Here is a 115,343-nt window from a genome sequence, read left to right as displayed (position 1 = left end):
TTCTTCAACATAATTTGCCGAACTCTCAAAACCGCTTATTCCTAACATGGCTGCAGAAAAACCTAAAAATAAAGATGTTACAATACCTCCTTTTACGGGAAGATTAAAATTAGAAATTAATGTTTCTATGCCGTGATTAATAATAAAAAAAACACAAAATGAACAAAGAATAGTAAGAGACAATAGATGAAATATAAAAATACCAATAGCTACTTTTGACGATTCTCCGATACCTAAAATAACCAATCCCATAAATACCATAAGCAAGCCTATGGTCACAGGAAGAACAGGAATACCATTAAGAATACTATGCGCATATTTTACGGCTTCACTAACAGAAATAACTGCCGTGGCCATATATGATAAAACAGTAAGCGAAGCTGCTAATGATGCTGTTGATTTTTTTGTGGTATTTAGTAAAGCGTTGTATGCACCGCCATTAAGAGGTAATGCGCCAACAACTTCACCATAAATTTTCCTGAAAAAATATAGTACAACCGCCACTACCAATAATGATATCCAAGCATATTGTCCGGCATACACAATGGCTAAAGCTGAAACATATAGGCAAGAGGAACTTATATCGTTACCACAAATAGCAGTGGCTTCTAATTGATTGAGTTTTTTCGGCATTTTATTGAAGATAAATGTATATAGTGCTAATTTACTCATATATAATTAGCCCTTGACATTGTTTTTTATAAATTCATGTTAACTTAAAACGAATTATTATAAAATTCCATTTATAAATATCAAGTATTCCCTATTATTTTAATCATAAATCGATAAATTTACGGGCATTAAAAATTAAAAAATAAAATTACATGAATTTATTTGATATTGAAAACAAAATAGTCCTTGTTACAGGTGGTGGCGGTGTACTAGGAGGTAGTATGGCAGAATATTTATTGCATCATGGGGCAACGGTAATTATTTTACATTATAAACAAAATACGGTTGATGAAACGGTAAAACGTATGTCCTCAATAAGCCCTAAAGTAGATGGTTTTGTTTGTAATGTGGTTGATGAAAAAAGTCTTCAAGATGTATCAGATGTCATCATATCTAAATATGGAAAAATAGATGTGTTAATTAATGCAGCGGGGGGTAACATGCCTGGTGCCACTGTTGGACCAACCCAGTCGTTTTTTGACATCAATATGGATGACTTTAGAAAAGTAGTCGATTTAAATTTATTTGGAAGCATCATACCATCTATTGTTTTTGGGAAAGAAATGGTGAAAAACAAACAAGGTGTTATCATCAATATTTCATCCATGGCTGCTGAAAGGGCTATTACAAGAGTTGCAGGCTATTCAGCATCAAAAGCAGCGATTGATAATTATACCAAATGGTTAGCTGTGGAGTTGTCTTTAAAATATGGAGATGGCTTACGAGTGAATGCGATTGCTCCAGGATTTTTTATAGGAAACCAAAATAGAGCATTATTATTAAATGAAGATGGTAGTTATACAGATAGAGGAAATACCATTATTGCTAACACACCTATGAGACGTTTTGGCGATGCCGACGAGTTACATGGCGCGTTGCATTATTTGTGTTCAGATGCTTCAAAATTTGTTACGGGAATTACCATTCCTGTTGATGGTGGTTTTAGTGCTTTTAGTGGTGTATAATTTTTAATTTAAAGAAAAATGCAAGAAACATTTAGATGGTTTGGAGTTAAAGACTCTGTTAAATTGTCCTATATAAAACAAGCAGGAGCAAAAGGTGTTGTAACGGCATTACACCATGTTGCCAATGGTGAAATTTGGGAAGTTGAAGAAATTATGAAAGTAAAAAACTTGATTGAATCTCACGATTTAGAATGGTCTTTTATTGAAAGTATTCCTATTCACGAAAACATTAAATTACGTAAAGGTGATTATTTACAACGTATAGAAAACTATAAGCAAAGCTTAAAGAATGTAGCATCTTGTGGGATTAAGAATGTGTGTTACAATTTTATGCCTGTGTTAGACTGGACGCGTACGGAGTTATTTTGGAAATTACCTGATGGTAGCACCGCGTTACGTTTTGATAAAGTGGATATGGCGGTTTTTGAATGTTTCATTATGGAACGCGATGGTGTTGAGGATTCCTATACTCCTGAAATTCTAGAGAAAGCAAAAATTCGTTTCTCTCAAATGACTTCAGATGAAAAACAAGCTCTAGAAGATAATGTATTGAAAGGCTTGCCAGGAACGGTTGATGATTTAACGATTCCTATTTTTAAAGAGATGATTGCCCAATACGATAATTTGTCCCATGCTGATTTAAAAGCGAACTTATCTTATTTCTTAAATGAAGTGATTCCCGTTTGTGAAGAAAATGGCATCGTCATGGCGATTCATCCTGACGATCCACCAATGGATATTATGGGGCTTCCCAGAATTATTAAATCTGAAAAAGATTTAGAAGATTTAGTTAGTTTTATTGACAGTCCTTCAAACGGTATTACATTTTGTACCGGTTCATTAGGTGCCAATCCAAATAACGATTTGCCAAAAATGATCCGAAAATTTGCGAATCGTATTCATTTTTTACATTTGAGAAATGTTAGGAGGGAAGCGGATGGCAGTTTTTATGAAGACAATCATCTGGATGGTTCCTCAGATATGTACGAAGTCGTAAAAGCTGTTTTAGAAATCGAAAAAGAACGAAATATACAATTGCCAATGCGTCCAGATCACGGACATCAAATGCTACATGATTTAGAGCCTAACAAAGCCTATCCAGGGTATACATCTATCGGGCGTTTACGTGGCTTGGCAGAATTACGTGGTTTAGCCCTTGGTATTTCCAGGAGTTCAAAATAAATGACAGTAGGCCTATTTATACCTTGTTATATAGATTCGTTATGTCCTAAAGTGGCAATGTCTATTTTAGAACTTTAAAAAAAAGCAAGGTATAAATGTGGCATATTCTATCGATAAAACGTTTCCGTCAATCGTGCTAAAAAAGTGATAAAAACGAAGCAGATGTTTACTGAAGAATGTCACTTAATTCCCCCTATATAGAACCCAAAGGCATTGAAGTTATAAGTACCGATTTAGGAGAACGCATTTTACAACTAGCCAAAGTATTACCAAACCATATTGAGCTTCCTGCGATTCATAAGACAAAAGAAGACTTCAATAGCATTTAGCAACATAACTTACTAATGGTAATCCTCAATATTTAACTAATGAATCTAGAAAAGATCTAAGAAGTAAATTTTAGAGACTGACATTGCTATTATAGGTACTAATTTTTCAGTCGCTCATAGCGGCAGTTTTGTTGTTATTAAGAACGAAGGTAATGCCGCTAAGGAAGTACATTTAGCCAAGGTTCATATTGCCTGTATAATTTTTTACCTCTTTCAAAAAACACATTTGTTTTCACATGTAAGATCTTCATAAACTGATAGCTAGTAGAAAACGTGTTTTTGGTCTGTTTCTTTCTAGGTCTTTAAGACTGCAACTATAGAGCAATGTTTTGTTATTGGTGAGTAAGGAGCTATTAGTTTGACTGTTTTTATTTTAGAAAATAAAAATGCCAAGTTGTATTCCCTCTAAGTATTTATAATATTACAATAACTTATTTCTAAATAACAGCATATTTTTCATACATTTAACCTTATTAGAAAAAAAGATAAATTGTTTTTTGAGAAGTTAGTTACTTTATCTTTATAAAATGAAAAGACTATTCATATTTAGTAAAAGTAATTTTAGTTTATTAGAATTCTTCCCAGAGTATGGAGGTTTAGCATATTACTTTTTTAGTAATATAGAATTATTAATTACTGCTCTAAGCCATAAAAGACCAGATGCTTTATTTTGCTTGTCCTCCGAGTTTAATGATATTACTAATATAGATAATCAGATACCGATTATTATTTCAGGAAAACTTATTAAAGATTATAATAATTCGAAGCTACAAATTCATTATTTACCAGAAAAATTTACAGCCCAAGACATTTTTAAGCTGTTCATTAATTTGAATTTAGTTGAAGAGACGAATCAATTAAATAAAAGAGGCAAGCAAAAAAAATCTAGTAAAATAGAACTAGAGAAAAGCCAAAAGTTTCTGGATTTTTTAATGGATAATATACCCGATACTATTTATTTTAAAGATAGGGATTCAAGATTTACGAAAATAAACCATGCTCAAGCTGTTACTCTTGGGATTTCTTCAATTGATGATGCTATTGGCAAAAGAGATGCAGATTATTTTGATGAAATTCAAAGCAAAGAATCCTATGAGGATGAACAAACCTTAATGCAAAGCGGTATCCCATTGATTAAAAAATTAGAACATATAGTAACTTCAAAAGGTGATAAATATGTAAGGGCGACAAAAGCTCCTCTAATGGATGCTGATGGGAACTGCATAGGAATGGTAGGAATTTCAAGGGATGTAACGAACGAATATCAAATTGAAAAAGAGCTTCTAAGGGAAAAAGAATTCATGGATTTGTTAATGAATAACCTTCCAGATAGGATTTATTTTAAAGATAGAAATTCCAAATTTATTAGATGCAATTTAGCATTGGCGAAAATGTTTGGTCTTTCTTCACCACAAGAACTATATGGGAAGACTGATTTTGATTTTTTTGAACATGATCATGCGCAAGAAGCTTTTGACGATGAACAAAGGATTATGAGCGAGGGTGTTAGTATGTTGAACAAACTAGAAAGTTATAGAAAAAATGATGAGCTAATTTGGGAATTAACGACTAAGATTCCGTTTTTTAATACTAAAAATGAAGTTGTGGGAATTGTGGGTATCTCACATGATTTTACAGAACAAAAAAGATTAGAAGACAAATTAGAGAAAGAAAGAGAACTTTTGCAGATATTAATGGATAATGTTCCAGACTATATTTTCTTCAAAGATACAGATGCAAAATACACTAGAGTAAATAAGGCTTTTGCAGATTTTTTTAAAGTCGATGTTAATAGTATAATAGGGAAGTATGATTCAGATCTTATTATAAAAAACAAGGCAAAAAAATATTATCAACAAGATTTACAGGTACTTAAGAATGGTAAAGAGTTAATTAATAAAGTTGAAAAATTAACTAATGAAAAAACTTGGGTGTCCATAACAAAAGTCCCAATAAAAGATGAAAATTCCAATATTGTTGGTTTGGTAGGTATTTCTAGAGATGTTACCATGCAAGAATTGGTAAAACAACGATATGCTTCTGCTAAGATAAAAGCTGAGGAAGCTAATAAAGCTAAAAGTTTATTTCTTGCCAATATGTCGCATGAAATTAGAACACCAATGAACGGCATTATTGGTATGGCTGATATATTAAGTAAATCGGCTCTTGAACCACTTCAAATGGAGTATTTGGACATTATAATTAAATCGGGACAAACCTTATTGTCATTGATTAATGATATTTTAGATTTTTCTAAGATAGAATCTGGAAATATGGAGTTGGAAACGGTTCCAATAAATATTAGAAGTATCATTGAAGAGGTGGCAGATATTCATCTTGTTTCTGCTTTGGCAAAGTCTGTAAGTCTTTTTACTTTCGTAGACCCTGATATTCCAGAATATGTAAGTGGTGATTATGTTCGCTTAAAACAAATTATCACTAATCTAGTCAATAATGCTATTAAATTTACTTCTAAAGGAGAAGTTGTTATTTATGTCAACTACATTGAAAATATGGATGGCATTCATAAAATTGAGTTTAAAGTAAAGGATTCTGGTATTGGAATTTCAAAAGAAAATCAAGAAAAATTGTTTAAGTCATTTTCACAAGTTGATGCATCTACAACCAGAAAATATGGAGGAACTGGACTTGGTTTGGCAATTTCAAAGCGTTTAGTTGACCAAATGGGTGGTGTTTTGCAACTTGATAGTTCACCAGATGTTGGATCTACTTTTTATTTTAATGCATTTTTTGGTATTACTGATAAGGTTAAAAAGAATAAGATAATTTTTAACAAAGAAGATTTAAAAGGTAAACACATTGTCTTAGTAGATGATAATGAAACAAATAGGTTGATCTTTAAAAGATATCTTGAGAGATGGGACGTAGAAGTTACTGAATTTTATGACGGAAATGATGCTATTGATTTCCTTAAAGAAAAAAATACCAAAAAAGTAGATTTGGTTTTGGTAGACTACCAAATGCCAAATATTAGTGGAGCAGAATTTGCTAAAAAAATAAAGAGAGATACCTATTTAAGAGATTTAAAAATCATATTGTTATCTTCAGTTACAGATGTAATACCTCATCAAGAAATGAAAAAAATTGGTTTTGAAACAGGACTCAACAAACCAATTAAAATGAATCAACTCTTGAATGTTATTTTAAAAGTTTTTGGAATGGAATATCAACAAGCATATCTGGAAACTGTTGAGAATGAAAATTTCCGTATTGAGTATAAAAATAAACGTTTTTTAGTTGTTGATGATAATTTAGTAAATATTAAAGTAGCCCAAATAGTACTTAGTGAATTATCTTCTCATGTTGAAGTAGCAAAAAATGGACTAGATGCTGTTAATCTATTTAAAAATCAAGAATTTGATATTATATTAATGGATATTAGAATGCCAATAATGGATGGTATTGAGGCCACTTTAAAAATTAGAGAGCTAGAAGAAATGGAAGGAATAGATAGCCCTGTTAAAATTATAGCAATGACAGCAAATACTTTTCAAGAGGATTTAGAATCATGTATGCATAATGGAATGGATGCTTTTTTAGAAAAGCCATTTGTGAGAAAAGATTTAGTAACTATTTTACAGAGGTTGCTATAAATATAAAAAGATGAAATTTTATATCCAATACATTTTCGTATGTAATAAATAAGCTAAAATTTACAGCCTGTTCTCGTTTCTTTTAGAACCTACCTTTAGCCTTTTTGGTTGAAGGTTTTTGTTTTCAGTTGATTCCAGTAAATAAAGCTGTATCTGTCTTTGTTTATTAATCAATAAAAGTATTACTAAAGTGGCGTGTCCTATGCATAAAAAGAATTTTTCATTGGAAGATGGTTCCAATCTAGATGGTGATGACTTAAAAATCGCAGTGTATCCTGTTAAAATTGAGAGCGAAAATGTGTATATTGGCTTTTCTGATTAATACAGAAAATTATGAAACCAACACGATTTGAGAGCGCGATTATTTTGATAGATAAAAAAAATTCAGAAGATATAAATACCTATCAAGTATATGGTTTAGAGGTGTCCAAAGAATTGGTGTATTCCCAACGCATGTCTCAAAAATTATTACAATTTGAACCCAATGCGTCCGAAGAATTGCAAATTGCGGCAAGAGCCCAGCATATTTGCAGATGGAAAATTGCCAGAGATGAATATCCTATGGATAAAGTTGGGTATTTAAAATGGCGTGAAACTCTTAAAAAAATGCATGCAGACATTACAGCTAATATTTTAAAAGAAGTAGGTTATGAACCCGAATTTATAGATCGGGTTTCTTTTTTAATCAATAAAAAACTTATTAAGAAAGATGATGGGAGCCAAGCCTTAGAAGATGTCATATGTTTGGTGTTTTTAGATTATTATTTTGAAGAATTTGCTGAAAAGCATGATGATGAAAAGCTCATTGATATTCTTCAAAAAACATGGAAAAAAATGTCTGAGAAAGGACATGCAGCCGCATTGAAAATTCCTTATTCAAATAAAAGTTTGGCATTAATAAAGCAAGCCATTTCTTAAATATGTTTGTAAATGACTAAACATAGTAATTCTTTAGATCAACGTACTTTCGAACGATTAAGTCGGCTCTATATCATAGCGCTAAGTACGATTGCCCTTTCGGTAATTATCAGTCAAATTCTTATTGGAAAATATCTTCACGATTAAGAAAGAGATTCTACAGTTATTAATATTGCGGGTAGGCAGCGTATGTTGAGTCAGAAATTAACAAAAGAGATTGTTTCTATTTCAACTGAAAATGATTTAGATAAAAGAATAGCATTAAAAGACCAGCTTAAAAAAACATTGTCTTTATGGGAAGCGTCCCACCATGCTCTTCAAAAAAGGACATGATAGTTTAAGATTACCTGGAAATAGCAGTGTTGTTGTTTCTCAAAGGTTCAAGGAATTAAATCCGAAGTTTGGTATCATCAGTGGTTCTTCAAAATCCATTTTGAAGAAATAGAAAATATTCTGCCACTTCCCGTAGGAACATTCAAAAATTAAATATCCGTTTTCACTCATAATTCTGTAATATTAGCAATAACAAGCCTTTCGCTAAAATATCTTCGATTTAACTTCTCAGAATATTTAAATAGTTTAAATTGGTCAAAATGATTAAAGTTAGAATCCCGCCAAAGCGGGATTCTTTTTTATTTAAGCTTAAAAACATTACGATTTCTCAACAGTAATTTAAGCCTTACTAATGTCATTAATTCAGTCCATAATTTGTTATGTGAAAATAATCAAATGACACATCGAATGGTGTATCGAGCTTTGTTATATCTGAATTAAAATAATAGATACTTTTCATATACTGTGTTATCACACCATCACAGACAACCAGTCCTGCTTTAATATCCTTCAATAACATATCTACACTTCCAAGCGTTTCAAATTTGGTACCGTCTAGTGAATAATAAGCTGTATAAAGACTGCCTTTTTTCTCTAATTTTAGAATTAAGTAATTGCTGCCTGTTATTTCTGTTTTCAGATTAAAACTTGCAACCGATTTTGCAATGTCGTTTTCTTCTATCATAAAGTCGATGGTTCCGGGTTGAATTCCGTTAGAGCGAGTGGTTTTTGTAACAGCTCGTAGCATTAATTTAACAAAATTACCGTCATTTTGATAGGCAAGAATTCCAGCGTTTTCTGGTTGCGATGGGGTTCTTGAGCATACCAATTTTGTTTCAACAGTCCAATCATTGTTAGCACTTTGCAATAATATGTTTTTCGCATTATTAGTGTTTTCTGAAATATCTCCAGCTTCACTGGTTATGGTTAGCGAGCCGTTATTATTTGTGGTGCTTACGGTTGCTTTGTTTTCCCTAAACCATTTCCATTGGGTACCAACAGAACCATTGAATTCATCACTAACTGAGTTAATATCGAAATTCAAGTAATACGTATTGGTTTCAAGTGTTATATTATCAATAAATTTCACAACGGCAGTTCCAGGAACAGTTTTAAGTTGTTCGATATCTACGGTAATGTTATCTCCTAACGCAGATGCTTTAATTACGGGAATTTTTGATTTATTGCTTAAAAGGTAGCTGTAGGCTTTTATTTTTTTATTGAAACCACTAATGTTTTTGCCGTTAATGGTAATTGATTTTGGGCTAAGGTCTGGCATTACTTTTAAAGGGTAATTACCAGAAAGGGTTGTGCCATCTACAGTTACATCAGCATAAATAGACGCAACTCCGACGCCCGTAGCGGTTACTTTTCCATTTTCATCCACTTTGATCACCGAAGGATTGTTGCTTTTGTAAACAACTTGAGCTTTTGATAGGTCATAAAAACTATCATCAGACATAGCTGCGGTAACGTTGGTCTGTACTACGTCACCAGGTTTTAAAACCATTTTATTGCTTTCTGCTACAACTGTTGTTAATATGGGTTTATAAGCACCACTCATTTTAGCTTCTACTTGCCCTTTAATATCTCTTGAAGAAGCTCCAATTTCAAAAATGTATTGACCTTGGTCGAAAGTGATTTCACCTTTTTTAGCATCCCAAAACCAAAGATCTTTACAGTCAATATCAATAGATACTGTTTTTATTTGTCCTTTCGGAATAGTCACTCTTTTAAATCCTTTCAATCTTTTAATTGGTCTTTCACTTGAAGCAGGACTATCAGGTGTTTTCAAATATACCTGAACAACTTCATCTCCATCTACTGCTCCTGTATTTTTAACATCAACACTAATAGTGACTTTGTCATTAGGAGAGATGCTGTTCTTATTGATTTTGAAATTGCTGTATTCAAAAGAGGTATAAGATAGACCAAATCCAAATTCATAGGATACATCTTTATTGAAATACCAGTAAGTTCTTCCATTGGTGCCATCGCCGCGCAATGTATAATCATTAAAATCTGGAAGGTCATTTAATGATTTGTGCCAAGTCACATTTAGCTTTCCACCTGGATTAACATCTCCAAATAAAATTTTAGCCATGGCAGTACCTTGTGCCTGACCATTATAACCAGTCCAGATAATGCCTGGAATGTTTGCTGAATTTTTAAATTGTTCTACTTCTACCATACCCATAGTTTGCATTACTACAATCGTATTTGGATTGACAGCAGAAACTGATTTAATCAGTTCATTTTGGTTTCCAGGTAAGGTTATTGCGAAGCGGTCAGATTCTTCCCTGCCAGTTGTTTGATCTGTACCTACAAAAATTAAGGTTACATCTGCTGAGGCTGCCATGTCTAGGGTTTCTTGATCGATATTTGGAGTTTCAGCTTCCCGATATACTAGCACAATGGTTTGAGGACCGGTAATTCCTAAGGTGTTTATTTTAACAGGAACAGATTTAGATCTTCCAAAACCACCAAAACCACCTGATTGTTGGCTGCTTTCAATTTTTTCCGATGCCAATATATTCCCAGTTGCAGAACCAACTCTTACTTCTAGTAATCCACCTTCTCCAGATACGGTCATATTAAATTTCATGGAATCAACATTGGTAATATCAACATTGTTATATGCGGTCCAATCCCCATTTTTAATGCCTCTTACAGAAGTTTGTCCAAAGCGCGCCGAAGTAATTAAGCCTGCAGAGGAGTTGTCAAATTTTGTGGCATCATATTCCTTTAAAACATTATCCTTGCTAACTGTTGAAAAACCCAGCATAGTAAAGAAATCTGTTTTCCTATTGGTATTACCACTTGATTTAGATACAACTTCTATATCTAGATCGTGTTGTTTTATATAATTTTGAATTCCTGCTAAAGGGGTGATTTTTAGTGATGCTTCAACTTCACCCGAATAATCCCCTAATTCTATTTTATCGGCTTGAGGTCCTAATACAGCTATTCTTTTAATTCCTTTTAAGTTAATAGGTAGCGCTTTATTACTTGTTTTGCCAACAGCATTGTTTTTAAGTAGAACAGGCGTCTTAGTTGCTATTTCTAATGCAAGATCGTTGTGAGAAGGATCATTAATAATATTTGGTTTAATACCGCTATAAGGAACTATTTCTTTAGGGTCAAATTCGCCTATTCGCATTCTTATGGTAAAAATGTTTATTAAGGCTTTATCGATGTCACCTTGTGTAAGCAGCCCTTTTTCTAATGCATCTAGCGTGTGGTTTTGATACACACCACCACAATCAGTGTCAACACCAGCTAGAAGTCCCAAAGCCGCAGCTTCTTCATTGGTTTTGGAATAATGATGTCCTCTAACAATATCATCAATGGCACCACAGTCACCTGTAACATAACCATCTAAGCCATAAGTTTTCCGTGCAATAGTATCTACCAAATATTTATTGGCAGACATGGGAACACCGTTTACGGCACCGTAGGCTGTCATAATTGAGGGGAGATTGTCTTCTTTTATCAGTGTTCTATAAGGAAGTAGATAAAATTCCCTCATGTCTCTATCATCCATATCAGAACTACCCGAATGGCGATTAAACTCTGTATTATTGGCAAAATAGTGCTTCCCACATGGAACAGATTTAAGATAGGTCGGATCATCTCCCATTAAACCTTGAATGAAACTTTTTCCAATTTGTGAAACCAAAAAGGGATCTTCACCAAATGTTTCTGCCGTTCTTCCCCAACGCGGGTCTCTGGCGGGTTCAATAACGGGTGACCAATAGGTGAGCGTGAAAATAAGATCATGGTTAAAACCTCTTGCTTCATCTGAAATAGCGTTTGTTTCACGTTTTATAAGTTCAGGATCCCATGTAGCACCAACGGCTACACTATTGGGAAATGAGGTTGCTGTCATACCGCTATTGTTGTTTCTGCCCATAATTCCGTGCAAAGCTTCCCCCCAAAAATCATAGTGATTCACACCAAGTCTTGGGATAGGGGGCATGGTATTACCAAGTTGGCTTTGCTTTTCTTCGGGAGTCATCCTAGAAACCAAGTCAATGGCTCGTTCTTTAAAAGAGTAAGATGTATTAAGATAAATGGGGACTTTTGCTTTCTCTTGCGTTGGCAGAAAGGCCATGCTGCCAATGCAGCAAATAATTAAATAGAAGAGTTTAGTTTTGTTGGGTTTCATTGTATATAAATTTTGTTATTAGTCAATTTGGCTTTATTACTATGAATAAGGTTTGCTTTAACTTAGATATCGTTATAAATTAATTAGGTTTAATACATTAGTTGAGTCAAGAATAATTTATTTCAGATGTCAGATTTTAAAATACATGCTTCGAATGTAAAAAATTAAACGAATATAAATTCTGATTAATATCATAGTTATGATTTATAAAAGAGCGTTATATTTCCACAAAATATTATTAAAGTGATACTTCAAATAGAAGAGAGGGATAAAGGAGAGGTACATTTCTTAGGCTAATAAGTTTTTAATTAAAAACCAAAATAACAGAAGTCCCTTTACCAATAGCACTATTTATTTTAATTTTTCCTTTATGTAAAAGCATAATCTGTTTGCTAAGGCTTAATCCAATACCACTTCCATTTTTTTTGGTCGTAAAGAAAGGTACATAAATACTATCTAGTATTTCATCAGGAATTCCCGCACCATTGTCTTGTACTTGGATAATAGTCTGACTTTTCAAATTTACAGTGGCGGAAATATTGATTTGGGCATGTTCTGTGTGTTCGGTAGCTTCTAAGGCATTTAAAATGAGGTTAATAAGGACTTGTTCAATTAAATGTCTATCGATATCAACTTTTAGATGAGAATCTGAAAGGCTAAATTCTAATTTGATTTTTTTTAATGAAGGCTGTAAAAGATTTTTGATATTATCAAATAAGTCTGAAATAGTAACCGTACTAAGATTCAGTTGTGTTACTTTATGTAAACTTCGGTAAGTTTTGGCAAACATCATAAGGCCTTCACTTCTTTTTTTAATGCTTTCAATTCCAACATCTAAGTCTTCCATATTTAATGGGTTTTCTTTAGGATTTTTTACAGCATCTCTCACATGGTGTTGTAGCGTTTCTGCCAATGATGAAATAGGGGAAATGGAGTTCATGATTTCATGTGTCATAACACTCAATATTTTTTTCCAAGCTTCAGATTCTGTATGGTCAATGGTTTCATCAATATTTTGTACCGCAATAATTTTATAGAGATCATCCTCAATTTTAAAAAGTGAATCCGACACCAACAAGTTTAGTTTATCATGTCCAATAAATACAGACAATGAGGTTGTTTCTGGATGATTTTCAATACATAATTTATTATAAAAATCAGTTTTTCTTTTTTTTAAAAAACTTACTTTTTTAAATTCAGGAACGTCTAAAATATCTCTAAAGGCATTATTTATTAACAGTACGTTTCCAGATTGAGTATTGTAAGCGATAATTCCAGTATCCACCATTTCTAAGATTTGTCTCAAATAAATATGTTGGATTTCTTTTTCACTATTCATGGCTTTAATAGTTTTAGTAACTGTATTAAAGCTTTTGTGGAGTTCTTGAATGTCTTTACTGCCAGACTTTTCATTAAAAAATCTAGAAAAATCCCGATAGGTAATAGATTCAAGAAAATCGTCGACTTCAGTAAGTCGATTATTTATAAAATGGAATAGATTGATTAAAAGTATGATGATGAAGAATAATGAACAAAAAAAATAATATTTAATTTCAAGTTGATAGGTACCAACAGTTAACACTACACCAAATAGTATTAAAATCATTCTAAAAACCAGAGGGTATTTAAACTTTCTATAAGCCATGTTTATTCATCCGTCTATAAAGTGCGGTTCTTGTAATGCCAAGGTCTTTAGCAGATTTAGAAATATTGCCGTTATTTTTATTGATGACTTTTTGTATGGTGGTTTTTTCGACCTCATCTAAGTTCACATCTTCAATTATTTGGGGGGCAATTGGTTGTTCCAATGCAGAAAAAACGAGGTCGTTATCTATTAGCATGTATGAGTCAGCCATAATAACAGCTCGTTCCAAGGCGGATTGTAATTCTCTCACATTCCCAGGAAAGTGATAGTTTTTTAGTTTTTTAACTAAGCTTTCATCTAGTTTAAATTCTGTTTTGAAATATTTTTCAGAGTATTGTTCCAAATAAAACTTGGCTAAAAGCAAAATGTCATTATCCCTATCTCTGAGCGGTGGCACATTGATTTCTACCGTGTTAATCCTATAAATAAGGTCTTTCCTGAATTTTGTTTCATCCGCCAGCATTTCCATCCCAACATTGGTTGCGCAAATCAGACGGATATCAATGGGAACTTGAAGGTTGGAACCAATAGGGGTGATGAATCTATTTTGAAGGACCGTGAGTAATCGTACTTGTTGTTGTAGAGAAATGTTCCCAATTTCGTCTAAAAACAAGGTGCCACCTTGGGCTATTTCAAAACGTCCTTGTCTGTCTTCACGGGCATCTGTAAAGGCTCCTTTTTTATGACCAAACAATTCACTTTCAAACAATGAACTCGTTAAAGCACCTACATCCACCTTTACAAATGGTTGGTCTTTTCGTAAGGAATTATCATGAATCGCTTTTGCAATTAAATCTTTTCCAGTACCATTTTCACCCAAAATCAAGACATTGGCATCTGTTGGGGCTACTTTTTGTATTTTAAGAAATACATGTTTCATGGCATCACTTTCACCAAGAATTTTGCCATCGTTTAATACAGGTTTCCAAGCCTTTGTTTTGCCAACAGATTTTTTGCTTAAAATATCTTGAACAGATTGGAAAAGCTTTTCATTTTTCCAGGGCTTAATCAAAAAATCGGAGGCCCCTTCTTTTAAAGCCCTTATGGCCAAATCAATATCGCCATAGGCGGTAATTAAAATGACATCCACCTCATGGTTAATTTCCTTTATTTTTTTAAGCCAAAATATGCCTTCGTTACCTGTATGTATTAGGCCATTAAAATTCATGTCGAGAATAACCAAATCAAACTTTTTTTGTGATAGGAGTGATTGAATATTATTAGGATTTTTCTCAGTAGTAACGTCCTTTGCTTTAGATTTTAAAAGCAACCTGATGGCTGTCAGCACATCGGCATCATCGTCAATAATTAATATGGAAGCATTTTTAAGTAGCATAATTACAATATTACGATTTTATAAGACTTCTATAAAAAATGTACGATGCTAATTTTTGGGAAGTAAAAAGTGTATCGTTTCCGAACAGTGTTTGTTGCAAAAGCGAACACATTAATAGTGATATTTTAGTTTAAATATTTGATAATCAATAATTTATTTGTTTGGCACGATTCTGCTAAGATAAATATAAAAATTAAAATATTATATGGACATTCCAATTGAAAAAAAGAGATTCAGTACTTCAAACATACTAAAAATTGTAGGTGTAATCGCTATTTTATTACTTGTTATTTTTGTATATGCTTCAACTGGTGGTGGCTCAAAATTAAATGTTGAGACCGAACGGATTACTATTAGCACTGTTGAAAAAGGCATTTTTCAGGAGAATGTTCCTGTTAATGGTATCGTATTACCTATTTCAACTATTTACTTAGATGCGCTTGAAGGCGGTCGGGTGGAAGAATTATTTGTTGAAGATGGGGCTCTCATGAAACAAGGAGATCCTATTTTGCGTCTTTCGAATACCGATTTGGAATTGACCTTGGTAAACCAAGAAACCTCGGTTTATAATTTATTGACCCAAATGCAGATTTCACAAACAGCGGCACGCCAAAATACCATCAATAGATTAAACCAAATGACGGATGTTGAAAATGCTTTTATTGAAGCAAAAAGGGTTTATAATTTGAATCAAAAATTGTATGAAGAAAAAGCGATTGGTAAACAGGACTATTTGCAATCCCAAAACGATTATAATTATCAAAAAGAACGGATGCAATTGGCAAAGGAAATTTTAAAGCAAGATTCCATAGCGGTTAAACAAGTGAGCAATCAAGAGTCTAGTTCTTACGCTAGAACCAAAAATGCTTTGGAGCTGATGCGTAAAAAAGTTGGTGACCTTATTGTACGTGCTCCAGTAGATGGGCAATTAACTTCTTTAGATGCCGAAATTGGGCAATCCAAAAACAAAGGCGAACGCTTGGGTCAGTTGGATGTTCTGAACGGTTACAAAGTGCGGGTAGATATTGATGAGCATTATATTTCCCGAATTTACACCGGTCAAAAAGGAACATTTCCTTTGAATAATAAAGACTATACATTGGTTATTAAAAAGGTATATACCCAAGTGACTAATGGACGTTTTCAAGTGGATATGCAATTTGATGGGGAAGTTCCAGAAGGCATTCGTAGAGGACAGACCTTATCTATTCGGGTGGCTTTAAGCGAAGAGAAAGAAGCTGTTATGATTCCAAAAGGTGGGTTTTTCCAAGAAACAGGAGGCAATTGGATTTATAAAGTCAGTGATGATGGCAATTCAGCTTATAAAGTAGATATCCAATTGGGCAACCAAAACACAGAAAATTATGAGGTATTGCAAGGTTTGAAACCTGGAGACAAGGTAATAACCTCCAGTTATAGTAATTATAAAGACATAGAAGAACTTGTATTAAAAAATTAAAATGAACTCAATGATAAAAATTAAAGACCTAGAGAAATATTACCGTACTGAAGAAGTGCAAACGGTAGCATTAAACAAATTAACATTTGATGTTAAAGAAGGCGAATTTGTTGCCATTATGGGACCGTCTGGTTGCGGTAAATCAACGCTTTTAAACATTATAGGCCTTTTGGATGATCCAGATGGCGGCAGTTTCATATTTAACGGTATTGAGGTTGCTGGGTTCAATGAACGCAAGCGTGCCGATTTAAGAAAACACAACATCGGTTTTGTGTTTCAAAGCTTTAATCTGATTGATGAACTTACTGTGTATGAAAATGTAGAATTACCATTAATATACACTGGCGTAAAACCTGCCGATAGAAAAAAACGGGTGGAAGAGGTGTTGGAAAAAATGCAGATTATGCACCGTAGAAACCACTTTCCACAACAATTATCTGGTGGACAACAACAACGGGTTGCCGTAGCAAGAGCCGTTGTAAATAATCCAAAATTGATTCTGGCAGATGAGCCTACGGGAAATCTGGACAGTAGCAATGGTAACGACGTGATGCAATTACTAACAGAACTAAATGATCAGGGAACCACAGTCATTATGGTAACGCACAGTGAACATGATGCTAAATATAGCCATCGTATTATTCGCATGTTGGATGGACACAAAGTCACCGAAGATATTTTAGTGTAATAATCGTCATCAATCAAAAAGCGAGCTATATGTTTAAAAATTATTTCAAAATTGCCTTCCGAAACCTTTGGCGTCACCGCTTGTTTTCATTTCTTAATATTTTAGGATTAACGGTTGGTATGACAGCCTGCTTTTTAATTTTCACTTATGTTAATTTTGAAACGAGTTATGATAATTTTCACAGCAAAAGCGATCGTATCTACCGTATAGTAGCTGATCTTAAAACACCTACTGAAGTTATTAATGGTAGTGGGCCATCATGGGCTGTTGCTCCCCATATTACGGAATTTCCTGAAGTAGAAACAGCTATAAGAGTAATGCAAAATGTAATTCTCTTCAAAAAAGGCAACGTAAAATTTAATGAACCAGAAGCTTTATTTGCAGATCCTGATTTTTTTACAACGTTTGACTTTCCATTGGTTAAAGGGGATTCCAAAACAGTATTAACTGAGCCCTTAAGTATTGTTTTATCTGAAACACTTGCAAAAAAATATTTTGGGGATGAAGAGCCTATGGGTAAGACGATTTTACTAACTGGTGACCAACTACCTGCTACAGTAACTGGTATCATGAAAGACTTTCCCGAAAATTCACAGATAAAAGGAAATGTGGTAGTTTCTATGACTACCATAACGAAGAAATTCAACGCAAGACTGAATGATCAATGGGCAAATTATAGTCCTTATGCTTATGTTTTACTAAAACCAGGTACTGATGCAATAGCATTCGAAAAAAAATTGCCGGGTTTTCTTGAAAAATGGAATGGAAAAGAAATGGATCAACTTCAAATGTATCCTACCTTATTCTTGGAGCCTATGAAAGATGTGTATCTAAGATCGACCCGTGGTGGGTTTGTAACGGGTAACATCAAAAATGTATATATATTTTCAATCATTGGCTTCTTCATAATATGTATTGCGAGCATTAATTTTATAAATCTTACCACGGCACGTTCTGCTGAAAGAGCTAAAGAAGTAGGTATCCGTAAGGTAATAGGAGCTCGTAAAACACAACTCGTTTTACAATTTATTGGTGAGTCCATAATAATATGTATGATCGCTTTCATATTAACTATTGGGCTGATTGCATTATTGAATAACTCCTTTAATGATCTCTCGGGAAAAGTTGTTAGTACAGGGATTTTTAATAACCTCCAATATGTATTTTATCTACTGCTGGTGGCGTTGGGTATTGGGTTATTGGCAGGAATTTATCCAGCTTTTATATTATCTTCTTTTAAACCAGTAACCGTTTTAAAAGGACGTTTTGCAACAGGTGCAAATGGCAATTTATTGCGTAAGAGCCTTGTAGTATCTCAGTTTGCCATTTCTACAGCTTTGGTAATAGGGACTATTGTGGTGTATGCACAAATGAGTTTTATGCGCAACCAAGATTTAGGCTTTAAAAAAGATCAGGTATTGGTCATAGAAACCAATGGAGATTCGGGAGCTAAAGCTCTTAAGGAAACTTTAAAAGGTTTAGCAAATGTCAATCAAGTATCTTTATCAGGTAGTGTCCCAGCAACTGGAAATCCTAGTGCCTATTCTGAAATAGAAAATATAAAAGGTGAATTACAGAAAGCAAATCTTGATCTCTTTTTTGTTGACTTCGATTACATCCCACTTTATAAAATGGAGGTAGTTGCAGGAAGAGCCTTCTCTAGGGATTTTATGACCGATACGACCCAAGCTATGGTATTAAATGAAGCCGCGGTAAAGATGTTTGGCTACACTTCTTCCGAGCAGGCTATTGGAAAAGAATTCAAGCAATGGGGACGTGAAGGAAAAATTGTTGGTGTGATAAAAGATTTCCATTTCCAATCACTACAGCAGCCCATCAAACCATTAACTATGCGTATTGAACAGGGTAATATGGATTATTTATCGGTAAGCTTAAACACGTCAAATCTTCAATCTACATTAGCAACCATAGAAAAAGCATACCAAAAAAACATTCCAAATAGACCATATAGTTATTATTTTTTGGATGAGTTTTTCGACCGCCAGTATAAAAGTGAGGAGAAGTTCGGTACTCTGTTTTTAAATTTTTCTTTGTTGGCCATTTTCATATCCTGTTTGGGCTTATTAGGGTTGGCATCGTACAGCACGATGCAGCGTACTAAAGAAATTGGTGTAAGGAAAGTATTGGGTGCAAGCGTGCCAAACATTCTCAATCTGTTGTCCAAAGATTTTTTAAAGCTTGTTGCCATGTCTTTTTTAGTAGCCGTGCCTGTATCAGCTTATTTCATGCATAAATGGCTAAATGATTTTGCTTATAGAATTAATCTAAGCTGGTGGGTATTTGCTTTAGCTATGCTAATTGCTTTAACGGTGGCCTTTTTAACCATCATGTTTCAGACGCTTAAGGCAGCAACTACAAACCCAACGAAAAGTTTAAGAACGGAATAAAACCCCTTAAAACTAGAGGGGGAATGCTAACTCAAAAAAAGTGTTAATTAAAAATAGTAGAAAGAAAAGCCCAAAACAGTTAAAAATGGTAAAAAATTATATAAAAACAGCTTGGAGAAACATACGTGCCAATAAACTTTTCACTGTTTTAAACATTGTAGGGTTGGCAATTGGTTTGTGTGTGTGTATCATTCTTTTTGCGTTTGTGTATACAGAACTCAACTTTGATAACATGTATTCTAATTCAGAAAACATCTATAGGGTTAATATGGAAACTTCTGAAGAATATGATTTTGAAATATGGGCAGAGTTGCCAAATGCCGTAGGTCCAGCCATCGTGAAGGACATTCCCGAGGCTAAAAAAATGACCCGGTTAATAAAAGATGATTTTGGTGTGACCGCTTCTTTAAAGATAGGCGATAAAAACTACAATGAAAATGGACTTTATTTGGCAGATTCTACAATCTTCAGCATGTTTGATTTTAAATTTTTAGAAGGAAACTCTAAAAATGCTTTTTTACAACCTAAATCAATCGTGCTTTCTCAATCAGCAAAAGAGCGGTTTTTTGGGAGTAAAAGTGCCATGGGAGAACTTATTACCGTAAACAACAGGGATACACTTCAGGTTTCTGGCATTTATGCCGATTTGCCAAAAAATAGCGTCATAGACTGCGATATGGTCTATAATATTAAGGATTCATGGATGGGTACCGACGTTTATTGGAGCAATGCCAGTTATGAGACTTATATACAGCTTCAGCCAAATACCACAGTTGCCCAAATTGAAGATCAAGCAACCGACCTGATAGATAAATATGTTGATAAGGATGGGCAGTACTTTACTAAATTCTTCTTTCAGCCTTTAACAAAAATACATTTGTATTCGGCTAATGTGCAGGACGGTTATTCAACCAGACTTGGTAATATAAATACAATAAAAAGCCTCTTATTTCTATCGTTGCTCATCCTGTTTATCGCTTGTATAAATTATATGAATTTAGCAACTGCAAATTCCCGAAAACGATCAAAAAGTATTGGGGTAAATAAAGTTTTAGGAGCTAACAGAGGTCAAATGCTTTCGCTTTTTTATGTAGAAACCGCTATTCTGGTGCTTTTTTCAGTTGTAGTTGGATATGCGATTTCATTCCTTACTCTTCCATTGTTTAGAAGTATTACGGGTAATGATATTAATTATCATGATTTACTAGCTACACCCATTTTAATTGGTTTACTTATTATATGGGGTGTTATTACGATTGTTGCGGGCAGTTATCCAGCAATTTCAATGTCTAGTATTTCCCCACTTTTATTAGTTAGTAAATCAAAGAAAAAAAATTCAGCTTCGGAATTTGTTAGAAAAGGATTGGTGGTATTTCAGTTTTCAGCTTCCATCATTCTGATAATCGCTGTTACGATAATCCTTCAGCAAATGACATTTATTAAAAACAAAAATCTGGGCTATAATCCCAATGGTGTTCTAGCTGTTTCTGTTAAATCTGCTGAGAGTAGGCAGCAAGTTCGAAGTTTAACACAAAACCTTAAAAGGCAGATGTCTATAGAAAGTGTTTCGGCTGTTCAGTCAATGCCAGGTTTAAATGAAAGTGGTCGTTCAGTGCGTAAATTAAGCACAGATGTGGTAGGAATGCCCATTAAAAGTTGCCGTACTGAGGGTGATATTATTGAAACTCTAAAATTAAATTTACTTGCAGGAAGTAAACTGCCAGAAGTTATTTCAGAGGGAGACTCTATAATATATACATTGATAAATGAAAAAATTATCAACTATTTAGATTATAAGTCTCCTAATGATGCCATTGGTAAAATTATCAATACAGAACTTGGGGGTAGGGCTATAATTACTGGGGTTGTGGCAAATTTTAATTACAATTCTGTCAAAGAAGATATTGGCGGGTATATGTATTATAAATCTAACAAAGCTCCTGAACGTGTTCGTGCACTTTTGATTAGGTATAACACGCAAAATCTTCCACAATTTATGGGGAATTTACAGAAAACCTTTAATGAAAATATGCCCAACACGGCCTTTGATTATGAATTTTTAGACAAACATGTCGCGCAATTATATGCTTCAGAAGAAAAGACAGCGCATGCGGTCTCTGTTTTTTCGGTATTGGCAATTTTTATTGCGTGTCTTGGTCTTTTTGGACTTGCCGCTTTTACCGCAGAACAGCGCACCAAAGAAATTGGTGTACGCAAGGTTTTGGGAGCTTCTGTAGCGGGAGTAACAACGTTGTTGTCTAAAGATTTTTTAAAGTTAGTGTGTATGGCATTTATATTGGCTTCTCCGATTGCCTATTGGATTATGCAAAACTGGTTACAGGATTTTACATATCGTACACCAATTAATTGGTGGGTATTTGTGCTAGCCGGAATTGCAGCGGTTTTTATCGCACTACTAACAGTCAGTTTCCAAGCGATTAAAGCAGCCATTGCAAACCCCATAAAAAGTTTAAGGACGGAATAAATCATCATCAATCAAAAAACGAATAATCATGATTAAGAATTATTTTAAAATAGCGTGGCGAAACTTACTTAAAAACAAAGCCTATAGTTTTATAAATATTGGTGGGTTGGCCGTTGGTATAGCTTGCTTCATTTTGATAGCAAGGTATGTGGTAGATGAATTGAGTTACGACAGATGGAATCCATACGCCGAAAATATTTATAGAATTAATTCTAATATCCGTTTTGGTGGAAGTGAAAATATAATTGCAGATACTTCCGACCCTATGGGGGAGACTATGAAAGAAGATTACCCACAAGTATTGCAATTCACAAGGTTTTATAATTCCAATGGGCCGAAACTTGTCAAAGTCCATAATGAATTTATTAGGGAAACATCGGTGGTACATGCTGATTCCACTTTGTTAGATATTTTTCCTTTTGAAATCATTGCTGGAGAAAAATTGAAACCTCTTCACGGGCGGGATAAGGTATTGATAACGGAAACAGCCGCCAAAAAATATTTTGGTTCAATGCCTTACGATCAAATTATAGGTAAAACTTTAGAGGTTAATGGTGATACTAAATATTACACTGTTACTGCCATTATGAAAGATGTGCCCCAGAATACACATTTCCATTTCAATTTGTTTTTTACGATGGCGAATGTGAATTACGATTGGAACAATTTTCTAAATCATAATTTTCTCACTTATATAAAATTAAAGGATGGTACAGACCCAACAGATATTGAAGCTAAGTTTAAAGAATTTAGTAATAAATATTTACTTCCTCAGGCTAAGGCAGCTGTTCAGATTAATAGTCTTGAAGAATTTGAACAGGCGGGCAATTATATTCGTTATTCATTAATATCTCTAGAGGATATTCATTTGTATTCCAATCGTTCTGGCGAGTTAGAACCTAATGGCAATATTCAATATGTCTATATTTTCTCGGTAATAGCCTTGTTCGTATTGCTTATTGCCTGCATTAATTTTATGAATTTGGCCACAGCCCGTTCTACCACACGTGCAAAAGAAGTAGGGGTTAGAAAAGTATTAGGCACTGATAAGAAATTATTGATTTCCCAATTTTTGTCAGAATCAATTATCATGTGCGCACTGGCTACCATCTTTGGCGTAAGCTTAGCAATAGTATTATTAAACCCTTTCAATACTCTATCAGCTAAAACTTTCCATGTGCAGGATTTGTTTAGCCTTGGGTGGATAGTATTTTATCTATTATTACCTATTGTGGTAGGGGTTTTATCTGGGCTATATCCAGCATTTTATTTGTCTTCTTTTAAACCTATTACAGTGCTTAAAGGTAAAATGCAAATCTCATGGAATAAGGATAGGTTTCGTTCTTCTTTAGTGGTCTTTCAGTTTGTAATTTCCATTGTTTTGATAGTAGGGTCTTTCGTAGTGTTTAATCAACTGGAATATATTCAAAATAAAAATGTAGGTTTTAATAAGGAGCAGATTTTGGTCATAAACGATACTGGCATTTTAGGTAATAACCAAGAAGCATTTAAAAATGAAATAACCAATATGTCGGGCGTTTCAGAAGCTACCTATGCAGGATATATACCTGTTTCAGGGAGTGCAAGGTCAAACACAACATTTTTTAAAGAATCTACCATAAATGTCAACAGTGGCATTAATATGCAAGATTGGAGGATAGACGAATCCTATATTCCTTTAATGGGTATGGAAATGGTTGAAGGTCGGAATTTTTCAAAGGAAATGAAAACCGATTCGATGGCTTTAATATTGAATGAAGAAGCTGTTAAATTGCTCGGGTTTGAAGATCCCATTGGTAAAAAGTTATATGGTGGTGGCCGTCTTGAAGAAGGTATTGTTGAAACCTACCACGTTATAGGTGTGGTTAAAGATTTTAATTACGAATCCTTGAGGGAAAACGTAGGGCCTTTGGCATTAAAATATGGAAGAGCCAATTGGGCTATGGCATTTAAAGTAACAGCATCCAATTTACCTTCATTAATGACTACTATTGAATCTAAGTGGAAACAAATGTCTGGAAGCGCTTCGTTCACCTACAATTTTATGGTTGACTCTTTCAACGATATGTATAAGGCAGAGCAGCAAGTAGGCAACATTGCTTTCACCTTTTCAATTCTGGCCATATTAATTGCTTGTTTGGGATTATTTGGTTTGGCTTCTTACATGGCAGAGCAGCGGAAGAAAGAATTAGGGGTTAGAAAAGTGTTGGGAGCAGATGTTACAAACCTTATCACCTTGCTTTCCAAGGATTTTATAAAACTGGTAATCATAGCTTTTTTGATTGCTTCTCCATTAGCTTGGTATACCATGCACCGTTGGTTAGAAAACTTTGCATACAAAGCGTCGTTAAGTTGGTGGATTTTTGTTGTTGCTGGTTTTATAGCCATTCTTATAGCCTTGGTCACCGTGAGTTTTCAAGCAATCAAAGCAGCCATAGCAAACCCGGTTAAAAGTTTAAGAACAGAATAAAATAAAGAAACCATGATAATGAATTATTTCAAAATAGCGTGGCGGAACTTGAAGCAAAACAAGTTCTATAGTATAATACATATTAGTGGTTTGGCCATAGGTCTTGCTGCAGCCATAATGGTTTTAGCATGGGTACAGAGCGAAAAAAGTTTTGATACGTTTCATAAGGATTATAAAGATATTTATGTATTCAATGCACAATTCAATATAAATGGAGAAAATAGGGTTTGGGGAGGTGTGCCAGGGCCATTAGCGGTTTATTCAAAATCAATTAGCGAAGTTGGTAAACTTGTTCGGATAAACAGTGAATCGAACCAAACCATATCCGATATAGACCGTGATAAAATATTGGGAGGGCTTACTGTAGCAGCAGTTGATAATGGGTTTTTCTCCTTGTTTGACTTTAATGTAATTGAAGGACAAAGAAATCATTTGTTCCCCGATGTTAATTCGGTAGTCATTACCAAAAGTATGGCAAACAAGTTTTTTGGTGATCATAATGTTTTAGGCAAAACCTTGAAATATCGTAATGAGAATTTTACAGTGACTGGTGTATTGGAGGATTTTCCTGAAAATTCATCTCTTCAATATGATGCCATTTTTCCAATGGCTTTGTATTCAAAAGAATTTAAGGCAGGAGGAGGAAATGGCGATTGGAAAACCATTGATGAAGATTTAGGTAATTATTCGTTTCAAACATTTGTAAAACTTCACGCAAATGCTGATGCTAATAAGGTTGCTAATAAGTTCACCAAAAGGTACATGGATGTACGAAATAATGACCCTGCCAGTAAGGTTGAATTCAAGTTGCAGAATTTGGCCGATATGCATTTAATAACGCCAGATGGCAATAAAAGTGCTTACAGAATGGTGCAGGTATTTTTGTTGGTTGCTATATTGTTGTTGGCTATTGCCAGTATCAATTATATAAACCTATCTACTGCGCGCTCATTGACAAGGGCTAAAGAAGTTGGGGTACGTAAAGTTGTTGGAGCCAATAAAAAACAACTGTTTTTCCAGTTTATTATAGAAACAATAGTGCTATTCTCCATTGCCTTAATTATTGCATTGGTTTTGGTGTTTCTTCTTAAACCTTTTTACAATAGTGTTTCTGGCAGACATTTAGAAACGTCTTTTGGAAATACATCTATCTGGAGCACCATTGGATTTGCCTTATTGGGTATGCTAATGGCAGTGAGTATTTATCCTGCCATGGTATTGTCTGCATTTAAACCGTTGCCCTCTTTAAAAGGAAAGATTGCATCGGGTGTGGGAATTGTTGCTTTACGAAAAGCATTAGTGGTTTTTCAATTTGCAGTCTCTGTCATTTTAATTGTTGGCACTTTGGTAATAAGTAGCCAAATGAAGCATATCCGAAAAATGGATTTAGGGTATGATAAAGATTATGTCTTTTCGGTTTCCTTTCCCATTGAAGCTGCAAAGAATGCCAATGCTATAAAAAGTGAACTGGAAAAGGAGCCAAGTATCCAAATGGTTTCAGCTACGGGTATAGGGGATATGTCCCAACTGGATTCTGAAACCAGTGATTTGGAATGGTCGGGACAAATACAAGGCCAGAACCTTTTAATTGCTCAAGCTTCCATAGATAATAATTTTATTCCCACCATGAAGATGCAACTGGTGGAAGGAGCTAATTTTTCAGGTTTACCTTCAGATAAAACGAGTTATATAGTTAATGAGACTGCTGTAAAAGAAATGGGACTCAATGAGCCTATTGTAGGTCAAAAAATAAAGTTTCACAACAACGAAGGCACCATTATTGGGGTGGTGAAGGATTTTAATTTCAAATCACTTAGAGACCCGATTTCACCGTTGCTTTTTAATTCAAATTGGGGTACCCAATGGGGCTGGGGACAGAATATATTTTATGTGCGTACCACAGCTGGGGAAGCACAAAAAACAATAGCGGCGGTGAAAAAACAGTATGATAAAATTGCTACTGATATTCCGTTTAGTTACCAGTTTGTGGATAAACAATTTGAAGCGAAATACGAAGCAGATACCAAAACAGGTAATTTATTTAACTTTTTTGCGGCACTTACCATTTTTATTTCTTGTTTGGGGTTGCTGGGGCTAACTACCTATACAGCAAGGGTAAGAATTAAAGAAATTGGGGTGCGTAAGGTGTTAGGTGCAAGCGTAAACAACTTGGTAAAGTTGTTGGTTAAAGATTTTATTTTCTTGGTCATTCTGGCCATACTTATTGCGTCTCCTATAGCATGGTGGCTTATGGATTCATGGCTGTCCAGTTATGCCTATAGAATTCAAGTGTCTTGGCAAATATTACTGTTGGCAGGTTGTTCAGCTGTAGTAATAGCTTTGTTAACGGTAAGTTTTCAAGCCATTAAAGCCGCTATAGCAAACCCCATAAAAAGTTTAAGAACAGAATAAATCATCATCAATCAAAAAAACATCAAATCATGATCAAGAATTATTTTAAAATAGCGTGGCGGAATTTATGGAAGAACAAGGTTTTTTCTTCTATTAATATTGTAGGACTAGCTATAGGTATGGCAAGTACTATACTCATTATGCTATGGATTCAAAATGAAGTGAGCCATGACCGATTCCATAAAAATCTGGAACGTATTTATACATTAAATAATCGCGATACTTTTAATGGAGAATTATGGGTGTGGAATACGACACCAAAAATTTTGGCACCAACCTTAAAAGAAGAATTTCCAGAAGTAGAGGAATTTACAAGGGTTAATTCTAGCCCATTCTTATTTGCTGTTGGAGATATGCGTATCGATGTGGAAGGTAAATTTGTAGACCCTGGTTTTTTAAAATTATTTAGTTTTCCTTTTAAGGAAGGCAATATAAATACTGCACTTAATGAAACTTATAACATCGTTATTACAGAAAGTCTTGCCAAAAAACTTTTTGGTAATGATGAAGCTATGGGTAAAGTTATAAAAATAGTCGGTCGGGACAATTTCACAGTAACGGGTGTTGTAAAGGATTTGCCTAATAATACCAGTTTAGATTTTGAGTTTCTTTTGCCATGGAGTTATATGAAAGTACTTGGTTGGGACGATGAGTGGTGGGGAAATAATTCTATTAAAAGTTTTGTGATGCTCAAACCAGGTGTGAAACAAGATGTATTCGACTCAAAAATAAAAAATGTTACCAAAGAGCACTCAAAGAATACAGGTGATCTATCAACAATAGAAGTATTTACACAGCCCTTAAAAGATACTTGGCTATATTCAAAATCCGAAAATGGAAAATATGTAGGAAGCAGGATTGAAACTGTAAAATTGTTTGCTATAGTCGCTGTGTTTATTCTTTTAATAGCATGTATCAACTTTATGAATTTGAGTACTGCCAGAAGCGAAAAAAGGGCTCGTGAAGTAGGGATACGCAAGGTAGTAGGAGCTAGAAGAGAGAGTTTAATGTTTCAATTTATTAGTGAAAGCATCATTCTATCATTCTTAGCTTTTGTAATTGCCATTGGTATTGTGGAATTGAGTCTGCCAGGTTTTAATAGATTGGTAGCAAAAGACTTATTTGTAGACTACGGTCATGTGGTTTATTGGTTAGTTGCTTTATTATTTATTTTGTTTACAGGGATATTAGCGGGTAGTTATCCAGCATTTTATTTGTCTGCATTTAAACCCATAAAAGTGCTTAAGCAAACTTTTAAGTCGGGTAATACCTTGGTAACACCTCGAAAAGTACTGGTGGTATTGCAATTTACTTTTGCCATAGCTTTAATCATTTGTACGGTTACCATTAAAAAACAAATAGAGCACGCGCAGTCCAGAGATTCAGGATATAATAAAGATAATCTGGTTTATATGCATATAGTGGGAGACATAGATAAACATTACAGTGTCATAAGAAATGAATTGCTAAATAGTGGTGCCGCTATTTCCGTTACTAAATCTATGAGTCCAATAACGACCCGTTATAGTGATGGTTGGGGTTGGGAATGGGATGGCAGCAATGAAGGGGATTCTAAAACAGATTTTGTAAGAATGGCCTCCGATGCCGATTTTGTTAAAACCATGGGTGCCAATTTAGTTGCAGGAAGGGATATTGACATTTATAAATATTCTACAGATTCTACGGCCATGGTACTTAATGAAACAGCGGTAAAAATAATGCGGTTGGAACACCCTATAGGTGCTTCGGTTCGTGCTGATGGCGAAACATGGCGAGTTGTGGGGGTTATCAAAGATTTTATTTATGAATCTCCCTATGATAAAGTACAACAATTGGCTATAATGGGACCCAAATCTTGGTTTGGTGTTCTACACTTAAAATTGAATCCAGCCAATGCCATCTCAAAAAATATAGGATTAGCAGAGGCTATTTTCAAAAAATATAATCCAGAATTCCCATTTGATTTTGAATTTGTAGATACGGACTATGCTTTGAAATTTCAAGAAGAAAAACGTATTGGTACACTGGCAGGTCTGTTTTCAGCATTAACCATTTTTATTTCATGTCTTGGTTTATTTGGGTTGGCATCCTATATGGCAGAGAATAGAATAAAGGAAATTGGTGTTCGCAAGGTTTTAGGAGCATCTGTAGCCAATATAACAACCTTATTGTCTTTAGACTTTTTAAAATTAGTAGTTATTTCATTATTAATAGCCTCTCCTATTGCATGGTGGGCTATGGAAAATTGGCTTCAAAAATACACGTATCGTATAGATATGGAATGGTGGGTTTTTGCATTAGCAGGAGGGGTATCGATTTTAGTATCCATGATTACCGTAAGCTATCAATCCATACGGGCAGCTATAGCAAACCCCGTGAAAAGTTTAAGAACGGAATAAAGATCATTATCAATCTATAAAACTTCAAAATATGTTTAAAAATTATTTCAAAATAGCGTGGCGAAATATATTAAGAAGTAAAGGGTATGCCTTTATAAATATTTTGGGTCTCAGTTTAGGGTTAGCCTGTGCCATGCTTATCATGCTCTATGTAAAAGATGAGGTGAGTTACGATAAGTTTCATAGCAATGTTGATGATATTTATCGGGTTGTTAGTGAATATTCCTCAGGGATGTTACAAGGTAAAAACCCAAATACAGGCTACTTACAAGGGCCTTATTTTTCTGAAAACACACCAGAAATCAATGAATTTGTTCGCATTCAGGGTGCTTCAAAGGACTTTAAATTGGGAACCGATGTTGTTCCAGAACAACCACTAAATGTAGATCCTAACTTTTTTTCCATGTTTTCGTTTCCTGTGCTTTATGGTAATCCAGAAACCTGTTTGCAACAACCTAAATCGGTTGTGATTTCTGAAGATCTGGCCATTAAATATTTTGGAAAAACTTCGGTGGTTGGAGAAACTTTAATGGTTAAAGAAGGAGAGGATTTTGAACCTTATGCTGTTACGGCTGTCACCAAACGCTGTCCCCAAAACTCCTCCATTAAGTTCGATATATTGTTGCCAATGACTGTTCCAGAAGGAACATTGGCAAATAATGAAAATTGGTTCAGCATTTTTTTGAATACGTTTGTTTCGGTGAAACCCAATGTTAAGGTAGAGTCGGTAAATAATACAATTCAAAACATATTTGTTTCTCAGGCAAAGGAAACAGCCAATATGTTTGCCGAAAAATATGGGGATAAAAATTTTGCCATATTGCCTACATACTCTTTACAACCATTTACAGATATGCATTTGAATAAAGAATTGCCAGCTCAAAATGGACTTAGGGATGGTAGTAACCCCATGTATTCTTATATTTTATCAGCCATAGCCTTGTTTGTATTGCTTATAGCTTGTATTAATTTTGTGAATCTCACAGTGGCAAGGTCGGTAAGACGCTCCAAGGAAATTGGGATTCGTAAAGTGGTTGGAGGCGATAGAAAACAATTAATTGTTCAGTTTTTGGGAGAGTCCTTTTTGCTTTGCTTTATGGCTTTCGCTTTGGCTGTACTTTTGGTGCAGTTAATTTTACCCGTTTTTAATGATCTTTCCAACAAAGTACTGGCCATTTCCTATTTATTTGATACGAAATTACTTTTGGGATTTGTTACGTTGTTTATTGTTACAACTTTATTGGCTGGCTTTTATCCAGCCTTGATCTTGTCTAAATATAAACCCGTAGATACGCTCTATAGTCGATTTGTATTAAAGGGGAAAAATTATTTGCAAAAATCCTTAGTAGTACTACAATTTACATTGGCGTCTTTTTTAATTGTGGGCACGTTTGTTATTTACAAACAGTTCAGTTTTTTAACCAATTATGATTTAGGGTACGACGATTCAAACATTGTTGAAGTACAAAAATATGGCATGACTACAGATCAATTTAGTTTGTTCAAATCTAAATTAATGTCTAACCCTAATATTGTGGAAGTAGCTGGCAAAAATGCCGGTTATATGGGTACTTCAGGTGTAGTAAATGGTGATGAACGTTTTGGCTTTGCTTATGAAAATGTGAGTGAATCCTATATACCTACTTTGAATATAAATGTTGTTTCAGGCAGAAATTTTTCTTCGTTATATGCTTCAGATGCAGCTCATTCTGCATTAGTTAATGAGTCATTCGTAAAAAAGGCAGGATGGCAAAACCCTTTAGGACAAATTGTAAAACTTGGTACAGGGGAGGATGGTAAATATACGGTAATAGGTGTTGTGAAGGACTATCATTTTTCTTCCTTAAACCAATTGATTCAACCTCAATTGTTCACCATGCATCCAGACAATAGTTTTGGGAAAGCACTTATTAAAATTAAGCCGGGAAACGTATCAGAAACTTTAAGTTTTATAGAATCAGCTTTTAAAGAAACATTCCCATTAACACCTTACAATCATACATTTATGGACGAGGTTAATAAAAGAAATTATCAAGCCGAGGCCAAATGGAAACAAATAGTGCTTTTTGGAGCGGTACTTACCATTTTTATTTCTTGTATAGGTTTGTTTGGTTTAACAGTATTGTCTGTTGAAAAACGTGCCAAAGAAATTGGTATCCGCAAAGTGTTGGGCGCTTCGGTAAATAATATATTGGGTATTGTTTCCAGAGACTTTATAAAATTGGTTTCCATTGCTTTGGTTATTGCTATGCCATTGGGGTGGTTAGTTGCTAATAAATGGCTTGAGAGTTATCCTTATCGTATTATGTTTGGTTGGCAAATTTTTGTTAGTGTTATGGTACTTGTCATTTTAGTGGCTTTGTTAACGGTAAGTTTTCAAGCACTTAAAGTAGCCCTTGCCAATCCTGTAAAAAGTTTGAGAACAGAATAATATCATCAATCAAAAAAACATCAAAATCATGATTAAGAATTATTTCAAAATAGCGTGGCGGAATTTATGGAAGCATAAGGTGTATTCTTTCATCAACATATTTGGTTTGTCCATTGGTATGGCCGTTGCCGTGATGATTGGACTTTGGGTACATGATGAGTTAAGCTTCAACGACTACTTTTCTAACAAAAAAGGTATAGCACAAGTATATCAATCCTTAACGTATAATGGGGAAAATCTAACTTATAACGCACTTCCAAGACCTTTAGAAATGGAACTTAGAAATAAGTATAATGATAATTTTAAGCATATTGTCATGTCCTCCTGGAATACCGCGGGTTACCTTGAGTATAAAGACATAAAAATATCCAGTTCTGGTAGTTTTATCCAAGAAGGTGCTATTGATATGCTGAATTTAAAAATTGTAAAAGGTGTTAGAAATGGATTGGCTGAGTTAAATTCTATTATGTTATCGGCATCCACTGCTAAAGCAATATTTGGTGATACTGATCCTATTGGGAAAACAATTAAATTAAATAGTGAACATGATATGCAGGTAACAGCTGTTTATGAAGATATACCAAAAAACAATTCGTTTCACGATTTGAACTATATGACGCCATGGAAATTGTATGTGAATTCAGCAGAATGGATTAAAAATGCAGCCGATCAATGGGGTAATGGGTCTTTTCAAATGTTTGTTCAAATAGCTGATAATACGACTATGGAACAGGTTGATAAAACTATTAGACTAGCAAAAATGAATGCCGCCCCTGATGACCAAAAAGCATATAATCCTAAAATTTTATTATTGCCTATGAACGATTGGTATTTACGTTCCAATTTTGAAAATGGAGTACAATCTGGCGGGCGTATAGAATATGTTTGGTTGTTTGGCATTGTGGGTGTGTTTGTGCTCTTATTGGCATGCATAAATTTTATGAATTTATCTACAGCAAGATCTGAAAAAAGAGCTAAAGAGGTGGGGATTAGAAAATCTATTGGTTCCAATAGGTCTCAGCTTATACGCCAATTTTTAGGCGAGTCTCTTTTTACAGTAAGTGTTGCCTATATAGCTGCTTTAATTTTAGTAATGATTTCTCTTAAAGGGTTCAATACATTAGCAAGTAAAGAAATTATATTGCCTTGGACTAATAGTCAGTTTTGGATGTTATCTCTAGGTTTTATATTGTTCACATCTCTACTTTCAGGGAGTTACCCAGCTTTGTATTTATCATCATTTAATCCAGTGAAAGTACTTAAAGGAACTTTTAAGGCAGGGAAGCTAGCTGCTTTGCCAAGAAAAGTTTTGGTTGTTACCCAGTTTACGGTTTCAATAATATTAATCATTGGAACTATTCTGGTAATGAAACAAATACAATACACTAAAAATAGACCGGTTGGTTACAATAAAGAAGGACTCATTCAAATACCTACAAATAGTCCAGATTTTTATGGAAAAACAGATTTTATGCGGAATGAATTTATAACTTCTGGAGCGGTGGTTAACATGGCGACTTCAAGTAGTCCTTTAACAGATGTTTGGTCTAATAATGGGGGCTATACATGGGAAGGAAAACCGATTGGGTTTCAGGATGATTTTGCCTTTATTATGGTGTCTCCAGAATACGCTAAAACCTTAGGATTAGCATTTGTTGAAGGTAGAGATTTTTCAATAAAATTTCCAACAGATTCAAGTGCAGTCATTTTAAATAAAACGGCTGTAGAGTATATGGGACTAAAAAATCCAATTGGAAAATTAATGAGGGATTCTAATGAAGATGATCCAGATCCACCTCTAAAAATTATAGGCGTTGTAGAAGATATGGTGATGCAGTCGCCTTACGAGCCATCAAAACAAACCTTGTATGTTATTGATAAATATCAGGCTTCTAGTTATTATAATTTAAGGATGAACCCTGACAGAAGTGTTAGTACTAATTTAGAAACTATAGAAAAGGTGTTTAAAAAGAATTTCCCTGGTTTACCTTTTGAGTATGAATTTATAGATGCACAATATGCCCAAAAATTTGCCTCGGAAGAACGTGTGGCTAGTTTAGCAAGTGTATTTACTGCATTAGCCATCTTGATTAGTTGTTTGGGCTTATTTGGTCTGGCGTCTTTTGTGGCAGAGCAACGTACCAAAGAAATTGGTGTTAGAAAAGTACTAGGTGCGTCCATACTAAATCTATGGAAGTTATTATCTAAAGATTTTTTAGTATTGGTGGTTATTTCAATAGCTATCGCATCGCCATTAGCCTATTATTTTATGAATCAATGGATTCAAAAGTTCACTTACAGAACCGATATCTCTTGGTGGATTTTCTTATTGGCTGGGGCAGGCGCTATTAGTATCACCATCATCACCATCAGTTTTCAGTCTATTAAAGCGGCAACAGCTAATCCTATAAAAAGTTTAAGAACCGAATAAAAATAAAAATTATGCTAAGGAATTATTTTAAAATAGCGTGGCGGAATTTATGGAAGCATAAAGTCCTTAGTGTGATTAATATTGGTGGTCTTGCGGTTGGTATGGCGGTAGCACTAATTATTGGCCTTTGGATTTATAGTGAGTTGTCGTTTAATAAGAATCATGATAATTATGATAGGATCGCTCAAGTCATGCATCATCAAACACTTAATGGCGTTACTGATACATGGGAATCTGTTGCTACAATTATGAGTGAGGGTTTACGAAACAAATTTGGTAGTGATTTTAAATATACGGCACAAGGCACATGGAATTCGGAACAAAACTTAGATTTTGAAGGTAAGATATTTGTTAATAAGGGAAGTTATTTTGAACCCGAAATTGCAGAAATGCTTAGTCTTAATATGGTTAGAGGTTCACGAAATGGTTTAAAAGAAATGAATTCAATCTTATTATCTCAATCGGTTTCAGAAATTATTTTTGGAAATCAAGACCCCATGGGGAAAACTTTAAGGTTAAATGATGAAAATGATGTTAAGGTTACAGGCGTTTATAAAGATTTACCAAAGAGTTCTTCATTTAAAGAGCTAGGATTTATTTTACCATGGGCTTTATATGTAAGTCAAAATTGGTATGTTAAAGAACTATTGGAAAGTTCGAATCCTTGGTTTGCAGGAGGAAATACACGAACCTATGTACAACTTTCTGAAAACACCAATATTGATAAAGTGTCTTCTAAAATTGAAAATATAATAATAGATAATGGTACAGAAGATGTTAAAAGAGATTACAATCCAAAAGTTTTTTTACATCCCATGTCTAAATGGCATTTGTATAGTGAGTTTGAAAATGGAGTGAATGTTGGTGGCCGCATCGATGATGTATGGTTATTTGGTATTATTGGTTTTTTTGTATTGCTTTTAGCTTGTATTAATTTTATAAACTTGAGTACGGCGCGTTCAGAGAAAAGAGCTAAAGAAGTAGGAGTACGCAAAGCTATAGGCTCTAATAGATATCAATTAATAAGTCAATTTTTTAGTGAATCTATTTTAGTGTCTATCATTGCGTTTATTTTTTCTACCTTATTAGTATTCCTAATGCTGCCTTATTTTAATAGCATTATGAATTCTCATATTACTATGCCTTGGAGCAATTTAATATTTTGGGTTTTTGGAATCTTTTACAGTTTATTTATAGGCACTTTAGCTGGTTTATATCCAGCACTTTATTTATCTTCTTTTAAAGTTGTTGAGGTGCTAAAAGGGGTTTTTAAAACAGGACAAAAGGCATTACTGCCTAGACAAGTATTAGTGGTATCTCAATTTACAGTTTCCATTATATTAATTATTGGAACCATTGTGGTGTTTCAGCAAATAAAACATGCAGAAAACAGACCCATGGGTTATGATAAAAATGCATTGATTACTGTTTCAACTACGAAAGAAACACATCGAGATATAGAAGCTATCAGGGAAACATTAATTAATAATGGAGCAATCATAGACATTGCAGAATCTCAGAATTTAATAACTAATGAATGGATGATTTTTGGTGGTTTTGATTGGGATGGAAAAGATTCTAATTTGATGGGGAATTTTCATATTGGAAGTGTTAATTATAATTATGGTAAAACAATTGGTTGGAAGGTAAAAGACGGGCGTGATTTTTCAAAAAGATTTGGAGCCGATTCAATTCAACTTATTTTAAATGAATCAGCTGTTGCTTTTATGGGTTTAAAAGACCCTGTTGGTAAAAAATTAAGAAACCCAGGTGAACCAACATCAGTTATTACAATTGTAGGTGTTGTTGAAGATATATTGATCGAATCTCCTTATGAACCAGTGAAACCATACATTTTTGCTAACACAAAAGCAGATGATCAATTAAATGAATTTCTTATAAAGTTAAACCCAGAAAAAAGTGTAAAGGAATCTTTAGCTAAAATAGAGTCGGTATTTAAAAAATATAATCCATCACGACCTTTTGAACCGAAGTTTGTAGACGAAGCTTATGCTAAAAAATTTGGTAATGAAAAACGCATGAGTCAGTTGGTAACACTTTTATCGATACTTGCCATTTTTATTTCATGTTTGGGTTTGTTTGGTTTGGCATCCTATATGGCAGAACAACGAACAAAGGAGATTGGTATAAGAAAAGTACTTGGTGCGTCTATAATGACGCTTTGGAAAATGTTATCAAGAGAATTTATTTGGTTGGTTTTTGTGTCTTGCTTTATAGCCATACCCATCGCTTATTATTTTATGGATAAGTGGTTACATAATTATTCATACCATACAAACTTATCATGGTGGATATTTTGTATGGCAGGTGTTGGAGCATTATTAGTCACATTACTTGTAGTTAGTTTTCAGTCTATTAAAGCGGCAACAGCTAATCCTATAAAAAGTTTAAGAACCGAATAAAAATAAAAATTATGTTATTAGAACTAAAAAATATTTATAAATGGGTAAACTCTGGTGGAAGACGGTTTTATCTTTTAAAAGATGCACATTTACAAGTTGAAGAAGGTGAGTTTATCTCTATTATGGGACCATCAGGTTCGGGAAAATCAACATTACTAAATGTTATTGGTATGTTAGATGATTTTAATGAAGGTGAGTATAACTTTCTTGATGAACCAGTACATCAACTTAAAGAAAAACATAAAGCCAATTTGTATAAAGAGTATATAGGCTTTGTGTTTCAAGCCTATCACTTAATTGATGAATTGACGGTTTATGAAAACATAGAAACACCTCTTTTGTACAAAAAAATAAGTGGCTCGGAAAGAAAAGCCTTGGTAGCCGATATGTTGGATAGGTTCAATATTGTTGGAAAAAAAGACTTGTTCCCTAGTCAGTTAAGTGGTGGGCAGCAACAATTGGTGGGTATTGCCAGAGCTTTGATTACCAAACCCAAACTTATTTTGGCGGATGAACCTACGGGGAATTTAAACTCCAAGCAAGGTGAAGAGATTATGGAATTATTTAAACAGTTAAATGAAGAAGGTGTTACTATCATTCAAGTAACGCATTCAGAGAAAAATGCAGAATATGGTTCCAGAATCATCAATTTATTAGATGGAACTGTTATCGAAAAATAAATATAAAATGAAAATAATACAGATACTTATACTAGGTGTTTTTTTATCCATTTTTAAGGGTTACTCGCAAGAAACCTATACCCTTGAAAAGTGTTTGGAGATTGCTTTTGAAAATAATTTTGACTTAAAAGGTGTCAAATTAAAAGCAGAATCTTCTAAAGTGAATTTAAACCAATCTTGGGGTAATATTATGCCTAATGTGAACGGAAATTATAATCTTGGGATTAATAATGGACGAAGCATAGATCCTTTTACAAATGGTTATATCAATCAACAATTAACATTTTCCAATGCGGGATTAAGTGCAGGTCTTCCCATTTTCAATGGTTTTAAGCTTAAAAATAGCATCAAACAAAGCTACCTAAACTTAAAGGCTTCTGAAATGGAAGTGGAAGAAGCAAAGCAGAATTTGACAGTAAATATTACTTTGGCATATTTACAAGTACTCAATATGCGTGATTTGCTTGAACTTAATAAAGCACGATTAGAAGTAACCCAGAAACAAGTCGATAGATTAAGTTCTTTTTATAAAGAAGGAGAAGGTAATCCTGCTGATTATACCGATATGAAAGGGCAATTGGCAAATGATGAAATAGCTGTTATTGGTTCTAAAAATAATTTGAAAGTTGGTATAAACAGTTTATTTCAGTTGTTAGGTTTGGAATCGGATTTTAATGCCTCATTTGAAGACATAGACCCTTTAAGAGATTTTATAATGTATCCCATGAATGATGTTGAAATATATAATGAAGCTTTACAAAATCTAGCGACATTTAAGGCTAAAGAATTGAGGCAAGATGCTGCTAAAAGTGCTGTGAGTGTTGCAAAAGCCAATTTTACTCCAGAAATATCACTTTTTGGTCAACTTAACACCAACTATTCGAGTGCGGCACAATTATTCACCGAAACAGGGTCAACTATTGAGAATACTGGAAATTTTGTAAACATTGGTGGGCAACAGTATGATGTGATGACCAATAAAACCCAATATCAAGCTTCTGATATTAGCTACAATGATCAGTTTGATAATAATTTAAGCACATCGTATGGGGTGTCTGTATATATTCCGTTATTCAATGGTTTTAGAGCAAAAAATAATGTGAAACTTAGAAAAATCGAATTAGAAGAGTCTCAAATCGAACTTGAGAATACAAAATTCCAGTACAAACAATCCATTGAATTGGGTTACTCTAATATGGAAGCTGCTTTTAATAAATATGAAGCTTTACAACAACAGGTTGAATCCTTTGAAGAATCTTTTAGAGTTAATGAAATCAGATTTAATAATGGCGTTTCTAACGTTATTGAATATATTATTAGCAAAAACAATCTTGATACGGCCAGGCAGAATCTATCTATGGCGCATTACGAATATTTGTTAAGAACGAAGGTGCTAGATTACTATCGAGGAAGTTTTTAATCTTAGATTAAAAACTGATTTTATGAACTAAGAAATAAAAAAAGCCTTAACCAATTGAAAAAAATCGTTAAGGTTTTTTTTAACGGAGGTAAAAGAGGAACTATCCATGATCATATTTCTATATATTTTAAGGGTATTTACTAAGAATAATAATTGTCTAGGCACTGAATTACACATCTCTTATTATTTATGTATCTAAGCTGCGCCCATTTGCTAAAACTTATAGCGTAAAAAATAGGTTTATTATAAAGAACAACCCCTATTCATGTTAAGTTTGTCTGTATTTGCTTCAACTATAAATTCATTAATCAATGTAAAATGATGATTCTTAATTGATTATTAAAGACTTTTCTGAATCACTAGCCAAGTACTTTTCTTTTAAAAACTTTATTCTTTTTTAATAGATATATTCTGAAGCCTGTGATAAACAATACCAATGGCACCATGCCAGAAATAAAAACCATGATCCTCCCATAAACACCAGCAATTTCCCCGATGTGAATAGGGTAGAACTGTGCTGCTATACGATTACTATTAGAATCAAATTTAAAATCGGATAAGGTTCTTATTTCTCCTTTTTTATTGATCTCCACTTCTTTTGTTTTTCGATAACCCGCTTGTATCCAACGGTTCTTTATGTATCTTAATCGATAATTATCCGTTTTGTCTTTTGGGAAATAAATAGCACGTAAAACATAATCTTCATTGGAGTCCAATAAGGTTTCATATAAGGCTGACGATCCTTTAATATGGGTTCTGTTCAGAATGTTTGAATTCCTATTTGGGCCATCAAAAATTCCCAAACCCTTTTTATAGTATGTATTATAAGTAAAATAGGAACCCGTAAAAGCCAAGATGATTAGCGGAATAAAAAAATAGATTCCGAATGCTTTGTGTAAATCGAAGTTGAACTTTCTTTTTTTTGCCTTCCATTTTACTTTAAATCCTTTTTTCAAGCTAAGGGCATAAGCTTTCCACCAAATATAAACGCCAGAAGTTATTAGGATTAGAAATAATAGGATGCACTGGTTCCTAAAATGTACTTACCTATTTTGGGAATTCCCAAAGTACGATGTAGATTTAGTAGGCTATCAAAAAATAAAATAGATACCGATTTTTCACCCAAAGACTCATGAGTTATAGGATGATAGTAATTTGTTTTTCCATTTTTAAATTGAATCGCTATGGTCTGTTGCTCACGATAGGGGAGAAAAATTTTATTTATACTATCCTTGTGGGCTTCCATTAAAGATACGGCAGATTTTAAAATAGTTGCGTCTTTATTATTTTCTACATTTTCAATTTTTAATAATCTAGGATTAAGGACTGCTGTTATTTCTGGTTGCCAAACATATAGTGAGCCTGTAATCCCTGAAAAAGAGACAATAAGGCCACAAGTAAGCCCAATCCAAAGATGGATTTTCCGTATTATTTTATTAAAAGATAGCATTTGTTATAGTGTGAAAACTAAAAACCAATGCTGGCAAATATACCGGCATTGATTCTATTAATGATCATCTTGACTTTTTCTTTTTCTAAAAAATGGTTAAAATAGTTCAATATTAAAAATTATAATGAATACTTAATTGGGCATTGGTGCCTTCACCAGCACCCGTAAAATCTCTTAAAGGTGCGGCCCATTGTGATCTAGCTGGAAGGTAATATTCATTCAATAGGTTATTAACGGCCAAGGAAACGGACATATTGGATTGTAATTTGTAAGCTATGGAAAAATTAAGCAAGGTGTATCCCGTAACAGGAAATTGTGTATGCCTATAGGTGTAAGTATTGTTTGCATCCAAATACGGATCAAATCGTTTTCTGTTCCCTAAGTTAGTCATTCGTAAAGAAGTATTGATTTTTTTTGTAGGATTCCAAGTAATATAGGCAGTCCATTTAGGAGCAGCAATAACGTCACCCCCTAAATAGGTTAAGGTATTTTCATTTGTAGCACTATGGGTAACACCTTCCACATAAGAATACGAAGTTCCTACTTGTAATTTATTGTTATAGGTAACATAATCAATAGCAACTTCACCTCCATAAATGTCCTGTGGTTGTTTGGACGGTACAAAAGAATTGATGTTTTCATCAAAAACAACACCTGTTCCCAGGTTGGAGGTACTGTAATAACCTACTGCCTCTAATTTAAAATTATGGAACTTCGACAAAAACCCGAACTCATAATTTTTAGTCACAGCAGGTTCCAATTGAATGTCATTTATGTTATCGGCAGTGGCAGAACGTAAAACAGAACCTAAATCGGCGATAGAAAATCCTTGTGAATAGCTTATAAAAGGAATAAATTCTTGATGTTCTATATAACGTAGTCCAATATTGAAAGCTAAATTGTCAAATCCAATTTTACCACCTTGAACGGCAACCGAAGGATTATAATTTCCGTCCCCTAAAGGAGAATAAGGCAATGTGTTGTAATCTGCAATATCGATATTCATATCATCGTACCGTAATCCTGCTTTAACAACCCATATGTCGTCAAACTTTAAAGTGGATTGTAAATAAGGTGCCCAACTCAACATTTCAGTATTCGGTACCCATAATCTACCATCCAAAAGACCTTGGTTTGTTTTGTCCTTAAGTAAATCAATCCCGTACGTTAAAGAAACATCAATAGACGTATTGATATTAAAGCTTGTGTTGAAATTAGGTCTAACACCATACTTTTCAGCATTGATAACAGATTGTCCGCCATTTTCAAATTTATCGGAATAAAAGAAAATGTTTTCTGTATTTTGATAATAAAGATCCGTCGTAAAATCTGTAGTGCCAGAAAAAATATGGTTTAGGTTATATTTCAGTTGGCCATTTATAAGTGTTGTTCCTGTTGGTTCTTGCCCATCAACAGACCCTTTAACACCATAGCCTGCAGTTAGCGAATAATCCCCTTGCTCGTTAAACACCTCAAATTCTGCTGGAACAGGAACATAAGGTGTGTCTTGGGCAGATTTGTATAAATCCCCAGATAAGATAATTTTTTGATTATCAGATATTTGATATTCTATTTTCGCTAATGAACTGTAGATGTTTGTGTTGTCCAGTCCGTAAGTTGGAAGAATGACAACTCCGTCGGCATCATATTTAGTGCCAGTTTCCTCATAACTTCCACTTATATAGTAATTAAATTTATCCAAATTACCATTTAAGGATTGATACACTCCAAAACCCATGGCATCTTTTGTTTTTGCCAAGTTAGCAGTTCCCCAAACATTCGTGGATCCTTCGATGTTTTTAGTGGCATTTGGTTTTTTGGTAATGTAGTTTATAAAGCCCCCATTTCCTCCATTACCAAAAATGGATGTTGCGCCTTTAATGACCTCGACCCTACTGATATCATTTGGACTTATGGATTTTATTCCCAATTGCCCATTTCTTAATGGTGTAGATTGTGGAATTCCATCGACCATTACCAAAAGAGAACGTCCACGTAATGTTTGTCCCCAGTTGGAAAATGTGCCTGTTGATACCGCCAATCCAGGAACAGTAAATTCTAATATCTCGCTAATGTTTGTTGTAGAATTTGATAACTCTTTTAGCTTAGCTTCATTAACAACAGTTACAGAAGCAGGAATTTCAGAAAGGAATTCCGAACGTCTACTTGCCGAAACTACAACTTCATTCAGACTGTTTAAATCTTCTTTTAGTATCGTTGAAGATGAAATTGTACCATCTTGTGTGAATGATAAATTTTCACTTTGGGTTTGGTATCCCAACATTCTAAAGGTTACTTTCCAAGTGCCTTCTTCAATATTGGGCAATTCATAAGTCCCTTCAATGTCGGTTGTTGTGCCTTGCTTTAGTTCCTCAATGTAAACAGTAACTCCAAATAGGGGTTGATTTTTTTCATCAGTTATTTTCCCCTTTAACATGGATTGTGAAAAAGCACAAAATGTTAATAGAAAAGCTGTCGTTAGTGTAATAATTTTCATTTATATTTATTTAGACTTATTTTAAATAACGATGCAAATATATTTTCTATTTTAAGAAAAACAAAGATTATTGTAGAAAAAATATTGGGTATTAATTAGCTGGATTTCTATTATTAGATAGTTTTACCATAGCTCAAGTTTATAGAGAATTAATGGTTAATAAGTTATGATAAATATTATAGCTCAAACAACAGATAATGTAGCCATGTTAAATACTACCAACATCTGATGTGAGATAAACTTTAGCTTGATTAATTTTATAATTAAAGCGATTTTCAAAACCTTTAATCCTGTTTTTATGGATATCCATTTGTTTTTGATAGGCTTCAATATTTATTAACTCCCAATAGTAAAAACAAAAACCTTTCTATTTTACTGTCAACATTTCTACGTAATATAGAAAAAGCTTTAGAAATGTGAGCTTCAACACATTTAACAGAAACATTTAAATACTCAGCAATTTCTATATTACTAAGGCCTTCTTGTTTACTTAATAAAAATGTTCTCTTACATTTAGGGGGTAGATTTTCAATCTCCCGTCTTATTAGAGTCAATAGTTTTTCTATTGACTCTAAGTCTTCCTCTTCAACAACCTGACTTAAAGCTTCAATATATTTTTTGTCTAAAGGAACAACAGATTTTAAATTTCTATTTTGGTTGAGAAATTCGTTGTAAACAGATTTGTATAAATAACTTTTAACATCAAAGTCGTCTTTAAGTTTTAAGTGTATTCTCCAAATATTAATAAATACGTTTTGAACAACATCTTTAGCTAAATCACGATCATTTGTCAGCCCATAAGCATAGTTACATAACATGTTATGATAAGTGTCTACTAAAAAAGAATATGCATTAGAATCTCCTTTTTTAAGATTATGTATTAGTTCAATATTATTCATACAACAATAAAAACAGCATTGTGATATTGTCAATAATTATTAATAATAGTTACGAAAATATAAAAAAGTTATAAAAAAGTTAGGGTTCTGTGAAATTATTGTGTTTTAGTAATATATCAGACCAAAAATGATTTCTCAAAAGATACAAAGAATAATAATTCAATACCTTAATAAACAAGCTACTCTTTTGGAAAGAGAAGAACTAGAATTATGGCTTAAAAATCATAATAATTATGAGTTATTCAAAGGTTACGTTAAAATTAACTTCCTAATTGATTTAGATATGGATATGTTTGATGTTGATGATTCAAAAAAACAGTTGCTTGAGTTGATTGATAAAGAAAAGAAAGAATATAGACTGCGTAAGTATGTTAATGTATTTAAGTATGCAGCGGTAGTAATTATTTTTTTAGGAATAGGATATTTATATCAATTAGGATGTTTTACTAAAACCCCTGAAGTTATTATTCCTTCGGATAGCATCACACTTAAGTTGGAAAATGGAAATGTAGAGGTTCTTAGTGAAGATGGAACATCACAGATATTAGATGCCAATGGTAGTGTGGTTGGAAGCCAAAAAGGGAAACAACTAGTCTATGATAACGATAATGTTATGGAAAAATTAGTCTACAATACATTAACCGTACCTTATGGAAAACGTTTTGAAGTGAAACTATCTGATGGAACTAAAGTATATTTAAATGCAGGAACCTCCTTAAAATATCCTGTTAAATTTATTGGTGGTAACAAGAGGCAGGTATTTCTAACGGGAGAGGCCTTTTTTGATGTCGCTCATGATGTAACTCATCCATTTATTGTTAATATGGAAAACCTAAATGTTGAAGTGTTAGGTACTGAATTTAATGTCTCTGCTTATTCTGAAGATTTAACAACAGATGTTGTTTTAATTAAAGGATCGGTTAATTTATATACTAATGGCAAAACGTTAAATGAAGGTTTAAGAATAGAACCAGGAATAAAGGGTGCTCTTAATAGGAAATTAGGAAGTATTACTTCCGAAGCGGTAGATACTTCAATTTACACCTCATGGATGGAAGGTGATTTGGTGTTTAGAAATATGTCATTTGAAAATATTGTTAAAAAACTGGAACGGTATTATAATATGAAAATAATAATTGTTAACAAGCAACTAAATAATGAGATTTTTAATGCCACTTTTAAAGATGAACCTCCTATTCAGGATGTTCTAAACTCTTTTGGTAAAAGCTATGGTATAAGTCATACTATAAAAGACAATGCGATATTTATTAATTAAACCAATAAAACTAAACTATATGAAAGAAAAAAACTATTAAAATCCACTAACAAAGAATTACTTAAAACGTTATAATAAATAAAAACCGGAAGATGCTGTCACATGTCCCGGTAGGGTTATACGTGATTAACCAAAAAATCAGTCATTCACTATTTTAACATTTCAAAAATATGAAAAAACTTCATGATAGTAAAGGTAGTTACCTATCTTTTATCAAATTTGATTTAAAAATGAAACTAACTGTTCTTTTAACATTTGCGTCTTTTTTAAGCATGTTTGCAAATGCCGGATATTCGCAATCTATTACTTTAGATGTTAAGAATATGTCCGTACAGAAGGTAATTGATAAAATTGAGGTAACCTCAAAATACACATTTGTGTATAACACAAAATTTGTTGATTTAAAACATAAAGTATCAATAAAAGTGAAAAATGCCCCAATTTCGGAAGTATTAGACCAATTATTTGAAGGAACTAACACTTCCTACCAAATTATGGATACTGAAATCTTTTTAAATGGGAGAAAACTTGTTGAAAACGATTTAAATAAGCAATTATCCATCGAAATAAATCAGGGACATCAAATAAGAGGTACAGTAAAAGATGCTAATGGTCAAGCTTTACCTGGAGCAAATATTATAGAAAAAGGAACAACAAATGGAACCAATACGGATTTTGATGGTAATTTCTCTTTAACGATTTCAAATCCAAATAAGATAATTGTTGTTTCTTTTTTAGGTTTTGTTACTCAGGAAATTGCGGTTAATGGTAAAACGGATATAAATTTGGTTTTACAGGAAGATAATGCAAAACTTGATGAAGTCGTTGTTGTAGGATATGGTCAAAAAGCCAAAGGGGCAATTACTGGAGCTATATCTTCAGCAGGTAGCGAAGTTTTTGAAAACAGACCTGTTAATAATTCTTTTGAAGCGTTGCAAGGACAATTACCAGGGGTTACAATTACCAGGGCTAGTGGCCAACCTGGTAACCAAGGGTATTCTTTACAAATTAGAGGGTATTCTTCTATAAATGGTAATGTACCCTTAGTCTTAATAGATGGTGTCCCAGGAGATTTAAATTCTATTAACCCTAATGATATTGATAAAGTAACTGTTTTAAAAGATGCTTCGGCAGCAATATATGGTGCACGAGCGGCTGACGGCGCTATATTGGTCACAACCAAAAAAGGTAAAATAGGAAAGCCTCAAATAACATACTCAGCTAATTTTGGATATAAAACACCGACCTATTTGAGAAAAGTTATGGGTACTCTTCACTTTGCTGAATTTTTAGATGAAGGACTTAGAAATGCTGGAGTAGAGGGATTTCCTGATTCTGTTTTTGAAAAAATTAGACAAAATTCCCCACCAGATTTGGAACAAGGATGGAATTATGGAGTTACTAATTATCCAGGTTTTTATGGTGATACTAATTGGAATGATGTCATATACAAAAATTCAATTCAACAAACTCACAATTTGTCAATAATGGGAGGAGGAGAATCTAACAATTACCTATTGTCATTGGGATACATAAAAGATGATGGTGTCGTGAAGTTCGGTGATAATCATTCAGATAAATATTATTTAAGGCTTAATTACGATTTTAAATTACTGGATAAATTAAATATTCAAACTAGAACTAATTTTGAAAATAATATAACAAAAGAACCTACACAATTAGGAACTGCATTAACAGATGTGCCTCGTCAATTTCCGTACGCACCAGTTTATAACTTAAAAGGAGAGTTTTATGGATACCAAGGATATGGAAATCCTGCACAATGGTTAGCAGAGGGGGGACAGAGAACCAAAAACTACTCAAGATTTACAACTAATTTTGAACTAAATTATGAAATTCTAAAAGGTTTAAAACTTACAGGACAAGCTGCTTTTGAGTTTGGGTTTTATAATGAAAATGCTGCCACCAGAACAATAGTTAGACATAATTATGTTGGAGAAGTTCAGAATATTTTGAATTCAACAAATTCTGCTTATTATACCAGTCAAAAAACCTTAAAAAAGATATATCAAGGATATCTTAACTATGATAAAGATATAGATGAAAACAACAAAATATCTTTAACCTTAGGAACTTCTTTGGAACAACAAAAAAATGAAGGAGAATCTATTACTGGATATAATTTTCCAAGCAATGACATTTTTACACTTAATCTAGCTGACAAAACTAATGCGGCTTTTGCAGATTTTACTGGTTATGTTGATCAATCCGCTTTAAGCTCATATTTTGGAAGATTAAGTTATACATTTAAGAATAGATTATTTTTAGACGTTACAGCTCGTGCAGATGGAAGTTCAAAATTTGCACCTAGTAAGCGTTATAGCGAATTATTCCCATCTATAGGTTTAGCATATAATCTTTCAGAGGAAAAAATTATTAATGATCTCAATATCTTTGATCAACTTAAGTTACGGGGTACATGGGGAAAAACAGGGAATCAAGATATCGGATCTTTGGGCTTGTATGACTATATTCCGCTGATTTCAATTAAAGGAAACTACCCTATAGGCTCTCCAAATTCGGGCCTTCCTGGTGCTAGTTCAAGTACAACGTCAGCCGATAGAACATGGGAAACCATAATTAATAAAAATATTGGAATTGATGTAACTATGGCAAATTCCAAGCTATCTCTATCATTTGATTATTTTATCAAAACCAATGATAATATGCTGGTGAATATTACTGTGCCGGCTACTTATGGAGGAGATCCTCCATCTTCAAATCAAGGAAAGCTAGTCACCAAAGGTTTTGACGCAATTGTTAATTGGAAAGATAATATTAATGATTTTAAATATAGTATTTCACTTCAATTGAGTGATAGTAAGAACAAACTAGAGGAACTTAAAAACAGTGATAATTTTGGAGAGGGATTGAACTTTGCGAGACAAGGTTATTCTATATATTCATATTTTGGATATGTGTACGATGGAATTATAAAAACACAAGAACAGTTAGACCAATATAAACAATTAGAAAATATACCATCCAATCTTGGCATTGGAGATGTCATGTATAAAGATTTAGATGGTGATGGAAAATTAACTGCGTTTGGTAATAAATCTCAAGGGTTTGCTGGTGATATGGTGGATTTAGGAAGCCTACTACCTAGATATACTTTTTCTTCAACAATGAATTTTGATTATAAGAATTTTGATCTAAAATTTTTCTTACAAGGTGTTGGCAATAGAAAAGTCCAATATGAAGAAAGAATTAGCACACCAAATGAATTCTGGTGGCCATCTCTTGAATATTATTATAATAAAACTTGGAGTCCGGAAAGACCAAACGCAAGATACGCAAGATATATTCCCGGCGGTGTTGGACTAAGTGATATTAGAAATTATAATTACCACACATCTACTTTAACCGTTCATAATGTATCTTATTTAAGATTTAAAGTTATCACTTTGGGTTATACGTTTCCAAAATCTCTTTGCAAAAATTTAATGGTAGATAATCTTAGGGTCTATTTTAGTGGTCAAGATTTAATAACTATATCCAAAGGAACTTTGGGAGGTAATTTTGATCCTGAAGATGGTTATAGAAGAGAGGGCACCTATCCTTTTAGCAAAGTTTATTCTTTAGGTTTAAACGTAAATTTCTAAATTAAAATTATTATGAAAAATATAAATTATATCAATAAATTCAGAAGTGATAAAGTTCTTACTTCTAAAAGTATATTTATTTGTTCTTTTCTTCTTTTTTTGCTATTCAGCAGTTGTACTAAAGAATTGGATTTAGTTTCAGAAGATAATATAACGGATGCTACATTTTGGAAAACTGGGAAAGACTTTAAATTGGCTGCCAATAATCTTTATAACGGTTTAGACCGCTTTGGTTTTGAAGATACTGAATCCGATATTGCTTTTAATTTTCCCAATTCTGTAAGTAATGGAAGTTATCAGCTTTCTGAAACAAACTCACAATGGACAACGAGTTATAATTATATAAGAGATATTAATATAATATTAGCTAAAGGAGAAGGTTCTACTGATTCAGATGTTAAAAGATTTGTTGCTGAAGCTAAGTTTTTTAGAGCTTGGTATTATTGGAAACTTTTCAGGATTTTTGGTGGTGTACCACTCATAACTAAAGCATTAGATGCTACTGACCCAGATTTATATGCTCCAAGAGCAACTCGTCAAGAAACTGTAGATTTTATACTCAAAGATTTAGATGAGGCAGTAGTGGATTTACCCTTTAAAAGTGAATTAAATGCCAGTGATGTTGGTAGAATCACCAAAGGAACGGTACTTTCATTTGAAGCAAGAGTTTCATTATTTGAGGGTACTTGGGAAAAGTTTAGAAATATGGCAGATGCTGTTAAATATTTGGATAAAGCAATTCAAACGTCTAGTACTGTAATTAATAGTGGAGAGTATGGGTTATATATTGATAAAGGATCCAATAGCTATAGATACTTATTTCTTCAAAATGGAGACGATTCTAATGAAACTATTTTAGATAGACGTTATCAACGTAATGTTATTGGACATTCAACTCCGTATGATTATGATGGTAATGGATATAATCCAACAAGAACCTTAGCAGATTTATACCTTGATAAAAATGGGGTTCCTATTACAAATAATATGTCTGTTTTTCAAGGCTATGATACTTTTGATTCTGAATATATTGATCGTGATCCACGTATGACAATGACTATGATTGTTCCTGGAAAGGAAACTGTACGCGTGTTTTTTCCAGAGACACCAGTAGTCAATTGGCCTGATTTCCCTCAAAGAAACCCAAATACGGGATACATTTTATATAAATACATGTCTGAGGATCCTGAACTAAATAATTCAGGTCAGGAGGGAGATGCAAGTTTGTTTGATTATGATAGACATTTAATAAGATATGCCGAGGTATTATTGATTTATGCTGAAGCAACATTTGAAAAAAACGATGTTATTTCTGATAATGATTTGGATAAATCCATTAATGTAATTAGAGATCGTGTAAATATGCCACATCTTACAAATAGCTTTGTTACTTCAAACGGACTGGATATGAGAACAGAAATAAGAAGGGAAAGAACAGTCGAACTTGCCTTAGAAGGTTTTAGGTATGACGATCTTAGACGTTGGAAAACAGCTGAGAATATACTTCCTCAAGATATTAAAGGTATTAAAATAAAAGGGACTGAATGGGAAAATAGAGAGCCTTATAGTTTGCCATCCTTTCAAAGTAGAGCGGATGTTGATGGTTTCCTAATTTCAGAAACTAATAGGATTTTTGATCCTAACAAACATTATTTACAGCCATTGCCAACAAAAGAAATAGCTCTTTATGCAGAAAATGGGGCTACATTGGAACAAAATCCAGGATGGTAAAACTGGAAACTTACCCTGAGGTAAATTTTATTTACCGAATATGGTATTAAACGTTTAAAAACGATAATTTATGAAGTTTTTTATTTTGCTATCCAATTTAGTGTTTTTTCTATCACCAATTAATAATATTGTTGGGCAATCATCTGTTGTAGAGAATATACCTTTAAAGGGTAATTGTTTTTTAACGTTTAATACCGTTATTCGTGTAAACCAGATTGAAGTATCGAGAAATAAAAATGAAGGAGAGGATGAAAGAAATCTACACACTCCCGATAAGGTAATAAAATTTAGAAATGCAATTACTAAAGCATTTCCTGACGCAAAGATTACTTGGGCGTTCAGTTGGTTGGCTTTGAACGATACATCGGATAATTATCAGCAAATAAGAAGAATAGTTGTAGATTATCATTATCAATATGGTGATGAGATTACGTTCATTCCAGGGGCTTATTTTCCAAATGCCTACAACTCGACTGAACAAGTAAATAAAGATTTACATGAAGGCTTGGTTAAAGTTTCTGAAATGGTGGGCAATTATTATCGGCCGCTTAGCATACTTGCTGGATTTTTATCTTCTAAAAACCAAGAATATCTTGCAAATGAGGAAGATATTCATGTTTGTCAAGGAAATATCTGGAGCCAATATGCAATAGACAATCAAGATGGAGAAGGCTCTATTTCGTATCCCTATTATCCGTCTAAAGAACATTTCTGTAAACCTGCACAAGATAAAAATGATTTCATTGACTGCGTAAATTTAGATGGGTGGACGATGGATTTTTTAGCAGCGAGAAGAGCTGGTTTTTCGGAAGGTTTTAATAGCAGAATGGGAGTGGGTCCTATTGAAACAATTGGGAAATATGGAGCAAAAATTGGGATAGAAGAAATGATGCACACTACAGCTATTCATTTTGACAAAGGCTTTAAAATGAATGGATTTGCTTGGGTCACTAATTGTTGGGAATTATCCCTTCCTTATGATGCAAAGTATTTGACACAATGGTTAAGTGAAATTAAAGAGCGTTGGCCCAATGTCAAGTTCATTACCCAGGGAGAATTTGGTATGATTTGGCGAAAATGTTTTAAAGAAAATAGTTTCAATTACCAATTTGAAGAGGAAGGTTCTGGTATTGGGGGTTCAGATGAGAATAAAAAAATCCGATGGTTTATGAATAAGGATTTCAGACTAGCACTTCTTAGTAATACCAGAAATAATGGTGAAAAAGTAATTGATTTTACTCGTTATGATTTGCTTACTAAAGAGCCTGAATCAGGAAGTACTAGAAATTGGAGTCTTTTGGGAGGAGTTAATCAAAAGAGGCTACGAGGTCAAGATGAGCCGATTCTTATTGACAGTCTTTCATTAGAAGATAAAGCTATGATCAGAAAACACTATCCTTTATTATTACGTCAATAAAAATCATTTCGTATTATCTTTAAATGACAATTTATGATTTGAAGATCGTTCATAAAAACAATATTTATGAACATGATTTATCTTTGAGAAAGAATTTCAATAGTTCATAGATAACAAAAAGACCTTGTGTAATGATTATACAAATTAATGTGATATTTTATATAAAAACATTATAAAAAGGCTGAATATCAAAAATTACAAGTAAATAGAAGGTGTTTTACAAATTAATTGCTTCTTAATTCTTTCGGAGGTAATTTAAATATAACAATTAATGGAAAATAGATGAAACTACACATCGGGACATTAGCCAAAGCTAAGTGATTTGATATTGATTTATAAAATAGGATTCTGCAAATTTTGTGAGTCTCATAAAATCAGACTCACTTGAACAATTTATTAGTAAACAAAATATCTTTTACAAGATAGTGCAGGATACCTTTCATAACTTCATATTTTATATTTGATACTTGGGACACACCCTGTAATATAAATAAAATTAAAAAGATAAGCATACAAGCGATAGAATGGATAAAATCCATATTAATTTTTAATTATAAAAATGAATTATGTATGAAAGAACTGCTTTTTTTTATTTTTAAAACAAAAGTAAAATCTAAAAAGCACTAAAACTTAATTTCAAATGAAAAAAGTACCAATTTTATTTTTTGTGTTTATTCTTAGTTTTTGCAGTAATAAAACTAAAAAAAATCTAAATAAAGAGCTGACAGTATCTTCATTGTTCAAAGACCATATGGTCTTACAACAACTAGATAATATTACCATTTGGGGGGAGAGTGATCCCTATCAAGTTATAACCATAACACCAAGTTGGCAGAATGACACAGACTTAAAAGTTAATAGTGTAGATGAGGTCGACGTTGATGTCAAATCTACGGATGTTTTTTCTGGCAAAGCTCAATCAGATGGCAAATGGCGCATAAAAATACCTACCCCAAAAGCAGGAGGACCCTACTCTATAAAAATTTCAACTACTGAAGAAAGTATTAAAATTAATGATGTTATGATAGGAGAAGTTTGGTTAGCTTCAGGTCAATCCAATATGGATATGCCACTAAAAGGTTGGATGCCTAATGATAGTATCAATGATTCAGCTAATACCATTGCTAATGCTAAAAACCCCAGTATTCGATTTTTTAAAGTGCCATTCGGACTTTCTACAAAGCCTCAAGATTCCATTGCAGGTGAATGGGTTACTTCATCTCCTGAAACAGCAAAAGATTTTAGTGCTACTGCCTATTTTTTCGCAAAAAAATTGCAGCAAGAATTAAATGTCCCCATAGGAATTATTCAATCCGCTGTTGGTGGTACTCCTGCTGAGGCTTGGACAAGTAAAAATACTTTAAAAGAATTCAGTGATTTTAATAAAACTATTGATGAAATATCTGGCATGGAATCAAAAACCAAAACTTGGTTTAAGAACCGAAAAACACAGCCTATACCACAAACTACGGAATCGTGGAAAGATATTAGTTTTAATGATGTGTCTGTATCTAAAGCAGACTTTAATGATGTAAATTGGGAAATTATTTCTTTACCCGGTCGTTTTGATATTATTAATGATAACCAGTTTGATGGAGCCATGTGGTTTCGGAAAAAATTTACAATTGAAGATATTTCAGAAGATTATATACTAAAAATAGGAGCCGTTGATGATATGGATGCTACTTATATCAATGGTGAATATGTTGGGGGGTTAGTTGGTACTGGAAATCACAACATATTAAGAGTATATACTATTCCAAAATCAATATTAAAAGTAGGTGAAAATACGATTGCCATTAGAGGAATAGATACAGGAGGACCAGGTGTTATTTCTGGACCAATAACTTTAGAAACAAAAACTATGGCATCACCTATTTCATTAGAAGGAAAATGGAAATCAAAGTTGATTGCTGATATTTATAATGGGCAATTTGTTTCTTATGATTTAAATACAGATATGTCTAAGCATCCAGATACAGGAAATCTTAATTCCGGTAGCCCTACCGTTCTTTATAATGCAATGATTAATCCTTTGATGTCTTATACTATTAAGGGAGCTATTTGGTATCAAGGAGAATCTAACGTAAGTAGACCTGAGCAATACAAAAAATTGTTTCCTGCAATGATAAACGATTGGCGCACACAATGGAAATATGACTTTCCTTTCTATTTTGTGCAAATAGCACCATACACCTATAATGGTGATGAGCAAAATAAGTCTCAAAAATTGCGTGATGCACAACGAATGGCTTTAAAAACGAAAAAAACTGGAATGGTGGTCACTTTAGATATCGGAAGCGAGTTCAACATCCATCCTTCAGAAAAACAAGAAATTGGAAATCGATTGGCTGGTTTAGCGCTTGCCAATGATTATGGCAAAGATTTGGTAGCTTCTGGACCCTTATTTAAAAATGTAAAAACTGATGGAAATAAGTTAATTGTGTCGTTTGAAAGTGTTGGTAAAGGATTAATGACTGATAAAAACGGTTTATCAAACTTTGAAATAGCAGGTGTTGATAAGAAGTATATGCCAGCCCATGCAAAAATTGTAAATGAAACTGTTGTAGTTAGTAATTCAAATATTTCTAACCCTGTATATGTAAGATATGGCTGGAGTGATACTGCTACAGCAACACTTTTTAATAAGGAAGGTTTACCTGCTTCTACGTTTACTTCTGAAAAAGAGTAAAGCGTAGTCTATTTAATTTATATAATGAAAAATAAATTTCTTTTTTTATTAATTATCACCATGTTAAGTTCATGTGTCGTATCTAAAAATAAGACTTCCTTAGCAGGTAATCCTATTTTTCCGGGATGGTATGCAGATCCTGAAGGTATTATATTTGATGATGAATATTGGGTATATCCTACTTTTTCTGCTCCTTATGAAAAGCAAGTTTTTTTAGATGCTTTTTCTTCTAAAGATCTTACAAAATGGAAGAAGCATGAGAAAATTTTGGATACTACAGCAATAAGATGGGCACATAAAGCTATGTGGGCACCTTCTATCATCAAAAAAGATAAAAACTATTTTCTGTTTTTTGGAGCTAATGATATTCAAAAAGATAATGAAGAAGGTGGAATTGGTTTAGCTGTTGCTTCTAAACCCGAAGGCCCTTATAAAGATTATCTAGGAAAGCCCCTTATTGATAAATTTTACAATGGAGCACAACCCATAGACCAGTTTGTTTTTAAAGATGTCGATGGTCAATATTATCTCATTTATGGGGGTTGGGGTCATTGTAATATAGCTAAATTGAATGATGATTTCTCTGGGTTTATTCCGTTTGATACTGGTGAAAGATTTAAGGAGATAACCCCTGAAAGCTATGTAGAAGGACCATTCATGTTCATTCGCAATGGAAAATATTATTTCATGTGGTCAGAAGGTGGTTGGACAGGTCCAAATTATAGTGTGGCTTACGCTATTGCCGATTCTCCAATGGGGCCATTTAAACGAATTGGAAAAATTTTAGAACAAAACAAAGAAATAGCTACTGGTGCAGGACACCATTCTGTAATCATAGTTCCAAAACAAGATAAATATTATATAGTATACCACCGCAGGCCATTAGGTGAAACCGATGGGAATTCAAGAGTGACGTGTATTGATGAAATGCATTTTGATGAAAATGGATTTATCATTCCTGCAGTTATTACAAATGAAGGTGTTAAAGCAAATAAATTAAAGTAAAAAATTATTAAACAATTATGAAAAGACCGCTTTTGTCTCTTATTGCAGCTATTGCATTTATTGTATTTGCTCAATCTCAAAACAATCAAATAGCTAAAATTGATAACCCTGTAGATTGGGTGAATCCATTAATAGGAACCGATTCAGATCCTGGTTTGTCCAATGGAAATACCTATCCTGTAATAGCCATGCCTTGGGGAATGAATTTTTGGACACCTCAAACGGGCAAAATGGGCGACGGATGGGCCTACACCTATAATGCACATAAAATAAAAGGTTTTAAACAAACACACCAACCTTCACCTTGGATGAATGATTATGGTCAGTTTTCTATCATGCCTATTTCAGGTAAATTACGTTTCAAGGAAGAGGAACGTGAAAGTTGGTTTTCACATAAGGCAGAAATAGCAACCCCATATTATTATAGTGTTTATTTGGCTGATCATGATATTACTACTGAAATAACTCCGACAGAAAGGGCGGCAAGATTCCGTTTTACATTTCCAGAAAATGAAGAATCTTATATCATAGTTGATGCTTTTGATAGAGGGTCTTATATAAAGATCATTCCTCAAGAGAGAAAAATAATTGGATACACAACGCGTAATAGTGGTGGTGTTCCTGAAAATTTCAAAAACTATTTTGTTATCAAGTTTGACACTGATTTTGAGATGTCAAAAACATTTAGCGAAGCCGAATTAACAAATTCATTAGAGATCACCTCTAAGCATGCTGGTGCTGCCATCGGTTTTAAAACAAAGAAAGGGCATATAGTAAATGCTCAAGTAGCTTCTTCATTTATCAGTTATGAGCAAGCAGAGAGAAATTTAGAAGAGATTGGAAACTCTAATTTTGATCAATTAAAAGAAAAAGGAAAAGAAATCTGGAATAGAGAATTGAGCAGAATTGAAGTTGAAGGAGCTACTCCAGATCAACTTGGTACGTTCTATTCTTGCCTTTATCGTTCCTTGCTTTTTCCAAGAAAATTTTTCGAATTTGACAAAAATGGAGATGTTGTGCACTACAGCCCATATAATGGAGAGTTGCGTAAAGGCTATATGTTTACCGATACGGGGTTCTGGGATACTTTTAGATCGCTTTTTCCTTTCTTAAACCTAATGTATCCTGAATTAAGTGCACAAATGCAAGAAGGATTATCAAACGCATATGATGAAAGTGGATGGTTGCCAGAATGGGCAAGCCCAGGATTACGTAATATCATGGTAGGAAATAATTCTGCCTCTGTTGTTTCAGATGCCTATCTTAAAAGTGAAGGTGCTTACGATTACGATATTCAAAACTTATATGAAGCCTTAATACATGGTGCCAACAACGAAGGTCCCATGACTGCAGTTGGACGAGCAGGAGCACCTTCATATATAAAATTAGGTTATGTGCCTTTTGATATTGGTTTGAATGAAACAGCTGCAAGAACCCTTGAGTATGCCTATGATGATTTTGCCATCTATCAATTAGCAAAGGCATTAAAAAAACCTAAAAAAGAAATAGAATTATATAAAAAACGCAGCTTAAATTATAAAAATTTATTCGATCCAGAATATAAATTAATGAGAGGCAAAGATAGTAAAGGTGAGTGGAGAACTCCATTTAGTCCTTTTGATTGGGGTGGTGATTTCACAGAAGGAAATAGTTTACACTACTCTTGGTCCGTTTTTCATGACATGCAAGGTTTAATCAATCTTATGGGTGGAAATGATGAATTTGTAAAGCAGCTAGATACTGTTTTTTCATTACCTCCCGTGTTTGGTGATAAATATTATGGAGGTGTCATTCATGAAATTAGAGAAATGCAAATAGCCAACATGGGACAGTATGCACATGGCAACCAGCCTATCCAGCATATGACCTATTTATATGATTACGCAGGAGCTCCATGGAAAACACAATATTGGGTAAGAGAAACCATGAATAGAATGTACAATCCAAATGTAGATGGGTATTGTGGAGATGAAGACAACGGACAAACTTCTGCTTGGTATGTATTCTCTGCCATGGGATTTTATCCAGTGGCACCAGCTACAGATCAATATGTTATTGGAGCACCTCTATTCAAAAAGACGACAATTCATTTACAAAATGGTAAAAAAGTAGTCATTAATGCTGAAAAGAATAGTACTGAAAATCGATATATCAATAAAATGCGTTACAATGGAAAAACCTACACCAAAAACTGGTTAAGCCATAAAGAATTAGTAAAAGGAGCCGTTATAGATTTTGATATGTCAGATAAACCAAATAAAGAAAGAGGGGTATCTAAGGAAGATTATCCTTATTCACTTTCAAACGAATAAAAAAATTAGTTAAGTTGAGTTTAGTTGTCTTGGGCTCTTAAAATTAGTTAATAATATATAGAGAGCCCAAGTTTTTTCAATTTGTAAATAAGATTTATATGAATAAATATATATATGCAAAAGCTATTTTTATATTAACTATGGGTTTAATAAGTTGCAAAAAAAATGATACAAAAGAATCTATAAAATTGAAAGATTACGCACAATATGTAGACCCCATGATTGGTACGGCTAAAATGGGGCATACCTACCCTGGTGCAACAGTTCCTTTTGGAAGTGTACAACTAAGTCCAGATACCGATACCATTCCATATTCTATAGATGGCCACTATAACCCAGATGTTTATAAATATTGCTCAGGATATCAATACGACGACAATACAATTGTGGGTTTTAGCCATACCCATTTTAGTGGAACAGGACATTCCGATTTGGGTGATTTTCTAATCATGCCAACAACGGGTGACTTAAAATTAAACCCTGGCACTAAAGAAAATCCAGATAGCGGGTATCGCTCTCGTTTTTCTCATGAAAACGAAAAAGCATCACCTGGTTATTATAGTGTGCTATTAGAAGATTATAATATTAAAGCAGAAATGACAGCTTCAACTAGAGTTGGTATGCACCAATATACCTTCAATAAAAATGAAAAAGCACATATCATTTTAGATTTAATGTCAGGTATTTATAATTATGATGATAAAAATGTTTGGACTTTTGTAAGAGTAGAAAATGATACTTTAATTACAGGATATCGCCAAACTAATGGATGGGCAAGGACTAGACGTGTTTATTTTGCCATGTCATTCAGTAAACCCATTGCCAATTATGGTAGATATCGGTACGATAAACAACCATATAATGGCTTTTGGGGAAAATTTAATGAAGCTGAGAATTTCCCGGAAATAGCAGGTCAAAAAATCAGAATGCACTTTGATTTCGATGTTGAAGACCAAGAAAAAATACAAGTTAAATTTGCATTATCTCCAGTCAGTACAGCAGGGGCTTTGGCTAATATGAAAAAAGAAATTCCAAATTGGAATTTTGAAAAAATTCGTGAGGACGCTAAATTAGCTTGGAATAAAGAATTAAATAAAATAGCCATAGCATCCGATAGCAAAGAAGAAAAAATAAACTTCTACACGGCCATGTACCATGCTTTTTTAGGTCCAACCGTTTATATGGATTCTGATAACAACTATACTGGCTTAGATTTGAATACTCATAAAGCTGAAAATTTTACTAATTATACTAGTTTTTCACTTTGGGATACCTACAGAGCATTGCATCCATTATTCAATATTTTGCAACCAAAAAGAAATTCTGATATGATTTCTTCTATGTTGGCACATCAAAGCCAAAGTGTCCATGGCATGTTACCTATTTGGTCTCATTACGCCAATGAGAACTGGTGTATGATTGGCTATCATAGTGCCGCAGTAATTGCAGACGCCATTGTAAAAGGAAACACTAATTTTGATACTGAAAAAGCGTTACAAGCATGTGTACAAACAGCAAGAACAAGATATTTTGATGGCTTAGGGTATTATATAGATAAGGGGTATGTTCCTGAAGATAAAAATGGAGCTTCGGTGTCTAAAACGTTAGAATACGCCTATGACGATTGGGCGATTGCGCAAGCAGCAAAAAAATTAGGAAAAGATGATATTTACAAAGAATTTATAGAGCGTTCTAAAAATTACAAAAATGTTTTTGATAAAAAAATAGGATTTATGCGTCCTAAATTAAGCAATGGTAGCTTTAAAGAAGATTTTGATGCTTTAGATACACATGGACAAGGTTTTATAGAAGGGAATTCTTGGAACTACAGTTTATATGTACCTCATGATCCAGCTGAAATGATTTCTATGATGGGTGGTAAAGAGCATTTTTCTGCACACTTAGATTCTTTGTTTAGTATGGAATTGCCTGATAAGTATTTTGAAAACACAGAAGACATAACACGTGAAGGTATTATTGGAAACTATGTACATGGTAATGAGCCATCACACCATGTAGCTTATTTATACAATTGGACAAATACCCCTTGGAAATCACAAGATAAAATACGATTAATTTTAAAAACCATGTACCAGGCAAAACCAGATGGTCTTGGTGGAAATGACGATTTTGGTCAGATGAGTGCTTGGTATATTTTTAGTTCATTAGGGTTTTATCCTGTTGCCCCTGGATCTGAAAACTATGCTTTAGGAAGTCCAGCGATTAAAGAAGCCATATTAAATTTAGAGAATGGGAAAACGTTTAAGATAGTAGCAGAAAATCAATCTGATAAAAATGTTTTTGTGGAAAGGGTGGAGCTTAATGGCAAACTATTAGATTCTCATTTTATTAAACATCGAGACATTATGAATGGAGGTGAGCTAATATTTTACATGATTAATGTCCCAAATAAAAACAAAAAAGTGAATTGAATAATATAAAATAATGAAAAGAAGAAAATTTATCCAGAATACAGCTTTATTAGGTGGTTTAACGTTAGCTAATCCTTTTGGAATGGTAGCTGAATCTTTCAGAATTAATAAATTTCCTGTAGTTAGACGATTAAAGAGTAAACGTAATTTTGAAAGCCCAATAATAGAAAAAACTATTAAAGAGTTTCAAGAAAATGTAAAAGACGATGAGCTTGCATGGCTATTTAACAATTGTTTTCCAAATACATTAGATACTACTGTGACATTTTCCAGAAAAAACGGAAATCCTCATACCTACGTTATAACTGGTGATATTGATGCTATGTGGTTACGAGATAGCTCTGCTCAAGTATGGCCTTATATGGCATTTGCTGACAAAGACCATAAATTAAAAGATTTAATAGCTGGTGTTATCAATGCCCAAACACAGTATATTCTTAAAGATCCTTATGCGAATGCATTTTATGATGACCCGAATAAAAAAGGAGAGTGGACTACAGATGATACTAATATGCTGCCAGGAGTTCATGAGCGTAAATATGAAATAGATTCTTTATGTTATCCGATTCGATTAGCATTTAATTATTGGAAAACCACAGGAGATATATCACCTTTTGATGCAGATTGGCAAAAAGCAATAAAGACAGTTTTAAAAGTTTTTATCGATCAGCAACAAAAAAATGGTGAAAACCCTTATCATTTTGAAAGGACAACACCACATGGAACAGATACGAGAACACTTAATGGATATGGTTACCCAGTTAAACCCATTGGTTTAATTTGTTCTGCCTTTAGACCAAGTGATGACTCAACGGTATTTTCTTTCTTGATTCCTTCTAACTTTTTTGCAGTTGTTAGTCTGAATCAAGCTGCAGAAATGATGGAAAAAATAGTAGGCGATACGGATCTATCGAGAGAATTAAGAAGCCTAAGTGATGAAGTATCTAAGGCATTACAAGATTATGGAAAAGTAAAGCATCCAAAATATGGAGAGATTTATGCTTTTGAAATAGACGGTTACGGAAGCCAACTGTTAATGGATGATGCCAATGTACCTAGCTTGTTGTCACTTCCCTATTTAGATGCAATTGACGTAAATGATCCTATTTATCAAAACACAAGAAAATTTGTTTGGTCAGAAGCGAATCCTTTCTTTTTTAAAGGTAAAGCGGCTGAAGGTATTGGAGGCCCACATGTTGGAATGGACATGATTTGGCCTATGTCGATTATAATGCATGGTTTGACAAGTACGGATCCAAAAGAAATAAAAAATTGCATACAAGTTTTAAAAGCTACTCACGGAGATACTGGATTTATGCATGAATCCTTTCATAAAGATGACCCAAAAAACTTTTCAAGGCCATGGTTTGCCTGGGCCAACACTCTTTTTGGTGAGTTACTTTGGAAAACTTATAAAAGTGAACCAGAATTATTAAAATTGTAATTAGTTAATGTTTAATTATATCCACCTTTTACGCTTTATGATTTAAAATAAAATAGTTATCCACGTTATTGATAATCAGTGAGATGTTTCCGTAATAGAAAATGAGTTATGAACAACTTAAAAGTAAATTACGAAAGCATATTGGAATTGTTACAAAAAAATAAAAAGAACACCTTTTAAACTATCAAAGCCTTTAGTCAAAGCTAAGTGTTTTGATCCTGATTTCTTTACAAAATTAGGATTCTGAAAATTTTGTGAGTCTGATTTTATCAGACTCACTTGAACAATTTATTAGTAAACAAAGTATATTTCACGATAGTACAGGACACCTTTCATAACTTCATATTTTATATTTGATGCTTGGTATACCCCGTAGTATAAATAAAATTTAAATAAAAAGTGCCCAAGCAATAGAATAGACAAAATCCATACTAATATTTTAATTCGAAAAATGAATTGTTGTATAGGACTTGGTATAAGAATAAATAAGATTTTCATGTCATCAATGCGAACCAACTCATTTTATTGTACTTGTTATTATTTTCTTTAAGTTTTTCGTGTATCAAAAATATTGAATCTAAGATGTTTGAGAGGTCTGCCAAAAACTTTTTCATTTAAACATAATATAGATGTTAAAAAGGATTATACTATGCCTTTGTACTACATTCTAACACTACAAAAGGGGGTATGGATTTGTATATAATAACAAGATTTCAGATGCTGCTGCTGTTAGTGTTGATGGAGGAAAAGTATATATAATTGAACCAAACTACGGTTTGAAATAATAATAACAGACTGAAAATAAGTTTAATACTGTTTTTTAACATACAAGAATGCTAGAATAACATGATTTCAAAAGAGTACCCAAAAATTTCTATAATTAATATTTTGGGAGATATAACATTTGCATCTTTTGCCAAATAAAGGATGAACAACCCTATTTTAGAAATAAAGTAAATCCGATTGGGATTGAAAACATAAATCCAAAATTAACTTGGATGCTTTCTTCTCAAAATCGAAATAAAAAGCAAACAGTTTATCAAGTTTAGATTAGTAAAAGAAACAGGGATTTTACAACATAAATAATTTGAGATAGTTAAAAAAGTTAAATCAATCCAACCTTTAACGACTGAATAAAACCTATACTCGTTTTGTGTTTATTGTAAAATATAGCAGTTCAAGTTCTTTCAATAATAAAATGATTTAAAAAGGGTAAAGAGCATATAAAAACACATAATGAAGTTTTAATTTTAATATGTTTGATTTCTTTGGAAAAATACTAACGTTCAAACCTAGAGCTTTTATTATAGGCACATAGAATACTATAGGATAATAAATCAAATATTCGAAACTAAAAATATTAAGACGTAATAAAAATGAATAGAAAACAATTTACCTTAATTACATTTATTTTGCTTGTACAGCTTTATGCTGTAGCTCAGGTTCAATCAGGAAAAACAGAAAACTCAAAGTATGTAAATCCGATTATTGGAACAGGTTCCATAGATAGTTTAAGTCTATCTGGGAGTAATTTTCCAGGAGCAGTTGTTCCCTTTGGATTTGTCCAATTGAGTCCAGATACTGAAGACTCCCCTGATGATCCTTGTAGTGGATATGATTATGCTGATAATAAGATTGTAGGCTTTAGCCATACCCATCTTAGTGGTACTGGTGTAGCAGATTTATTTGATTTTTTGTTTATGCCTTTTAGAGGAGAACAAAAATGGAATGCAAACGATGAGGGAGATCAACAAGGCTATAGCTCCTTGTTTAGCCATGAAAACGAAATAGCATCACCTGGTTATTACAGTGTCTTTTTGAATGATCCTCAAATTAAGGTAGAGGTATCTGCAACCGAACACTGTGGTGTGCATAAATACACAAGTGAAACGGATGAGCCATTTTCTATTATTATAGATTTAAATCATTCTTTAGATAAAAAAAGACCTTATTGGTCTTGCAAAATTATTGATGCTCAAATTAGAATTATTGATGATTATACTATTGAAGGATATCGCTCGATTACTGGTTGGGCTAATCTTCGTAAAGTTTATTTTAGGGCAGAATTTTCTAGACCATTCATTACATCTGTGATTAAAGCGGGATCTAGAATTTATACTGATGAAAAAATAGCCAACCATCAGAATTTAAAAACAATCATTGGTTTTGATAAAAATAAAAAACCTTTGGTAGTAAGAGTTGGATTATCTTCAGTAAGTTATGAAGGAGCCAAAAATAATTTACATGCTGAAATTCAGGATTTTAATTTTAATGATGTAAAAACTGAAGCAAAAAAACAATGGGATAAAGAGTTGTCTGTTATAGATATTGAGGGTAGTGAAGATCAAAAAGAAATATTCTATACGTCTTTGTATCATACATTTATTCACCCTAATAATATTGCTGATGTAAATGGCGATTATATTAATAGTAATGGAGAATTAAAAAATACACCAGACAAAAAATATTACAGTACATTTTCGCTTTGGGATACCTATAGAGCAGCTCATCCTTTATTTACGATAACCCAAGAAAAACGCTCGGCAGATTTTATTAATTCAATGCTTAGATATTACAATGATTATGGTTGTTTACCTATATGGCAATTATGGGGTAAGGAAACTTATTGTATGATTGGGAATCATGCCATTCCTGTTATTGTTGATGCTTATAATAAGAAAATTCCAAATATAGATTATGATTTGGCTTATAAAGCTATAAAAGCATCCTCTAGTATTTCTCATCAGAATTCTGCTTTTAATGTTTTGGAAAAATATGGGTATTTTCCAGAAAATATAGAAACTCAATCCGTATCCATTACTTTAGAAATAGCTTATGATGATTGGTGTGTTGCACACATGGCAAAAGGGTTAGGCTTTAAAAAGGATTTTGAACATTTCATCAAAAGGAGTGAAGATTATAAAAATTTATTTGATTCAAGCATCGGTTTTTTTAGAGCAAAGAATAGTGACGGAAATTGGATTGAACCTTTTTCCCCTTTGAAATATGGCGGGAACGGAGGTTACTCTTTTACTGAAGGAAATGCTTGGCAATATCTCTGGTATGTACCTCATGATATATATGTTTTTGAGCAGATGTTTGGAGGAGAAAAGCAATTCACAGCAAAGCTAGATACGTTTTTTACTTTAGAAGCTAAATCAGATGATGTAAATGGAAATGCATCAGGTTTTATTGGTCAGTATGCCCACGGAAATGAACCAAGTCATCATATAGCTTATTTATACAACTATACCAATACTCCTTGGAAATCACAGTTCTATACTAATAAAATTATTAATGATTTATATTCCACGGAGCCTTCTGGATATTCTGGAAATGAAGATTGTGGACAAATGTCAGCATGGTATATCTTTTCAGCTATGGGTTTTTATCCAGTTAATCCTGCTAATAATGTTTATTCTTTTGGGTCTCCACAACTTAAAAATGTTAGAATTAATTTATCTAATGGAAAAACCTTTGAAGTACTTACCCATAATAGAGGAAATAAAAACATCTACATCCAAAAGATTATTTTAAATGGAAAAAGATACAGAAAGAATTTTATAATACATAAGGATATAGTCTTAGGGGGTAAAATAGAGTTCTTTATGGGACCTAAACCGAATAAAGATATGGCTAATTATGAAAAACCACCTATTATATTAAAATAAAAGATTGACATATAAAGATAATGATTCACAAAGTTTAAAAGAAATCATTGACACATATAAAGACCTTTTAAAAGATGTTTTTAATTGGATATATGGTTTAATACCAGATGATAAGTCTATAAAATAACTCAAATGTTGTTTAGGAAATTCTTTAAGTTGTAATTAAAATCAAAAAAATAGTTATCCAAATTTTAGGAAAGTAAGCAGAGGTCATTAATTTTTTATCAAATTTAGTAAAAGGATTTACTAAATTAACTTTTTAATTATATATGTTATAATATGGACGAACAAACGGGCATATCTGTAATGCCAAAAAAAACATGATTCCCATTTATACTTGTTACGTCTTTTTTTTGCTTTATGGTATTGCAAATACTGTTAAAGATACTATGGTACAAGCCTTCGATAAGCTATTAAAGTTTTCTATTTAGAAGAAACTAAGGACAAATGGCTATTTTTGTATGATCGCATTAATGCTTCCAACAATTTATGGAATTGCCTTAGGGAATTTAACAGAGAGCAATTTAAAGTTGGTTCTGCGGTAAAATAGTAGGAGGAGCTTTAATGCCAAAAATAATGTTCTCATTATAGATATGGGAAGAAATGGATTGGCAGATGTTAGAATCATGAATATTTCTGAGGTAAATTTTTCATTTATTTTACCACTTTTCTGTTTTTTTTAAATTACCCGTTATGGTTTAAGTGTTTTTACTAAATATAAAATACTAAGTATAAAAAATAAAGATTCAAAATATTAATTGGTAAACAAAGAGTTGTTTTAAATAACTGAATATAAGTTGTTTAATTTTTTACAGGAATTATTGTATTACGTTATGTTTTTATTTAAGTGTTATTGTGGTATTTTTAATATTTGAATAGTCAAAGATTATAATGTTATCTAATTTAAATGAAAAACAAACGATATTCTATTAAAGATATTGCCGCCGCTAATGGAGTTTCAGTGACTACAGTATCTTTTGTGCTTAATGGTAAAGCTCAAGAAAAAAAAATATCAGAAGCTGTAACAAATAAAATATTAAAGTACGCTAAAAAAATAAACTATAAGCCAAATCATACAGCTCAAAGTTTAAGAACAGGAAAATCGAAAATCATAGTTTTTATGGTTGAAGACATTTCTAATTATTTTTTCGCAAAACTAGCGAGAATTATGGAAGATATCGCTTATAAGAAGGGGTATAAAGTTTTGTTTTGTAGTCATGAAAATAATGATGAAAAATCAATAGATTTAATAGATTTATTTAAAGACACGCAGATAGATGGTTATATTATTATACCATCTCCAGGAATAAAGTCAAAAATTGAAGAACTAATAGAAGAAGGGATTCCTGTAATACTTTTTGATCGTTATTTTCCAGAATTAGATACTAATTACGTAGTCGTAAATAATAAAGAGGCTTCATATAATGCCACTAGGCACCTGATAGATAATAAGTTTAAGAATATTGGATTTATTTTAACGGATGTAGAACAAACCCAAATGATAGACAGGCTTGAAGGGTATAAAGAAGCCATTTTTGAAGCTGGCTTAGAAGAAAATATAATAAAAATATCACGTCAGGATATCCATTTAACTGATGGAGCCAAGAAAAGTAGTATTCAAGGATTTTTAGAAAAAACACCTGATTTAGATGCATTATATTTTGCTACAAACTATTTGGCCTTAAGTGGGTTGAAGGTTTTAAATGAAAATTTTCCTGATTATATAAATAAATTAGGGATTATAACTTTTGATGATTTAGACTTTTTTGAAATATATAGACCATCTATTTCTGCAGTATCTCAACCATTTACTGAAATTGCTCAAACTCTTATGAGTTTAATGCTATCTTTGCTTAAAAACGACATAAAGAGTTCTCCGATTACTCAGATTAAGTTAAAAACAAATCTTATAATTAGAAGTTCCTCTCATAGGGATAATTAATTAGTGATATTTTAAAATTAGACTTTTAAAGTTTTTCTAGATTAGCTTCAAATCATTTTTATATAAGTATTGTTTAATAAACAAAATAAAAAATATTTTTTATATGTTTACTAAATCGATTTACTTAATATTGTAGAAATAAATTAATGTGTCTTATAGGAAACAATAAAGAATCTAACTTCAAGTATTTTTAATTAGCAAATTAAACAATTATGCAAAGAAGGAAATTTTTAAGGGGTACAGTAATTTTAGGAGGTTTATCCATGGTGAATTCAATCTATTTAACGACGTCAAGCCCTCTAAACGAATTTCCTGCAATTAGATTACCTAAACCAGAAAGACATTTTGAAAATAAAAATATGGAAGATGCCATAAAGGAATTTCAAAAAAATGTAAAAGAAGAAGAACTAAAGAAAGGGATCAACAATTGCTTCCCAAACACCTTGGATAGAACGGTGAACTTCTCTGAAAGTAATGGAAACATCCATACTTATAGAATAATAAGTGATATCGATATCATGTGGCTGAGAGATAGCTCTGCCCAGGCTATGCCCTATATGGCATTTGTAGACAAAGATTATGAATTAAAAAAACTAATAGCAGGAGTAGGCAATACCCAAACACAGTATATCATTAAAGTCCCTTATGCCAACACCTTATTTAGAGAGTTTTTATGGAAAGCCTATCAAGAAAACTTGAGTTATTGTTTTAATCATATTTCAAAATGAAGCATTCACTTAATCGAGTCATTTTTTTTCTATTAATAGGATCCCCTATTTTATCCTGCCAGCAAAAAAATGAAGATAAAGAAAAAAAGCAAGATAAAAACGTAGCATATTTTGTGGAAAATCCCACAAAATATGTAGATCCTTTTTTAGGAACGGCACCTTTAACAGATACTAAGTTAATTGGTTATTCACCTCCAAAAGATTGGAGAGTATGGGCAGGCTTAGTATTTCCTGGCTCTTCTTTACCTAATGCCATGGTTCAATTGAGTCCCATAACAGAATACCATACGGGTGCGGGTTATCAATATGAAGACACAGAAATTTTAGGTTTTACGCACACAAACAAGGGACATTGGAATTTGTGTAATATTCCTGTTTTGCCTGTCTCAGGATCAAAAACGTATCCTTATAAATCGAAATTTTCACATGAAAGAGAAGTAGCATCCCCTGCCTATTATCAAGTCTATCTAGAAAATTTCAAAGTGAATGTGAGATTGAGTTCTACCTTGCGATGTGGCATACACGAGTATACTTTTGAAAACAATGATGACAAGCGTATTTTATTTGACCTAAGTAAAGCAAATAATCATGTTGTTGATTGGAAGATCAATAAAATAGGAAATCATGAATTGGAAGGTGTTCAAAATATGGGTAGGGATAAAGTGTATTTTTATGTTGTTACAAACCAAGAAATAACAACATTAGATATCAAAAACATTAACGAAAATGGATATGCAATGGTTCACCTCAAAAATGGTGATTATGGGGCAGTTACTTTAAAGATAGGATTGTCATTTGTAAGTACAAAAAATGCAAAAGAAAATCTTAATGACGAGATTGGAAACAAATCTTTTGATGAAATTCATTCCGAAGGAAATCAAGAATGGCATAGATTACTGTCTAGAATAAAAATTAAAGGAGGCTCAGAAAGAGAAAAAGAACTCTTTTATAGTTCTCTGTACCGATCTTTTTTGTGGCCGGCATTAAGGAGCGATATAAATGGAGAATTTTCAGATGAAGCGGGTATGATTCGAAAAGAGAACTTTAAGTATTACACCTTGCCCTCGTTATGGGATACCTATAGAAATAAATTGGTATTGTTAGGAATGCTACGCCCAGAACTAGCAGGGAATGTTATTCAAAGTATGGTAGATCGCGGAACGATTATGGGCTTTATGCCTACCTTTTTTCATGGAGATCACGCAGCCCCATTTATTGCAGGTTCCTATTTTAAAGGAATTACTAATTTTGATATTCAAAAAGCTTATGAACTCTTATTGAATAATGCCTATAAAGAAGGAGGTACAAGACCACATATTGCTGAGTATATAGCAAAAGGATATATATCCGATCTAGATATTAAAAACCCTCATGTAGAAACAGTATCAAGTGCAGGAGTTTCAAAAACCTTGGAATTTGCACATGATGATTATGCCTTAAGTCTTTTGGCAAACAAATTAGGGGATTCTGAACATGCTAAAGATTTAATGAAACGATCTGAAAATTACAAGAACGTGTTTGACCATAAGACCCATTTTATGCGAGGACGACTAGAGAATGGTGACTGGATTACACCTTTTAATCCCCAATACCCTTATTACGAATATATGTATAGAGAGGCAAACGCATGGCAATTGTCTTTCTATGTTCCTCATAATATGTCTGGCTTAGTTGATTTATATGGAGGCAAAGATCAATTTGAAAGGAAATTGGATTCATTATTTACAGTCCCATGGAATCCCAATCACATAGCAAGAAATGTTTGTGGTTTTATGGGGCAGTATTGCCATGGGAATCAGCCAGATCATGAAGCACCATTTTCTTATTATTTTGTTGATAAACCTGAAAAATCGCAAGAAGTTATAGATAAACTTCTTAAAGATTATTATGGAGTTGGAGCCTATGGACGTGCCTTACCAGGGATGGATGATGCAGGAGAAATGTCATCATGGTATGTGTTTTCAGCATTAGGACTATATCCATTATCTACTGCAGATAACGAGTTCTTAACGACAATTCCAATTTTTGATGAGATTAAATGGCAGTTGAACAATGGTAACGAATTAACCATTTCAAGAACAGGAAACACTCGGAAATTAAAAACAATAGAGACAAATGGAGAAAAGCTAGAAAGTTACTTTGTGCCCTATTCATTATTTAAAAAAGGTGGAACCCTTAATATTGAAACAGAAATAGAATAATCTATATTTTAAATTATGAAACAAATCCTTATTTATTTTTTACCGCTTTTATTTTCTTTATGGTTAAGCGCACAAAATATTGAATACAAACGGGCAGATGCCATATTTTATCCAGATGAGTCTTTAGTAAATACCACAGCATATCAGAAAAAGATGGGTCTTTTGGAGGTGTATTACACAGAGGCAGAGGTAAAAAGAAAATGCCAGTTATAGTGTGGTTTCATGGGGGAGGTTTAATAGATTAGTCATGATATGACCTATCCCGCATTCCCATTATTACTGAATTTTATACAGAACAAAACTAAAACAAAAGATTAGTATTAAGTAAATTTATTTTTTATGTCAATAACCATTGGAGTTGATATTGGTGGAAGCCATATCACAAGTGCAGCAGTAGATACAACCACTTATAAAATAATTTCAGGAACCTATTTTAGAGGTTCAGTAAACAGCAAAGCAAGTAAAGATTCAGTTTTTAAAGATTGGGCTAAGGTGATCAACAAAACGATAAGCCTAACAAATGCTAAAGAAACTATATGTATTGGATTTGCAATGCCTGGTCCTTTTGAGTATAGGACAGGAAAGGCCATGTTTAAAAAAAATGACAAATATGAATCACTTTATCAAGTTTCAGTGGTCAATGAATTGATTTCTTATTTGAATGCAGAAAATGTGTCACTGCGCTTTTTAAATGATGCCTCTTCCTTTGGTCTTGGTGGTAAATTAACGAATGAATTTAAAGAAAAACGAAAAGTAGTTGCAATAACAATTGGCACGGGCTTCGGAGCGGCTTTTTTAAAAGACAATTTACCTATTGCTGATGACGATTTAGTCCCCGAAGGAGGTTGTCTGTGGGATAAGGTTTATAAAAATGATATTGCTGATAATTATTTTTCAACAAGATGGTTTGTTTCTAGATATTGTTTTCTTTCTGGTAAATCAGAAATTAAAGGAGTGAAAGATATTGTTTATCTTAATGATAAATATACCCAACAGGTATTTGATGAGTTCTCGAATAATTTAGCAGAATTTATGCTACCCTTTCTCTCAGATTTCAATACTGATTTACTTTTAATAGGAGGTAGCATTACCAAAGCACACCAATTGTTTTTGCCAAGAGTTTTGGAATTATGGAAAAATAAAGGCGTAGATATACCCGTAACCATCATTCCAAATTCAGAAGAGGCAAATTTAATAGGAGCATCGTATCTTTTTAATGAAAATTTTTGGGAAAAGATAAAAGATGCATTGCCAGTATTATAAAAAATATGGGTTCTGTTGCACATCCTTTTTTAATTCATATTTTATAAAAGCTATAAATTCAGTATAGTGCAGGATAGTAATATTATATGAGTTAATTAGTTTTACTATTTAATACATTTAAATAATCATTAATAATGAAATACACCCAAAATTCTATATCAAGAATATCAAGAATATCAATTATAGTTGTTTTATTTTCTATTTTAATAAGTTGTAGCCCAAAAATAGCAAGTTCACAGAAAACAAAAGTGCCAACTGATTGGACGGCAAATTGGATTTGGACATCTGCCAAAGGGCCAAATAACACATGGTTATCATTAAGAAAAAAAATAACATTAACATCTAAACCTAAAAGAGCAATAACCCAAATTGCTGCTGAAAATAAATATTGGTTATATGTTAATGATTCATTGGTCATTAGAGATGGTGGTTTAGACGGTCGTCCAGATTTAACAAATACATATTATGATGAAGTTGATTTAGCTCCCTACCTTAAAAAGGGAGAGAACATCATTGCGGCACTTGTGTGGTATAAAGGAGGTGAAAACAGTTATTCGCAAATAACCGTAGATCAGGGAGGGTTTCTTTTTCAATCAAAATTATCTGATTCAAATATTCCATTAATCATTTCTGATGCCACATGGAAAGTCAAAATCAACCCAGCTTTTGCTGCCACGGAACAATTAAAGAACCCAGATGGATCTTATAAGTGGGTTGCATGGCCAGTAGTTTATAATGCTCAAAAGGAATTGGGTAACTGGAAAGCGTACGATTATAATGATACTTCATGGAACCAAGCAATTTCTAAAGGGAATCCTACGGTGGCACCTTGGAATCATCTTGTATATCGTACCATCCCTTTTTGGAAAGATTATGGGTTAACACCATACCTAAATCAATCAGAATTACAGAATACCAATATCACTGAAAACACTACTGTAGTAGGAGATCTGGGCATTAATATACAAGGCACACCTTATCTTAAAGTTGATGCGCCTGCAGGAGTTAAAATAAGAATTGTATTAAACGATTTTTATCATCAAGAATATATTACTAAAAAAGGAATTCAAGAGTTTGAGTGTTTTGCATGGCAAAACTCAAGTAGTCATAATGTTAGATATGAATTTTCAAATGTAAAAGAACCTGTGAAATTGTTAAATGTGAAATTTCGACAGACCAGTTATAATGCAGATATACTTGGAGAGTTTTCATCAAACGATACAGATTTAAATACTTTGTGGACTAAATGTAAAAATACATCTATTGTATGTATGCGTGATATGTATTTTGATTGTCCTAATCGAGAAAGGGGACAATGGTGGGGAGATGTTTCTGAACAGATTCTATATTCTTTTTGTTTATATGACACAAGAAGTAATCTATTAAGCAGAAAAGCATACCGTGAATTAATGAACACTCAAAAACCAGACGGCTCTCTTTATACAACTGCCCCAGGGATTGAGTTTCATCTGCCAGACCAGAATATAACTGCAGTAGCAATGCTATGGAAATATTATATGTATTCTGAAGATAAAGATTTGTTAGAAGAACTTTATCCAAATATTAAAAAGTATATTGATTATTGTAACAGTACCACTAATAGTGACGGAATGCTTGTTTTACAATCTGGTCCATGGAACTGGATAGACTGGGGAGATAATAAAGATATAGTTGTCGGTAGTACAAATACGGTGGTAAATGCAAGTTATATATTGCTTTTGGATGCAGTAATGAATATTGCTGATTTATTAGGACATGAATCTGATAAGTCTTATTACAAAACCTTACAAACAAAAGTTAAAGAGAATTTCAATAAATATTTTTGGAATAATACTGCCAAAGCTTACGTATTTCATAGAAATGGAACAAAGCAATCTTCTGTAATAGACGATAGGAGTAATGCTTGGGCAGTCTTGGCAGGAATGGTTGAAGACTCTAAAAGGGAAGATGTATTGAAAGTTTTGAATACAAGATATGATGCTAGTCCTTTTCAGGAAATGTATGTTGAAATGGCTATGATGGAACTTGATCCTAAAGCCACACTTGTTAGGATGAGAAACCGTTATTCGGAAATGATTAATAGTTGGTCATCTACTTTATGGGAAGAATTTCCAGCAAAGAACAGTAACAATCATGCTTGGTCTGCTGGTCCTATATTTCATTTAAGTACTGGTATTTTAGGAATTAGTCCATTAAAGGTCGCATATTCAGAGTTTAACTTTTCACCTAAAATGGGAGATTTAAAACAAGTTTCGGGTACTTTGCCTACGCCCTTTGGAGTGATCAAGGCATCTTGTAACATTACAGATATGACTTTTACACAAACATTGATTTTGCCTGAAAAGACAGTTGGAGTAGTAGGTATTCCTAAACATGTGTTTGACTCTGGAAATGGTGTTAAAGAAATAAAAGTCGGAGATGTAGTTGTTTGGAGAAACGGAAAACCTTTAAAGGAAGTAAAAGGTCTTAGTTTTTATAAAGACGATAATCAATATGTTTCTTTTAAAGTTACGTCTGGTTCTTGGGTTTTCACTTCAATAACAGAGTAAATTTGTATATCATATAAAAATAGTTTCACTTATTTGACAACTTAGCATAGCAATGGCTATAATAACTAAGGTACTTATAAGTATATATTTTATCAGTTTAATCATTAGAATTCCCCAACGCTTCTTGCGTCGGGTGTATCGTAAAGATATGTGAAATTGACTTTATGAGTGATCATATTCATAAGGGTCATAATAAAAGTTTGTTGTTATATCATTTGGTTTGTTCTATAAAATATAGGAGAAAAGTTTTGACAGCAGAAGTTTCACAAACGTTACGAGAGAAATATGTTTAGAAATATCGGCAAGCTATGGGATACATTTTTTAGAGATAGGATATGATGATGATCACGTTCATTTTTTGATTCAAAGTGTTCCAATGATGTCTGCGAAGAAAATTTCAAATATACAGTTAAGAGTTTGACGGCAGAGAGATATTTAGGTTGCATTCAGAGATAAAAAGGTTTTATGGGAGGGATTTTGGACTAGTGTATTACATTAATACAGTTGGTCAATATACCAAATGAGAAGGTTATTAAGAAATATGTTCAAGGACAAGGAAAAGCACATACTTCACAGTTAAAATTATTTTGATAACTTGTATGCTTGCCTAGAGGTAGTTCATTAAAATATTGTAAGTATTCAAGATAGCAACTAACTCAAACTAATTTTAGTTTTATTCGTTTGAAAGGGAGTAAGGATAATCTTCCTTACCCGTTCCTCGAGAGGTATTTGGGGCAGCACTCATCTCAAGGTTTAACGTACCGCCAGCTACTAAATTTTGATAGGTAATATAATTACGGGTATAATTAGTTTTATTCAATTCCGCGGATTGAATATATACATTTGTTGTAGAATTTCCCTTGGCATTAATAACGAATTTTTTTCCATTTTCAAGGTTAATGGTCGTTTTTTCAAAAACAGGACTTCCTATAACATATTCGTTTGTTCCTGGACATACACTATAAAAACCCATGGCACTAAGTACATACCAGGAAGAGGTTTGACCTTGATCTTCATCACCTGGATATCCATTTTCAGAAGAATTATATAACTTTTCCATGATTTCCCTGATTTTATATTGTGCTTTCCATGGTTGTCCAGAGTAATTGTATAGGTAAGGCATATGCTGTATAGGTTGATTGCCATGTGCATATTGTCCCATATTAGCCATTTCCATTTCAGTCATTTCATGTATTTTTCCTCCATAGGTACCAACATGTACCGTATTGGGGACTGTAAAAACTGAATCTAATTTTTTATTGAAATTTTCTTCACCTCCCATTAAATCAATCAATCCTTTTGGATCTTGAAAAACAGACCATAAGTAATGCCATGCATTTCCTTCGGTAAAAGGGCCTCCCCATTCATAAGGGTCAAAATTTGGAACCCATTTTCCATCTTTTTGTTTTCCCCTCATAAAACCAACTTTAGGGTCAAAAACATTTTTGTAATTATACATTTGTTGTGAAAAGATATTCTGATAAAATTTATTGTTTGTCATTTTTGCTAATGCATAACCACAAAAATCATCATAAGCATATTCCAAAGTTTTAGCCGTTGCTTCTCTAACCTCAGGGTAGGGAACATAGCCTAAAGTAAAATATTCTTTCCAGCCATCACGACCATTGGCAGGACCCCAAGGGCCTTTATTTGTAGCTTCATGAAAATAAGCATCTAAAGCTTTTTGTGGGTCAAATGTTTTTAAATCTTTTGCCCAAGCATCTGCTAGTAATGAAATGGCATGATTACCAATCATACTTCCAGCTTCAGTAGGGAAGGACCATGATGGGAGCCAACCGCATTGCTCATACGCTTCTAATAACGCTGCTACATAGCGACCATGCATGGTGGGTTCCATTAATGCATTTAATGGAAATTGCCCTCTAAATGTGTCCCAAAAACCTGTGTCGGTATACATATATCCTTTATGTATTTTACCATCATAAGGGCTGTAATAATAGGGTTCCCCATTATCGTTCAATTCATAGAACTTCCTAGAAAATAAACTGGCTCTAAAGAAACAAGAATAGAAGGTTTTAAATTGTTCTTTCGTACCACCTTCTACTACTATTTTATTAAGTTGTTTATTCCAAGCCTTTTTGGCTAATTCTTTAGTTTTTTCTAGGTTTTTATGGGTTCCTAATTCTGATGTCAAATTCAACTCAGCCTGTGCTATACTGATATAGGAAGAAGCTATTTTGGCTTGTATCTTTTGCCCTTGTTTAAATTTCAAATAAGCTCCAATACCTTTTCCTTCCCCGTATAGTTTATCATCCCATTTTTCGTTTGAAGTATTATCCCATATGCCCTGTATATTAAAAGGTTTGTCAAACTGAATGATAAAATAGTTCTTGAAATTTCCATCGAAACGTTGCATACCACGACCATTATTGACATAGCCTGTAATACGATGTTTTTTTACATCGATACGCACCTCACTTAAACCCGTATATCCATCTAAAACTAAAAAAGCATCCTTGCCTTTTGGAAATTGAAAGCGTAAATGGGCTCCGCGTTCTGTGGGGGCTATTTCTGTAGTAATGCCATTATCTAATAGTACTTTATAGTAGTATGGTTTTGCTATTTCATTTTCATGACTAAATCTGGTAGCTCTATCATTTTCATTTAAAGTAAGTTTTCCTGTAACAGGCATTAAAGAAAAAACAGCATAATCGTTACTCCATGAACTGCATTGATGTGCTTGTTGAAAGCCTCTTATGGTTTCTTTAAAATATTGATATTTCCAACCATCTCCATTATTTCCGGTTTGTGGGGTCCAGGTATGCATGCCAAAAGGAAGTGCTGTAGTAGGATAAGTATTTCCTCTAGTTAATTCATGTTTAGAATTGGTACCTTGTAGGGTATTGACATAATCTGCTAAGTTTATTGTTTTTTGCTGTGCAGTTATACAAAGCATAACAAAAAAGGAAACAATAACTAATAATTTGATTTTCATATCACTAATATTTTAACTGAAATTTTAATACTATTTAAGGCTCTATGGGGCTCTTTTTTTTAATGAGAAAGAAGGAGGGGCATCAGCTGGTGAACTTCCCCAATCTTTGTTAGTTCTTGATCCCATTATTAACTCTAACGTTCCTCCATTTATAATATCATCGTGAGTAAACCAGGGGCTGTTCCATATTTTTCCGTTTAGTTTTGCCGATTGAATATATTTGTTTTCTTCAGAACAATTTTGTGCAATAATCGTAAATTCTTTACCATTTTCTAAGTGAACTATCGATTTTCCAAAAACTGGGCTTCCAATATTATAAATTGGTAAACCAGGGGTTACAGGATAAAACCCTAATTGAGAGAATACCACAAAAGAAGACATGCCGCCTCCATCTTCATCACCAGGCACACCCATTAAGTCATTTCTAAACCATTCTTTTACTAATTTCCGGATTCGTTTCTGGGTTTGCCATGGCTGTCCAGCATAATTATACAAATAAGGAATATGTAAAGAAGGTTCGTTGGCCATAGTAAATTGCCCCACATTTCCTGTTTGATCTGGGAGTTGCGTATAAAATTCACGTTTGCCTCGACCCATAGGTGTTGAGAATAAATCATTAAGGTTCTGAATGAAATTTTCTCTTCCTCCCATAAGTGTTATTAAGTCTGCAATATTGTGCTGTACATCCCAACGATAGGTCCACCCATTGTTTTCACCATAGGAATCACGTGCACCAATACCTCCGGAAAAACGATAATCAAAAGGTTCTATAAAAAGACCTTCCTTATCTTTTGGATGAAAGAATTGGGTTTTAGGATTAAATAGATTGCGGTAATTAAACGATTTTTTTCTGAAGTAATCCCGATCTTCTTTTTTATCTAACTCATCTGCTATTTCCGATAAGCACCACTCGTCATATGAAGTACCTAATGTAACCGCCACAGGTTGACGTTTTTCAAATGAAGATACTTCAGGGATTGTTTCTTTTTCCCCTTCTTTTAATGCGGGAATATAACCATTATTCTTATAGAATTCATCCAGTTTGCCTGCCGGTTTTCCAGACCATGGGGCCAAAGTTTTTTGCATAATGGCATTTTTTGAAGCCAAAAAGGCTTTGTCTAAATCAAACCTCCTCAACCCTTTTCTATATGCATCTAAAAAAGATGCTACTGCATGGTTGGAATTCATTCTGCGACTATCCCCTGTGATTTCAGGAAAAGTTGGCATCCAATATTTATCCATCTGTTCTGCCATTAACAGAAAAGAATGCAAGATATCTTCTTCCTTACCAGAATCTGTCAAAATACGCAAGGGGTGATGCGCACGGTACGAATCCCAAATCCAATCATCAGTATAAAAATTACGTCCTTCATCATTATGAACTTTTCCGTCAAAAGCACTGAAATATCTACCTTCTTCCGATATGCAAACGGGTCTTTCATAACAGCGATACAAGGATGTGTAAAATACTGTTTTATCATCATTGCTACCTCCTTCTACAGCTATTTTACCAAGGGCTTCATTCCATATTTTTCTACCTTCTTCTTGTAAATCAGCCACAGTCTTTTCTCGAACCTCTCGATTCATATTGCGCTGTGCTTGTTTTTCATCGATAAATGAAATTCCATAATTTACAGAAATCGTTCGTTTACCTTTTTTATATTTTAAAATTAATGAAGCATTATCTCCTTGTGCATCAGTCCCCTTAATCAATCCGTCATTGCCGAATGTTAAAACAGTTTCAGGTTGCTCTTGAGGTTCTAAATAAATATACACTTTGGTATTGTTAGATAGGTTTTGAAACCCTGAAACAGACTTTCCATCCCAGTGCATTTCACCATTATTGGAGTTGACTATAAGATAAGGATTTTTAGCATTTTCAAAATCAATTTCATAGCGAGCTGCCTGATGTGATATTCCATAATTTACTGAGATTTGCTGATCGTCTAAAAAAACAGAGTATGAATAAGGTGTCGATTTCTCTAAATCATAACTGAAATTTATAATAGATTTTATTTCATTTTCTTCACCTTGAAAGGGGCTTAAATTAAAAGCTGAATTTCCACGATGGCTTGTAACCATAAGAGGTAAACCGTGTAGCAAATCTCCTGTAAAATCACTTCGTTCTGGATAAACGCGCAGCATACTGTTAGGTAAATGAATGGTAGGGAAAGTTGGCACTAATAAATGACTGATATTTCCCATGTATGGATTTACAAAATCTACAGGGTTGGATGCTTGTGGCCAGACCACCATACTTATTGTAAATAAAATAATGCTTAAAGCTTCTTTTAATAAATTTTTAGTGTTACCCATTTTGTTTAATGCTATTATTTGTAATAAATGATTTATTCAATCTTCACTGAATACTGAACGGTGCTTTATTTAACACTTAATCTTATTCTCCCCATTTTGTAACTTTTAATATTTTTTCGAAGATCTGGTTGTTTTCATATATCCCTAAAAATTCTTCAGCACCAGGGCCGTAGGCGAAAACGGGAATTAAAGTAGCAGAATGCCCCCCAGTGGAAAATGTGGGACCAATTTCAGCATAATCGCTATACTCGCTGCCATCTTCTCTCTTTTTGTTTTTTGCAGACAATGTAAAACCACCCGTTTCATGGTCAGAAGTTACGATTACTAGAGTATTACCATCTTTTTCTGCAAAATCTAAGGCTTTACCAACTGCATCATCAAAATCAATTAATTCTGAAATTAAGTAAGATGCATTGTTCTCATGGCCTCCCCAATCAATTTGTGAGCCTTCAGTCATCATAAAAAATCCTGAATCATCTCTATTTAGAAACTGAATACCAAGTTCTGTTGCTTTTGAAAGGAAATCCCCTCTACCATCTTCCATTCTGGGCATCTCTTTTTTTGCTAATAAAAACCCTGTTTTTTTTACTGATTGGATCTCTGAAAAATCACTTAAAGAGGTAGTGTTGACAATAAATTCCTTTTCTTTGAAAGTATTTAGTAGGTTTTGTCCGTCTTTACGATTGTTAAAATAATCTAAACCACCCCCTGCAAAAAAATCTACTTCCGACTGGGTTAAGTATAAGGCAATTTTTTCTTCTTCACCTCTACTTAATGTATGAGCATAGAAACTAGCTGGGGTTGCATGTGTTATAGCTGAAGTCGCTATTATTCCTGTTTTAATATTTTTTGATGAAGCAATTTCTACTATATTTTCAATATCTGTTTTATCTACAGCAACACCAATTGCACCATTATATGTTTTAACACCACAAGCAAAGGCTGTTGCTCCTGCAGCTGAATCAGTTACATCTTGTTCTGCAGAAGACGTTTTTATAAGTCCTATATTCCTAAAACGCGTATAGTTTGGTGTAGATTCCTTATAGTAAAAAGCAGAAGATATTTGTGATAAACCCGTACCATCACTTATTAATAGTATAACATTTTTGGGTGTTTCATGACTAGTAATCTGTTTGTTAACAATAGTTGTAGTTTTACATGAAAATAGACTAAATACAACAAAAGGAATGACAATTTTTTTAAGACTCATAATTTTTAATTTGATGGTTCAATTTCTGTAACAAATGTGTTTTTTGTACCCCAATTCTTATCAGGAAATTCGGAGGTTTCAATAATTAGTTTACCCCCTTTAATAATGTCTTCATGTCTCAACCAATTCTGATTAAATTCTTTACCGTTTAGAGTAGTAGATTTAATATAAAAATGGTCTTTATGGTAATTTTTGACTTCAATTTCAAATTTTTTACCATTAGGAAAATCAATACTTACTTTTTCAAATATTGGAGCGGTTATATAGTATACAGGAGTTCCAATATTTACTGGAGACAAACCAATACTCCTCATTACAAACCATGATGACATGGTTCCTGCATCATCATCCATGGTTCTAAGATAGGCTTTTGGTTGGTTTTTGTATATCCGTCCTATGTAGGGATCGATACCTTTACTATTGTCGTTAAAATAATTTTGAACCATGGTATCCAATAAAATATTTCGGAAAAGTTTTTGCGATTTCCATGGCTGTTGAGTGGCATTGTAGAGACCTGAAACTTGTAAATCTGGTTGGTTGGCATGATTGTAATTTCCTTCTTCAAAAAATTGGTCCAACTCTTTTATAAATTGATTTTCACCGCCAATTAAATTTTTAAGACCTGCAATATCGTAAGGCACAAACCAGCGGTATTGCCATATGGTTCCTTGATATAAGCCTCTCGCTTGCATGCGATCGACATCATCTCTCGTTAGGTCTGCAAAATCTTTTTTCCAATATTTTTTATAATCCAAAGATTTATTATGGTATGTTTTTGCTAGGTCACCATCTTTTAAACTTTCCACTATTTTTGATGCAGCCCAATAGTCGTAAGAAGATTCTAAGGCCTTGTCAGGAGCTCCAAAATTTAATCGGTTTACTTCTGCAATGATAGAATCTTTAATAGAAGCAAAATCTAATGGATACCCTTTTTCATAAGCATCCAATAAAACGACAAGCGCATGTTCTGTTCTAACTGTAGGAGAAGGTTCGTGCCTTGTGGCCCAATCTTTCTTGCCATATTTATAGAGGTTGGCAATAGATTTTGAAATGTCTGTATATTTATTTGGGTATAATAAAGACAGCATAGGTAATTGTTCTCTATAGTTATCCCAAATCGCCCAACCATTATAAACTTCAAAATCAGCCTTCTGAATAGATCCATCAATGGCTGCATAGGTACCATCTGCCTCACTTATTTTATAAGGTGATTGCAAACCTCGGTATAAGAGGGAATAGAACAAATTTTCACGCTCGGTTTCTCCATTAACTTTTATATGTGAGAGAAGTGAATTCCATTCGCTTTTTGCAGCTTCTTTTACGGAATTTAAATCGCTTTCAATCAATTTATTTTTAGCATAGGCAACGCTTACTGAAGAAAGGCCAACCTTTACCGTTGCATTTTCAGTGTTTTGAAGTAATGAGACATAATAATGATGCTCATTTAATTTTTCAAATCCATTCAAGTTAGAAAATTCCAAAGCATAATAAATTCTATAAACGCCTCCATGACAGGTGGTGTAAGTATCTATCCAACCTGAAATTTGGTTTTTGTCAATAGCATGTCCTTCCGCAATAAATCGGTTAGAAAGCGCAAAAGAAAGATCAACAAATAGGCCTTTCTCATTGGTGTCTTTAGGAAAACTATAGTTTTCTATTCCAAAATTATGATTCACACTCATAGCCGCATGAATTCCATTTTCAAAGGAAACTTCATAAAAACCAGGACTTGCATTTTGTTTTGATTTTAGCAATAGGGTGTGTATGTCTTTATCAATGATGGGTTTGATAAGAATATTACCGCCACTTCCCGTACATCCAACACCTTCTAAATGGGTATGTGTAAACCCTTCGTATTGTTTGGCATAATACTCATAGCCCGTATGAATATGGCTGTATGTTTGCGATCCTATGCTTAACATATTAAACGGAGAAGAGGCTGAGGGAGACATTTGACCATGGTCGCCAGAAGTACCCAAAAAAACATTGACTTTCTCTATTAAATTTGTTTCATTTTTGATAGATATGCTCTCACTGTTTTTGGTGCCTTTGCAACTCCAAAAAAATAGCATGCTTAAAAGAAAAATTTGTTTTATCACTTTATAGGTTCAATTGTAAATTCATAATCAATATTACTATTATAAGGAACACAATATTTTTCTAGAGTAATAGGCCCACAACTAGCATTCCCTACACCTTCTTGAAAAGCATCTAAACTCAAAAGTACTTGTGGTTTTTTTATCGAGGGCAAGGAAAAATTATGCCTGGTTTTCCATAAATCTTCATCAGAATAGTGTAAGGCCGTAAAAGACAACTGATCATTTGAAACAATTTTTAACCCTATTCCTTTCCCATCTGATATAGAAAGCCAACGAATATCTTCCCGATTGCCCATACTTTGAGCTTTTAAATAATTCTCGCTAGCCATATCGTTTACAGAACCTTCGTAGATACCAAAGAAAGCAGCAGTATTACGATCTCTATAATTTTCAAAAGGCCCTCTTCCGTACCAAGAAACTTGTTCTAAATCTGGGTTTAATTGAACTTGAAGCCCCATTCTATGAATGATTTCCCCTTTTTTGGGACTTTCAAAATGTGATTTTACAGTCAACATACCGTTTGCGTTGACCGTATACTGAATGGTATATGGAATTTGGGTTTTCTTTTTGTTGTCTATAGTTGCTATTATGGCTACTGTAATAGTTGCATTTTGCTTGTCTTTGCTAAGCTCTGATTTGAATTTTTTTACCTCGTAACTTGTTTGGTAATAATTTTGATCAGCATATGTGTCATTATTTATGCTACGATACCAATTTAATTGGAAACCTTGATTTTGATAGATGAACTCTTTCTGATTATAAACAAGGGAATTTAAAATACCTTTTTGGGTGTCAAAACTGATTTTAAAATCATGTCCTGCTACTTCTAAATCGTTATCATTTTTGACGATGTTTAAAGGTTTTTTAAGCTCAGCGGTTGGGTTAGTTACAAAAGTTGGTCTATCATTAATAGGTAATTGTTCTTTTGCTATAATATACCCTTTTTTTGCCCAATTGATATCTGTTTTTAAAGCAAAATAAATATTTATAAAATATTCCTTTTTATTTTTTATTTCTATAGAATAAGGAATATTAATTATGGTTTTTTTGTTAGGCTCTAGGGATAATGGAGCTAAGTCACCCTTTTCTACAACGAAACCATTCTCTAATAATTCCCAAGAAATAGTAAATTGATCTAGATTTGTAAAGTCATATTTATTTTCAATTTCAATGTCACCTTTTTCTATAGCCACTGCTTTTATTTTAATGTATTGATATACTTTTTTTACTTCTAACAATTTAGCAGTCTCTCTCCTATCTGGAGTGGTCAATCCATTATCACAAAAATCATTATCATTTGGAGTGTCTCCAAAATCGCCACCAACATAATATTCAGTTTTTGGTCTTCCTTGTTTATTTATTGCTTGATCTACCCAATCCCAAATACAACCACCAATCATACGTTCTGACTCATTCTCTATATAGTTCCAATATTCAGCTAAATTTCCCATGGCATTCCCCATGGCATGAGCATATTCACATAAAAAATAGGGTTTTTGAGCACCATTTTTGTCAAACTCTTCCATTCTTGATAAAGATGGGTACATATGGGAATCTATATCCATTGATTCACTTTTTCCTTCATAATGAATGATGCGAGTAGGATCTAATTTTCGAGCAAGGTTTGCAATTTCATGAAAGTTCTGACCACTACCGCCTTCATTACCCATGGACCAAAAAATAATGGAAGCATGATTTTTATCCCGCTGAATCATGCGTTCAACACGATCAGCATAGGCAGGTAACCACGTAGTATTATTGCTAATTGAATAATTACCGTGATTTTCAATATCAGCTTCATCCATAATGTATAAACCATAATAATCAAAAAGAGCATACGTTTTGGGTTGATTAGGGTAATGACTGGTTCGTACGGTATTGATATTGTGATTTTTCATCATTACAATATCTTGTTCTATGGTTTTAACCGGAACACTTCTGCCAAATTCGGGATGTGTTTCATGTCGGTTTACCCCTTTAAAAAACACTTGTTCGTTATTGATATAAACAAGGTTGTTTTTTATTTCGATTTTACGAAAACCAAATTTTGTGGAGATAACTTCAGTAACTTCATTTTTTTCGTTCTTTAAGGTTAAAATCGCAGTATACAGGTAAGGGCGTTCTGCCGACCATAATTCAGGATGTTGAACAGTAACCGCTATATTTCCTTGAAATTCTCCTCCTTTTTTCAAGTTTGTAACTCGTGTTTCTTTTGTAAAAACTTCAGTACCATCTTCTTTTAATAATTGAACCTGCAAAATACCATTAGGACTTTCTTTCTTTCCGTTATTTTTAAGCCAAAATGTGGTGGCTAATGTAGCCTTACTTAGATCATCCTTTGAGAATTCAGATTGCAATTTAAAATCTCGAATATGCATTTTTGGAGTAGCGAAGAGATAAACATCTTTATGAATACCACTCATTCTAAACATATCTTGATCTTCTAAATAACTACCATCAGTCCATCTAAAAACTTGTACCGAGATTGTATTATTTCCTTTTTTTATGAATTTGGTAATGTTAAATTCAGAAACATTATTTGCTCCTTGGCTATAGCCTACTTTCTCACCGTTTATCCAAATATAAAAGCCACTGTAAACCCCGTCAAAATGAACAAAAATTTCTTTTTCTTTCCAATTGTCAGGAATGGTAAATGTACGTTTGTAAGAACCAACGGGATTTGTTTCTACCTCGTTCGTGTACCCTTTCTGTGGTTCAATAAAAGGAGGGTTATTTTTAAAAGGATACGTAAAATTGGTATAAATAGGAGTGCCATAGCCTTGCATCTCCCAGCAGCTAGGCACAGCTATTTCTTTCCAATTGCTATCATTATAGCTGGATTTATAAAAATCCAATGGTCGCTCCGAAACTTGTTTTACCCAATTGAATTTCCATTTACCATTAAGAGTTTGATATAATGTAGACGAGTTTTCTAACCAAGGTTTATTAAAATTTTGATCAGCTTTTAGTGATGTTAGAGAAGGGTAAGGAACATAAGAAGCATGGCCAGGCTCTTTATTTACGCCGAAAATGGCTTCATTCTCCCAGTCGTTTTTGCTTATTTTTGCTGTTTCTTTGGGCATTTTTAACTTGGATGCTTTTAATTGCCAAATTTGTCCATTATTTGGAATTTGCCATATTTCTTCAGTGGATGTTGAACTTTCTTTTGAAGCTAATAACATACCGCTATTTTTTTGTATGATTTGATAGCCACCTGAAGGCTGTTTTTTTAGTGCCCATTGTTGGTTGGTGTTACTTTTGTTTGCATCCCACTGAATGACAGCGTTTCCGCTACCACTAGTAATGTTGAAATTATCAATTCCTTTATTGTAAAATGGATTAGAAATGCTATAAAAGTCATTATCTAATTTGGTTATTTTCCATGCTTGTGCCTTACTTTTTTGATTTAGATTTTCCAAAAATAAGTGGGATTCGTTTTGCTCAGAATTTTGATTACTAATTGCTTGCCCAGAAGAACTTACAATTACATATAATTTATTGCTTTTTATTTCTTGTGAAAAGCTACGATTAGTCATTAAAAACATTGCTGCAAAGCAGACTGTAAGTAGTGAAATTTTATGCTTCATTATTTGTTAATTTTAAATCTTTATAACGTTACTTTTATTTATTGCATTTTTATTTTAGGGTTCACTTAATCAATTCATTTGAACCCTTACCACTTCTTTTTTGATGGCTTCATTTTGAAGCGTAGGCACTTTTGTAACCAAACAGGTATCTAACCCTTGACCTCTCGCTGCATCTTTTATACGGGGCGACAGTACATTCTCTTTTGTTTTTACTTCATTAACGATAATTTATTCAATGGAATGTATTTTAAATTACAGTGATATCCTTCCCCTTTGTATATTTTGGTGTCATTTAAATCATTTTTTAATTTTGTTTGTTGACTCTTTATAGAATACAATATAATTCTTTAGCTTTTTATAATGGGGTTTTTACTATAATTGTACCATAATTGATCTAAACTAAATCCAGTATATTCATTCCATAATTTGTTGGAATAAGAGTTTGATCTTAATTTTTTATCAAGTTTGTACACTAATTTTTGATCATAATTTTGGCTTACCCACAGTAAAAACCTTGCAGAAATTCTATAGCTATTGGTGTAGTGTTGATTCTCAGAAAATTCAGTTAAGTACCAATCTGCTTTTACATTATCAACACCATATTTGTATCGAACAAAGTCAGCAATTCCTTCGGTTAACCAACTTGGACCTGCACCATAAGGGTAAGACTGTATAAGGTGCATGATTTCATGTGTTATTAAATCTAGGTCATTTGGTCTTTTATGGAGATATTGAGAACTCACCGTGATTTTTCCGCTATTTGCATAAGCAACACCATCGTAAGTAGTGTCAATTTTAATGGTAATATCCATTCTTGCATTTTTATTAAAGTCTTTTACTAATTTTGGATATACATTATAAATGGTACTTTTTAAACCTTTAATTATATCAGGGTCGAGTTTTAAATCCTGATTAATAAAAGTGATTTTTAGAGAATCAATGGTAGGTTTTAAATTATTTATAGCTAAGCTGTTAAAATTAAAACAGACAAAAAAAACACCTGTTAAAATAGAGAGCATCCTTATTTTGGATTGATAATTGGAATTAATTTTATTCATAATATTCGTTTTGGTAAAAATAGTAAAACGTTTTAGTAAATAAAATTTTTTGTTATAATTTATATTAATGTTATTGAGATAATCTGGAGGGTAAATTGATTATTCAATGTTTTTTTGTTAATTAAATTAACTTATTAATCATGTTTTGTGATTTGTTTGGCTACTCTTCCGAAGATATTTTATTGAATCGAGATCGTTAGAATTTCTAGTTTGAGTATTGAAACTGAAGCTATTCAAAAAACAAATAAAAGGCGTACCAATTTAATAAATGTAGTCTTAATTTTCTTTGTAGATGAGGTTTAATGATGAATCATATTATTTTTATATTCCATATAAGTATATGTTCATAAATGTGTTATTAGAGTAGCTTGGTGCGGGAAATAAGGAAAATCATATTATTCTACTCTCTTGAAAAGATTGTCTTTTATAAAAAGCTTGAGGGTTTTGAGTTAATAAGTGATGGGTTTATTAATAGGTACTATTTTATTCAACATTTTCTAGTTTGTTTCTTGTGAAAGTTTTATTCAACTAGAACTTAATCTATTCTTTAATAAATACATGTTTAAATAATTGGTATTTAGTGTTTTGTATCCTCAAAACTAGTGTTCTTACTTAAATTCAGAATAGTGCAGGATAGTGCAGGATAGTATAAGGAAAAAGGATTTTTAATTTTGAATAAATCGTTTTAGTTTCTGACTATGACATTTGTTTAACTATTTACTAACTAAATATTTTCGTTAACTTAAATTTTGATTTTTGTTTTAAGTACTAAGTAGAGCATAAAATGAAAATTTATTAAAAATCAACTTTATGAATGTAAAAATTATCTTATTGTTTAGGTGCATCAAAAATCTAGAAAAATTGACCAGTTTCTTTTTATTTTTTATGTTTTTTAGTGTTTTCTATTCTTCTGCATTTGAAGCCAATGGAAAAATATTAAATAAAAAATTACTTGCCAGTCCAGTAACAGAAGTTTCATTTAAAAAGAATCATGAAATTACTAAAGTGTTAAATGCTTTTTTGTTTCAATCCCAAAAAATTGAGATTGAAGGAGTAGTTTATGATGAATTTGGAACACCATTAGCAGGGGCCACTGTTATAGTTTTAGGGACAAAGGGAGGTTCTGTAACTGATTTTGATGGGAAGTTCACTGTCAAGGTAACGGCAGGTGATAAAATACAGGTGTCTTATATTGGATTAAAAACTATGATTATTCCATATACTAATCAAAAAGAATTTGTGATTCATATGCAATCCGATGTTGGCGAACTTGAAGGGGTTACAGTAGTAGCTTTTGCGAAACAAAAGAAAAACAGTGTTATAGGTGCTATAACTACAATTACACCATCCAGTCTAAAAATTCCATCAAGTAATTTTACAAACTCATTTGCTGGGCGAATTCCAGGTATGGTATCTTACCAAAGAAGTGGGGAGCCAGGGCAAAATACTTCAGAATTTTACATTCGTGGAATAACAACTTTCGGTTATAAAAAAGACCCACTTATATTGATTGATAATAATGAGGTGACTACTCAAGAATTGTCTCGTTTGCACCCTGATGATGTTGCGAGTTTTTCAATTATGAAAGATGCAACAGCAACAGCACTTTATGGATCTAGAGGAGCTAATGGAGTTATTCTTGTTACTACAAAATCTGGTGCTATTGGAAAGGCAAAAATAAATATTAGGGTAGAAAATGTTAGTTCGAGTCCTACAAAAATGGTTGAACTCGCAGACCCTATAACTTATATGCAATTACATAACGAAGCGGTTAGAACACGAGATCCTTTAGGTATTACGCCGTACTCTCCACAAAAAATCGCAAATACGATAGCAGGTGGAAACCCTTATGTTTACCCATCTAATGATTGGTATAAAATGCTATTTAAAGACCGAGCAGAAAGTAGGCAAGTAAATTTAAATGTAAGTGGAGGAGGCGAAGTAGCTCAATATTATGTAGCGGGTAGTTATTCGAATGATAATGGGATGTTAAAAGTGAATGGAAAGAATAATTTTAATAGTAACATCAAATTAGATAGGTATATGTTACGATCAAATGTAGATATTAATGTTACTAAAACCACGAAAGCTGTAATTCGTTTAAGCGGTGCTTTTGATGATTATTCTGGTCCAATTGATGGAGGTTCAGATTTGTTTCGTAAAGTAATGAGAACAAACCCCGTTATGTTTCCTGCATTCTTTGAGCCTGATTTAGCCAATCAACAAACACAACATGTCCTTTTTGGCAATGCAGGTTCTACAGGATCAGTAAATTTTTTAAATCCTTATGCAGATATGGTTAAAGGTTATAGAGAGTCTATAACTTCTCAAATGTCTGCGCAGTTTGAATTAAAACAAGACTTGAGCTTTATTATAGAAGGACTTTCTTTACGAGGTATGTTTAATACAAACCGATACTCAAGTTATAGTGTAAGTCGTTTTTACAATCCTTTTTATTACAAGGTCAATTTATATGATAGAAATAGCGATGTGTACACTTTAGGGGCTCTTAATAAGGATAGTGGAACGGAATATTTGGGGTATAACGAAGGGGGAAAAGATATAAATTCCACTACATATTTTGAAGGAGCAATAAACTGGAGTAAAACATTTAATGAAGATCATAGTGTTGGAGGATTATTGGTGGCTACAGCAAGAGAGAGAGTTTTTGCCAATGCAGGAGATCTTCAACGATCATTACCCTACCGAAATTTAGGTTATGCTGGTCGTTTCACATATGCTTATGATTCGCGATATTTTTTTGAATTTAACTTCGGATATAATGGATCTGAACGTTTTTCTAAAAAAGAACGTTTTGGGTTTTTTCCATCAGTTGGTTATGGTTGGCTTGTATCCAACGAAAAGTTTTGGCAAGGAAAAATTAAAAATACCATTAGTAAGTTAAAACTCAGATATACTTATGGTCTTGTAGGTAATGATGCTATTGGAAACGAAGCTGATAGATTTTTCTATTTGTCTAATGTAAATCTAAATAATAATGACAATGGATCTTCTTTTGGTACTTTTGGAAATACTTATCGGCCTGGAGTATCTGTTGATCGTTATCCAAACGATAAAATTACATGGGAAACATCAGAAAAATATAATTTAGGACTTGAAATAGGTTTATGGAATGAACTGGATATTGATGTAGATTTATTTTCTGAATATCGAACAAACATTCTTATGGATAGAGCTGCAATACCCACGACAATGGGGCTTCAAGCAGCAGTTAGATCCAATGTAGGTGAGGCTTCTAGTAAAGGGATTGAAGTTTCTTTTAATTATAATCATTCTTTTAATAATGGTTTATGGATTACAGGAATGGGAAACTTTACTTACGCTACCAGTAAATTTGAAGTGTATGAAGAACCAGACTATCCTAATGAACCATGGAAATCACATATAGGTAATTCGTTAGCTGGAAATTATGGCTATGTCGCTGAGCGTTTATTTGTTGATGAAGAAGAAGTCAGAAACTCACCAGTTCAATTTGGAGATTATATGGCTGGGGACATTAAGTATAAAGATATTAACAAAGATGGAAAGATTACTGAATTAGATATGGTTCCTATGGGCTACCCACACAGTCCTGAAATTGTTTTTGGTTTTGGATTTTCTGGAGGTTGGAAAGGGTTTGATATTTCAAGCTTTTTTCAAGGGTTAGCACGCACGTCTGTTTTTATTGATGCTTATGCAACCTCTCCTTTTATCGATCAACAGAACGCATTATTAAAAGTATATGCTGAGAATCATTGGTCGGAGGATAATCGTAATATTTATGCACTATGGCCACGTCTTTCCGAAACTCGTATTGAAAATAATCTAAAACCGTCTAACTGGTTTATGAGAGATGCTTCTTTTATAAGATTAAAATCAGTGGAAATTGGATACACTTTACCAGATAGAATATCTGCTATAGTAGGATTGACACAATGCCGTTTCTATGCAGTAGGCAATAATCTTGTTACGTTTAGTAAATTTAAATTATGGGATCCTGAAATGGGCGGAAATGGATTAGCTTACCCTATTCAAAAAGTCTTTTCATTAGGTGCACAACTCTCATTTTAAAAAAAAAGAACATGAAAAAAATAAATAAAATAATATTAGTACAACTAATTACATTAGTAAGCGTATGGTCTTGTAGTGATTATTTAGATGTCATACCTGATAATATTGCAACAATTGAATATGCTTTTAGAAGTAGGAATGAAGCCGAAAAGTATTTGTTTTCCTGTTACAGTTACCGTCCCGAAGTAGGTTCTGTAGATCGAGATCCAGCCATGGCTTCTGATGAAACTTTTAAAAGATATGGGATTAATGGAGCTGGTTATGTGTGGCAAAATACTCTAATTCAAAGAGGTTTCCAACAAGTAAGTAATCCAATATTAAACACATGGGATGGTTATGAAGGATCTGAATCGGCATGGAAAGGTATTAGAGAGTGTAATATTTTTTTAGAAAATATAGATTTAGTACCAGACCTTCCAGATTACGAAAAAAGAAGATGGAGAGGAGAAGTGAAGTTTTTAAAAGCGTATTATCATTTCTATCTTTTAAAAAGTTATGGACCTATACCAATTGTAGATAAAAACCTTCCAATTGATTCTGGTACTGATGAAGTACAGGTATATCGTGAGCCAGTTGATAAAGTCTTTGAATATATTGCCAATCTTCTGGCAGAAGCAGTTAATGATTTGCCTGATGCAAATGAAGTGGTTGAAGGTACTGAGGCAGGTAGAATTGATAAACTTATAGCATTGAGCGTAAGAGCTAATGTATTGGTTTTTGCTGCTAGTCCACTTTTTAATGGTAATCAGGATTATGCAAGCATGATTGACAACAGAGGTGTACAATTGTTTCCACAAACTTATGACGAAAACAAATGGGTGTTAGCAGCAGCAGCCTGTAAAGAAGCTATTGATGAATGTCATGCTCAAGGTAAATCACTTTACAATCTTGTTGACCCATTGGTGATAACAGCAGATCCAATATTCCAACTGCAAACTACGTACCGACAAGCAATAACAGCCAGGTGGAACCAAGAATTGATTTGGGGAAATACCAGATATGATAATAGTTTTCTTGCAAGAAGTACAACAGCAAGATTAGTGCGTATGATAAACTTAAATGATGTAAATAGTCAGTATGCTCCAACCTTAAAGATTGTTGAGAAATATTACTCTTCAAATGGAGTACCGATTGACGAAGATATTAATTGGATAAATAATTCATGGTACAGCAATAGGTATAAAATAAGGGATGAGCCTGCTAAAAAGGAAGAAGAAAAACTTGTTGAGTTAAATAAATACACAGTAAATTTACATTTTAACCGTGAGCCAAGATTTTATGCTAGTATAGGCTTTGATAAAGGAGTCTATTTTGGAAGTGGATATTATCAATTTTCAGATACTCAGAGAGATGTGAAGTATACTGATTTTATAAAAGGTGGTGTTTCTGGATTCCAAGCGGGTAGTGGTTATTCTATTTCTGGATATTCAGTAAAAAAATTGCATAGTTTTAAAAATGCACAAACAATTAACAGTGTTTCTACAGAATATTTCCCTTTCCCTATTTTGCGTTTAGCAGACCTTTATTTATTGTACGCTGAAGCATTAAACGAGGCCAATGGCCCAGTTGATGAGGCTTTTACCTATTTAAATCTTATTAGAAATAGAGCTGGTTTAGAGGGGGTTAAAGAATCATGGCTTAATTTTTCCACTAATCCTGATAAGCCAAATACAAAAAATGGTTTGCGTGAGATAATACATCAGGAACGTGCTATAGAACTAGCTTTTGAAGGAAAGCGTTTTTGGGATATTCGACGTTGGAAAGAAATTAGTGTTATGAACGACCAGCCAAAAGGATGGAATGTTCTAGGAGAAGTCAAAGAAGATTTTTATAAGGTAGTAAATTTACCTCAAACACCTGTGTTTTTTTCTACCAAGGACTATTTTTGGCCAATTAAAGAATCAAACTTATATGTAAACCCTAATTTAATACAGAATTATGGATGGTAGTTATGCTTTGATGAAGTATCTATATAAACAAAATAAACTAAAATAAAATGAAACGTAAACTAATATTTTTATTAACAATTTTAGGCTTTGTCATATACTCTTGTGATGAGGAGACTATAGGACAACAGCCGTTGGATAATGTGCCACCTGGGGAAGTATCAAATGTTGAAATCATAAACACACCAGGCGGAGCTTTGATAACATACTCTGTTCCTAAAGATGAAGACCTTCTATATGTTAAGGCTGTCTATTCTCGTAAAGAAGGGCAAATAAGTGAATCTAAAGCGTCTCAATATGCGGATACTTTGGTTATTGAAGGATTTGGTAATACCATAGAGCGTCAAGTACAATTAATTGCGGTTGATAGGAGTCGAAACGAATCCAAACCAATTAATGTAACTGTCACACCTCTTGAACCTCCAGTTAATACGATAGCTAATACTTTGAATTTAAAAGAGGATTTTGGAGGAATCACTTCTACTTGGGATAATGAGAATAAAGCTAAAATATCAATTGTGCTTCAAGAAAGGGATTCATTACTTAATGAATTTGTTCCTCTGGAAACATATTATTCTAGTGCAAAAGAAGGTAAATTTTCTGTTTTTGGTTTGGATACTTTACCTAAACACATTCAAGCCTTTGTTCAAGATAGATGGGAAAATCGTTCACCTGTAAAAGAATATACAATAACTCCAATTTATGAAACTGAGTTTGATAAAGGAAAATTTGCTTTTATTGATCTGCCTGGTGATGGCCCTCATCATAGTGCTTGGGTTCCAAGTAATATATGGAATGGTACAAATGAGCCTAATGGATATAGTTCTAATCCGGCTCCAGGGATGTGGCCTCAATCTATTACCATTGATCTAGGAGTAATTGGTAGGTTAAGTAGAATTAAACTTTACCAGCGTAAAGAATATATTTATGCTGAGGGAAATCTTAAAAAATTTGAGGTTTGGGGTGCAGAAACTCTTGATTTATCTGGAAGTTGGGATAGTTGGACACTACTAGGAGATTTTGAATCTATAAAACCTTCTGGATTGCCTTTTGGTCAATACTCGGATGAAGATAGCGCAGTAGCATACAATGGCGAAGATTTTTCTTTTATTCCAACAAATCCTAAAATACGATACATAAGAATACGAGTAAAAGAAACTTGGGCAGGTGGAGATAATTTCCAAATAATGGAATTGGATATTTTTGGTGATAATCGTTAATTTTTAAAAATCTTAAAAAAAATATTATGAATACATATTTTTATAATAACAATATTTACATAAACAAACATATAATGGGTGTTCTAAAATATTTAAAAATTAATTCCCTAAAAAAAATCACTTATGTTGTTTCGTTTATGTTGCTTCTTTTAGGAATGGGAGCATGTTCAGATATGAATGATCTTCACAAACCCTACTTGGATGAGGGCGAATATTTTTATGCAGAAAAAGTAGATACTGTTGTAATGGGTTCAGGACGCGAACGGATCCAATTTGGTATACACTTGAGCTCTGAAAATATTGAAACCATTCGTGTTTTTTGGAATAACAATTTGGATTCTGTTGATATTGAAATTGGAGAACAAAAAGGAATTTTCAATAAAATAATTGAAAATTTAGATGAAAATCAGTATATATTTAAATTTATCAGTATAGATAGAAATGGTAACAAATCCCTACCTTATGAAGCGGAGGGAATTGTGTATGGTGCTAATTTTCAAAGCCAGTTATTCAATAGAAAAATATTGAATGGTAAATTTAATAACCCTAATGAGTTAACTGTTAATTGGGATGTAGCTGAAACTGATGTTCTTTTCAGTAGGTTAGTATATACTGATATTAATAATGTTCAAGTTACTAAAGAAGTTTTACCATCAGAAGAAGCAACAGTTTTGTCAGGTTTTTCCAGTGATTTATCATACAGTACAGCATTCCTTCCTAATGAAATGGCAATTGATACATTTTATACACAGCCCGTTGCATTTAATAAAATTTTACTTGATAAATCCTTGTGGTCAATTGTTGATTTCTCTTCTCAAGAAGCAAATGGCGAAGGTCCTGTTAACGGGTTCGCTAAAGCAGCTATTGATGGAGATCTTGGAACCTTTTGGCATTCTCAATGGCAAGGTGCGTCGCCAGGCTACCCTCATTACTTTACAATTGATTTGGGATCAGTGAAAACTATTACCAATTTTGAAATTTTCCGAAGAAGTGGTAACGATGGAGGAGCCATTACTCATGAGTTTTGGGTGAGCAGTGATAATGTGAATTTCACAAAAGCAGCAACGCTTTATGCTAAATTAGAATCAGACAATGGTTATATTGTTAATGCTGATAATGATACTGTGGGAAGGTATGTGAAATATGTTGCGGTAGAAGGTCCAAATAATCATACTTATTTAGGAGAGATTAATATTTATGGTAATTAAAATTTATTTAAGTATTTAGATAAGATAGGATTATATATTTAAAATTTATAATAATAATTAATTTTTAACTAGACTAAATTTTTTTGATTTTAAAAATTTGGTAAAAGCTTTGAAAAAATAAAATATGAATAGAAGAAGTAAGGTATTGTACAAAGAAAAATTGATATGGATTTTTTTAGTTAGCGTCTGTATGTTTTTAGGTTATTCTTGTGAGAGCAGAAAGAATGTAGGAATACAGCAAAGAGAAGTAAATAGCAAACCAAAAATTGTAAATATTGTAAATTTTATTCGATTGCTTGAGCCTAGGGATGCCAATATTACAGAGGATGTTCTTTATCAGACAGTCGTAAATCAAGTTAAAATGATGAAAGAATATAATTTAGGTGGGACTTTCTTATTACAATATGATGCATTATTGGATTCACGTTATCAAAAATTACTAAAAGAATTGCCAAAAGATTCATTTGAAATTGGAGCTTGGTGGGAAATTCCAAAACCTATGGCTGAAAAAGCCGGTCTAAAATGGCGAGGTCGTTTTCCTTGGGATTGGCATGCTGATGTAGGTTTTTCAACAGGTTACACACCAGAAGAAAGGGAAAAGCTTGCTGATGTATATATGAATGATTTTAAAGAAATTTTTGGGTATTACCCTAAATCAGTAGCTTCATGGTTTATAGATGCACATACTTTAAATTATCTATATGAAAAATATGATATAGTAGCTTCTGCAAATTGTAAAGATCAATATGGAACAGATGGTTATACAATGTGGGGAGGATATTGGAATCAAGCTTATTATCCAAGTAAGATAAATTCCTATATGCCTGCACAAAATATGGAAAATCAAATTCCTGTACCTATTTTTAGAATGTTAGGTAGTGATCCTTTACGTCAGTATGATACTGGGTTAGGACATACTATACAAGGAGTTATTACGTTAGAACCTGTATATACTGATGCAGGAGGTGATGAAAATTGGGTAAAATGGTACCTAGATCAATTCATAAATGGAGAATCGATGGAGTATGCATATACCCAAGCAGGTCAAGAAAACTCATTTACTTGGAATAGTATGAAAAAAGGTTTTGAAATACAGTTACCACTAATTTCAAAATTGAGAGACGAAAATAAAGTCATAGTAGAAACACTGGAAGAGTCTGGTAAATGGTTCAAAAAGAATTATAAAGTTACTCCAGCAACATCTGTTGTTGTAGAAAATGATAATGGAACATTATGGAACGACAACCGCAAAACAGTTTGGTTTAATAGCCGTTTTTATAGAGCAAATTTATTGTGGGATCAGGATGGAACTTTAAAATTTAGGGATATTCATCTATTTGATGAGAATTTGAAATCTACTTATTTTGATAAAAAACTTGAATCTAATCAAGCACTGTTTTTCACCTTACCGATTGTAGATGGATACCTTTGGAGTAAACCTGATGAAATAGCAGGATTAAGGTTTAAAGAATTTATAAACGGAAAAGAAACCTTGTTAGAAGGAGGAAGCCCTACAATAACAAATCCAACGAAAGGAAAATTAGTTATATCATGGCCATTAAAAAATGACAAAGGATCAATATTAATGGAGTTTGACGAAAAAAAGGTGACTATAACTTATAATGGGGATAATGAAATAAATTGGTTTTTAGATTTAACAACAAGTAGGGGAGCAGAACTGCCTTTTAAAAAGATAAATTCAAACACTATTGACAGTAAATTTGAAAACACAAATTATTCTATTAAAGCAGAGAAGGGTGACTTTTCCGTACCAAACGACCAAACAATTTTTAGAATAACCCCCAGAATGGATTCTATTGTTCTAGATTTTTCATTGAGGAATTAGCCTTTTAAATAAACATCATTATATTATGAATATGATGGGAAATTAATGATAAGCTTGATATTAATATCAAGCTTATTTGTTTTAAATATTTTTGGACAAGTGTTTGGACTAATGTAAGTTTACTAATAAAATTGCTACATTGATTTGAATCAAAAAAGTAAGCTATAAAGAATTTCTGTCAATAAACTCAAAATCAACTTTTACTTTACCTTTTTCTTTGTGCAAAATCATTCTTGCAGTAATTTCTCCCATCATCTTAAAATTTGTTGATATGACTGTAATACCTAATAATTCTTTTAGAGGCGTATCATTATATGAAATAACCCCTATATCTTCTCCTAAAACAAATTCGTCTTCTCTAATTTGCTTAACTAAGTTAACTAAATCAGACTCTTCAATAGTAATAAATAAGTCTCCTTTTTTTAAAATAATATCATCATAAATATGTTCTAAAATCTCGAAATCAATGGAGTGTTCAACACAAAACTTTCTAAATCCATGTAAAATTCGTCTTGGATAGGGATAAATAGCCTTCTGTGGATAAGCTAAAAACAATTTTTTATATTTCTTTATTTTTAGAAGACCTTTTTTCAGAGCTGAGTAAATATCGTTTTCAAAATCCTGATAAATTTCTACAATTTTACCTTCAACACCTGGTTTATTGTTGTCTAGAATAATTAGTTTTTCTTTGGGCATTTTATTCAAAACTTTTAGGACATTATCAGTAAAACTAATATGTCTTAAATCATCTGTTTTAAAATGAGGCATGATTACATAATAATCATAAGCTGATTTGTGTTTTTCTAATAAATTTAAAAACAAAGATTCATCACAATGATAAATATGTAAATCCGTATGTGAATTTGCTCCAATACTATCTATAAATGAATTATATGTACGCATTTTATAAGAACTAAGTTTATTTACAAGAAACAGAATGTTTACTTTAGATATTAACTTAGTTCTCGTTATGTAATACCCTTTTCCTCTAATAGAGGAAATAATATTTCGTTCTTTTAAAATATTGTATGCTTTTTCTACGGTATCCCTTGATAAATAAAACTCTTCACTCAACATGTTAATCGATGGAATTTTTTGGTCGATTGTAAGATTTCCTTCGGAAATATTGTGAATTATAGAATTAACTATTTGTTGGTATTTAGGAACTCTTGAATTTTCATCAATCCTAATAAATTTCATCATTTTCATTACCCTAAATTTAGTTGTTTAATACTAAAGAATACATTTCTGTGCTTCCAACAAAGAAAAAAAATAAAATCTTTTTTATAAAAACAAATTTATGCATATTGAAGACGAATACTATCCTGCTTTGTTCCGAAAATTGAATAACTCTTTTTAATTTAGAACTTAGTCTAAAGATATCCTAAAATATATTTTTAAATTAAAGAAAACTGGACAGTACAGGACAGAATTTTTTTGGTTCTGTTATACTTTAGTCAAGAATTATATATAATTAATATGAACACAAATACAAAAAAATTTAATTACGTAGACTACCTGTGGGATGATGATAAAGCAAATGTATTAGCTGACGATCAAGTTGCTTTGTTTTTATACCGTTCAAATATATTAGGAGCTGATTTAAGAATCACTAATTATGGCGGTGGAAATACCAGCTGTAAGACCATAGAAAAAGACCCTTTAACCAATGAAGATGTTGAGGTTATGTGGGTAAAAGGTTCTGGTGGTGATATTGGGACATTAACTCGTTCTGGAATTGCTGGTTTATATACTGGCAGATTACGCGATTTAAAAAATGTTTACGGAGGTTTAAGTGATGAGGATCGCATGGTTGGTCTTTTTAACCATTGTATTTATGATTTAGATAGTAAAGCACCATCTATCGACACACCACTTCATGGATTACTACCATTTGCGCACATTGACCATTTACATCCAGATGCTTTGATTGCTGTAGCTGCTGCAAAAGACAGTGAAAAAGTAACTAAAGAAATTTGGGGTGATACTATGGGATGGGTACCTTGGCAACGTCCTGGTTTTGATTTAGGTCTTCAACTGGAAAAATGCCTGGCTGACAACCCTGATATTAGAGGTATCGTATTAGGAAGTCATGGTTTATTTACTTGGGGAGACACCTCTTATGAATGCTATATAAATAGTTTAGAAGTTATTGAAACAGCTTCTGAATATATTGAAAACAAGATAAAAGAAAAAGGATCTGTTTTTGGTGGACAAAAAATAGAAAGCCTTCCAAAAGAAGAACGCCTAGATAAAGCAGCTCAATTAATGCCTTTATTAAGAGGTTTATGTTCTTCTGAAAAAAGAATGATTGGACATTTTTCTGATAGCGATGTGGTATTAGAGTTTATAAACAGTAATGATTTAGCTAGATTAGCGCCATTAGGAACTTCTTGCCCAGACCATTTTTTAAGAACGAAAATTCAGCCTCTAGTTTTAACTTTAGATGCCCATGAAGATTTATCAGATTCAAAAGCGATTCTGGAAAAATTAGAACCTGCTTTTCAGCAATATAGAAAAGAGTACGCAGATTATTATAATACTTGTAAAAAGTCTAATAGTCCTGCTATGCGTGACCCTAATCCAGTAATTATTATTTATCCAGGAATTGGAATGTTTAGCTTCTCTAAAGACAAACAAACAGCACGTGTAGCTAGTGAGTTTTATATTAATGCTATCAATGTAATGCGTGGTGCTGAAGCGATTACCGAATATACTTCTTTACGAAGACAAGAAGCTTTCGATATTGAATATTGGTTATTAGAAGAAGCTAAACTTTCTAGAATGCCAAAAGAAAAACCATTGTCTAGAAAAGTAGCTCTTGTCACTGGGGCTGGGGGTGGTATTGGAAAAGCAATTGCTGATAAATTGGTTGAAGAAGGAGCAAATGTTGTATTAACAGACATTAATGAAGATAGTTTAAAAGAAGCACAGGCTAACTATAAACGGGATGTGTCTACCTATGCAATTTGTAATGTTACTAGTTACGATTCTATTAAAGATGCTTATAAAAAAGCATGTTTAGAGTTTGGTGGTGTAGATATTATTGTGCATAGTGCCGGGTTGGCAATCTCTAAACCTATTGAAGAAACGACAGAAAAAGATTGGGACATTTTACAAAACGTATTGGTTAAAGGTCAGTTTGAATTAGCAAAAGCTGGTGTTGAAGTGATGCGTAAGCAAAATTTGGGTGGAAACATTATAAGTATAGCTAGTAAGAATGGCTTGGTTTCTGGACCAAACAATGTTGGTTATGGAACAGCCAAAGCTGCACAACAGCATATGGCACGCTTATTAGCCGCTGAGTTAGCCTCTGATAAAATACGAGTCAATACAGTAAACCCCGATGGTGTTATAGTAGGTAGTAAAATATGGGAAGGGGCATGGGCAGAAGGTCGTGCGAAGGCTTATGGCATTACAGTTGAAGAATTGCCTGAGCATTACGCAAAAAGAAATTTATTAAATGAAATTATATATCCAGAAGACATTGCCAATGGTGTGTTTTCATTGGTTGCCGTTCTAGATAAAACAACTGGAAACATTATAAATGTTGATGGTGGAATGGCTAATGCATTTGTAAGATAATTATAGTTTGAGTTAGTTTAATTTGGGAAAACTTCCCTAACTTAATCGTTATTATATTTATGGAAGTTTTTTTTACGTAAAGTATATGAAAGTAGAAGAACAGAATATCCAAGATTCTAATAAAAATAATCTTGAATCACATAAGAACCATTTTGATTTTTTATCAAATAGCTTAACAAATAATGGTGTAGACGTTAATACCATAATTAACAAATTAAAAGACTTTCAAGTTGCAATTCCTAGTTGGGCTTTAGGAGCTGGAGGAACTCGCTTTGGAAGATTTTCGTTTTATGGAGAGCCTTCTTCATTGGAACAAAAAATAGAAGATGTTGGTATATTACATGCTTTAACAAAAACGGCGGGAGCAGTTTCTTTACATATTCCATGGGATGTGCCTGAAGACTATAAGGCTATTAAAGAATTAGGATCTAGTTTAGATATTAAGTTTGACGCCGTAAATTCAAACACGTTTCAAGATCAAAAAAATGCTAAAGAAAGTTATAGATATGGCTCGTTAAGTAATACCAGTGAAGCCGTAAGACAGCAAGCAATTCAGCATAACTTAGACGTTATCAATATTGGTGACAAATTAGGATCAAAAAGTTTAACGGTTTGGCTAGCTGATGGTTCTTGTTTTCCTGGACAAAACAACTTTCAAAACGCGTTTCAACATACAGAAAATAGTTTAAAGGACATTTACAAAGGGCTACCTAACGATTGGAGTATGCTTATTGAATATAAACCATACGAACCAAACTTTTATAGTACAGTTATCCAAGACTGGGGTACATCTTATATGTTAGCTAATGCTTGTGGAAATAAAGCATACTCACTTGTAGATTTAGGACATCATTTACCAAATAGTAATATAGAACAAATAGTTTCTATTTTAATGCTAAAAGGTAAATTAGGAGGTTTTCACTTTAATGACAGTAAATATGGTGATGACGATTTAACCGTTGGAAGTATCAAACCATATGCCCTCTTTTTAATTTTCAACGAATTAGTATATGGTATGCAAAACAACCCACAAAATCCAGACTTAGCCTGGATGATTGATGCAAGCCATAACGTAAAAGACCCTTTAGAAGATTTGCTTCAGTCTCTTGAAGCAATTCAAGAAGCTTATGCTAAAGCCCTTTTAATTGATCAAAACCAGTTAAAAGCAGCCCAATTAAATAATGATGTTGTAGAATGTCAGGAAATTTTACAATATGCTTACAGGACAGATGTTAGACCATTACTTGAAAAGGCTAGGTTAGAGTTAGGTGGTGCCTTAAGCCCCATCAATGCATACCGCTATTTAGATATAAGAAATCAGTTAATAAAAGAAAGAGGTAAACATACCGTGGCAACAGGATTATAATTTATATTGTTATGATAGATGTAACAGCCGTTTTTGATATAGGTAAAACCAATAAAAAATTCTTTCTTTTTGATAAAAATTATAAAGAAGTCCATAAAGAATACATTCGTTTTAATGAAATAAAAGATGAAGATGGATATTCCACTGAAAATTTACCAGTACTTCAAGAATGGTTGAAGCGGGTTTTTGAGAACATACTTCATGATTCCGAATTTAATGTACAGGCTATTAATTTTTCTACTTATGGAGCAAGTTTAGTGCATCTTGATGAGAATGGAGATGTATTAACGCCACTTTACAATTATACAAAACAAATAGATGACAGTATCATTGAATCCTTTATTGAGAAATATGGCCCCAAAAAAGACTTTATAAATACTACTGGGTGTTTTGATTTAAGCCTTTTAAACTCTGGATTACAGCTCTATTGGATTAAGTATGCCAAACCAGAGGTTTTCAAAAAAATAAAATATTCTTTACATTTACCACAATACCTAAGTTATGTTTTTACAGGCATTCCTTTAAGTGAATATACCAGTATAGGTTGCCATACTGCATTATGGGATTATACAAAAAAGGATTACCATTCATGGGTTTATAAAGAAGGTTTAAATTCGATATTACCTACCATTGTATCGACAGAAACCAGCATAAATATGAACTATAACGGAAAACGTATTAAAATTGGCGTAGGTATCCATGACAGTTCTGCCGCATTATTGCCTTATGTAAGAAGTGTAAAGAAAAAATTTGTATTAGTGTCGACAGGTACTTGGAGCATCTCATTAAATCCGTTTACCGATCATCCTATTTCTGGGGATACAGCTAATAAAGATTCTATAAATTATATGAGAATCAATGGGAAATCTGTTAAAGCCACTCGTTTATTTTTAGGCAATGAATATAAAATTCAGGTTAGTAAATTAGATAAACATTTTGGGGTTCCCGAAGATTACCATCGTCATGTTAAGTTTGATGGTGACATTTATACAGAAATCAATAAAGATTTTGAGCATATGTTTAAATGGGAAGGGATTATAGATGAAGATATGCCCTCTAAAACAAAAATACCATACACTAAATTTGAATACGCATACCATCAATTAATGATTGAATTAGTCATGTTGCAAATTAAAAGCATCAAAGATGTTATTGATGGCGATGTTATTAAACGATTATATATAGATGGTGGATTTAGCGATAATGATCTGTATGTTAGATTACTATCACATCATTTCAGAAATATGAAATTGCGAACTACCGATTCTTCCCTAGGATCAGCTTTAGGTGCTGCAATAGTTATTTCTGATTCAAAACTTAATTCTAAATTCCTTAAAAAAAACTATTCATTAAAAAAGCATGTCCCATTTATTATCAGCTAAATATCTATTAATCATAAAATCACTTTAGCCGCCATTTTTTGAACAAGTTTTAATATTAAATATAATGTCACAGAATATAAAATTAGAGCATCCAAGAGATCAAATTACTAAGATTATTAGTCGAATCTATAAAAGAGGTATGACCACCACTTCTGGGGGTAATATTTCAATTATAGATGATGCTGGTGATATATGGATAACACCATCGGCTATAGACAAAGGCTCCATAAGACCATCAGATATTATTTGTGTTAAAAAAGATGGAACTATAATTGGGAAGCATAAACCTTCTTCAGAATTTCCATTTCACAAAGCCATTTATGAAGAGCGTCCTGATATTAAATCGGTGATACATGCACATCCACCAGCACTTGTTTCTTTTAGTATTGTACGTCAAATACCTAATACGAATATTATTTCACAAGCCAGACATATTTGTGGTCCTATTGGTTATGCAAAATATAAATTACCTGGTAGTGAAGATTTAGGAAAAGTGATTGCCGATGAATTTAAAAAAGGGTTTAAAGCGATCATTATGGAAAATCACGGAACCGTTTTAGGAGGAAGTAATTTAACGGATGCCTTTGAACGTTTTGAAGCTTTAGAATTTTGTGCTCGAACTATTTTATATGGTTCTCAAATTGGAACACCAAGTTATTTGGAAGATTCACAGATTGATGAATTTGAATCTCAAAATAATTATATGATTCCAGAAATGAAATCAATCGAATATCCTTCTGATGAAGTAGAGAAACGAATAGAAATATGCAAAATAGTGCAAAGATCTTGTCAGCAAGGCTTAATGATAAGTACTTATGGCACGGTTTCTATGAGATGGAAAAACAATGATTTCCTAATAACGCCTACTAATATAAATCGTTGGGATATAAATATTGATGATATTGTTCAAATAAAGAAAGGTAAGCGTGAAAAAGGGAAAAAACCGAGTAGGGCGACATGGCTACATCAAGAAATTTATAAACGAAATCCTGAAGTAAATTCTATAATTATGACACAATCTCCATACTTAATGGCATTTGGAGTTACGAAATCCTATTTGAACGTACGTACCATTCCTGAAAGCTGGATTTTTTTACAAGACATTCAGTCTATCAAATATGGAAGTCATTTTAAAACGAATACACATTCTAAAATTATAGAAAATTGCCCAACCGCATTGATCATTGAAAATGATTCTGTGATTATTACCGGTGATAAACTACTGCAAACATTTGATTATCTTGAAGTAGCGGAATTTAGTGCAAAATCAATTGTATTAGGAACTTCCTTGGGCAACATGGTACCAATTAACGATGATCAAGTTGAAGAATTGAGAAAGAAATTTTTAGCTTAGTACCAATTAAATCTTCTATAAAAAATTACAGGATTAGCTCGTTGAGTTTTTTGTGTATTTATACTACATATACTGTTAAACTCATAGCACCTTGAGCTCCAATAACCAAGCATTGTTCTATATCTGCTGTTTTTGATGGGCCTGAAATAAAAAGACCAAAATTTCTTTCCCTTTGAGCAATAAGCTCATATGCATTTAACATGTGGAGGCATATGGCCTCTTTAGATAAAACAATAGCTAAATCATTTGTAATAAATGGAAGTGCACGTAGGGTAAATTGATTTTCAGAAATCCAAATTGAACCATTTTCAGCAACTCCCAAATCTCCTTTTATGATGGCTAAATCGATTAGTGCAAGATCATGTGGATCAGTATTTTCAAAAATTGAAATATTGCCTAATGAGGAATTCTCTAGTTCACAAACAATTTGTTTGGCATTAGGGAACATTTCTTTAATTTCCCTATCAAGATCTGCTAATGCAATTTCTTTAATTCTACCTCCAACTAGTTTAACATTATCTTTAAACCTTTCTGCCAAATTTGTTTCCTCAGAAAAAGCATTTAGGTCTATATCTGGTAAAGGAAGTAATGTGGGCTTATTTTCCCGTATTGATATTAAAATTGCTTCTCTACCCATTTTTAGTTCTCTTTTTGTACCATTCATCAAAGATTTCATTTTTCACCTCTGGTAAGTCGCGTGCTTTTCCCCAAGTATTTAATCTATTATATATCATGAATTTAGGTGCTTTTTTTAAAATAAATCTAGCAGACTTTCCTGATAAACTATACAGCCTAGGTTTTGATAAAACCACTCCTGCAATTTTTAATATTGAATTTTTTAATAGGGGCTGTTTTTGTTGTTTAACAATAACCTGTCTCCATTTATATAGCTGTTTGTGAATATTGATTTTTACTGGGCATACATTTGAGCAAGAGCCACATAAGGTGGAAGCAAATGGTAAAGAACTGTGTTTTTTCATATCCATCCCTGGTGATAAAATAGATCCAATAGGGCCAGGAATGGTAGCATCATAACTATGACCACCACTTCTTCTGTAAATAGGGCAGGTATTCATACAGGCTCCACACCTAATGCAATGCAAAGAAGCCCTGAAATCTTCTCTACTTAATTGTTCGGTTCTTCCATTATCTACAATGACAATGTGCATTTCTTTTCCAGTAGCTGGCTTATTAAAATGAGAAGAATAGGTTGTAATGGGTTGACCCGTTGCGCTTCTTGCTAATAACCTTAAAAATATACCTAAATGTTTTTCTTTTGGAATTATTTTTTCAATTCCCATGCAAGCGATATGCACTTTTGCCAAGTGCGCTCCCATATCAGCATTTCCTTCATTGGTGCAAACTACAAAACCACCAGTATCTGCAATAGCAAAATTAACACCTGTTATAGCTGCATCTGCTTTTAAAAATTTATCTCTTAGATGTTTTCTGGCTTCATGTGTTAGATACTCTGGATTGCCAAAATTTGGTTTTGTTCCCAGATATTCTTGAAATAAAATATCCACCTCCTCCTTTGTTTTATGTATGGCTGGCAATACAATATGGCTAGGGGATTCTTTTGCTAATTGAACAATACGCTCACCTAGGTCTGTATCAATGACCTCAATCCCTTTGGATTCTAAATAGGGGTTTAAATGACACTCTTCGGTAAGCATAGATTTGCTTTTCACTACTTTTTTTGCATTATGCTCAGCCAATATATTGTTTACAATTATATTATGTTCTTCAGCATTAGAGGCCCAATGTACTTTAATTCCATTTTTTTGTGCATTTTTCTCAAACTGAATCAGGTATTCATCTAGATTCGATAGCACATTTGCTTTGATACCAGATGCTAATTCTCTTAAATATTCCCATCCTTGAACCTTATGGGCTGAGAGGTCTCTTTTTTCTCTAACATACCATAATGCTTTATCATGCCAATTGACCTTTGCTTCATTTTTGTTGAATATTTCCGCTTTTTTCGAATGGCTCATATTAAATACAACTATTTAAAATTTCGGCAATGTGCATTACTTTTAATGGCTGTTTATTTCTATTGATTAAACCTTCTAAATGCATTAAACATGAATGATCTGCTCCTGTAATCACTTCAACATGACTGTCAATATGGTCTTTAATTCTATCTTTTCCCATTTTAACTGAAATAGCTTCTTCAAATACAGAAAAGGTACCTCCAAATCCACAACATTCATCTTTTCTTGATAAGATCATTAACTTCAATCCTATGACTTGATTTAATAAATTTTCTTCTATAGAATAATAAGCATCCATTTTCTCAGAACAAGACCCTAGTTTGAGTCCCCTTAAACCATGACAGCTTTTGTGCAACCCTACTTTATATGGAAAAGATGCCCCGAGATTGATTTTTCCTAGCACTTTTACTATGAATTCACACAACTCATAAGCATTGTCCCTTACCTTGATTACTTCGGGGGTTTGTTCTAAAATATCAAAATGGTGTTTAACATGATAGATACAGCTTCCCGATGGTCCAACTATATAATCGTATTCCTTAAAATTTTCAACAAATATTTGACAAGCTCCCTTTGAATTTTCCTCATAGCCAGAGTTACCAAGCGGTTGTCCACAACAGGTTTGCCCTTCTGGATAGTAAACGTCTTGCCCTAATTTCTCCAATAATTCTAAAGTAGCAATAGCAACTTGTGGGTATAATTGATTGATATAACATGGTATAAATAAACCTACCTTCATTTTTTTATTTGATTATTTCACATTCAAATTTTGTTATTTATAAAGTATTATCCGTCCTGTCCCTTCCTGCTTTTCTTAAATCAAATAATATTAAACACATACCATAAATTTATTTAGCAATACAAATGCAATACGGGACAGTACAGGATAGAATTAATTAAATCATATTCTATTTTCGGCTTAGAATATCAATTCATAGGAATACTAATTACTCTATAAATTAGTATTTTAGATTACATTCTAAAGAACCCAAACTCTTAAAAGGACACCCTTAGTAACTTTGTAAACGAAAAATATCAATGACACAATATCATAAAGAAGAAGATATAATAGAAGACATTTCAGGAGGTGAATTTGAAAGAACACCAGTTCCAAAATCTAAACTTAAAAGCTGGAAAAGCTTTTTGGGCATGTATGCCGGAGAGCATGCTGCAGGTACTGAATTTGTTATTGGCCCATTATTTTTAACAGCTGGTGTTAGTGCTTTTGATCTTATTATAGGTTTACTAATTGGTAATTTGTTAGCGGTATTGAGCTGGCGTTTTTTAACTGCAGAAATTGCTGTTAAAAATAGATTAACGTTATATTTTCAATTAGAAAAAATTTGTGGTAAAAACCTTGTTACTGGTTATAACTTAGCAAATGGTATTCTTTTCTGCTTTTTAGCTGGCTCTATGATTACCGTCTCTGCAACTGCTGTTGGAATTCCTTTTAATATGCCAATGCCAAAATTAACAGATACCATGCCTAACGGAGTCTCTTGGATTATTATAGTTCTTGCCATAGGAACAGTTATCTCCTTAATAGCTGCACGTGGTTATGATACTGTTGCCAAAGCTGCCAATTGGATGTCACCTGTTATTGTGTTAGCCTTTGTGGTATGTGGAATTGTGGCTTTAAAACAACTAGGTGTGACTAGCTTTTCTGAGTTTTGGGATATTTGGGAAGAAGGAAGAGCCCCGTTTCCTGGTCAAATAAAATATACTTTTTGGCATGTAGTTATTTGGTCTTGGTTTGCTAATGCCGCTATGCATATTGGAATGTCTGATTTATCCGTTTTTAGGTTTGCAAAAAAAGCTAGTTCTGGATGGACAACAGCTGCTGGAATGTATGTAGGTCATTATATGGCATGGATATCTGCCGCTTTACTATATGCTGTATATATACAATCCCCCGAAGCTCAAGCATTTTTATCCTCCGGAGAAGCTCCTCCTGTTGCTCCTGGTCCTTTAGCATACAATGCCATTGGCATTTTCGGAATTATTGCTGTTGTTTTAGCTGGTTGGACAACAGCAAATCCTACTATCTATAGAGCAGGGTTAGCATTTCAAGCGATATTTCCAAAATTATCTACAGCTAAAGTTACAATTATTGCAGGCTCATTAGCCACTATTGCTGGTTTATTCCCTGCATTCGCGATGAAATTATTAGGGTTTGTTGCCTTGTATGGATTTATTTTAGCACCCTTTGGAGCCATAATTGTATTTGAACATTTCTTCTCTGAAAAAGCTGGGGTCATTAAAAACTATGCTGAGGTAGCTAATATAAAATTTAACACAGCTGTTATATTAGCTTGGGGCATTAGTTTTGGTTTATTCTATTTTATTTCTTTGCAATTTGATGTGTTTTTATCGTTTGTTACATTTCCTGCATGGTTGCTGTGTGGTGTTTTATTTTTAGCCTTCAGTAAATATTATCAAAAAAAGCAATATGCATGAAAGCTTTCTTATAATTATATGTTCTAAACCCCATCTAATCCAAATATTTTAGAGAGATTTCTCAGGGCTTATTAAAACACCTTTAAAAGTGTAATTCTGTAAATAAGAATGACTTTTTTCAAAAGCTATACTAAAAGTTGGTTGTTTAGATCATTTATTATTTCCATTGAAATATAGTAAAGAATTTTATCAACCGTATAAAACTTGAATGCAAAAGAAATATATGAAGGTATTACATTACGATTTGAGTTACAGTTTTTAGAGAATCGGTTATAAAATCTTACCATGTCATTTTGGAGTTTATAGTGTCCTTATCTTATTATCGGTAACAATCGTGGTTAGAATACCCATAAAGAGTATTATGGATAGGGAGTCTTATAGAATTCATCCGGAAATAAAGCATTTACTTTTTTAGGTAAACGATTCCATGCAAATGTGTAGGTTAGTATTGAAACAAAGAATTGGTTAAGAATGCTCTGTTGATATGACAAAAAATTAAATGTCAGTGTTTTAACAAAAATATTTTATTGGAATTTATATCGAACTTACGTTATTTAGAAAATGATGGTGAACAAATAGAAAAGGAAGATGGATTTAGGACAATTTAAATTGTTCGAATAACTAGAGGCTTAACAGGATAGTTTAATCAAAATGCGTATAAACATGCGTATAAACACGTAAGATTTAGAGTTAGATAAATTAATATTGAACAAAAATTTCAATTCAGAATTTATACAAAAGAGAGTAAAATATTTTGTTCTAGAGCTTGTATTAACAGGTGTATAATTTTTTCAAGAAAACACACTTTAATGGTGCAGGTTTAAAGTGTATCACAATAAAATATCTTTATCAATTTACAATTTATTGAAAACTATTTAACTCTTTATGACCCTATTTCCATACCAAGCTATATAAACAAAGCAAATCATTGGTAATATAAAGGAAAAGTTAATCTCGGAAACTCCTAGTATAGTAGTGTCGGCAACGCCATTTCCACCTATATCAATGATAATAGCTTGCATTTTTGGCATTAAAGCCCCTCCAACAATAGCCATTACCAAACCAGCAGACCCAACCTTAGACTGTTCTTCGGTCAAATCACCCAAAGCGATGCCATAGATAGTGGGGAACATTAAGGACATACAAAAAGAAACCCCTACCAAACAATACAAACCAACATCTCCTTCTATGATTATAGTTCCTAATGAAAATACGGTTGCCAATAGAGCAAAATACATCAATAATTTGCCTGAGCTTATAAAACGCAACAAATAAGTACCAATGCCTCTACCTATTGTAAAAAAAATAAAAGCAGCCATTTGGTAGTAACCTGCCGTGACACTATCTATACTTATGGCTTCAGCATATTGATAAATGTATGTCCAACACATAATCTGTGCACCAACATATAGTACTTGAGCCAGGACTCCTAATACATATTTCTTATTTTTTCCTAAAGCCGCAAATGTTTCGCCAATGTTTGGCATCTCTCCATCTTGTTTGGATTGGGGCATTTTACTAACCAAAAACAAGACAAATACCATTGAAATGACAAGACCTAATATAACGTAAGGATTTCTTATTACCATTAAATCCGACGTTCTAATTAGAACTTTCGACACTTGATCTAAAGCTTTAAAATTTACTACATCATCTGATTGTAGGTTTTTTAAAACAAATTGTTGAGCTACAAATAAACCAACAATTAACCCCACAGGATTAAAAGCCTGAGCCAAATTCAACCTTTGTGTTGCTGTTTCTTTGTCGCCCATAGCCAATGCAAATGGATTAGCTGCTGTTTCCAAAAAAGCCAATCCAAACGTTAAAATATACAGCCCTAGGCAAAAAAACCAGAACTGACCTGTAATTGCTGCTGGGTAAAACAATAAGGCTCCTATGGCATACAATCCTAAGCCAATTAATATTCCTACTTTATAAGAATACCTTCTCATAAACAAGGCTGCTGGCAAAGCCATACAGAAATACCCACCATAAAATGCCATTTGTACCCATGCCGCCTCTGAATTAGACAGTTCCAATACTTTTTTAAAGGCTTGTACCATAGGATCTGTCACGGCATTTGCAAACCCCCATAATGCAAACAATGAAGTTACTAAGATAAAAGGTATAAGATCTTTTCTTGATACAATAACTGATTTTTTTTCGTTTTTCATTATAATATGAATTTTTTTATAATAACTTTTAACTTTACTGATTATACTGATTCAAATGCTTTTCCAAAAGCTTAATAAAAACAATCTCCAACAACACTTCTAGCTTGAAATCCACGAACATTACCATTGGAAGTAAAGTGCCAATCACTTATAATGACCAAAAGCATTACTATCACTAGCTACTTCAACGTCATTGTTTTTTATCCAATAGAACTTGACATGTTTTCCATCAATACTTGTGGCAAAGTTGTTTTGTTTTAGTAATTGCTCATTTTTGTTGTCTACTTTGTTTTCTTTGACCGTTTCATCATACTTTCTTTTCCTTACAGGATAAAGACAATTCCACAAAAGAAAGTAGCATTAGTTTCACGATTTTTCTCTTCTCTTCATTTTTTTTGAAGATTAAATAAAATGAATTACCAGATTACGAACGAATCTGGTAATTCAAATTAATCAAAATTAACTACTAAACTAATTAACTAATAAACTAATTATCCATGTGGATTCTCAAAATTAGTTATGGCTAAAATAGATTAAGAATGATAAGACTCCATCCTGTACTGTACCGTTTTTGTAACTTATAGGTATTTAATGTTTTGAATCTTTTGATATCTTCTCTTAGGGTTATTAATTTAAAAACCTTTTCTACCACATTGTGGGAATGCTTTAAATCCTCTATTGCTATGGTAACAAAACCATTAACATAAACACCTATAATGATATCACAAGTATTCTTTAATAGGTTTACTGGAAAATTGTTTAAAACACCGCCATCTACATAATAGGAACCCTTTATGTCAACGGGAGCGAATATCCCAGGAAAGGCTACAGATGCCAATCCGGGTTTTATCAATTCACCATCGTTAAATACGCCAGTTCACCATTTAGTACATTGGTAGCTGTAATAAATAATTATTTTTTTAGAACCGAATAATCATCTTTTTTGAGATATAGTTTAAAGGAACTATAGAATTTTTAAGCATCGATAATACCTAGTTTTTTTACTGCATATTTTTTTAATTCTAATATCTGAATGGTTCTGAAAAAGGTCAACATCTCTTTCCAATCATATCCTTAAGGGTATAAAGCACCCAATATAGCACCTATACTTGAGCCCGCTATATGTGTAGGTATGATATGCTGTTCTTCTAATGCGCGAATGACCCCAATATGATTGGAATATAAAGTTATTTATAGACATAATATGCCAAAAATAATTAAGGATAAACAAAAAGCTAAATTTGTTTACGTCTTGCCTAAATTCGTATTAAGAGATAATGAAAAATTGCTGATTGAATTAAAAGAGCATTATGGACATAGGATTTTGGCAATTAAAACTAAATTATGAATTGCTTATGGATTCCTCTAATTGAAATTTATTTCTTAATGCATTCATATCCTCACTTACTTTTTTATCAATTATTTTTGCATAGTGCTGAGTAGTTCTCAAAGATTTGTGTCCAAACATTTTACTTACGGATTCAATAGGGACTCCATTAGTAAGTGTTACGGTAGTTGCAAACGTATGACGAGCTAGATGAAATGTTAGATTTTTATTTATTCCACATAAATCCGCAATTTCTTTGAGATAAGCATTCATTTTTTGGTTGCTTAAAACAGGAAGCAAAAGTTCAGTGTCCAAAGATTCCTGATGTGCTTCGTATTTATCAATAATTGCCTGGGGAATTGAAAGAATAGGAATATTACTTCTGGTATCTGTTTTTGTTCTTTTGGTTTTAATCCAATTTTGGCCATCAATACCAATAACAATATCATTTTTGGTAAGCTTTTTTACATCAGCATAGGCCAAACCAGTAAAGCAACTAAAAATAAAGATGTCCTTAACTTGGTTCAATCGGTCAGTTGAAAAATCCTTTTCAACTATTTTTTGAATGTCTTCACTTGTTAGAAATTCCCTGTCCACAATTTTAAGTTTGGCTTTCCAATGAATAAAGGGTCTTTGCTAATCCAGTCATTGGCAAAGGCAATGTGAATGATTTTTTTTACATTCGTTATGTATTTAATTGCTGAATTGTGAGTACAGCTTCTTGTTGTTTTTAGATAATATTCAAATCCAGTAATAAACTTAAGATCTACTTCTCTAACAGGAATATCTTTAACTTGATACTCTTTCAGAATATAATCAGTAACATGCTTCATTGCCGTTTTATAGCGTTATGCTGTTCCAGCTGAAAAATCTTTGCCCACTAACTCATTAACTTTATCATTGTGTTCTTGAAAAATCACCAATAGCATCTTTTGATTGCTATTCTTTCCCAAATAGATGTTTTTGATTTTTTCAGCTGTAATCAAAATGTTGTTTTCTGAGAGTTGTTCTTGAATTTTATTGATCTTGAGTTCTATTGAGAGAAGATATTTATTCAATTCCCGAACATCTGGAGTAGTGCCTCTTATTTTACCTGCATCAGAATTCCATCGCGTTAATTGCACTTTACGCCTTATACTAAACTCACTTCGCTTACCATTCTCAGTGATGCGTGCATATATGGCGCATAACCGTTTTTGTCAATATCGTTTCCTCGTGGGTAGAATAGCATGGTGAATGTAGTTTGCATCGGTGCGTATTTTTTATCTCCACTAAAATACAAAAAAAATAATCAATTATAAAAATCACACCATGCTCGTAAACCATTGTATTACAGTGTTTAAAAATCAATTCGGTGCGTAAATTTTATTTTAAAAAATAAGCACCGAATCCCGCACTTTTTATTTGATATTTTATGGTTTTATTTGATATTGAATAAAATTAAAAACCCTGTAAACATTTAATTTACAGGGTTTTAGTGGAATTTGATACATTCCCAGCGGAGAAAGAGGGATTCGAACCCCCGGAGGTGTGACCCTCAACAGTTTTCAAGACTGCCGCATTCGACCACTCTGCCATTTCTCCTTGAGTGCCTCATCAGCTATTCGCTGAATGCGGGTGCAAATATAGAACCCTTTTTTATTTCTTTCAAATAAAAGATCGTTTTTTTAAAACTTTTTTTATGCTTTTTTTTAGATGTTTTATATTTATTTTTAAAAAGTAAACAAACACAAAAATCAATCATATTAAATTCGTCATTATCATAGTAAAACAAAATTTCAAATCTTATTTTTGTAAACGTTTAACATACAAATATGAATATCATAAAACGTTTAGAATGGCGATACGCTACTAAGAAGTTCGATAAAACCAAGAAACTTCCAATTTCTAAATTAAATATATTAAAGCAAGCTTTTAATTTAACAGCAACGTCTTTTGGTTTACAGACCATAAGTTTGGTGGTTGTTAAAAATAGTAAGTTAAGAACTTTGCTCTTAGAGCATTCTTTTAAACAGGCACAAGTTATTGATGCCTCAGACTTATTGGTGATTTGCATTAAAAACACTATTATAGATAAAGATGTAAATGATTATTTTGACAGTATTAAAACCATAAGGAACACATCTGAAACCATTTTAGAGCCTTATCGAAATAATCTTATAAAGACTATGACGGGCATGT

The 115,343-nt window shown here is 33.0% G+C and carries 73 protein-coding genes, 1 tRNA gene and 2 pseudogenes (2 of these 76 running past the window's edge); 50 read left to right on the top strand and 26 right to left on the bottom strand.

What is annotated here, in order from left to right; translation table 11 throughout:
• A protein-coding gene (locus DKT72_RS03370; RefSeq protein ID WP_111307343.1) for an APC family permease crosses the window boundary here: on the bottom strand, nt 1–633 show its 5' portion. Its footprint begins 1,098 nt before the window's first position; 633 of the gene's 1,731 nt are visible here — the first part of the coding sequence; it begins with the start codon at nt 631–633; its stop codon lies off the left edge, out of view.
• 191 nt (nt 634–824) lie between these two features.
• Here DKT72_RS03370 and DKT72_RS03365 point away from each other — a divergent pair, with 191 nt between their 5' ends.
• From DKT72_RS03365 to DKT72_RS03330, 8 genes and pseudogenes are all read left to right on the top strand, one after another.
• A complete protein-coding gene (locus tag DKT72_RS03365) occupies nt 825–1,637 on the top strand; it encodes an SDR family oxidoreductase (RefSeq protein ID WP_111307302.1) in 813 nt (270 codons plus the stop codon).
• Between the two features lie 18 nt (nt 1,638–1,655).
• Nucleotides 1,656–2,819: a mannonate dehydratase gene (uxuA, locus tag DKT72_RS03360; RefSeq protein WP_111307301.1), complete on the top strand. Its 1,164-nt coding sequence runs from the start codon at nt 1,656–1,658 to the stop codon at nt 2,817–2,819.
• Nucleotides 2,820–2,995: 176 nt separating this feature from the next.
• Nucleotides 2,996–3,148, top strand: a complete 153-nt coding sequence (locus tag DKT72_RS18165; protein WP_162623228.1) for a hypothetical protein — start codon at nt 2,996–2,998, stop codon at nt 3,146–3,148.
• 67 nt (nt 3,149–3,215) lie between these two features.
• Nucleotides 3,216–3,401: an LUD domain-containing protein gene (locus DKT72_RS18700; protein ID WP_111307342.1), complete on the top strand. Its 186-nt coding sequence runs from the start codon at nt 3,216–3,218 to the stop codon at nt 3,399–3,401.
• A gap of 274 nt (nt 3,402–3,675) precedes the next feature.
• Nucleotides 3,676–6,762: a PAS domain-containing hybrid sensor histidine kinase/response regulator gene (locus tag DKT72_RS03345; RefSeq protein ID WP_111307300.1), complete on the top strand. Its 3,087-nt coding sequence runs from the start codon at nt 3,676–3,678 to the stop codon at nt 6,760–6,762.
• A gap of 175 nt (nt 6,763–6,937) precedes the next feature.
• A pseudogene (locus tag DKT72_RS03340) lies at nt 6,938–7,084 on the top strand (nitrite reductase (NAD(P)H) small subunit); the annotation flags it as partial.
• An 11-nt stretch (nt 7,085–7,095) separates the two neighbouring features.
• Nucleotides 7,096–7,680, top strand: coding sequence for a DUF4202 domain-containing protein (locus tag DKT72_RS03335; RefSeq protein WP_111307298.1), 585 nt, complete (start codon nt 7,096–7,098; stop codon nt 7,678–7,680).
• A gap of 189 nt (nt 7,681–7,869) precedes the next feature.
• On the top strand, nt 7,870–8,013 hold the full coding sequence (locus DKT72_RS03330) for a hypothetical protein (protein WP_111307297.1): 144 nt from the start codon (nt 7,870–7,872) through the stop codon (nt 8,011–8,013).
• A 358-nt stretch (nt 8,014–8,371) separates the two neighbouring features.
• Here DKT72_RS03330 and DKT72_RS03325 read toward each other — a convergent pair whose 3' ends face one another.
• The 3 genes from DKT72_RS03325 to DKT72_RS03315 all read right to left on the bottom strand — a co-directional run bounded on the left by DKT72_RS03325 (nt 8,372) and on the right by DKT72_RS03315 (nt 15,162).
• Nucleotides 8,372–12,181, bottom strand: a complete 3,810-nt coding sequence (locus tag DKT72_RS03325; protein ID WP_220628070.1) for a glycoside hydrolase family 3 C-terminal domain-containing protein — start codon at nt 12,179–12,181, stop codon at nt 8,372–8,374.
• A 304-nt stretch (nt 12,182–12,485) separates the two neighbouring features.
• A complete protein-coding gene (locus tag DKT72_RS03320; protein ID WP_111307295.1) occupies nt 12,486–13,826 on the bottom strand; it encodes a sensor histidine kinase in 1,341 nt (446 codons plus the stop codon).
• On the bottom strand, nt 13,816–15,162 hold the full coding sequence (locus tag DKT72_RS03315) for a sigma-54-dependent transcriptional regulator (protein WP_111307294.1): 1,347 nt from the start codon (nt 15,160–15,162) through the stop codon (nt 13,816–13,818). Before DKT72_RS03315 ends, DKT72_RS03320 begins: the two co-directional genes overlap by 11 nt.
• Nucleotides 15,163–15,367: 205 nt before the next feature.
• Here DKT72_RS03315 and DKT72_RS03310 point away from each other — a divergent pair, with 205 nt between their 5' ends.
• From DKT72_RS03310 to DKT72_RS03255, 12 genes are all read left to right on the top strand, one after another.
• Nucleotides 15,368–16,621, top strand: coding sequence for an efflux RND transporter periplasmic adaptor subunit (locus tag DKT72_RS03310; RefSeq protein ID WP_111307293.1), 1,254 nt, complete (start codon nt 15,368–15,370; stop codon nt 16,619–16,621).
• Nucleotides 16,622–16,631: 10 nt separating this feature from the next.
• Nucleotides 16,632–17,309 carry an ABC transporter ATP-binding protein gene (locus DKT72_RS03305; RefSeq protein WP_111307341.1) on the top strand — a complete coding sequence of 226 codons (678 nt, stop codon included), beginning with the start codon at nt 16,632–16,634 and terminating at the stop codon, nt 17,307–17,309.
• Between the two features lie 29 nt (nt 17,310–17,338).
• A complete protein-coding gene (locus tag DKT72_RS03300) occupies nt 17,339–19,717 on the top strand; it encodes an ABC transporter permease (RefSeq protein ID WP_111307292.1) in 2,379 nt (792 codons plus the stop codon).
• Nucleotides 19,718–19,802: 85 nt separating this feature from the next.
• On the top strand, nt 19,803–22,202 hold the full coding sequence (locus tag DKT72_RS03295; protein ID WP_111307291.1) for an ABC transporter permease: 2,400 nt from the start codon (nt 19,803–19,805) through the stop codon (nt 22,200–22,202).
• A gap of 28 nt (nt 22,203–22,230) precedes the next feature.
• Nucleotides 22,231–24,672, top strand: a complete 2,442-nt coding sequence (locus DKT72_RS03290) for an ABC transporter permease (RefSeq protein ID WP_111307290.1) — start codon at nt 22,231–22,233, stop codon at nt 24,670–24,672.
• Nucleotides 24,673–24,690: 18 nt separating this feature from the next.
• Nucleotides 24,691–27,084, top strand: coding sequence for an ABC transporter permease (locus DKT72_RS03285; protein WP_220628069.1), 2,394 nt, complete (start codon nt 24,691–24,693; stop codon nt 27,082–27,084).
• Between the two features lie 29 nt (nt 27,085–27,113).
• Complete coding sequence (locus DKT72_RS03280; protein ID WP_111307288.1) at nt 27,114–29,483, top strand: ABC transporter permease; 2,370 nt, start codon at nt 27,114–27,116, stop codon at nt 29,481–29,483.
• Nucleotides 29,484–29,514: 31 nt separating this feature from the next.
• The gene (locus tag DKT72_RS03275) at nt 29,515–31,914 is read left to right on the top strand and encodes an ABC transporter permease (RefSeq protein WP_111307287.1); all 2,400 of its coding nucleotides are present in this window, start codon (nt 29,515–29,517) and stop codon (nt 31,912–31,914) included.
• A gap of 28 nt (nt 31,915–31,942) precedes the next feature.
• Nucleotides 31,943–34,345: an ABC transporter permease gene (locus tag DKT72_RS03270; protein WP_111307286.1), complete on the top strand. Its 2,403-nt coding sequence runs from the start codon at nt 31,943–31,945 to the stop codon at nt 34,343–34,345.
• 11 nt (nt 34,346–34,356) lie between these two features.
• Entirely contained in the window at nt 34,357–36,768 is a 2,412-nt protein-coding gene (locus DKT72_RS03265; RefSeq protein ID WP_111307285.1) for an ABC transporter permease, read from the top strand.
• Between the two features lie 11 nt (nt 36,769–36,779).
• Nucleotides 36,780–37,448 (top strand): ABC transporter ATP-binding protein, encoded by a 669-nt coding sequence (locus tag DKT72_RS03260; protein ID WP_111307284.1) that lies wholly within the window; start codon nt 36,780–36,782, stop codon nt 37,446–37,448.
• A gap of 7 nt (nt 37,449–37,455) precedes the next feature.
• On the top strand, nt 37,456–38,868 hold the full coding sequence (locus tag DKT72_RS03255) for a TolC family protein (protein ID WP_111307340.1): 1,413 nt from the start codon (nt 37,456–37,458) through the stop codon (nt 38,866–38,868).
• A 359-nt stretch (nt 38,869–39,227) separates the two neighbouring features.
• Here the strand turns inward: DKT72_RS03255 and DKT72_RS18600 are convergent, their stop codons facing one another.
• From DKT72_RS18600 to DKT72_RS03240, 4 genes are all read right to left on the bottom strand, one after another.
• On the bottom strand, nt 39,228–39,851 hold the full coding sequence (locus DKT72_RS18600) for a PepSY-associated TM helix domain-containing protein (protein ID WP_262510065.1): 624 nt from the start codon (nt 39,849–39,851) through the stop codon (nt 39,228–39,230).
• 23 nt (nt 39,852–39,874) lie between these two features.
• Nucleotides 39,875–40,318, bottom strand: coding sequence for a PepSY-associated TM helix domain-containing protein (locus DKT72_RS18595; protein ID WP_262510064.1), 444 nt, complete (start codon nt 40,316–40,318; stop codon nt 39,875–39,877).
• Between the two features lie 112 nt (nt 40,319–40,430).
• Nucleotides 40,431–42,815: a TonB-dependent receptor gene (locus DKT72_RS03245; protein ID WP_111307283.1), complete on the bottom strand. Its 2,385-nt coding sequence runs from the start codon at nt 42,813–42,815 to the stop codon at nt 40,431–40,433.
• 326 nt (nt 42,816–43,141) lie between these two features.
• Nucleotides 43,142–43,714 carry an RNA polymerase sigma factor gene (locus tag DKT72_RS03240; RefSeq protein WP_111307282.1) on the bottom strand — a complete coding sequence of 191 codons (573 nt, stop codon included), beginning with the start codon at nt 43,712–43,714 and terminating at the stop codon, nt 43,142–43,144.
• A gap of 187 nt (nt 43,715–43,901) precedes the next feature.
• On the opposite strand from DKT72_RS03240, the gene DKT72_RS03235 reads away from it, so the two are divergent.
• The 19 genes and pseudogenes from DKT72_RS03235 (at nt 43,902) to tnpA (ending at nt 74,594) form a co-directional block, all read left to right on the top strand.
• The gene (locus DKT72_RS03235) at nt 43,902–44,990 is read left to right on the top strand and encodes a FecR family protein (RefSeq protein WP_162623227.1); all 1,089 of its coding nucleotides are present in this window, start codon (nt 43,902–43,904) and stop codon (nt 44,988–44,990) included.
• Nucleotides 44,991–45,160: 170 nt separating this feature from the next.
• Nucleotides 45,161–48,616: a TonB-dependent receptor gene (locus tag DKT72_RS03230; RefSeq protein ID WP_111307280.1), complete on the top strand. Its 3,456-nt coding sequence runs from the start codon at nt 45,161–45,163 to the stop codon at nt 48,614–48,616.
• Nucleotides 48,617–48,628: 12 nt separating this feature from the next.
• The gene (locus tag DKT72_RS03225; RefSeq protein ID WP_111307279.1) at nt 48,629–50,347 is read left to right on the top strand and encodes a RagB/SusD family nutrient uptake outer membrane protein; all 1,719 of its coding nucleotides are present in this window, start codon (nt 48,629–48,631) and stop codon (nt 50,345–50,347) included.
• 70 nt (nt 50,348–50,417) lie between these two features.
• The gene (locus DKT72_RS03220) at nt 50,418–51,764 is read left to right on the top strand and encodes a DUF3863 domain-containing protein (RefSeq protein ID WP_111307278.1); all 1,347 of its coding nucleotides are present in this window, start codon (nt 50,418–50,420) and stop codon (nt 51,762–51,764) included.
• A gap of 640 nt (nt 51,765–52,404) precedes the next feature.
• Nucleotides 52,405–54,456 carry a sialate O-acetylesterase gene (locus DKT72_RS03215; protein WP_111307277.1) on the top strand — a complete coding sequence of 684 codons (2,052 nt, stop codon included), beginning with the start codon at nt 52,405–52,407 and terminating at the stop codon, nt 54,454–54,456.
• A gap of 24 nt (nt 54,457–54,480) precedes the next feature.
• Entirely contained in the window at nt 54,481–55,461 is a 981-nt protein-coding gene (locus DKT72_RS03210) for a glycoside hydrolase family 43 protein (RefSeq protein WP_111307276.1), read from the top strand.
• Nucleotides 55,462–55,478: 17 nt separating this feature from the next.
• Complete coding sequence (locus DKT72_RS03205; protein WP_111307275.1) at nt 55,479–57,773, top strand: GH92 family glycosyl hydrolase; 2,295 nt, start codon at nt 55,479–55,481, stop codon at nt 57,771–57,773.
• 98 nt (nt 57,774–57,871) lie between these two features.
• Nucleotides 57,872–60,205: a GH92 family glycosyl hydrolase gene (locus DKT72_RS03200; protein WP_111307274.1), complete on the top strand. Its 2,334-nt coding sequence runs from the start codon at nt 57,872–57,874 to the stop codon at nt 60,203–60,205.
• Between the two features lie 13 nt (nt 60,206–60,218).
• Entirely contained in the window at nt 60,219–61,649 is a 1,431-nt protein-coding gene (locus DKT72_RS03195) for a glycoside hydrolase family 125 protein (RefSeq protein ID WP_111307273.1), read from the top strand.
• 902 nt (nt 61,650–62,551) lie between these two features.
• Nucleotides 62,552–62,698, top strand: coding sequence for a glycoside hydrolase family 78 protein (locus DKT72_RS18895; protein ID WP_502243702.1), 147 nt, complete (start codon nt 62,552–62,554; stop codon nt 62,696–62,698).
• A 327-nt stretch (nt 62,699–63,025) separates the two neighbouring features.
• Nucleotides 63,026–65,320, top strand: a complete 2,295-nt coding sequence (locus DKT72_RS03190) for a GH92 family glycosyl hydrolase (RefSeq protein WP_111307272.1) — start codon at nt 63,026–63,028, stop codon at nt 65,318–65,320.
• 4 nt (nt 65,321–65,324) lie between these two features.
• Entirely contained in the window at nt 65,325–65,447 is a 123-nt protein-coding gene (locus tag DKT72_RS18590; protein WP_262510063.1) for a hypothetical protein, read from the top strand.
• Nucleotides 65,448–66,227: 780 nt separating this feature from the next.
• Nucleotides 66,228–67,262, top strand: coding sequence for a LacI family DNA-binding transcriptional regulator (locus DKT72_RS03185; RefSeq protein WP_111307271.1), 1,035 nt, complete (start codon nt 66,228–66,230; stop codon nt 67,260–67,262).
• Nucleotides 67,263–67,474: 212 nt separating this feature from the next.
• Nucleotides 67,475–67,990, top strand: coding sequence for a glycoside hydrolase family 125 protein (locus tag DKT72_RS03180; RefSeq protein ID WP_111307270.1), 516 nt, complete (start codon nt 67,475–67,477; stop codon nt 67,988–67,990).
• Entirely contained in the window at nt 67,987–70,191 is a 2,205-nt protein-coding gene (locus DKT72_RS03175; protein WP_111307269.1) for a GH92 family glycosyl hydrolase, read from the top strand. The genes DKT72_RS03180 and DKT72_RS03175 overlap by 4 nt, the downstream gene beginning before the upstream one ends.
• A 15-nt stretch (nt 70,192–70,206) precedes the next feature.
• Nucleotides 70,207–70,404, top strand: coding sequence for a hypothetical protein (locus tag DKT72_RS03170; protein ID WP_111307268.1), 198 nt, complete (start codon nt 70,207–70,209; stop codon nt 70,402–70,404).
• Between the two features lie 126 nt (nt 70,405–70,530).
• Nucleotides 70,531–71,454 carry an ROK family protein gene (locus DKT72_RS03165; protein WP_111307267.1) on the top strand — a complete coding sequence of 308 codons (924 nt, stop codon included), beginning with the start codon at nt 70,531–70,533 and terminating at the stop codon, nt 71,452–71,454.
• 134 nt (nt 71,455–71,588) lie between these two features.
• Nucleotides 71,589–74,003, top strand: a complete 2,415-nt coding sequence (locus DKT72_RS03160; RefSeq protein WP_111307266.1) for an alpha-L-rhamnosidase-related protein — start codon at nt 71,589–71,591, stop codon at nt 74,001–74,003.
• Between the two features lie 164 nt (nt 74,004–74,167).
• Nucleotides 74,168–74,594, top strand: a pseudogene (tnpA, locus tag DKT72_RS18810) (IS200/IS605 family transposase).
• 82 nt (nt 74,595–74,676) lie between these two features.
• On the opposite strand, the gene DKT72_RS03150 reads toward tnpA, so the two are convergent.
• From DKT72_RS03150 to DKT72_RS03125, 6 genes are all read right to left on the bottom strand, one after another.
• The gene (locus DKT72_RS03150) at nt 74,677–76,959 is read right to left on the bottom strand and encodes a GH92 family glycosyl hydrolase (RefSeq protein WP_111307265.1); all 2,283 of its coding nucleotides are present in this window, start codon (nt 76,957–76,959) and stop codon (nt 74,677–74,679) included.
• A 42-nt stretch (nt 76,960–77,001) separates the two neighbouring features.
• Complete coding sequence (locus DKT72_RS03145; RefSeq protein WP_111307264.1) at nt 77,002–79,275, bottom strand: GH92 family glycosyl hydrolase; 2,274 nt, start codon at nt 79,273–79,275, stop codon at nt 77,002–77,004.
• 82 nt (nt 79,276–79,357) lie between these two features.
• Nucleotides 79,358–80,485 (bottom strand): alkaline phosphatase, encoded by a 1,128-nt coding sequence (locus DKT72_RS03140; RefSeq protein WP_111307263.1) that lies wholly within the window; start codon nt 80,483–80,485, stop codon nt 79,358–79,360.
• A gap of 5 nt (nt 80,486–80,490) precedes the next feature.
• On the bottom strand, nt 80,491–82,557 hold the full coding sequence (locus DKT72_RS03135; protein WP_111307339.1) for a glycoside hydrolase domain-containing protein: 2,067 nt from the start codon (nt 82,555–82,557) through the stop codon (nt 80,491–80,493).
• 23 nt (nt 82,558–82,580) lie between these two features.
• A complete protein-coding gene (locus DKT72_RS03130; RefSeq protein ID WP_235841591.1) occupies nt 82,581–86,171 on the bottom strand; it encodes a glycoside hydrolase family 2 TIM barrel-domain containing protein in 3,591 nt (1,196 codons plus the stop codon).
• A 347-nt stretch (nt 86,172–86,518) separates the two neighbouring features.
• Nucleotides 86,519–87,229, bottom strand: a complete 711-nt coding sequence (locus tag DKT72_RS03125) for a basic secretory protein-like protein (RefSeq protein WP_235841590.1) — start codon at nt 87,227–87,229, stop codon at nt 86,519–86,521.
• Nucleotides 87,230–88,039: 810 nt separating this feature from the next.
• Between DKT72_RS03125 and DKT72_RS03120 the strand changes: the two genes are divergently transcribed.
• The 5 genes from DKT72_RS03120 (at nt 88,040) to DKT72_RS03100 (ending at nt 97,520) form a co-directional block, all read left to right on the top strand.
• Nucleotides 88,040–91,300 carry a SusC/RagA family TonB-linked outer membrane protein gene (locus DKT72_RS03120; protein ID WP_235841589.1) on the top strand — a complete coding sequence of 1,087 codons (3,261 nt, stop codon included), beginning with the start codon at nt 88,040–88,042 and terminating at the stop codon, nt 91,298–91,300.
• Nucleotides 91,301–91,311: 11 nt separating this feature from the next.
• The gene (locus DKT72_RS03115) at nt 91,312–93,249 is read left to right on the top strand and encodes a RagB/SusD family nutrient uptake outer membrane protein (protein WP_111307261.1); all 1,938 of its coding nucleotides are present in this window, start codon (nt 91,312–91,314) and stop codon (nt 93,247–93,249) included.
• A 47-nt stretch (nt 93,250–93,296) separates the two neighbouring features.
• Nucleotides 93,297–94,466 carry a DUF5000 domain-containing lipoprotein gene (locus DKT72_RS03110; RefSeq protein WP_111307260.1) on the top strand — a complete coding sequence of 390 codons (1,170 nt, stop codon included), beginning with the start codon at nt 93,297–93,299 and terminating at the stop codon, nt 94,464–94,466.
• Nucleotides 94,467–94,492: 26 nt separating this feature from the next.
• Nucleotides 94,493–95,674 (top strand): DUF4998 domain-containing protein, encoded by a 1,182-nt coding sequence (locus DKT72_RS03105; RefSeq protein ID WP_111307259.1) that lies wholly within the window; start codon nt 94,493–94,495, stop codon nt 95,672–95,674.
• 124 nt (nt 95,675–95,798) lie between these two features.
• Complete coding sequence (locus DKT72_RS03100) at nt 95,799–97,520, top strand: DUF3863 domain-containing protein (protein WP_111307258.1); 1,722 nt, start codon at nt 95,799–95,801, stop codon at nt 97,518–97,520.
• Nucleotides 97,521–97,682: 162 nt separating this feature from the next.
• On the opposite strand, the gene DKT72_RS03095 is transcribed toward DKT72_RS03100, so the two are convergent.
• Entirely contained in the window at nt 97,683–98,723 is a 1,041-nt protein-coding gene (locus tag DKT72_RS03095) for a GntR family transcriptional regulator (protein WP_111307257.1), read from the bottom strand.
• Nucleotides 98,724–98,999: 276 nt separating this feature from the next.
• On the opposite strand from DKT72_RS03095, the gene DKT72_RS03090 reads away from it, so the two are divergent.
• From DKT72_RS03090 to DKT72_RS03075, 4 genes are all read left to right on the top strand, one after another.
• A complete protein-coding gene (locus DKT72_RS03090; RefSeq protein WP_111307256.1) occupies nt 99,000–101,105 on the top strand; it encodes a bifunctional aldolase/short-chain dehydrogenase in 2,106 nt (701 codons plus the stop codon).
• An 85-nt stretch (nt 101,106–101,190) separates the two neighbouring features.
• The gene (locus DKT72_RS03085; protein WP_111307255.1) at nt 101,191–102,471 is read left to right on the top strand and encodes a sugar isomerase; all 1,281 of its coding nucleotides are present in this window, start codon (nt 101,191–101,193) and stop codon (nt 102,469–102,471) included.
• Between the two features lie 11 nt (nt 102,472–102,482).
• Nucleotides 102,483–103,853 (top strand): FGGY-family carbohydrate kinase, encoded by a 1,371-nt coding sequence (locus DKT72_RS03080; RefSeq protein ID WP_111307254.1) that lies wholly within the window; start codon nt 102,483–102,485, stop codon nt 103,851–103,853.
• A gap of 64 nt (nt 103,854–103,917) precedes the next feature.
• Complete coding sequence (locus tag DKT72_RS03075) at nt 103,918–105,207, top strand: class II aldolase/adducin family protein (RefSeq protein WP_111307253.1); 1,290 nt, start codon at nt 103,918–103,920, stop codon at nt 105,205–105,207.
• Nucleotides 105,208–105,265: 58 nt separating this feature from the next.
• Here DKT72_RS03075 and DKT72_RS03070 read toward each other — a convergent pair whose 3' ends face one another.
• From DKT72_RS03070 to DKT72_RS03060, 3 genes are read right to left on the bottom strand one after another with little or no spacing between them, the layout of a single operon-like run.
• A complete protein-coding gene (locus DKT72_RS03070; RefSeq protein ID WP_162623226.1) occupies nt 105,266–105,844 on the bottom strand; it encodes a LutC/YkgG family protein in 579 nt (192 codons plus the stop codon).
• Nucleotides 105,837–107,204, bottom strand: a complete 1,368-nt coding sequence (locus DKT72_RS03065) for a lactate utilization protein B (protein ID WP_111307251.1) — start codon at nt 107,202–107,204, stop codon at nt 105,837–105,839. Before DKT72_RS03065 ends, DKT72_RS03070 begins: the two co-directional genes overlap by 8 nt.
• Before the next feature lies 1 nt (nt 107,205).
• Complete coding sequence (locus DKT72_RS03060; RefSeq protein ID WP_111307250.1) at nt 107,206–107,943, bottom strand: (Fe-S)-binding protein; 738 nt, start codon at nt 107,941–107,943, stop codon at nt 107,206–107,208.
• A 299-nt stretch (nt 107,944–108,242) separates the two neighbouring features.
• Between DKT72_RS03060 and DKT72_RS03055 the strand changes: the two genes are divergently transcribed.
• Nucleotides 108,243–109,661, top strand: a complete 1,419-nt coding sequence (locus DKT72_RS03055) for a purine-cytosine permease family protein (RefSeq protein ID WP_111307249.1) — start codon at nt 108,243–108,245, stop codon at nt 109,659–109,661.
• An 875-nt stretch (nt 109,662–110,536) separates the two neighbouring features.
• On the opposite strand, the gene fucP is transcribed toward DKT72_RS03055, so the two are convergent.
• From fucP to DKT72_RS03020, 8 genes are all read right to left on the bottom strand, one after another.
• A complete protein-coding gene (gene fucP / locus DKT72_RS03050; protein ID WP_111307248.1) occupies nt 110,537–111,835 on the bottom strand; it encodes an L-fucose:H+ symporter permease in 1,299 nt (432 codons plus the stop codon).
• A gap of 144 nt (nt 111,836–111,979) precedes the next feature.
• A complete protein-coding gene (locus tag DKT72_RS03045; RefSeq protein ID WP_111307247.1) occupies nt 111,980–112,183 on the bottom strand; it encodes a hypothetical protein in 204 nt (67 codons plus the stop codon).
• Between the two features lie 175 nt (nt 112,184–112,358).
• Nucleotides 112,359–112,688, bottom strand: coding sequence for a patatin-like phospholipase family protein (locus DKT72_RS18475; RefSeq protein ID WP_111307246.1), 330 nt, complete (start codon nt 112,686–112,688; stop codon nt 112,359–112,361).
• Between the two features lie 221 nt (nt 112,689–112,909).
• Nucleotides 112,910–112,969 (bottom strand): hypothetical protein, encoded by a 60-nt coding sequence (locus DKT72_RS18690; RefSeq protein ID WP_369074217.1) that lies wholly within the window; start codon nt 112,967–112,969, stop codon nt 112,910–112,912.
• 208 nt (nt 112,970–113,177) lie between these two features.
• Nucleotides 113,178–113,759, bottom strand: coding sequence for a site-specific integrase (locus DKT72_RS18640; protein ID WP_317048418.1), 582 nt, complete (start codon nt 113,757–113,759; stop codon nt 113,178–113,180).
• A complete protein-coding gene (locus tag DKT72_RS18635; RefSeq protein WP_317048417.1) occupies nt 113,741–113,995 on the bottom strand; it encodes a phage integrase SAM-like domain-containing protein in 255 nt (84 codons plus the stop codon). Before DKT72_RS18635 ends, DKT72_RS18640 begins: the two co-directional genes overlap by 19 nt.
• 15 nt (nt 113,996–114,010) lie before the next feature.
• The gene (locus DKT72_RS18630) at nt 114,011–114,298 is read right to left on the bottom strand and encodes a hypothetical protein (protein WP_369074216.1); all 288 of its coding nucleotides are present in this window, start codon (nt 114,296–114,298) and stop codon (nt 114,011–114,013) included.
• A gap of 363 nt (nt 114,299–114,661) precedes the next feature.
• Nucleotides 114,662–114,746: transfer RNA gene (locus tag DKT72_RS03020), tRNA-Ser, on the bottom strand.
• Between the two features lie 230 nt (nt 114,747–114,976).
• On the opposite strand from DKT72_RS03020, the gene DKT72_RS03015 reads away from it, so the two are divergent.
• Nucleotides 114,977–115,343: the 5' portion of an NAD(P)H-dependent oxidoreductase gene (locus DKT72_RS03015; protein ID WP_111307244.1), read on the top strand. It continues 263 nt past the right edge of the window; only the first 367 of its 630 coding nucleotides appear in the window; the start codon lies at nt 114,977–114,979; the stop codon falls past the right edge of the window.

Source organism: Confluentibacter sediminis, from assembly GCF_003258355.1.
In the GTDB taxonomy this organism is placed as follows: Bacteria; Bacteroidota; Bacteroidia; order Flavobacteriales; family Flavobacteriaceae; genus Confluentibacter; species Confluentibacter sediminis.
The sequence above is the reverse complement of the archived record's forward strand: the minus strand, read 5'-3'. Positions and strand labels throughout refer to the sequence as shown.

Bases quoted from the DNA above. Each gene is read 5' to 3' on its own strand.
- DKT72_RS03080 (WP_111307254.1), top strand. From the start codon at position 102,483: ATGATAGATGTAACAGCCGTTTTTGATATAGGTAAAACCAATAAAAAA.
- DKT72_RS03185 (WP_111307271.1), top strand. From the start codon at position 66,228: ATGAAAAACAAACGATATTCTATTAAAGATATTGCCGCCGCTAATGGA.
- DKT72_RS03280 (WP_111307288.1), top strand. From the start codon at position 27,114: ATGATCAAGAATTATTTTAAAATAGCGTGGCGGAATTTATGGAAGAAC.
- uxuA (WP_111307301.1), top strand. From the start codon at position 1,656: ATGCAAGAAACATTTAGATGGTTTGGAGTTAAAGACTCTGTTAAATTG.
- DKT72_RS03070 (WP_162623226.1), bottom strand. From the start codon at position 105,844: ATGGGTAGAGAAGCAATTTTAATATCAATACGGGAAAATAAGCCCACA.
- DKT72_RS03320 (WP_111307295.1), bottom strand. From the start codon at position 13,826: ATGGCTTATAGAAAGTTTAAATACCCTCTGGTTTTTAGAATGATTTTA.
- DKT72_RS03290 (WP_111307290.1), top strand. From the start codon at position 22,231: ATGATTAAGAATTATTTTAAAATAGCGTGGCGAAACTTACTTAAAAAC.
- DKT72_RS03310 (WP_111307293.1), top strand. From the start codon at position 15,368: ATGGACATTCCAATTGAAAAAAAGAGATTCAGTACTTCAAACATACTA.
- DKT72_RS18635 (WP_317048417.1), bottom strand. From the start codon at position 113,995: ATGAAGCATGTTACTGATTATATTCTGAAAGAGTATCAAGTTAAAGAT.
- DKT72_RS03195 (WP_111307273.1), top strand. From the start codon at position 60,219: ATGAAAAGAAGAAAATTTATCCAGAATACAGCTTTATTAGGTGGTTTA.
- DKT72_RS03055 (WP_111307249.1), top strand. From the start codon at position 108,243: ATGACACAATATCATAAAGAAGAAGATATAATAGAAGACATTTCAGGA.
- DKT72_RS03175 (WP_111307269.1), top strand. From the start codon at position 67,987: ATGAAGCATTCACTTAATCGAGTCATTTTTTTTCTATTAATAGGATCC.
- DKT72_RS03330 (WP_111307297.1), top strand. From the start codon at position 7,870: ATGTTGAGTCAGAAATTAACAAAAGAGATTGTTTCTATTTCAACTGAA.
- DKT72_RS03200 (WP_111307274.1), top strand. From the start codon at position 57,872: ATGAATAAATATATATATGCAAAAGCTATTTTTATATTAACTATGGGT.
- DKT72_RS03115 (WP_111307261.1), top strand. From the start codon at position 91,312: ATGAAAAAAATAAATAAAATAATATTAGTACAACTAATTACATTAGTA.
- DKT72_RS03365 (WP_111307302.1), top strand. From the start codon at position 825: ATGAATTTATTTGATATTGAAAACAAAATAGTCCTTGTTACAGGTGGT.
- DKT72_RS18165 (WP_162623228.1), top strand. From the start codon at position 2,996: ATGTCACTTAATTCCCCCTATATAGAACCCAAAGGCATTGAAGTTATA.
- DKT72_RS03270 (WP_111307286.1), top strand. From the start codon at position 31,943: ATGATTAAGAATTATTTCAAAATAGCGTGGCGGAATTTATGGAAGCAT.
- DKT72_RS03220 (WP_111307278.1), top strand. From the start codon at position 50,418: ATGAAGTTTTTTATTTTGCTATCCAATTTAGTGTTTTTTCTATCACCA.
- DKT72_RS03105 (WP_111307259.1), top strand. From the start codon at position 94,493: ATGAATACATATTTTTATAATAACAATATTTACATAAACAAACATATA.
- DKT72_RS03230 (WP_111307280.1), top strand. From the start codon at position 45,161: ATGAAAAAACTTCATGATAGTAAAGGTAGTTACCTATCTTTTATCAAA.
- DKT72_RS03215 (WP_111307277.1), top strand. From the start codon at position 52,405: ATGAAAAAAGTACCAATTTTATTTTTTGTGTTTATTCTTAGTTTTTGC.
- fucP (WP_111307248.1), bottom strand. From the start codon at position 111,835: ATGAAAAACGAAAAAAAATCAGTTATTGTATCAAGAAAAGATCTTATA.
- DKT72_RS03095 (WP_111307257.1), bottom strand. From the start codon at position 98,723: ATGATGAAATTTATTAGGATTGATGAAAATTCAAGAGTTCCTAAATAC.
- DKT72_RS03240 (WP_111307282.1), bottom strand. From the start codon at position 43,714: ATGAATAATATTGAACTAATACATAATCTTAAAAAAGGAGATTCTAAT.
- DKT72_RS03125 (WP_235841590.1), bottom strand. From the start codon at position 87,229: ATGAATAAAATTAATTCCAATTATCAATCCAAAATAAGGATGCTCTCT.
- DKT72_RS18595 (WP_262510064.1), bottom strand. From the start codon at position 40,318: ATGCTATCTTTTAATAAAATAATACGGAAAATCCATCTTTGGATTGGG.
- DKT72_RS03145 (WP_111307264.1), bottom strand. From the start codon at position 79,275: ATGGGTAACACTAAAAATTTATTAAAAGAAGCTTTAAGCATTATTTTA.
- DKT72_RS03065 (WP_111307251.1), bottom strand. From the start codon at position 107,204: ATGAGCCATTCGAAAAAAGCGGAAATATTCAACAAAAATGAAGCAAAG.
- DKT72_RS03130 (WP_235841591.1), bottom strand. From the start codon at position 86,171: ATGAAGCATAAAATTTCACTACTTACAGTCTGCTTTGCAGCAATGTTT.
- DKT72_RS03160 (WP_111307266.1), top strand. From the start codon at position 71,589: ATGAAATACACCCAAAATTCTATATCAAGAATATCAAGAATATCAATT.
- DKT72_RS03265 (WP_111307285.1), top strand. From the start codon at position 34,357: ATGCTAAGGAATTATTTTAAAATAGCGTGGCGGAATTTATGGAAGCAT.
- DKT72_RS03110 (WP_111307260.1), top strand. From the start codon at position 93,297: ATGAAACGTAAACTAATATTTTTATTAACAATTTTAGGCTTTGTCATA.
- DKT72_RS03150 (WP_111307265.1), bottom strand. From the start codon at position 76,959: ATGAAAATCAAATTATTAGTTATTGTTTCCTTTTTTGTTATGCTTTGT.
- DKT72_RS03345 (WP_111307300.1), top strand. From the start codon at position 3,676: ATGAAAAGACTATTCATATTTAGTAAAAGTAATTTTAGTTTATTAGAA.
- DKT72_RS03335 (WP_111307298.1), top strand. From the start codon at position 7,096: ATGAAACCAACACGATTTGAGAGCGCGATTATTTTGATAGATAAAAAA.
- DKT72_RS03325 (WP_220628070.1), bottom strand. From the start codon at position 12,181: ATGAAACCCAACAAAACTAAACTCTTCTATTTAATTATTTGCTGCATT.
- DKT72_RS03225 (WP_111307279.1), top strand. From the start codon at position 48,629: ATGAAAAATATAAATTATATCAATAAATTCAGAAGTGATAAAGTTCTT.
- DKT72_RS03205 (WP_111307275.1), top strand. From the start codon at position 55,479: ATGAAAAGACCGCTTTTGTCTCTTATTGCAGCTATTGCATTTATTGTA.
- DKT72_RS03165 (WP_111307267.1), top strand. From the start codon at position 70,531: ATGTCAATAACCATTGGAGTTGATATTGGTGGAAGCCATATCACAAGT.
- DKT72_RS03120 (WP_235841589.1), top strand. From the start codon at position 88,040: ATGAATGTAAAAATTATCTTATTGTTTAGGTGCATCAAAAATCTAGAA.
- DKT72_RS03085 (WP_111307255.1), top strand. From the start codon at position 101,191: ATGAAAGTAGAAGAACAGAATATCCAAGATTCTAATAAAAATAATCTT.
- DKT72_RS03275 (WP_111307287.1), top strand. From the start codon at position 29,515: ATGTTTAAAAATTATTTCAAAATAGCGTGGCGAAATATATTAAGAAGT.
- DKT72_RS03255 (WP_111307340.1), top strand. From the start codon at position 37,456: ATGAAAATAATACAGATACTTATACTAGGTGTTTTTTTATCCATTTTT.
- DKT72_RS03305 (WP_111307341.1), top strand. From the start codon at position 16,632: ATGATAAAAATTAAAGACCTAGAGAAATATTACCGTACTGAAGAAGTG.
- DKT72_RS03315 (WP_111307294.1), bottom strand. From the start codon at position 15,162: ATGCTACTTAAAAATGCTTCCATATTAATTATTGACGATGATGCCGAT.
- DKT72_RS03295 (WP_111307291.1), top strand. From the start codon at position 19,803: ATGGTAAAAAATTATATAAAAACAGCTTGGAGAAACATACGTGCCAAT.
- DKT72_RS03180 (WP_111307270.1), top strand. From the start codon at position 67,475: ATGCAAAGAAGGAAATTTTTAAGGGGTACAGTAATTTTAGGAGGTTTA.
- DKT72_RS03090 (WP_111307256.1), top strand. From the start codon at position 99,000: ATGAACACAAATACAAAAAAATTTAATTACGTAGACTACCTGTGGGAT.
- DKT72_RS03140 (WP_111307263.1), bottom strand. From the start codon at position 80,485: ATGAGTCTTAAAAAAATTGTCATTCCTTTTGTTGTATTTAGTCTATTT.
- DKT72_RS03285 (WP_220628069.1), top strand. From the start codon at position 24,691: ATGAATTATTTCAAAATAGCGTGGCGGAACTTGAAGCAAAACAAGTTC.
- DKT72_RS03245 (WP_111307283.1), bottom strand. From the start codon at position 42,815: ATGAAAATTATTACACTAACGACAGCTTTTCTATTAACATTTTGTGCT.
- DKT72_RS03300 (WP_111307292.1), top strand. From the start codon at position 17,339: ATGTTTAAAAATTATTTCAAAATTGCCTTCCGAAACCTTTGGCGTCAC.
- DKT72_RS03060 (WP_111307250.1), bottom strand. From the start codon at position 107,943: ATGAAGGTAGGTTTATTTATACCATGTTATATCAATCAATTATACCCA.
- DKT72_RS03260 (WP_111307284.1), top strand. From the start codon at position 36,780: ATGTTATTAGAACTAAAAAATATTTATAAATGGGTAAACTCTGGTGGA.
- DKT72_RS03210 (WP_111307276.1), top strand. From the start codon at position 54,481: ATGAAAAATAAATTTCTTTTTTTATTAATTATCACCATGTTAAGTTCA.
- DKT72_RS03135 (WP_111307339.1), bottom strand. From the start codon at position 82,557: ATGCTATTTTTTTGGAGTTGCAAAGGCACCAAAAACAGTGAGAGCATA.
- DKT72_RS03190 (WP_111307272.1), top strand. From the start codon at position 63,026: ATGAATAGAAAACAATTTACCTTAATTACATTTATTTTGCTTGTACAG.
- DKT72_RS03075 (WP_111307253.1), top strand. From the start codon at position 103,918: ATGTCACAGAATATAAAATTAGAGCATCCAAGAGATCAAATTACTAAG.
- DKT72_RS03170 (WP_111307268.1), top strand. From the start codon at position 70,207: ATGAAACAAATCCTTATTTATTTTTTACCGCTTTTATTTTCTTTATGG.
- DKT72_RS03100 (WP_111307258.1), top strand. From the start codon at position 95,799: ATGAATAGAAGAAGTAAGGTATTGTACAAAGAAAAATTGATATGGATT.